The sequence below is a fragment of the Alteriqipengyuania flavescens genome (assembly GCF_030406725.1).
Lineage (GTDB): Bacteria > Pseudomonadota > Alphaproteobacteria > Sphingomonadales > Sphingomonadaceae > Alteriqipengyuania_B > Alteriqipengyuania_B flavescens.
Genome location: NZ_CP129107.1, coordinates 278,271 through 387,898, shown reverse-complemented (window position 1 = coordinate 387,898; position 109,628 = coordinate 278,271). Strand labels below are relative to the sequence as shown.

Below are 109,628 nucleotides of genomic sequence, written 5' to 3'. Positions count from 1 at the left end.
CAGAAGCGCACAGATGTCTTCCTGCGGCAGGGTGTGATGCGCGCGCCGCTTTGCGACGGATATTAGCCGCGCATCGGGCCGCGCAAGGGCGAGTATCGCGGGATCGACGAGGCCGTCGTGCACGATGATCCGCGCCTCTGCGATCAGCCGCGCCGCGCGCAGGGTCAGCAGGTCGGGATCACCGGGCCCCGCGCCGACGAGATGGACTTTTCCTGTTTCGCTCATGCAGCATAGCTGCGCGCGCACGCGCCGTCGCAACAGGCAAAACGCGTTTGGCCGGGGGAAGCAGAAGTTTAAGCGGGCGCGGAAAGCCGCAGCAAACCGCTATTCCTTGGACGTATCGATCCGCTGGCTGATGGCGGCCACAAGTTGGTCGAACTGGTCGTTGCCGCGCAGGTTGAGGTCGCGCTGGGGGAAGGGAACCTCGATTCCGTTCGCCTGGAATTTCTCCCACAGCACTTTCAGAACTTCGCTTTTCACGTTGCCGACGCCCTGTTCCGGATCGCGGATCCAGCAATGGATGATGAAGTTGACCGAGCTGTCGCCATAGGCGTCGAGCCAGCAGGTCGGCTTGGGCGATTTTAGCACTCGCCCGCACTCGGTCGCCGCTTCCAGCATGAGCTTTTCGGCCAGTTTGATGTCGCAATTGTAACTGACGCCGACCGGCACCTGGATCCGCACGTTGCGGCTGGAATAGCTCCAGTTTTCGACTTGGTTGACCATCAGGTTCTCGTTCGGGATCAAATATTCGCGCTCGTCCCGGGTGGTAACGGAGACGGCGCGGATGCCGATCTTGCGAATCTGGCCGAAGGTCACGGCGCCCGCCTGGTCGGCCACCGCGATGACATCGCCCGGCTTGATCGACCGGTCCATCAGCAGGATGATCCCCGCGATCAGGTTGCCGAAGGTCTTCTGCAGGCCGAAACCGATGGCGAGGCCGAAAGCGCCGGAGAACACCGCCAGCGCGGTGAGGTCGATGCCCAGCATGTCGATCCCGATCAGGATCGCGCCGGCCCAGACCACAATGGTAACCAGCTTTTCGACCAGCAGGCGCCGTGCCGCACCCAGTTTGGTGATCCGCCCGATCACCCGGTGGGCGAGTTTGCTGAACAGCCACGCGAACAGGAAGACGCCGAAAATGACGAGCAGCACTACGATCCCGTCCCACACGGAAACGCGCGTATCGGCAAAGCTGATCGCCAGCCCGTCCAGCGTGTCGATCACGTCGGATACGGTGCCGGGCTTGGATGCCACCGCATCGCGCACGGCATCCGCGCCGGACACGGCGGTTTCCTCCGGGGCCTCGAACGCGTTGACGCCCGCCGGTGCCGCGTCGCCGCCCACAGGCGCCGAGTGGCCGGCATCGCCGCCGCCCTCCGGCGCCGCGGTTTCCGCGGGGGCTGGCGCTTCCTGTTGGGACAGGGCGGTGTTCAAGCGTCGTTCTCCATCGCGGCAAAACCGCGCTCAAGGTCTGCGATCAGGTCTTCGGGGTCTTCCAGCCCGATTGCAAGGCGCACGAGCGGGCCCTGCACGGGCGATCCCTCGCGCGGCCACGCGGTGGCGCTGCGGCAAGTGGCGGGATCGACCGGCAGGACGAGGCTTTCGAACCCGCCCCAGCTGTAACCGATGCCGAACAGGTCGAGCGCGTCGATGAAGCGGGCCCGCGCATCTTCGTCGCCGCCCTGCAGCGCGAAGGAAAATAGGCCGCAGCCGCCGGAGAAGTCGCGCTGCCACAGCTCGTGACCGGGCGATCCCGGCAGCATGGGGCACAGCACCGCCGACACCGAAGGATGCGCCGCGAGCCACTTCGCCACCGCAAGCGCGCTCTGCGTGGCACGCTCCAGCCGCAGGGGCATGGTCCTGAGGCCGCGGGAGGCGAGCGCCGCATCGTCGGGCGAAACCACGATGCCGAGCGACTGGGCCGTGCGGCGCAGCCGGCGATAGAGACGCTGCCCGGCAGCTGCGGACCCCATCATCACGTCCGAATGGCCGCCGACATGCTTCGTCAGCGACTGGATCGCGATATCGCAGCCATGCTCCAGAGCCGCAAAGCCGAGCGATCCCGCCCAGGTGTTGTCGATCAGGCTGGTCGCGCCATGCTCTCGCGCGATTGCTGCCAGCGCGGGAATGTCGCACACTTCCATCGTCAGGCTGCCGGGGCTTTCCAGCATCACCGCTTTCGTCCGGTCGCAGAAAGCCGCGCGGTAGCCATCGATGTCGAGCGGGTCGAAATAGCGCGCTTCCACGCCGAACTGCTTCAATATGCCGTTCGCGATGCCGCGCGTGGGTTCATAGGCGTTGTCGGTCACCAGCAGCACATCACCGGGCTTTACCATTGTCAGCAGGGCGGAGGAGATCGCACTGGTGCCGCTGGGGAACAGCATCGTGCCGAAGGCGCCGGGTTCCAATTCGGTCAGCGCGTCGGCCAGCGCCCACTGGGTCGGGCTGCCGCGGCGGCCGTAGTAGAAATGCCCGTCCTCGTTGTGCTTCAGGCCCGCCTTGCGCGATGCGCTGTCGGGATAGAGATGCGTGCTGGCGCGCCAGACGGGCGGATTGACCACCCGCCCCGTCCATTCCTCGCGCCGTCCCGCCCTGACCGCGCGAGTGCCCCTGCCATATTTGCCGTGATTTCCGTCCGATGCCTTGCTCATGGCTCGCGCTGTAGCCGCAATCAGTCCGCCGGGCCAAGCGCGGTCGGCAGTGTGCTGTCGGCGGCCCACTCGCTCCAGCTGCCATCGTAGAGGGCGACGTCCTGCTTACCGATCTGGTGGAGGGCGAAGGCGAGGACCGCCGCGGTCATCCCGCTGCCGCAGCTGGTGATGACCGGCCGGTCGAGATCGATGCCTGCGTCGGCGAAGACTTCGCGGATGGCGTCGGGCGATTTCCACGTGCCGTCCTCGCGGAACAGCGCCGTGTGCGGCAGATTGCGCGATCCGGGAATGTGACCGCTCGGGATGCCGGGGCGGATGTCCGGCTCCTCACCGGTGAAGCGCGCGGCGGGGCGGGCATCGACCAGCACTTCCCTGCCGGTCTCGATGTTGGTGAGGACAGCGTCCTTATCGCGCAGCTTCCGGTCGTCGGCCCAGGCGGTGTAGTGCCGCTCGCGCAAAGTCACGGTGCCGCTTTCCAGCTCACGCCCCTCTGCCTTCCACTTGGCGAGCCCGCCGTCGAGCACGGCGACATATTGCGCGCCGAACATGGTCAGCATGAACCACCCGCGCGCCGCGCTTTTCAGCAGGCTGTCGTCATAGACCACGATGCGGCTGCCGTCGCCGAGGCCGAGCTTCTGCATCCGGCTGGCGAATTTTTCGGGGCTGGGGAGGGTGTTGGGGCTGGCCGCATTGCTATCGACCAGCGAGTCGAGGTCCATGAAGACCGCGCCGGGAATATGACTCGCCTCGTATTCCGCGCGCGCGTTGCGGGACGGGTCGAGATGCTTGCTGGCATCTACGATGCGCAGGTCGCTTGCGCCGATATTTTGCGCCAGCCACTGCGTGCTAACCAGATTGTCCATCCCAGCGTCTCCTTCACGCCGTGAGCGGGGACAGGAGGGTTAACGGCGTAAAGGGGCGCCGTAAAGCACGCAGAATGGCGGAATTGCGCGGCTCAGGCGAAGCCGCGTTGCACCAGGGGCGCGAAAACGCCCGGCCCCTTGTCGAGCGGGAAGGGCTGGATGCCCTGCTGCCTTCGGTCCGACGGCTGGCCGACGAGGAAGGTCTGCACCAGCGGTTCCAGCGCGGGCTCCTGCGCCACGATGCGCCAGCGCGACAGCGGCACCAGCAGAGGGGCGCGCCCCTGCGCCACGGCGCGGATCGCGCTGAACGGCAGGCGGATCTGGCCCTTGATGGCCTGGTTTTCGCCCGGCGCCAGCTCGGCAATGGCGTGGCGCTTTTCGAGCGGGCGGCCGGCGGCGGCGACCTGCTGGTCGGCAGGCAGCGAGGCATGCGCGCTGACGAGGTCGCCCTGGACTTCGATCCCGCGGATGGTCTCGTTGCCCGAATTGACCAGCGTCAGTTCGTAATCGAGCGTGGCGGCCATCATGGACAGGCTGATCCGGCGCGATGTCATGGCGAGGCCGAGCGGGCCCGATGCGGCGGCGATGACCGGCGCCGGTGCGGGTGCTGCCGCAGGCGCTGCTGCAGGCGAGCGCGCGGGCGCGTCGGCGGCGAGCTTGCGCGGCCTGGGTCGCTCGATCTGCGGCGCGGTGACAGGCCCGGCAGTCGGCAGGCCGCGCGCGCGGACCCACAGGAATGCGCCTGCAGCCAGCAGCAGGGCAAGCAGGCCGAGCGCGTAGTAGAGCCAGTTGCTGCCGCCGCTGTCTTCGCTCGCCGCAACGGTTTGTCCTGCCTCGCCAGCGGGTGCAGCAGGGGCGGAGGACGGGGCCTCGTCGAAATCGAACGGGTCTGCGCCGACCGTCGGCTGAGGCCCGGGCGTCTCGATCGTCGGGGCGGGACGGTTGTCCGGCACCTGCTGCGGCAGCGGGGAGGGGATGCCTGTCGCGCGCGGCTGCGGAGCTTGCGACCGGGTGGGCTGCGGCTGGGCCAATTCGCTTCGGCGCGGCGGCGTGGTTGCCGTGGGCGTGGGGGCGGGCGTCGTGGCGGTCGCGCGCGGTGTGGGCGTCGGCGTCGGCGAAGCTTGCGGTCGGCGGGTCTGGCGCGATTCCGGCACGTCGGGCGCGACCGGGCCGATCACTTCGCGCGACGGCGTGGGCGAAGGCGTGGGCAGGCGGAAGCCGCCGACACTGGCCATCGCCGGCAGCGGCGCGGCAATCGCCATTGCGGCGGCAACTGCAAGCAGGGAAGGTGCGGTGTGGCGTGTCATGGTCTTGCGAAAGGCGGCGCGCATCCGGCGGCCTTTTGCCCCTTGCGCAGCGCCGCCGTGAATAGCCCCTTAATCCGCCCGCGCAATGGGGCGACTTGTGCGCAGGGCGAGATCGCGGCATGGGCGTTGCCGATGAGCGACACCGAAGACACGAGCGCGCCGAAGTTCCTCGGCAAGGATACCCCGCTGCCACAATCGCCGGAAACGGCGGTGCTGGATTATGTGCCCAATCCGCGCGCGGGATCGCTATACATGGTGCGCTTCGCCGCGCCCGAATTCACTTCGCTGTGCCCGGTGACAGGCCAACCTGATTTCGCCCATCTTGTGATCGATTACGCGCCGGGCGAGACCATCGTGGAATCGAAGAGCCTCAAGCTTTTCCTCGGCTCTTTCCGCAACCACTGCGGCTTTCACGAGGACGTGACCGTTGGCATCGGACAGCGCCTGGCGGACGAAATGAATCCGCAATGGCTGCGGATCGGAGGGTACTGGTATCCGCGCGGTGGCATTCCCATCGACGTGTTCTGGCAGACGGGCGCGCCGCCCGAAGGCCTGTGGGCGCCGGACCAGGGCGTCGCGAGCTACCGCGGCCGCGGCTAGGACGCGTATTCGCCGAAATTCCGCGCGCAGGCGGCCAGCATGGCATCGATCCGCGCCGGGTCGGCCAGCGGCGCATCGGCAGGCAGCGGCTGCATCTTTTCCGGCGGCGGGAAGCTGCCGTAGCCTGCAAACAGGCAGTGCCAGCTGGCGCTCGAATAATATTCCTTCGGATACAGCTCGCGGTTGGCGGCGGCGATGTCGCGGTGGGTGAACCACGCGGTCATCATCGCCTTCAGCCGGTCGGAGATGGCATCGTTCGCGGCGTTGGCGCGCCAGTAGTCGCCGTCGCGCCGGTTGAGCCGGTAATGGGCGACGATGTAGTCGCGGATGCCGTCGTACCGCTCGCTGATGGAGGCGTTGAACGCGTCGCGGTGCCTGGCGGTGAACCCGCCTTGCTCGTGCGCCTGGATGAATTCGAGCGCGGTGTGGATCACGATGTGGAGCGCGGTCGCCTCCAGCGGCTCGATGAAGCCTTGCGACAGGCCTGCGACCAGGCAGTTGCCGCGCCAGCTTTCGCGCATCCGGCCCACCCGCATCTTCAGGAAACGCGGCTCTGCGTCGCCGCCGCATTCGCGCGCGAGTTCGGCCGCCGCCTCGTCGTCGGAGATATGGGCGGATGAATAGACGTATCCGTTGCCGGTGCGGACGGTGAGCGGGATCGACCAGCGCCAGCCGGCGCGCATGGCGATGGCGCCGGTGGCCGGCACGATGCGCGTCCCATCACGCGGTGTCGGCATAACCACGGCGCGATCGGCGAACAGGTTCTCGCCATAGGACTGAAATTCGCTGCCGAGCGCTTCTGCGATCACGGCGCGGAAGCCCGAGCAGTCCACGAACAGGTCGCCCCCAATCCGCGTGCCGTCATCGCAGACGAGCGCCTGTACCTCGCCGGCTGCCACCTCGACATCGGCGACTTGCGCCTCGCGGTGGACGACGCCGCGCGAAACGCACCATTCGCGCAGGAATGCGCCCAGCTTGTGCGCATCGAAATGGTAGCCATAGCTCGGCGCGAAGGGGAAGTTTTCGCCCGCTTGGGGTGCCTTCGCCTCGTCCGCCAACCGGGTGGCGAGGAACCAGCGGTCGGGATGCGCGCCCGCCTCGTATCCGCGCCGCTGGGCCGCGCAGACCTGTTCGAAAGCGGGCTGGGTGTGGAGGTCGGTGGGGCCAGGGAAGGGGTGGAAATAGCTTTCGAAGCCCGACCGCGCGCTCCAGCCGGAAAAGCGGATGCCCAGCTTGTAGGTCGCGTCGCAAACGGGCATCCATTCTGTTTCATCGATGCCGAGCAAGTCGAAGAACGCCTTCAGCTGCGGGGTGGAGCCTTCGCCCACACCGATGATGCCGATGGCGGGGCTTTCGACCAGCGTAACCGACGCGCCCTTGTCCGCCCATGCGTGGTGGAGCAGGGCGGCAGTGATCCAGCCCGCGCTCCCGCCGCCGAGCACGATGATGTCGGGCGCCTTGCCGCCCTTCATTCGCGCCATAGCCACGCCAGCATTTCCGCCATGCGGGCATTCCAGGCAATCTCGTCATGCTCCGCGCCTTCGTAGACGCGGGCGGTGAAATCCTTGTCCCGCGTCCAGCCGGCCATGGTGTCGAGATGAGCGGCGATGCCCAGCTGGTACGGACCGTAATAGGAATCCAGTGCGGCGGTGCCGTGGTCCATCCAGATGCGGCGGCCTTCCGGCAGGGCGAGGCGGTGGTCGAGATAGGATCGCCAGGCGCCCACGATAGCGGGCGTATGGCGGGCGGCGATGCCCGGTGCTGCAACGGCGAAGTGCGAACTGACGCAGCCTGCGCGGCCGAAGACGTCGGGGCGCTCTATCAGGCTGTAGCACGCCAGCACGCCGCCCATGCTGGCGCCGACGATCGTGGTGCTTTCGGGTGCGGCCTGCGTGCGGAATGACCGGTCGACCCACGGCTTTACCGTGTCCGCCAGCCAGGCGACATTCGCGTCGGATGCGAGCGGCCCGCCCGCCATGTCGCGGACGCTGGTCGCGACCTCTTCGGGGACCAGTTCGGCGATGGCTTCGGGTTGGTAGGTGCGGTAGCGGTCCTTGCCCGGCGGCGACCACAGGCCGACGACGATGTGTGGCTCCGCCTCGCCGCGCGCGACCATTCCAGCCAGCACGTCCTGCGCCATCCACGCCTTGCCGTAGTGCGTGCTGGCGGGATCGAACAGGTTCTGCCCGTCCCACATGTAGAGCACCGGATAGCGCCGCGCGCCCTCGTCATAGCCTGGCGGCAGCCAGATCGAGATGCGCTGGTCGGGCAGCCCGCCGACCGCGAGCGGGCCGTAGCCCAAGATCCGCCCCCCGCGCGCGAGGTCGCCGTCGTCCGGCGCGGGAACGCTGGCGCAGGCGGCCAGCAGCACCGCGGCAAAGAGGGCGAGCGCGCGCCCGATCATTCGCCGCTGAACTTGATTTCCGCCGCGAAGCCCCCGGCGCGCGCCATGCCGATGTCCAGCGTATCGCCCTTGCGCACGATGACTTCGCGCACATTCATCGCGTGGCGATTGTCACCCATGCCGTCCGCTCCTTCGCCGTCTTCCCAGATCGTGGCGACATATTCGGTGTCGGGAGAGAGAAAGTCGAGGCTTAGCGAAACATCGCGCGGTTCCTCGTCGGTCACGCCGCCCAGATACCATGCATCGCCGCCGCGCTCGCGCCGCGCGAAAACGGCGTATTTTCCGACCTCGCCGGCGAGCAGGTGGCTTTCGTCCCAGTCGACCGCGACGCGCTTGATGAAGTCGAGCCCCTGCGGCCATGCGGCGAGGTTTTCCGGCAGGTCGGCCGCCATCTGGATCGGCGAATAGATCACGACGTAGAACGCCAGCTGCCGGGCCAGGGTGCTCGACAGGTCAGGCTGCGTCGCGCCGCGGCCTTCCAGGCTGAGGACGCCGGGGGTGTAATCCATCGGGCCCGACAGCATCCTTGTGTAGACCAGTTCCGGCACGTGGCCGGGATCGTTCTTCGGCACTGCCCAGGCATCGTATTCCGCCCCGCGCGCGCCCTCGCGGCTGACCCAGTTGGGATAGGTGCGCCTCAGGCCGGTGTCCTTGATCGGTTCGTGCGGGTTGACCGCGATGCGGTGGCGCGCGGCGGCCTTCACCACGTTCAGGTGGTGCTGTGCCATGCGCTGCCCGTCATGCCATTCGAAGATTTCCTCCGCGCACGGGTCGGCCTCGTCGGCATTGCAGGCGATGATTCCGCCCGCATCCGCGACATAGCCCGATTTGACCGCGTCGATGCCGAGCCTTTCGTAGAGCGCGAAGCCATCTTCCAGCTGGCGCTCGTACACCTCGATATTGCCGCCGGTTTCGTGGTGGCCGATGATCCGAACGCCCTTTTCTGCGGCGTAGCGGGCGACCTCCTCGATATCGAAATCGGGGTAGGCCTGCGTGAAGCTGTAATCGCGCCCGTTGCCGAACCAGTTTCCGTCCCAGCCGACATTCCACCCTTCGATCAGGATGCCGCGAAAGCCGTTGGCGGCAGCGAAGTCGATGTATTTCTTCGCATTTTCGGTGGTCGCGCCATGCTTGGGCCCGCTCGCCCAGCTGCTGTCCTCGAGGTGCATCTCCCACCAGATGCCAATGTATTTATGCGGTTCGAACCAGCTGACGTCGCCCAGCTTGTTGGGCTCGTTCAGATTGAGGTCGATGTCGCTTTCGACGAGGCCGCCCGGATCGTCAGACATGCGCACGGTGCGCCACGGCGTGTGGAAGGGCAGCTCGCGCACCACCTTGGCGCCGCGGCTGGAGGGCGAAAGCGTGGCGCGGAACCGCGTGCCGGCGATCCGTTTCAGCCACATGCCGGAATAATCGACCAGCGCCGCTTCGTGAAAAGACAGGTGCAGGCCGGTGTCCGTCACCATCGTGATCGGCGTGTGCGCCGTGCTGACCGCGTCGATCGGCGTGGTCTCGTACAGATACTCGTAGCGGTTCCAGTCGCCCGCCGGAATCCACCATGCGGTGCCCGATACGCTGAGGTTGAATTCGGTCAGCTCGTCGGCGATGCGCGCGACATCCCAGCCCGGCTGCTGCGGGAATTCGTAGCGGAAGCCGAACCCGTCGTCGAACACGCGCACCTGCACGCTGAAGCTGCGCGGCGCGTCGTTCTTTTCCGCGAAAGTGACCGTCATGGCGCGGTGGTGGTCACGCACGAAGCGGCGCTCGCCCCACGGCTGCTCCCACGTCTCGTCCGCCTGCGCACGGGTCACGCCGACGACTTCGAAATTGCGCCGCAGCGGGTCGCCGTCGGTCAGGTTGAAGCCTAGCGTGGAGTAAGAGATCACTTCCTCTCCGTCGCGGGTGACGCGGTAGAACGGCTTGCCTTCGCCGTCCGCATCCACTTCTACCACGATGCGCCCGTCGGGAGAGGCGACCTCGTCGGCAAAAGCGAGCGAGGGGGCAAGCGCAAACAGCGCGGTGCCGAGGGCGAGTTTGGTGCGGGTCAGCATGACAAAAACAGGGCTCCGTATGGGGGGAGGGTGTCGGTATCGGCGGCGTTGACCGCGAAGATCGGAGATCCTGCGGCATCGGCGGTGTCGATCGTCTGGTCCGACAGGTTGAACAGGCAGCGGATACGCTCCCCGTCTGCGACGCGGTCAAAGCTCAGCAGCGCCGCACTTGCCCGGCAGCGTTCGAGCGCCCCGTGGTGCAGCGCCGGGTGGCCATTTCGCAGGGCCAGCACGTCGCGCGTGAAGTGGAGCAGGGAGGCATCGTCCGCTTCCTGCCGGTCGATGGCGAGTGGACGGTGGTCCTCGCTCGCCGGCAGCCATGGCTCGGCACTGCCGAAGCCCATGTCCGGCGCATCGCCCGCCCACGGCAGCGGCGTGCGGACCCCGTCGCGGCTCAGGGTGAGCGGCCAGTTCGCGATGGCCTCGGGGTCCTGCAACTGCTCGAAGGGGATGTCGACCTGGGTCAGGCCCAGCTCCTCGCCCTGGTAGACGATGATGTTGCCGCGCAGGGCCGCTAGCAGCGCCATCTTGCAGCGCAGGAAGGCGGTGCGGTGTTCGGGCGCCGCCCAGCGGGATACGGCGCGGGGCGCATCGTGATTCTCGAACGCCCAGCTGGGCCAGCCTTCGCCCGGCTGCCCCGGCCAGTCGCCTAGCGCCCGGCAGACGAGCTGCGGCGTGAGCTTGTCGGCATAAAGGAAGTCGAAGCCGTAGGCGCTGTTGAGGCGCGCGTCGCCCTGGGTGAAGCTCTTCATTTCCACCAGCGCTTCGTCCCCGCCGACTTCGGCCAGGGTAAAGGTCGCATCGTAGCGGTCGGCCAGGCTGCGCAGCCGTTCCAGGAACAGCGGGATGTCCCGGTGCGACTGGTTATAGGTCTTGAGCTGGAAATCGAACGGGCGGGTGCGCGGCTTGTCCGTCGGTGGGGCGGGCGGATTGTCGCGGAATTCGGGATCGTGCATCGAGAAATTGATCGCATCGATACGAAAACCGTCGACACCGCGGTCGAGCCAGAATTTCGCCACGTCCAGCAAGGCCTGCTGGACGTCGGGGTTGTGACCGTTCAGCTGCGGCTGGCTAGCGAGGAAATTGTGCAGGTAGTACTGGCCGCGCCGTGCGTCCCAGGTCCATGCCGGCCCGCCGAAGACGGACTGCCAGTTGGTCGGGGGCGACCCGTCGGGCTTCGCGTCGCGCCACACGTACCAGTCGGCCTTGGGATTGTCTCGGCTGGCGCGGCTTTCGGCGAACCACGCATGGTCGTCGGACGTGTGGGAATAGACCTGATCGATCAGCACTTTGAGGCCGAGTTCGTGCGCGCGCGTGACCAGCGCATCGAAATCGGACAGCGTGCCGAAGATGGGGTCGACGTCGCAGTAATCGGCCACGTCGTAGCCGAAATCGCGCATGGGGCTGGTGAAGAAGGGGCTGATCCACACGGCATCGACGCCCAGGCTGGCGACATGGTCCAGCCCGCTGGTGATGCCCGGCAAGTCTCCAATGCCGTCGCCGTTGGTATCGCGGAAGCTGCGCGGATAGATCTGGTAGATCGCCGCGCCCTGCCACCACGGCAGGGCCTGCGCGTCCGGCGCCGGGGAGGATGCGTGGCTGCTCATTTCAGTTCGCACACGGCCCAGCCGAAGGCGGGCAGGTTTACGGCAACGCTGCCGGGCACGGCGACCGTTGCGGGACAGGCGGCGCCTGCCAGGGTCGTCACATCGCGCGCGGCGTAATCGACCGCGACATTGCCGCTAAGTGGCTCGGCGGTGTTGTTGAAGGCGAGCAGGACACGCTGCCCGCTTTCCGGATCGTGCCGCGTGACCGCGAAGATGCCGGGCGCATCGTCCCACTGGCGCATGGTCTGCAGGCCGCGGCGCAGCGCCGGGTTGGCCTGCCGGACGGCGGAAAGCTGCGCGATCAGGCGATAGAGCGGGTGGCTGCGGTCGAAATTGTCCGTCGCCGTGGTGGCGTCGGTGCCGATCAGGTCGTTGTCGTTGTAGCTGGCGACCCGGCTGGGGAACATGTCCTCTCGCGCGGCCTGGTCGTTGCCGTCGCCGACGAAGCCCTGCTCGTCGCCGGAATAGACTACGGGATTGCCCCGCAGCGTCATCAGCATGGCGTGGGCCAGCTGCGTGCGCGCCAGCAGCTCCTCTTGCGAGATGCCGGGCACGCGCTGTTTCGTCATGGTGGTGAAGCGGCCCATGTCGTGGTTGCCGAGGAAGGTCGGCAGCTTCAGCGCGGCCGCTTCGCCGCCTTCGTACAGGACATCGCCGTCGAAGAGGCGGGTCATGATGGACGCATCGCCGCCCGCTCCGGCATAGCGGAGCACCGCCTGCTGGAACGCGAAGTCGAGCACGGCAGGAAAGCCGTCGCGCCGCGTGTATTCGGCGATGTAGCCCGCCATCGGATCTTCGGCGTAAACCTCGCCGAAGATCAGGAAGTTGGGGATGCCTCGCGCATGGGCTGTCGCCAGCATGGCAGGCACGAATTCCCGCCAGAAACCGGGGTTCACGTGCCGCGCGGTGTCGATGCGGAAGCCGTCGATGCCGAAATCCTCGATCCACTGCGCGTAGATGTCGATCATGCCGCGCACGACGAAGGGTTGTTCGGTGTAAAGGTCGTCGAGCCCCACGAAGTCGCCCAGCCGCGCGCTTTCGCCGCTGAAAGTCGTGTCTCCGCGGTTGTGGTAATAGCGCGGGTCGTTGAGCCACGCCGGCACTTTAACGTCGCGCTCCGCCTCCGGCACATAGGGCGTGTAGGCGTAGGTCATGTCGGTCAGCCGCGCGAAGTTTTCTTCCGTGCGGACCTCGTCGCCCATGAAGCCTTCGTTGATTGCCGCCCCATCGGGCCCGCCGCGGGTGGAGTAGGGGTAATCGCCCTTGCTGCGATAGGAGAAGCCTTCGCGGTACTTGATGACATCCGCCGTGTGATTGGTGATGATATCCATGTAGACCTTCATCCCGCGGGCGTGCGCGGCATTCACGAAAGTGCGGAATTCCTCGTTCGTGCCGAAATGCGGGTCGATCCGGGTGAAATCGGTGACCCAGTAGCCGTGATAGCCCGCGCTCTCGTCGCCCGCAGGGCCCTGGACCGGCTTGTTGGCGAAGATCGGCGCGAACCAGATCGCGGTGATGCCCATGCCCTGCAGGTAATCCAGCCGCGCGGTCAGCCCGGCGAGGTCGCCGCCGTGGTAGAAGCCCTTGTGCGTGGGATCGTATCCGCTGACGAGCCGATCGGCGCCATAGCCGCCGTCATCGTTGGCGGGATCGCCGTTGTCGAAACGGTCGGGCAGGACGAAATAGACCACTTCGTCTTCCGCCAGCCTCTCGCGCACTTGCTCCAGCGTGGGCATGGGCGCTGAAGTGGTGGCGGGCGCGGACTGGGCGAGAGCGGGCGCGCAGCCGGGCAGGAGCGCGGCGCCGGCGAGCGACATGGCGAGGGCGGTGCGAGTGGTCATGCGGCAACTTCCTTGGTGGTGCGCGCCAGCAGGGCGCCGAGGTAATCGTGGTGGGTCGGCATCGGTTCGACGGTCTTCACGCAGGCGCGGTGGGCCGCTTCGAGAAAGCGCTCCAGATCATCGTCCGGCAGCGCATCGGCGAGCGGGTTCCAGCTGTCGGGCATAACGCCTTGGCCGATAAGAACCTGTGTCCAGCCGACTTCGGTGAACAGCTCCTCGCGCTCGCGGGTGATGCGAGCGCCTGCACGCCAGAGCTCGAGTTTCGCGGCCAGTGTGTCGGGCAGCGTCGCCGCGCGTCGCTCGTCCCAGAACGCTTCGCCGGTGCGGCCGTTGGCGTAGTAATGCAGGACAAGGAAATCGCGGATCCGCGTCCATTCGAACTCCGCCTGCCGGTTGAATTCGTCGGCGAGCGCGGCGGTGTTCTCGGTGCCCGGCATCAGGGTCAGGAAACGGGCGATGGCGGACTGGACGAGGTGGATCGAGGTCGATTCCAGCGGCTCCATGAACCCGGCGGCAAGGCCGAGGGCGAGGCAGTTGCGGTGCCAGTGCCGGCGCCGCATGCCGGTGGTGAATTTGAGCGTGCGCGGGTCGGCCAGCAGCTCCCCGTCGAGAAGGGCGAGCAGCGTGTCGGCTGCCGCCTCGTCCGACAGGTGGGCGCTCGAATAGACATAGCCGTTGCCGATCCGGTGCTGCAGGGGGATGCGCCATTGCCAGCCGGCCTCGCGCGCGGTGGAGCGAGTGTAGGGGGTGAAGTCGCCGCCCGACTTGCAGGGGACGGCGACCGCGCGGTCGCAGGGCAGCAGGTCCGCCCAGTTGGCATAGCCCGCGCCCAGCGCCAGTTCGATCAGCAGGCCGCGAAAGCCGGTGCAGTCGAGGAAGAAGTCCCCGTCGATGCTGCGCGCATCGCCGAGGTCGAGCCCCGCGATGTCGCCGCTTTCGGTGTCCTGCCGGACGTGGTCGACCGTGCCTTCGATGCGGGTAACCCCGCGCGTTTCGGCATAGGCGCGCAGGTGCGCGGCATAGAGGCCGGCGTCGAAATGATAGGCGTAGGGAAAGTCGGTGCCGGGCGCCCCCATCCGGTTGTTGCGCGCGGCGATGTCGTTGGCGCTGTAGGCGCTAAGCGGGCGGGCCTTGCCGGCATCGCGGGCGCGCAGCCAGAAATGGTGGAACGGCAACACCCCGTGCGCGCAGCCGACTGGGCCGAAAGCGTGGAGGTAGGAATGGCCGGGCTCTCGCCAGTCGGCGAACTCGACGCCTAGCTTGAAGCTGCCCTTCGTGGCGGCAAGGAATTCGGCTTCGTCCAGGCCCAGCGCCTGGTTGAAGAGGCGGATTTGCGGGATCGTCGCCTCGCCCACGCCGACGGTGGCGATGGCATCGCTTTCGACGAGGACGGTGCGCTTGTGCGGGGCGAAGCGGGCAAGCGCGGCGGCGGCCATCCAGCCGGCGGTACCGCCGCCCACGATGACGAAATCCGCGCGCGCTGCCGCTTTATCGCCAGCTGCGCCTGAAGTTTGCTGAGCTGTCATAGGTTCGGTCCCGTCTGCCCGGGCCGACCCCAATGGCCTCCGGTGCCGACCTGCTCGAAAGTGAGCGTAGCCGGCACCGGATAATGCCTTACTGGAACTTGTAGGTGAAGCCGGCGAGGAAACGACGACCGTAGATCTGGTAGTCGATGACCTGCAGCGGGCTGTCCTCGTTGGCCACCGAAGCGAACCGCTCGTCCGTCAGGTTCTGGCCCTGAAAGTAGATCGACAGGCCATCGAGCGGGCTGTTGTCCTGGAAGTCGTAGCCGATCTGCGCATCGATGATCGTTTCGTCGAGCGCGGTCCGGCGCGTCGGCGAACCGCCGAAGCCCGTGAAATCGCCGAGGAAGCTGGAACGATAACGTGCGCTGGCACGGGCGTTAAAGCCGCCCTGTTCGTAGAACAGCGTGCCGTTCACGACCCACTTCGAATAACCAGGGATGGCGGTTTCGTTGCCGTTCTGGTCCTTCACGTTGGATTCGGTGACCGACGCACCGCCCGTAAAGCCGAGGCCTTCGAGCGACGGTGTGAGGATGCCGAAGGGCAGCGTCAGGGCGAGTTCTGCACCGTACAACTGGCCACCGCCGGTATTGATCGGCGCATCGAGCCGTCCAATCGTGGTGGGGACGGTCACTCCGTCGGGAAGCGGAAAACCGGCGTAATCGAACGCGAACTGGCCATTCAGGATATATTCTTCGATATCCTTGAAGAAGAGCTGCAGCGACGCGACACCCCGGCTGCCGCCGAAATATTTCTCGAAATTCATGTCGATCGCGTTCGCACGATAGGGCCGAAGAACCGGGTTCCCGCCACCGCCACTGATGAAGGGTGCCTGTCCGGTCGGGCTGTCCGACGGGTTGTTGTTGATGCCATAGCCGATCGAGGCCCGCAGGTCATCGAGGCGTGGGCGCATGATCTGGCGCGATGCCGCCATGCGGACCACCCAGTCGGAATTGAAGCGAGCGGTCAGGTTGAAACTGGGAAGGATGTCCCAATATGTCGCTCCGGCTTCGACAGCTACCGGAGTGCCGTTGAAGAACGCGTTGGCGGACGACGACTGGTCGGTACGGATCGCCTGAACCCCGAGATTCCCGGTCAGAACGGCGTTGTCATATTCCCGTTCGATATTCAGCTGCGAATACAAGGTCAGCAGGTTCTCGTCGATGCTGTATGCCTTTGCTCCGACATCCTGGGCCGTGTTGCGCTCAAGTTCCAGCACGCCGCCTTCGATCAATTCCCGTGCGTCGTAGCTGACAATCGGACCGAGGCCGAGATAGGTAAGATCGGTCGGTTCCAGCAGATACTCGCCGGGGATGGGGGCGATCTGCGCGCCATCGGGAAGGACGATGAAGAATTCGTCCGGCAGCAGCGACTTGTTTCTGTCGGTGAAGTTCACACCGAGTGTGAAGCTGCGGAAAAAGCTGTCGGTAAATTCGTAAGAACCCTCGGCCCTGTACTGGAACAACTCGTCGTCGATGATGCGGTTATTGTAATAGCCGGCCTGGACGCGGCTTCCGCCCCAGCCAAGCGGATCGGTCAGCTGGATGAGACCAGGATCGCTGTAATCGAGGGAAGGAGAGAAGATCGCGCCGGTCGGTCCGCTGACGAAGTCAATCGTATCGGTGACATCGTCCGCCGCATATTCGTCACCGATGTTGTCGGGATTGTCCCAATTATACCCGGTGCCGGCGTAGCTTTCGAAACTCAGCTCGTTGCGATCGGTGCGCGAGTACCCGAAATCGACGAAACCGCTGAAGCCGTTGTCGCCTTCGTATTTCGCATTGAAACCCGCCGAATAGAGATCGGCCTTTTTCTGGAAAATGTCGTTGCGGACCACGCCCTGAACGTTGTCATAAGTGCCGGTCGTGTACTGCCCGTCTTCAACGTTCCCACCCCCGGCGAAGGTCGTGCCGAAGAACGAGAAAGGCAATTCGATGCCGCGCTTCGACTGGTCGTCTTCGAAGTTCGAATAGAACCCGTCGAGGGTGAGCATCAGGTTCGGGCTGGCTTCGAACTGCAGAGTGCCCATGACACCAAGCCGCTGCAATTGCGTGGACGTGACGAAGCTCTTCGATCCGGAGGGCACAACATTGCCGCTGCCGTCGGGAGAGAAATAGCCCCAGGCGTTGAATTCCTGCAGCTGATAAGGCTCGTCGACATAGGATGCCGCGAGGCTCACGCCGATGGTGTCGTCGGCGAACTGGTCTACGTAGGTCGCATTAACCCGGTAACCGAGGTCGTTGGAGCCGGCATTCAGCGCGCCGAGATCCGCGTAGGAACCGCGGGCGCCGATGGCGAGCACGCTTTCGCCGTAATCGAGCGGTCGGATCGTCCGGATATCGACGGTGCCGACAAGGCCTTGGCCGACCAGCGATGCTGTCGGGGATTTGTAAACCACGACCTGGTTGACGACTTCCGAAGGATACTGGTCGAATTCGACGGCGCGGCTGTCACCCGTGGTGGTCTGTTCGCGGCCGTTGAGTAGCGTTTGCGAAAAGTCGGGACCGAAGCCGCGGATAGCAATCACGTTGGCACGGCCGTTGGTCCGCTGCGAGGTGATGCCAGGAAGGCGGGCAATCGATTCGCCGATCGAGTTGTCGGGCAGCTTGCCGATATCTTCGGCGGTCACCGATTCGACGATCTGGTCGGAATTGCGCTTTTCGCCGACTGCGCTTTCCAGCGCGGCCTGGAAGCCTTCGACAATGATAATGTTGGCATCTTCGTCGGCAACGGGATCGCCTTCGGTGGCACCCGTATCCTGTGCGAAAGCGGTCGACGGTGCCAGCAGGGCCAGCGCCATCGCGCCGCTGCTGATTCCCAGCGAAAGGGTCTTGTTCCAGGCCACGATTCTCTCCCGTTTTTGCGCCCCGGCTTCCCCAAAGACAGTCCGGGTTCGGGCGCGATAGAAATGCCACGTTGCGCGAAGGTTTTTCGCGAAACTGTCACACTCCTATTGACGTGGCGGCCACGGTCGCGAAACTCGGCATACGTATGTTTGTGCAGCGCAGCACGGCGCGGTGTGGCCTTTTCGCACCAGCCGTGCCGGCGCAGCAATCGCCGGCTGAAGGGGAGAGCAGCCTTGGGTCGCAAGCCGACCGGACGGCCGACCAGTTTCGATATCGCCTACATGGCGGGGGTGTCGCAGCCCACGGTCAGCCGTGCGCTGCGCGGCAGCAAGTCCGTTAGCCAGGCGACCCGCGAGAAGATCGAGCGGATCGCGCGCGAACTCAACTACACGGTCGACAAGAATGCGAGCTCGCTTCGCAGCCAGCGGTCGAACACCATCGCCCTCCTGTTCTTCGAGGATCCGACGCCCGACCAGTCGAACATCAACCCGTTCTTCCTGTCGATGCTGGGCGCCATTACCCGCGCCTGCGCCGACCGTGGCATCGACCTCCTGATCAGTTTCCAGAGCATGGAGGACGACTGGCACGTCCAGTACCAGGACAGCCACCGCGCCGACGGCCTGATCCTGCTCGGCTACGGCGATTACACGCTCTACATCGCGCGGCTGGAACAGTTGCGGGCGCAGGGCACGCAGTTCGTGCGCTGGGGCAACGTGGGGGAACACAATATCGGCCTCACCATCGGGTCCGACAACCGCGGGGCGGGGCGACTGGCGGGCGAGTATTTGCTGCAGCAGGGTCGCAAGCGGATCGCCTTCATCGGCAACAATGACGAACATTATCCCGAATTCGCGGACCGCTGCGCCGGGCTCGCCGATGCGCTGGAAGCGGCGGGCAGCGGGATCGGCGTCGCCTTGCAGGCCGATGCGCTCAACAGCGAGGAAGACGGGTTCGAGGCGGCGAACTCGCTGATGGAAACAGGCAAGGATTTCGATGCCGTCTTCGCCGCCAGCGACCTGATCGCGATCGGCGCCATGCGCGCCTTTGCCGAAAGCGGGCTCGACGTGCCGGGCCATATCGCGGTGGTCGGGTTCGACAATATCCCTGCCGCCAGCATCTCCAGCCCGCCGCTCACCACGCTGGTGCAGGACCTGCAGGGCGCGGGCGAAAAGCTCGTCGAGGCGCTTGTCCGCCAGATCGAAGGCGAGCCGGTGGAAGGCGAGGCGCTGCCCGCACGGCTGGTTGTGCGCGGGTCGTCGCAGGCCGTTTCCTAATCCATAACATTCGTATGCGGGATTGCCGCTAGGCCCCTGCCGTGCCAGCCGTTATCCATGACACGTGCCGTCAAAGCGCACGCCGGGAGAGACAGCTATATGGCAACCGCCGCACCGACGGGCGACGCGCTCGCGCATACGCAGAAACCGCGCATGGGCTTCTGGGGCCTGTGGAACATCAGCTTCGGCTTCTTCGGCATCCAGATCGGCTTCGCGCTGCAAAACGCGAACATGAGCCGCATCTTCCAGACCGTGGGCGCGGCAATGGACGACCTGCCCGCCCTGTGGGTCGCCGCCCCGCTGACCGGGCTGATCGTCCAGCCGATCATCGGTCACCTGTCGGACAGGACGTGGAACCGCCTTGGCAGGCGCCGACCCTACTTCCTTACCGGCGCGATCATGGCGGCGATTGCGCTGTTCCTGATGCCGCTTGCCCCCGGCTTCGGCGCGCCGCTGCTCTTCGCCGCCGCGCTGCTGTGGATCCTCGATGCCAGCCTCAACATCTCGATGGAGCCCTTCCGCGCCTTCGTGGGCGATATGCTGAATACCGACCAGCATAGCGCCGGATACGCGGTGCAGACCGCCTTCATCGGCGCGGGCGCGGTGGTCGGGTCGATCTTCCCGTATTTCCTCGAGCAGGTCGGCGTCAGCAACGTCGCGCCTGCGGGCGAGATACCCGACACGGTGACGTGGAGCTTCTGGGGCGGCGCGATTGCGCTGTTCCTGGCCGTGCTGTGGACGGTGATGACCACGAAGGAATACTCGCCAGAGGAAATGGCCGCGTTCGAAGGGTCGGACGCCGCCGTGCCGGACGATGCGCAGCCGCTGCGCGCACTGGCCGCCAAGTCCTATCTTTCCGGCGCGGTATGGATCGCCGCCGGTCTCGTCGTGGTGCTGCTGGTCGATGCGTTGGGGCTGGAGAAGGAAGTGCTGCTGCTCGGCGCTCTCCTCGCCGTATACGGCCTGCTTTCCATGATCGCGATCTCGATGGCCAAGGGCGGCAAGTCGGCCAACATGCTGTCCAGCATCGTCGGCGATTTCTCCGGCATGCCCGAAGTTATGAAGCGCCTTGCGCTGGTGCAGTTCTTCAGCTGGTCGGCGCTGTTCATCATGTGGATCAACACCACCCCGGTCGTGACCCAGTATGTCTTCGGCAGCACTGACACTTCCAGCATCGCCTACAATGACGGGGCGAGCTGGGTGAACGTGCTCTTCACCGTCTACAACGGCGTGGCCGCCATCGCCGCGCTGGCGATGCTGCCGTGGCTCAGCCGCAATTTCGGTCAGGTGAAGACCCACGCGATCTGCCTGACGCTGGGCGCGCTCGGCTTCCTGATGTTCTTCTTCGTGCGGGATGCGAACGCGCTGTTGCTGGCCGAGATCGGCATCGGTATTGCGTGGGCCAGCATCCTTGCGATGCCTTATGCGATCCTCGCCTCCAACCTGCCGCAGGGCAAGCTCGGCATCTACATGGGGCTGTTCAACATCTTCATCGTGGTGCCCCAGCTGCTGGTCGCCACGGTGATGGGATCGATCATGAAGGCGCTGTTCCCGGGCGAGCCGATCTGGACGATGCTGTTTGCCGCGGCCGCGTGGCTGATCGCCGCCGCCGCCATGTTCCGGGTGCAAGCCGCCCTGCCGCAGGAGTCTGCCCGTGCTTAAGCAAGCCTTCGCCCCCCTGACCGCCATCGCCGCTGCGCTGGTCGCTGCGCCCGCCGCCGCGCAGGATGCGGACCCGTGGACGCCCAGGCAGTACGTCCAGCTGGAAAATCCGGAGTGGAGCCGCGATGCCGTGCTCTACCAGATCAACACGCGGCACTTCACGCCCGAAGGCACTTTCGTCGCGGCGCAGCGGGAATTGCCGCGGCTCAAGGCGCTCGGCGTCGATATCCTGTGGCTGATGCCGATCCATCCCATCGGGGAGGAGAACCGCAAGGGCACGCTGGGCAGCCCCTATTCGGTGAAGGACTATTACGGCGTGAACCCCGAATTCGGCACGGCGGAGGAGTTCAAGGCTTTCGTCGATGCCGCGCACGCGCAGGGCTTCAAGGTCATCCTCGACCTCGTGGCGAACCACACGGCGTGGGATAATCCGCTGCGTAGCGAGCATCCCGACTGGTACGAGAAGACTTGGGACGGCGATTTCCGGCCGACGCCGTGGTGGGACTGGTCCGACATCATCGACCTCGACTGGTCGCAGCCGGGCGTGCGCGCGCATGTCGGCGGGGCGATGGAACAATGGGTGCGCGATTACGGCGTCGACGGGTTCCGCGCCGACGTGGCGGGTTATGTCCCGGTCGATTTCTGGGAGACGATGCGGCAGCGGCTGAACGCCTACCGCCCCGTCTTCATGCTCGGCGAAGTGCAGGAAACCGCCTATCACCGCGCCGCCTTCGACGCGACCTATGCATGGGACTGGCACCATACGATCAAGGACATCGCCCGCGGCAAGGCGGGGCCTTCGGCGCTCTACGGCTATTACGCCGAGAACGAGAGCCTGTGGCCGCGCGAGGCGATGCGCATGACCTATATCGAAAACCACGACAGCAATGCGTGGGAAGGCACACTGTACGAGAATTACGGCGAGGGGCTGGAAGCTGCGATCGCGCTGAGCTTCGTGACCGAGGGCATTCCGCTGGTCCACAACGGCATGGAAGCCTGCAACGCCAAGCGCCTGGAGTTCTTCGAGCGCGACCCGATCGACTGGAGCCAGGGCGAGGGTTGCACGCTGGGCGCGCTGATCGCGGACCTGATCGATTTCCGCAAGGCCAACCCGGCGCTGGAAAACGGCAAATGGGGCGCGCGGATGAGCAAGGTGGATACCGACAGCGACGACCGCCTGTTCGCATTCGTTCGGCAGGAGGAAGCCAACAAGGTGCTCGGCCTGTTCAACTTCTCGGACGCGCCGGTAACCGCCCAGTTCAAGGACGGCCTGCCGCTCGGCTTCTATCTCGAATTCCGCGGCAACCGGATCACGCTGAAACGCGGCGAGGCGGTGACGATACCGGCGCACGGGTATCGCCTGTTCTCCGGCACGGGCGAAAGCGCCCCGCCGATTATGGGCGCGAACTAGGGGTTAGCCGCCTGAACTGCCGCCTTCGCCGCCGCTCCACAGCGAATAGCCGAGGCCGATGGCGCCGATGCCGAGCACGGTGGCGACGATCATCAGCAACCCGTCACGCACCATGATCGCGACGCCGAAGCAGGCGATCGCCAGCATCGGCCCGGAACTGGCGAAGGGCAGCACCTCCAGTGGCGGGATGCTGGCGCACAGGAACAGGATGATGAGCGCGGCCAGCCGCCGGTACCAGCGGCTGGTGAAATGCTTCATCCGGCCGTGAAACCATTTGTCCATGAACCTGCCGATGCCGCGCAGCTTCTTCGACGCCTTGGCCAGCTTCTCTCCCTTGACCGAACGGTTCTCGATGAAGCCGGGCAGCCACAAGTGGGATTCCCCGACCAGCATCTGCACGGCGACGACGGCGATGATCAGCGCGAGGAACGTCGGTACGCCGGGAATAGCGCCGATGGGGGTCAGTTCGACCAGCGCGGGGACCAGCAGGAGCGGGCCGTAGGACCGGTCGCCGAAAGCTTCGACCACGTCGGCGATGCAGACCTCGTCCTTGTCCTCCGCCAGTTCGTCAAGGTCGTCGAGGATGTCCTTGACGCTGTGCGGTTCTTTCATTTCGGCATCCCCTGTTGTGAGGAAATAACAATCGGCGCCGCGCTTGGGTCCGAGGCTTGCGAATTGCCGCGCGGCTGGTGACTCCGGCCGCCAAATCCTTATGCAGTGCGGCCCATGGCTACCGGAACGATCATCTCGCTCGCCCTCTATTTCGTGCTGATGCTCGCCATTGGGCTCTACGCTTGGCGCAAGTCGACCGAGGATAGCGAAGGCTACCTCCTCGGCGGACGGCAGCTGTCGCCCGCCGTCGCGGCGCTGTCTGCCGGCGCGTCGGACATGTCGGGCTGGCTGCTGCTGGGCCTGCCGGGCGCGCTTTACGTGACCGGACTGGTGGAGGCGTGGATCGGGATCGGGCTGTTCCTGGGTGCACTCGCCAACTGGTTCATCGTCGCCCCGCGCCTGCGCGAACAGACGGAGAATCTGGGCAATGCGCTGACCATTCCCGAATTCCTCGCCAACCGCTTCCCTGACAAGGCCGTGCTGCTGCGCGTGGTGAGCGCGATCATCATCGTGACCTTCTTCACCGTCTACACGGCGAGCGGGCTGGTCGCAGGCGGCAAGCTGTTCGACAGCGCCTTTCCCGCCCTGATCCCCGGCATGGAGCCATATTGGGCGGGCATCTGGATCACCGCCGGCGTGGTCCTTGCCTATACCATGGTCGGCGGCTTCCTCGCCGTCAGCCTGACCGATTTCGTGCAGGGCTGCATCATGGTGGTGGCGCTGGTGCTGATGCCGCTGGTGGTAATGTTCGGCCCCGGCGGCAGCGCGGGCGAGAGCCTGACGGGCATCCAGCCCGGCTTCCTCAGCCTGACCGAAGGATTGACCGCGATCGGCTTCCTGTCGGCGGTGACCTGGGGCCTAGGCTATTTCGGCCAGCCGCACATCATCGTGCGCTTCATGGCCATCCGCAGCGTCGCCGACGTGCCGAAGGCGCGCAATATCGGCATGACCTGGATGGGCGTGGCGCTGCTCGGCTCCATTGGCATCGGCATCGCCGGCCGCGCCTACATGGAGCGCAACGGCCTCGTCATTGACGATCCGGAAACGATCTTCATCGTGCTCGCCGACCTCCTGTTCCATCCGCTGATCACCGGCTTCCTGCTGGCCGCCTTGCTGGCCGCGGTGATGAGCACGATTTCCTCGCAGCTGCTGGTCAGCTCCAGCTCGCTGACGGAAGACTTCTACCGCCTGTTCCTGCGCCGCAATGCGAGCGAACGGGAGGCGGTGAACGTCGGGCGCATCAGCGTGCTGCTGGTCGCGCTGGCAGCGATTGTCATCGCGTCGGATCCGGACAGCGAGGTGCTGGGCCTCGTCTCCAACGCATGGGCCGGTTTCGGCGCGGCGTTCGGGCCGCTCATCATCCTGGCGCTGACGTGGCGCGGCATGACGGGCGCGGGCGCGGTTGCCGGCCTCGTGACCGGGGCGGGCGTCGTCATCGCGTGGATTGCGCTCGGCTGGAACCGGGAATTCATGGGCGGTCCAGGCGTGTACGAGATCATCCCCGGCTTTGCGCTGGCATGGCTCGCGATCCGGCTGGTCAGCGCCGCGACCCGCCGCGAGGAGGCGGTGGCTGCGCAGTAGGCTATCGCGAGATGGTGCCGGCTGCAGGAATCGAACCCGCGACCCCCTGATTACAAATCAGGTGCTCTACCAACTGAGCTAAGCCGGCACTCTTTTTGCGTCCTACCGCTTCGCTGCTTGAGGACGTTGCTTCTTGCCCTATCGCTTCGCTGCTTGAGGGCGTTCGTCTCTGCCCTATCGCTTCGCTACTTTAGGGCGCGAGGGCGCTTGCTTCAAATGGCTCCGAATGTCCAGCCTTCGGTCTGCGCGATCTGCGGCGTCAGGGCGGGGGGCTTCCAGCGGGCTTCGTCATGCGCGACCGCGCGCAGCCACGCGGCGGTGAGGAGCGCGTCGGAGGAATGGTCGTCGATTGCCCCGTCGCCCGCGACCGGAGGCGAGCCGAGCGCGGCCAGCGCATCGTTCAGTTCGGCATAGCTGCGCAGCTTTGTCCTCCCGGCGCTGCGCCCTGCCTCCAGCGCGGCAAGCGCGGTGTAGATTTCGACGATGACAGATCCGGTATCCGGCAGCGGATCGACCGGCCACACCGGCAGGTGACCGCGCAAGCGGTGCAGCATGCGCATGCCCGTGAGGCTCGACTTGCCCACCTGCGCCGCGCCGACGAGGTTGAAGTTCGAATAGGGCTTGCACCCCATCGCGGCCTGCCGCTGCTCGGTCACACGGAAGCGCCCGCGCCCGTGGGCCGCGCCGTCGCAGCGGAAATGCGTGCCCTCGCGCCCGCCGTGGCGGCGGAAATAAGGGGCAAAATCGGCATGGTCGACGAAGCTTCCCGCAGCGAGGTGCGGGTCGCCTTCGCACACCGCGTCGATCAGCGCCCACAGCTCCGGCGCATCGGCGGGCGAGCGGGCGAGGCGCGGGAAATACGCCTCGCAATCGGCAAATGGCAGTGCGATGCCGAGATCGAGGCCCACCAGCGTGTCCTCCGGCAAATCGTCGAGCAGCAGGTCCAGCACCGCTGCCCGCGACCACGGCCCGCGCGCAAGCACCGGAGGCCCCCCGTCACTATCGGCGATGGCGAGCGATACGCCCTTCTGCCGCGCGCCTTTCGCGCCCGACCAGTCGATGGCGAGAAATTGCCGGAAGCGGCGCGTCACCCGCGCTCGGCCCGCAGCTTGTCCCAATAGGCGATCCGTTCACGCACCTTGCGCTCGAACCCGCGCTCGACCGGTTCGTAATAGGTCTGCGGCTCCATCTCTTCCGGCCAGTAATTATCGCCTGAAAAGCCCTCGTCCGCATCGTGGTCGTAGGTGTAGCCGCTGCCGTAGCCGATGTCCTTCATCAGCTTGGTCGGAGCGTTGAGGATGTTGGCGGGAGGCATCAGGCTGCCGGTTTCCTTCGCGCTGCGCCACGCGGCCTTCTGCGCCTTGTAGACCGCGTTCGATTTGGGCGCGGTGGCAAGGTAGAGGCACGCCTGCGCCAGGGCGAGTTCGCCTTCCGGGCTGCCGAGGAATTCGTACGTGTCCCTGGCCGCCATGCATTGTACCAACGCGTTGGGGTCCGCGAGGCCGATGTCCTCCACCGCCATGCGCACCAGCCGCCGGGCGAGATAGCGCGGCTCTTCCCCCGCCGTCAGCATCCGCGCGAGGTAATAGAGCGCCGCCTGCGGGTCCGATCCGCGCACCGCCTTGTGCAGCGCGGAAATGAGGTTGTAATGCCCGTCGCGGTCCTTGTCGTACACGGCGACGCGGCGCTGCAGGAACTTGCCTAGCCCTGCCGGATCGAGCGGTTCGGGAATGTTCGCGGCGTAAAGCGTTTCCGCCTGGTTGAGCAGGAAGCGCCCGTCGCCATCGGCGCTCGCCACCAGCGCATCGCGCGCTTCGGGGGTGAGGGGTAGGGGCCCCTCCAGCGCCTCTGCCCGGTTGAGCAAATTGCCCAGCGCCTCGTGCCCCAGCCGCTCCAGGATCAGCACCTGAGCCCGGCTTAGCAGCGCGGCGTTCAGCGCGAAGCTGGGATTCTCCGTCGTCGCGCCGACCAGCGTCACGGTGCCGCGCTCCACGAAGGGGAGGAAGCCGTCCTGCTGCGCGCGGTTGAAGCGGTGGATTTCGTCCACGAACAGCAAGGTGCGCTGTCCCGCCTCGGCAGCCTTGTCGGCGGCGGCGAAGGCTTTCTTGAGGTCGGCGACGCCGGTGAACACGGCGCTGACCGCCTCGTACCGCATGCCCACGCTGTCCGCGAGCAGGCGGGCGATGCTGGTCTTGCCGGTGCCGGGCGGACCCCACAGGATCATGCTGGAAAGCTTGCCCGCCGCGACCATCCGGCCGATCGCGCCTTCCGGACCGGTCAGGTGCTCCTGCCCGATGACCTGCGAAAGGTCGCGCGGGCGCAGCCGGTCGGCCAGCGGCGCATCCTCGCGCATCGGCTCGGCTGTTCGGGAGGGCGGGGGATCGTCGGCGAAAAGGTCGGCCATGGCTCCCATGTAGGCAGGCGCGCCCGATTTTGCTATCGCCACGCCAAGGGCCGCTTGGGGGAGTGGAAACAATGAACGAGACGATAGCCGGAACGGGCGCGAAGACCGCCATCGTGGTCAGCGTGGTTTTGCTCGCAGTCTACAGCCGCCGGATGACGGTGCGGGGCGTGCTGCGCTAGCCCTGCCGTTTCGCTGCGATCAGCCTCAGATACGTGTCCGCCACCACCTGGTTGATCGCGTCCCACTCGTAGCCGTCGGCCTTGCGCGCGCCGGCCTCGCCATGGGCGCGGCGTAGCGCCGGGTCCTCGGCATAGGCTTGTAGCTTGTCGGCATAGGCGGCGATGTCGCGCGGCGGTACGAGGTAGCCCGTTTCCCCATCGGCCACGAGGCTGCTGGCCCCCGTCGCGTCGGCCGCGACCACGGGCACTCCGCAGGCCATTGCCTCCAGCGTGACGTTGCCGAATGTCTCCGTGACGGAGGGGTTGAGCAGGACGTCCATGCTGGCGACCGCGCGGCCGAGGTCCGGCCCGTTCTGGAAGCCGACGAAGATCGCATCGGGCACCTTGGCCTTGAAGAAATCGTGCGCAGGGCCTTCGCCGATGACCAGCACCTTGAAGGCGACGCCGCGCTTCTTCAGCTCGACCATTGCCTCGGCAAAGACGTCCAGCCCCTTTTCCAGCACCAGTCGGCCGAGGAAGCCGATCGCCATGTCGTCGTCCGCGATGCCGTGGCTGCGCCGCCAGGCAAGGTCACGCTTCTCCGGCGAGAAGATCGTGCGGTCCACGCCGCGCGTCCACAGGCCGATGTCGTGGTGCATCTCTTCCTTGCGCAGTTCCTCGATCATGGAATCGCTCGGCGCGACAAGCGCGTCGGTGCGGCGGTAGAAGCGGCGCAAGCCCTTGATGAAAAGGGGTTCCAGCCACGTCGCGTTGTAATATCGCGGGTAGGTTTCGAAGCGCGTGTGGACGCTGGCAAGGATGGGGAGGCCGCGCGCCCGCGCCCAGGTGACCGCGCGGTGGGCGCTGGGATCTGGGGAAGAAACGTGGACGATATGCGGGTCGAACGCCTCGAGGTCGGCTTTCACCGCCGCGCTCAGATACATTGGCACGCGGTATTCGTCGCGGCCCGGGATCGGGATTGCGGGTACGCCGACCAGCGTCCCCTGGGGTTCGAAAGCGGGGTTGTCGACGGTGGCGGAATAGACGTGGACCTTCGCGCCCTGCCGCTGGAGATATTCGACCAGCCGGTTCAGCGCCTTGTTCGCGCCGTCCACGGTAATGTTGTAGTTGCCGTTGAACAGCGCAATGCGAAGGTCGGAAATATCCATCGCTGCGCCTCTAGCGCCGCAATCGCGCGAGGCAAAGGCCCGGCGGCGCACGAACGGTGCGCTGCCGGGCCTTCATTCGGACTAGAATTTCAGCAAGGCACCGACGACGAACTGGCCGCGGTCGGCCTCCGCCCCGGTTTCCGCTCCGAATACTTCGAGGTCGCCATAGTCGGTCCGGCGGTATTCGCCGCGCAGCGCCACGTCGAACGGCAGGTCGACTTCCACGCCAGCGCCGTAACGCAGGCCCTCGACCTGGCGGTCGTCGATGATGACCACGTCGCCATCGTCATAGGTCGCTTCGAAACCCGTCCAGCTGTAGCCGAGCTTGCCGTAGGCGCGCACGCGCGGGAGGACCGAGAAACCGGCCCGGGCACCGACGTAGTAATCGACGTTGGATTTCACCGCGAGGCTGTCACCGTCTTCGGCGAAGTCGAGAATCTGCGCGCCGGCTTCGGACTGGGCGATTTCGCCCTCGATGCCCACGAAGGCGGACGCGAAAGCGACATCGTAGCCGACCACCGCGCCGTAGACGATGTCGCTGGCGTCATCTTCGGTAAAGCCGTCGTCGACGGTGACCTCGTCCACCCCGGCGATCACGCCGATGTAGGGGCCGCCGCTGGGGATGACCTGCGCAGCAGCGGGGCTGGCGGAAGCAGCGGCCACGGCGGCGGCTGCGAAATAGCGGTACTTCATGCAAAATGCTCCCTCATTGCCACCACACGGGCGGCGAGAAGGGGCGTGGCAGCACCGGGCTTGCGCTGGAATGAACCGCTGACCGGTGCTGCCGTTCCGGCTCAGAAGCGCAGGCCGATGCCGGCGACGAGCTGGTCGCTGGCGGCATCGCCGAATTCGGTGCCGTCGACCGCGTCGTATTCGCTGCGGCGATACTCGACGCGCGCTTCCAGCGGGCCCGGGAGGGCAACCTGCACGCCGGCGCCGTAACGCAAGCCGCTGGCGTTCTCTTCGAGCTCGGCCAGCGAGCCGGATTCGGTGAAAGCGTTCACGTCGATTGAGGTGTAGCCGATCTTGCCGTAGGCCGCGATGCCGGGCGTCAGGGCCACACCGGCACGGGCGCCGACGTAATACTGCGCATCGCTCGACAGGCTCTCGCGCGCGGCGCCGAAGCTGTCCGGGAAAGTGGCGGTGCTGTCGCTCTTGGCGATCTCGCCCTCGACCCCGACGAAGGCGTTGCCGAGCGACAGGTCGTAACCGATCGTCGCGCCGTAAACACTGGAATCCGCATCGGCGGAGACGGTGCCGTCGGCGGAATCGACGTCGATCCCTTCGTAACCGGCGAGCACGCCGACATAGAGGCCGCCGTCCTGCGCCATGGCAGGGGCTGCGGTGAAGGCCGCAGCGATGGCGACGGTGGCGAGAAGTTTCCTCATGATACGATCCTTTTGCATATGTGCTGATGAGCGGGGGCTGCTCATGGCGCGTGCGCCTTGCCCGGCGCTGAACGGCGGGTCCACCGGAGGGCGGGGCGCGACGAAGCACAGACGCGGTTGACGCATGGCGCTATTTAGCCTATTGCCTAAATAGCTAATGGCTTCCGTTTTCGACGCCTTGTCGCACCCGATCCGTCGCGAAGTGCTCGAGCTGCTGAAGGGCGGCGGCCGTTCTGCGGGCGATTTGGCGGATCATTTCGACGTGTCGAAACCGACCATGTCCGGCCATTTCGCCAAGCTGCGAGAGGCCGGGCTGATCCGCGGCGAACAGCAGGGCGGGTCGATCATCTACACGCTCAACATGTCCACGCTGGAAGAGGCGTTGATGGGCTTCATGGGCCGCATGGGCATGGACGGGGCCAAGCAGGACACGGATCCGGAAGGGGAAAAGTCGTGAATACGAAACGCCTGTTCATCGCAGCACTGGTGCTGGCGGCGGCCCTGGCAGGCTTCGCCGTCCTGACAGCCGAGCGCCTTCCTGCCGATGCCATGCTGCCGACGCACTGGAACGCGGCGGGGGAGCCGGACAGCTTCAGCCCCGCGCTCGACGCGCTGCTGTTTCCGCCGATGCTGCTGGTCGGCGTGTCCTTGCTGTTCCTGCTCATCCCGCGCATCGAGCCCTTGCAGGACCGGTTGGAAGATTCCGCCCCGGTGCTGCGCGCCAGCTGGATCGGCATGATGGGGCTATTCACGATCATCTCCGCCGCCGTGGGCCTGCCTGCCTGGGGCGTGGAGCTGCCGGTCAACATCGTCATGCTGGGGGTAGGGCTGCTGCTGGTGGTGGTCGGCAATGCGTTGCCCAAGAGCCGGCCGGGTTTCTTCGTCGGCATCCGCACGCCGTGGGCCATTCTCGACACGGACAACTGGATTGCGACACACCGGCTCGGCGGCAAGCTGATGCTGCTGGCCGGCATCGCGATCTGCATCGTAGCGCTGCTGCCGGTGTCCCCGGAGCTCATGACGTGGGTCGTGCTGGGAACCGTGCTGGCGGCGGCATTCATACCGTATCTCTACAGCTGGTGGCTCTGGGAGCGGGGGAAGCGCGCCCACTCCGGGTCCGGCGACAGGAAGGACTGATTTTATGCGCATCCTCGCCTCCACCGCCGCTGCGGCCCTTATCGCCATATCCCCGCACGCTTTCGCCCAGGAAACCGGGGCGGAGATTTCCGCCCCAGCTGGCAAGGGAATGCTCGGGGGCGCTTTCACCGGCTCGCGCGACGGATCGCAGCCGGTGGTGCTGATCATCCCCGGCAGCGGCCCGACCGACCGCAACGGCAATAACCCGATGGGCGTACGCGCCGCCACGCTGCGCCTGCTCGCCGTGGGACTGGAGCAGCAAGGCATCGCGAGCGTCCGGATCGACAAGCGCGGCATGTTCTCCAGCGCCTCTGCCACCGCCGATCCCAATGCGGTCACGCTGGCGGACTATGCCGGCGACGTGCTGAGCTGGGTTTCGGTTATCAAGGCGGAAACCGGTGTGCCTTGCGTTACCATCGCCGGCCATAGCGAAGGCGGGCTGGTCGCGCTGCTGGCGGCGAGAGCCGGAGGCGCCGATGTGTGCGGCCTGGTGCTGCTTGCCGCGCCTGGTCGGCCGCTGCGCACGACTCTGGAGGCGCAATTGGGTGCAAGCCCCGTGTTCGCCGGGTCGATGGACCAGATCCGCGCCATGTTCGACCGGATCGAGGCGGGGGAGACGGTGCCGCTCGCCGAAATGCCCGCTGCGGTGCGCGGCCTGCTGCCGCCGCCGGTCCATCCCTTCCTAGGCAACCTGTTCCGGACCGATCCGGCAGAAGCCGCGGCCGCCGTACCCGATACGCCGATGCTGCTCGTCTATGGCGAGAAGGACAGCCAGATCACGCTGGAAGACTGGCATGCCCTGCGCACTGCACGGCCCGATGCACACAGCCTGATCCTGCCGTTTGCGACCCACGCTCTGAAGGACGCGGCGGGCGAGGGTCCTGCCGCCGCAGCTGCGACCTATACCGATCCGGACCTGCCGCTGACCACGGGCGTGGCCGAGGCGATGGCGAGCTTTGTGAGGCTGCACGCGGGCAACTGAGCGCCCCGGTTGCCGCATATCGGGCCAGGGTCTAGGGCCCGGTCATGACCGCGCCCTTCGTCACCGGCCTCATGGCGCTCGCCTTTTGCGCGGTGCACGTGTTCATAGGGCGGCTACGCCAGCTTCACCGCACGCCGCGTAGCCGCTGGCTCAGTTTTGCGGGCGGGGTCGCGGTGGCCTACGTGTTCCTCCACATCCTGCCGGAACTCGCCGCCCATGCCATAACATTCGAACAAGCTATCGGCTGGCGAACTGCAGTCGCGGAAGGCTGGGTCTACACGCTGGCTCTGGGCGGGCTGGTTCTCTTCTACGGGCTGGAGCGGGCGCTCAGCGTGTCGCGTGGAGACCGCCGGGCGGAAGAGGGGCGCGACCGGCCCGCGCACGGGATATTCTGGCTGCACATCGCTGCATCCTCCACCCTGATCGCCATCATCGCCTACTTGCTTAATCACCGTGAGGACGGGAGCGCGATCGGCCTCGCCCTGTTCTTTGCGGCGATGATCCTGCACCTGCTCACCGCCGATTACGGCGCGCGCTCCGATCATCCCGAACTTTACGACGCGCGCGGTCGATGGGTCCTCGCCGCGGCGACACTGGGCGGCTGGGCGCTAGGGCTGGTGGTGGAATTGCCCGACATCGCCATCGGCGGCCTGTTCGCGTTCGTCGGCGGAGCCATCGTGCTGGTGGTCCTGAAGGAAGAGCTGCCTCAGGAACGCGAGAGCTATTTCCTGCCGTTCCTGGGCGGTGCGGCGATCTACGCGGCCCTCGTGCTGGCAGAGCTCACCCTGATCGCCTGAGCGAAAGCCGGCACAGTTTCGAGGCAATCAGCCCGAAGTCTGGCGCGGCGGAGTCCGGCGTCATCGCATCCAACGGCCAGCCGAACTTCCGCACCGCGCGCGAAAGTCAGGCTTCGCCGCGATCAGGCCTCGTCCTTGCGCTTGGCCTTCTTGCGCTCGTGCGGGTCCAGGATCGCCTTGCGCAGGCGGATCGTGGTCGGCGTGACTTCGACCATCTCGTCGTCGTCGATATAGGCGATGGCCTGCTCCAGCGTCATCAGCCGGGGCGGGGTCAGCTTGATCGCGTCATCCTTGCCGGTGGAGCGGAAGTTGGTCAGCTGCTTCGATTTCAGCGGATTGACTTCGAGATCCTGCGGCTTGGCGTTTTCGCCGATGATCATGCCTTCGTAGATCTTGGCGCCGCCGCCGATGAACATCTCGCCGCGGTCTTCAAGGGCGAACAGGGCATAGGACGTCGCCTCGCCCGTCGCATTCGACAGGAGCACGCCGTTCTGGCGGCCTTCGATCGGGCCCTTGTGGGCATCGTACTTCTCGAACAGGCGGTTCATGATGCCCGTGCCGCGCGTGTCCGACAGGAATTCGCCGTGGTAGCCGATGAGGCCGCGCGACGGGGCGGAAAAGGTGATGCGGGTCTTGCCCTGTCCCGACGGGCGCATTTCGGTGAGCTCCGCCTTGCGGCGCTGCATCTTCTCCACGACCGTGCCCGAATGCTCGTCATCCACGTCGATGACGACGGTTTCGTACGGTTCGAGTCGCTGGCCGTTCTCTTCGCGGAACAGCACGCGCGGACGCGAGATGCCAAGTTCGAAACCCTCGCGGCGCATCGTCTCGATCAGGACGCCCAGTTGCAATTCGCCGCGACCGGCGACTTCGAAACTGTCCTTGTCCGCGCTTTCGGTCACACGGATGGCGACGTTGGTTTCCGCTTCGCGCATCAGGCGGTCGCGGATCATGCGGCTGGTAACCTTGGTCCCCTCGCGCCCGGCATAGGGGCTATCGTTGACGGAAAAGCGCATCGCCAGCGTCGGCGGGTCGATAGGCTGCGCGGCGATCGGTTCCTTCACCGAAGGATCGGCGATGGTATTGGCGACGGTCGCCTTTTCCAGTCCGGCCATCGCGATGATGTCACCGGCCTGCGCGCTTTCTACCGGCACGCGCTCCAGCCCGTCGAAGCTCATCAGCTTGGTCGCGCGGCCGACTTCCACGACGTTACCGTCCATGTCGATCGCGTGGATCGGGTCGTTGATGTTGATCGAGCCGGACTGGACGCGGCCGGTCAGCACGCGTCCCATGAAATTGTCGCGGTCGAGCAGGGTGGCAAGAAAGCTGAACTTGCCGTCGACGTCGAGGCCGGGTGCGGGCACGTGGCTGGTGATCAGCTCGAACAGCGGGGCGAGCGTACCGTCGCGCGCATTCTCGTCGTCGCTGGCATAGCCATCGCGACCGCTGGCGAAGAGGCTGGGGAAGTCGAGTTGTTCGTCGTTGGCGTCGAGGCTGGCGAACAGGTCGAACACTTCGTCGAGCACTTCCTGCGGGCGGCCGTCTGGGCGGTCGATCTTGTTGACGACGACGATGGGCTTTAACCCCAGCGCCAGCGCCTTGCCGGTGACGAACTTTGTCTGCGGCATCGCGCCTTCCGCGCTGTCGACCAGCAGGATGACGCCGTCGACCATGCTCAGGATACGCTCCACCTCGGCGCCGAAGTCGGCGTGGCCGGGCGTGTCGACGATGTTGATGCGGGTGGTGTTGCCGTCGGCACCTTCCCACTCCACGCTGGTGCATTTCGCCAGGATGGTGATACCGCGTTCTTTCTCCAGGTCGCCGGAATCCATCGCCCGTTCGTCCACCCGCTGGTTCTCGCGAAAGGTGCCGGACTGGCGGAACAGCTGGTCGACGAGCGTGGTCTTGCCGTGGTCGACGTGGGCGATGATGGCGATATTGCGAAGGGGCCGGGGGGCGGTCATGCGATTGGTCCGATAGTAAAGGAAAAGGCCGCGGCGCTTGGCGCGCCCGGCCCGGTCGCAGCGCCCCTAGACGATATGCCGCATTGCAGCAAGCCGTGTGTCGCTGCGGACACATGCGGGGCAATTTAGTGCTTAAGGCGGAACGTTAAGCACTTAATCCGCTTGAGCGATTCAGGTCGAACGCGTATCCGCGCGACCAGAGCGGCGGTGTTTCTCCCCAGGACAACGAAAAACCGCCGTTGGAGTGAGAGGAGTTTCCATTGAAAGTTTCTTATATCGGCCGCCGTGCCGCCATGCTCGCCGGTGTCGCCGGGCTGGGCCTCATCCTTCCCGCGGCCGCGCATGCGCAGGCAGCGTCCAATCCCGTCAACCAGGACGGTGACGAATTCCCGGCGGAAGAGGAATTCGCCGTCGGTAACGAGATCGTCGTTACCGCGACCAAGCGCGAACAGACGCTGCAGGAAATCCCGGTCGCCGTGTCCGTGACCGGTGCCGAAACGCTCGAGCGTGCGGCCATCCGCGACCTCAACGACCTGCAGACCGTGGTGCCCTCGCTGCGCGTCAACCAGCTGCAGAGCTCGGCCAACACCAACTTCATCATCCGCGGCTTCGGCAACGGCGCCAACAACGCCGGCATCGAACCGTCGGTCGGCGTGTTCGTGGACGGCGTCTATCGCAGCCGCACCGCCAGCCAGATCAACGACCTGCCCGACGTGCAGCGTGTCGAGGTCCTGCGCGGCCCGCAGTCGACCCTGTTCGGCAAGAACGCATCGGCAGGCGTGATCTCCATCGTCACGCGCGAGCCGCAGTTCCTGCCCGAAGGCACGCTGGAAGTCAGCTACGGCAACTACAACGCGCTGGTCGTGAAGGGCTATGCCACCAGCGGCATCAGCGACACTGCGGCGCTGAGCCTGGCTGCCGGCGTCAACCGCCGCGACGGCTATCTCGAAGATCTGAACACGGGCGTTGAATCGAACGAACGCATGCGTTCGTTCGTTCGCGGCCAGGCCCTGTGGGAGCCGACCGCCGACCTCACCTTCCGCCTGATCGCCGATTACGACGTCATCGACGAAGTGTGCTGCGGCGTCGTGAACCTGCGGCAGTCCGCCGCAACGCAAGCTGTCCGCGCCGTGGGCGGTAACGTGAACGATCCGGCAGACCCGTTCGCCGACCAGATCTACACGAACTTCCCTTCGACCAACCTGATCAAGAACTACGGCTTCTCCGGCCAGATCGACTACGATCTCGGCCCGGTCACATTGACCTCGATCACCGCCTACCGCAATTCCGATGCGGTAACGAACCAGGATGCGGACTTCACCAGTGCCGACCTGATCGGCGAGCTGAGCCAGGACCTGAACATCGACACTTTCACCCAGGAAGTGCGCGCCAACGCGTTGATCGGCGATCGCGGCAGCCTGCTGATAGGGGCGTACTATTTCGACGAGAGCATCGATCAGGACAACGCGCTGTCCTACGGCGACGATTTCCGTCCCTATGCCAACCTGCTGGTTCAGGGTGCCACCGGCGGCGCGCTGAATGTTCCGGTGCTGGAAGGCACCTTCGGTGCGCTTGAGGGCGCGCCCGGCCGCTATATCGGCCAGTTCTTCCGCAGCGGTACCGGGCTGGACGAAACCTACACGCTCGACAACCAGGCGTTCTCGATCTTCGGCCAGTTCGATTACGAGCTGATCGATGGCCTGACGCTGACGCTGGGCGGCAACTGGACCACCGACGAAAAGACCTTCACCACCGACGTGGTTTCGACCGACGTGTTTGCAGGCCTCGACCTCGACAACCCGGCTTACGCTCCGTTCCGCCAGCAGCTGCTGCTTGGCGGTGCGCTGGCCCAGGCGGGCGTGAACGTGAACGATCCGGCGGCGGTGTTCGCTTTCGCGACCAACCCGACGACGGCTCCGATCTACCAGCAGTTCCTGCTGTTTGCGCAGGCCAATGCCAACAATCCGGCGGCCAATCCGCTTGGCGGCCTGCGGGCGCTGCAGTTCTCGCCGCCGTTCCTCAACGTCCCCAACGCGGTCGAGGATGGCAAGACGGAGGACGACAACTTTTCCTACACCATCCGCCTCGCTTACGACGTGTCGCCGGACCTCAACATTTACGCAAGCTATGCCACCGGGTTCAAGGCGAGCTCGATCAACCTGTCGCGCGACAGCCGTCCGCTGCTGAGCGATCGTGCCGCCATCGAAGCGGCCGGCATCGACCGCGTCAACCAGAGCTACGGCAGCCGCTTTGCAGGGCCGGAAGAAGCCAAGGTGCTGGAATTCGGCGCCAAGCTGAACCTGGACCGCTTCAGCGCAAACCTGGCCGTGTTCGACCAGACGATCGAGGGCTTCCAGTCCAACATCTTCACCGGCACCGGGTTCGCGCTGGCAAACGCGGGTGAGCAGTCCACTTTCGGTGTCGAGCTGGAAACCATGTTCAACCCGATCGATGCCCTGTCGCTGACCTTTGCGGCAACCTATCTCGATCCGATCTACGACAGCTTCCCGAACTCCGCCTTCGGCGACGCTTCGGGCCGTGCCCCGGCCGAGATCCCGGAATGGGTGCTGCAGGCAGGTGCCAACTACATCGCCGAAGTCGGCGCGGACGATCTGATCTTCAACGTCGGCTATTACTATGCCAGCGAAACGCAGATCGCGGACGGCCTGCCGGGCTTCATCACCACCAACCCCGATGGCTCGCCGAACTACCAGACGGCGTTCGATGCCGCCGCGCCGTTCACCCGCGAGGTGAACCAGCTCGACGCGTCGATCACCTGGGCGATGGAGAATGGCATTTCGCTGCAGGTGTGGGGCCGCAACCTGCTCGACGATCGCTACATCTCGACGATCTTCGACTCGGTCGCACAGTCGGGTTCGATCTCCGGCTACACCAGTCCGCCGCGCACCTACGGCGTGGCTCTGCGCTACAAGTGGTAGGCTGAAACGCTACTGCCGAATAACGAAAGGGCTCCGCTGCGGCGGGGCCCTTTTTCGTTCGGGAGCGCGGTCCGCGACGGCCACAAGACAATCGCAACCATTCGGGTTAAGGCCCTGTCCAGTATCGCGGAATACCGCGTGGTCATTGGTTCATCGCTAGGGCTGACGGGCGTTTTACCAAGGACCCGATACCATAACCCAGTTTTTCACCCTCGATGCCGAAACCATCTGCGCCACGCAGATCGAACCGGCGGACATGTCCAGGATCAAGGCCATGGGGGTGACGCTGATCGTCAACAACCGGCCGGACCGGGAATCAAGAGACCAGCCCGACGGAGCGGAGATAGAGGCGGCAGCGCGCGACGAGCGGATCGCCTATCGCGAAATCCCGATCACGATCGGCGGGGCCGGCGAAGACGATATTGCCGCCTTGGCGAATATCCTCCAGCGGCACGGCGCCAAGCGATTGCTCTATTGCCGCTCCGGGACGCGCAGCGCGCTGCTGTGGGGACTGGCGCAGGCACAGCTGGGCCGCAGCGCGTCGGAAGTCTGCGCAGCAATCGAGGCGGCGGGTTTCCGTTCGGGGCCCGTGCGCGCTTCGATCGAGCGGATGGCTGCGGGAAGGGCCGCCTAATCCGAGCGTAACGCGCGCGCCGGCTTCGCGCGCAGCAGTGGCAGCGATCCGCCCAGCGCAAAGGCGATGACCAGCGCGAGGCCGGCCCCGAGCACGCCCAGCACCGTGCCCCAGTCCGGCAACCAGTCGAATTCGAACAACTGCGTCACGACCAGCCATGCGAGTCCGGACCCGAGGCCAAGCGCAACCAGCGCCAGGATTACGGCAAGCGCGCCATATTCCGCCAGTTGCAGCAGGAGCAACTGGCGCCGGCTTGCGCCGAGCACGCGCAGGATCACCGTGTCGTAAATCCGGCTCGCCCGCGCCGCGGCTATTGCGCCCAGGAGGACGGCCAGGCCCGCCAGCACCGCGACCGATGCCGCGGCCAGGATCGCGGTGCCGACCTGCCTCAAGAGTTCGCGCGCCTGGGTGAGGACCGAGCCGATCTCGATCACCGAACTTGAGGGCAGGATGCGGACAAGGTCGCGCAGCAGCGGGCCGGTGTCCGCGCTTTCCGGCAGCTCGATGGTGGCCGCCAGATTGTGCGGTGCGTCGCGCAGGGCATTGGGGGAGAATACGAAGACGTAATTGAAGCCGAAGCTGTCCCAGTCGATCGTGCGGAAACTGGCGATCCGTGCGGTGCGTTCGACGCCGAGGATGCCGACGGTGATCGTGTCGCCCAGCCTCAGGTCGATCGCTTCGGCAAGCTCCTCGTCGACCGAAACGAGCGGCTCGCCCTCGTAATCCGCACCCCACCATTCGCCGGCGGTCAGCGTGTTTCCTTCCGGCACTTCGTCGGCATAGGTGAGGCCGCGCTCGCCGCGCAGGGGCCAGGCACCGTCAGGGATTTCCTCCAGTTCCGCGACCACGACCGGCGCGTCCTGTGGCCCGTAGGCCAGGATCTTGCCGCGCAGCGCCGGCACCGTTCGCACCTCTGCTGCCGGGTTGTCGCGTGCTACCAGCGTGCGGAACTCCGCCTCGCTGTCGCGCGGCACGTCGAGCACGAAATAGTCCGGCGCCTGTGCGGGGACGCGCTGCCGGATATTGCCGTCGATGGCGCTCTGGATGGCGGCGAGCAGCACGAAGGCGGACAGGCCGAAGCCGAGCGCGGTAACCAGCTGGCCGGTCGACGCGCCCGGGCGGTGCAGGTTCGCCTTGGCGGTGCGGAGCAGCGGGTTACGGGGGCTGGGCAGGCGCGCGGCGAGCTTGCGGATGATCCAGCCGAGCAGCGCAAGCAGGCCAAGCAGCACCGCCGCCCCACCGAGGAAGCCGGCGCTGAGCAAGGGCTGCGGCGCGCCGACGAGTGCGAGTGCCACGATCCCCGCGAGCCCTCCCACGACCCACGGTGCGCCTTCCTTCCAGCGCTGCGAGAGCGGGCTGACCCGTGCGCGCATCAGTGCCATGGCCGGAAACCGGCGCGCAGCGAGCAGGGGCGGGGCGGAGAACACCAATGCCACCAGCAGCCCGAAACCGGCTGCGCGCAGCAGGGCGAGCGGATCGATGGCGAAACCGCTCCCTGTCGGTAGCAGGTCGGCCAGCGCACGGGCGAGGAACGGCGTGACCGCCACCCCCCCCACAAGGCCAGCGACGCTGCCGATCAGCGCCGCGGCGCCGATCTGCAGGGCGTAGATACGGGCGATATCGCGGCTCGACGCGCCGAGGACTTTCAGCGTGGCGATGCTGCTGCGGCGCGCTTGCAGGTAGGATGACACACCGCCGCCGATGCCGATGCCGGCAATGACCAGCGCGGCCAGGCCAACGAGGACGAGGAATTCGCCCATCCGGCTGACGAAGCGGTCAGCCCCGGGCGAGGCATTGTCGCGCGTGCGATATTCGAAGCCGGCTTGCGGGAAACGCTCCTCCAGCGCCTCCGCCAGGGCTTCGGTATCGCGGCCGACATCGTCGAGCGCCACACGGTACCGCGCCCGGTAAAGCGCGCCGGGCTCGAGCAAGCCTGCTTCTCCCGGAAAGGCGCGGTCGACGATGACCGTGGGGCCGAGCGAAAAGCCTTCGGACAGCTGGTCGGGCTCGGTCTCGATGATCCCTGTGACGCGCAGTTCCTGCCCGGCGATGGTCACCGTGTCGCCCACCGCCGCGTCTAGCCGGTCGGCAGCCCCTTTCGCGATATACGCCTCGCCCGCAGCCGGTGCGCCCGCCGCGCGGCCGCCCGCCAGCGTGAGAGTGCCGACCAGCGGATATTCGCTGTCGACCGCCTTCAGCCCGACAGGCGCGGCGTTCTCGCCCGCAGTTGCCATCGCCTGCATCCGGAAGCCGCCGGATATGGTGCCCAGCTCCTCCAGCGCAGCCAGTTCGTCCGGGGCGAGGTCGCGCTGCCAGACCGAAAGCTGGATGTCGCCGCCCAGGAATTCGCGGCCGCGCGCCTCGATCTCGCCGCCGACCGCACTGGTCAGCGTGCCGATGGCCGCCAGCGCGCCCACGCCGAGGAACAGGCAGATGACCAGCAGGCGCAACCCGCGAAAGCGCCCGTTGAGGTCGCGCCGGGCGATCCGCCAGGCGGTGGCCCAGGAAATATTGCTCACCCGCGGCCGTCCGAAGCGACGAGCCCGTCGGCGAGGCGCACGATGCGTTCGCAGCGCTTGGCGAGGCTTTCGTCATGGGTGATGACGACCAGCGTCGCACCGGTTTCCGCGCGCCGTGCGAACAACAGGTCGACGATTTCCGCGCCCGTCGCCGCATCGAGGTTGCCGGTCGGCTCGTCGGCGAAAATGATGGTCGGGCGCGGTGCGATCGCGCGGGCAATGGCGACGCGCTGCTGCTCTCCGCCGGAAAGCTGGGTCGGATAATGGCCCAGCCGGTGGCCAAGGCCGACAGCCACCAGTTCCGCCTCGGCCCGCTCCGCTGCGTCCGCCATCCCGGCCAACTCCATCGGGGTCGCCACGTTTTCGCGCGCGGTCATGGTCGGCAGTAGGTGGAAGGCCTGCAACACGATGCCGATGCGCCCGCGCCGTGCTGCGGCGAGCGCATCCTCGTCCATATGCGTGAAATCCTGCCCGGCGACGCTGAGCGAGCCGCCGGTCGCCCGCTCGAGGCCGGAAAGGACCGCCATCAGCGAGCTCTTGCCCGATCCCGACGGACCGAGCAGCGCCACCATCTCGCCGGCGCGGACCGTCAGGTCGATGCCGCGCAGGATATCGACCGGTGCGGCGGCATCGCCAAGCGTCAGGGTGAGGTTTTCGGCGACAATGGCGGGGCTGGTTTCGGGAGAGGTGGACACGGGATGCAGCGATGGCATAGCTGGCGGGCAAGTCCAAGGAGGTTGCATGCTGAAACCTGTTTTTCCCGTTCGCGCGATGGCGATGGCGCTGGCCTTGACCCTATCGGCTTGCGGGAGCGCGGAGCCGGCGCAGGCGCCGGAAGGCGACGCGACACCAAGCAGCGTGGTTACAGAGAGCGCGGCGATTGCGGGGCCTTCGCGCACCATCCTCGCCTTCGGGGACAGCCTGTTTGCGGGCTACCGTTTGCAGCCTTCGGAAAGCTATCCGGCGCAACTGCAGGCGGCCCTGCGCGCACAAGGCATCAACGCGACCGTCCAGAACGCGGGCGTATCGGGCAACACCACCGCCGCCGGTCGGCAACGCTTCGCCTTCACGCTCGATAACATGGCGACGAAGCCCGACCTCCTGATCCTGGAGCTGGGCGGCAACGACTTGCTGCGCGGTCTTCCTGTGGAGGAGACCCGCGCCAACCTCGACTTCATGATGGCCGAAGCGACCAAGCGCGGCATTCCCGTGCTGCTGATGGGCATGCGCGCGCCGCCCAACTACGGCGGCGATTTCCAGCGCCAGTTCGACGCGATCTACCGCGACCTTGCGCGCGAATACGACGCCGATCTCGTGCCGTTCTTCCAGGAACCGATCATTGCGCGGCCGGAGCTCAACCAGGTGGACCGAATCCACCCCACGGCACAAGGCGTGGCCGCGCTGGTCGAAGCGACGCTGGACGACGTGCAGGACGCCTTGCCGGCCAGCTAAAGCCGCGTCACCTCGCCATGAAATACCCGCCAGCGGGCGGCGTCGGCGGGCAGGTCGCTGAAGGGGGCGAGCTCGGTCCCGGTCAGCCAGACCTGCGCGTCCATGCCGGCAAGCCGTTCGAACAGGGCCGCGCGTCGAACGGGATCGAGATGGGCGGCAACCTCGTCCAGCAGCAGCAGGCCGGGCCGCTCCCGCAAGGCGAGTTCGAGATGCGCGAGGACGATGGCGATCAGCATCGCCTTCTGCTCCCCGGTCGAGGCCTGCGCCGCGGGCACGCCCTTGCCCGCAAGGGTCACGGAAAGCTCGCTGCGATGCGGGCCGGTCAACGTGCGCCCCGCAGCCCGGTCGCGATCCCGCCCGCGGGCCAGTGCGTCGGCCAGTGCATTGCCGTGGATCGGACCGCCGTGGTCGAGGGCGAGTTCGGGCCGCGCGAAGGGTTCTTCCGGCATGGCGGAAAGCGCCCCCGCCAGTGCCTCGACCAATCGCGCCCGCCCGGCTGCCAGCGCGGCGCCATGTTCGGCCAACTGGGCCTCGACAGCCGAAAACCAGCGCGCTTCGGGCATGATGTCCGCCGACAGCAGACGATTGCGTTCGCGCAAGGCCGCTTCATATCGGCTCGCATGGCGCGCGTGGACCGGTTCCAGCGCCACCACCAGCCGATCGAGGAAGCGGCGCCGTCCGCCCGCGCTATCGGTGAACAGGCGGTCCATCGCGGGCGTCAGCCACGATGCGGCGAACCATTCGCCGATCTGGGTCGCACTGGTCTCTGCGCCGTTGATGCGCGTGACGCGGCGGCCCGGCCGGCCGGGGAGGGTGCCGGTGCCGATCGCCAGCTCGTCCTCGCCCGTAATGAGGGCATTCACCGCAAAACTGCCGTCGCCACCTGCCATCGCCATCTCCGCCAGCGCCGCCCGGCGCAAGCCGCGTCCGGGAGCGAGGAGGGATAATCCTTCCAGCACATTGGTCTTGCCCGCGCCGTTCTCCCCCACCAGCAGGTTGAAGCGCGCCAGGCCGCCGAGCGAAGTCGCGGCGTGATTGCGGAAACGGACAAGGGAAAACTGGGCGAGCGGCATGATCCTTGCCAGCGATACGAGCGGTTTTGCGGCGCGCCAATGGCCGTGTGAATTCGGGCCGCGGCAATGCGCCGGAATTACAAAGCCAACAGTTGGTGAATTTTACCAAGCAATGGCATTCAGCAAAATGAAAGCAAACATTGCTGGCGGAAAAATGGCGGAAAACAGCGATTTTCCGAAACTGGCACGGGCCATGCAACGGTGTTTGCGTCGGCAGAATTGTTCTCCGGCACCGATGAAAGGAAACACAATGTTTGGTTTGTCCGCAAAATTCGAACAGCTCGCTTCGGTCGTCTCGGCCTTCGCGATCTCCGCAGCCTTCCTGGCCTTCGCCATCGTTCCGGCCGAAAACGCCAGCGCTGTCGCAGGGATGGTCGCATGAGCCAGCTCGACAAGAACGGCCCCGTGATCGGTTCGAGCACCGAGAAGTATGGGGCAGAATTCCGTCTCGACAAGGACAACGGCAAGCTGCTCGGTGTCTGCGCAGGGCTCGCGAACCGCTTCGACTGGGACCCGATGATCGTCCGCCTCGGCTTCGTCGCCGCGACCATCCTCGGCTTCGGATCCGCCATCCTGATCTATCTCGCCATCGGCCTGATCGCGGATTGATTTATAACTGCCCCGCTACGGGAGAATTTCCAATCCGTCCCGCAGGGGACGGCAAGGCCGACCGGCCGCCCGCGCTCTGGCTCGCTACCGCCCAGTGACTTTGGTTTTGAAAGGAGAGAAATCCGTATCCGTATCGAAAACATCCACCCCCTCGCGGCGCTTCAGCCAGCCGACAGCCGCATAGGTCGCGAGGGTAAGAAGGGCCTCCCACGCGGTTTTCAGCGCCCACTGGGTCAGCGCCACCGTGACGACCAGTTCGGTGGTCCAGCCTTCCACGCCGAGGAACGCGATCGGGTAGAATAGCGCGCTGTCCACGCCTTGGCCGACCACGGTCGATCCGATCGTCCGGGTCCAGAGATAGCGGCCCCCGGTCCAGATCTTCATCTTCGCCAGCACATAGGCATTCACGAATTCGCCGGCCCAGAAGGCGACGATCGAGGCCACCACGATACGCGGGACCTGGCCGAAAACGCGGACATAGGCATGCTGGTTGCCCCAGTCCGCTGCCGGCGGCATCGTCACCACCGCCCAGCTCATGAAAGCCATGAAAACAAGCGCGGCAAACCACGTCCAGATCACCCGCCGTGCGCGGGCATAGCCGTACACCTCGGTCAACACGTCTCCGATCACATAGGATACGGGGAAGAACAGCAGCCCCGCGCCGAACGGGATGGTGCCGAGCCCTGGCACGGTAATCTCCGCCACCTTGCCTGCGCCGATGACGTTCGAGAACAATAGCACGGTCACGAACGCCGCCATGACGAAATCGGCATAGCGGAAGCGGGGCGGCGTTGCCGGCGTGGCAGGCGGTCCGGACGGGTTTTCCGTCATGCCAGCGGCCTAAACCCGATTTGCGCCTGCCGCAAAGCGCGCTAAAGCGCCGCCCAGCGCGCGCCCGTAGTTCAACTGGATAGAGCACGAGCCTTCTAAGCTTGGAGTTGCAGGTTCGAGTCCTGCCGGGCGCGCCAGATCGTTTCGGCCCGGAAGGGCCGTGGACGATCTGGTGGGTGCCTTAAGGGATCGAACTGTTCGGAGTCGGAGCCGCGAAGCGGCGGAGACGTGTCGACGCGCGAGCGGCGACACAATCCTGCCGGGCGCGCCAGATCGTTTCGGCCCGGAAGGGCCGGTCATCCGCGCATGGCGCTGCTAATTTCCTCTTCCGTCACCGGGTAGCCGAGGTCGCCGGGGATCGTCAGTACGCGGCCGCCTTCGCGATCCTCGATCTTCGGTGTGATGGTGCGGACCGGAGTTGCTTCGGCATGGGCCTTCGCAGCGCCGAAATCGGCGAATGTGGCCAGTCGTTCGAGGTTGCGGCGGGTCGGGAATATAACCGCCATTTCGCCGCGGTCGGCAGCGGCCAATGCATCTGCGGCGCTGGTCCAGAACAGGCGCGTGTTCTCCGTTGCATCCACCGCGATGTCGACTGCGCCGGTGCCGATGTCGTAGAGGTAGAAATGCGTGTCGAAGCTGCGTTCGTGGCGAAAGCGCGGCCACCAGCGTGCGAAATAGACCAGCCGCGACAGGTCGAGCGTCCAGCCGAAGTGTTCGAGCACGGGTGCGAGCGCCACGGTTTCCAGCAGCATGGCCCGCGCATCGGCGGCCTCCGCCGCGCTGACGGCTTCCTTCACCGCGATGACGAGGCCGGTTTCCTCCAGCGTTTCGCGCATCGCGGCGATCATGGCGGCGCCTTGGATTTCGTCGAACTGCGGTGCGATGCGCGCGGCAAGTTCGCGGTCTGCCGGGTCGATGCGTCCGCCGGGGAACACCGCCATGCCGCCTGCAAAGCTCATGTTGCGCGATCGTGTGACCATCAGCAGCTGCGGCGGGCCGCCGGCGGGATCGTTGCGGAAGATGACGACGGTTGCGGCCGGGATCGTTTCGGGTTGCGGATCACCACTCATGGGGCGCTTTTGCGGGCAGGGCTTGCGGCGGGCAAGCGAAATCCGGGCATGCGCCTGTCGGTCCGCTTTACACACGGGGCCGGCGTTAACGCCATGCTTACCATCGCATAGCGCAGGGATTGCCGGATTGGCCAAACTGGCACGGGGAATGCATGGGTGATGGCGTACGCTGGTTCGTACAGTCTTCGAATTAAGGCGGGGCCGTCACCTACCCCTGTTGCCCCACAACCCGGTCACACGGTCCCGCCTTAACCCTTGGAATTTTGTTTCATGAAGCTGCCTCCGCGGCTTCGTCCTCGAACAAGCTTTTTCTCATGACCGCGCCTCCGCGCGGTCGTCCTCGCGGCTATTCTCTTCGCCGGGACTTCGTTCCGGCTGCGAGGCCGCCGCGGTCGGCCGTGCAGGTGACCTTTGGTCGGTTGTGCCTTCGACTTCGCTTCCGGCCTCTGGCACCGCCTGCGCGGTGCGACAGTGATAGTCAGCAATCCAAGTCGCGGAGCTCCGCCGCGCAGGCGGCGGCAAGGGCGACCGCCCGTCCCGGACCTGCCCCGCCGCGTAGCGGTGGGAACAGCAGGAAGGACGAAGCTGCAGAAGCGGCTTCATGAGGAAAAAGTACTACGCGCGGAGGCGGCTTCTTGAAGCTAGGAAACTTCCTTGACGCCTTTTTCGGTCATCAGGGTCTTGAGTTCGCCGCTTTCGAACATTTCCATCATGATGTCGCTGCCGCCCTGGAATTCGCCCTTCACGTAGAGCTGGGGGATGGTCGGCCAGTCGGAATAGGTCTTGATACCCTGGCGGATTTCCATGTCCTGCAGCACGTCGACGCTGCCGTATTCGACCCCGAGGTTTTCGAGGATTGCGACCGCGCGGCTGGAAAAGCCGCATTGCGGGAACAGCGGCGTGCCCTTCATGAACAGGACCACGTCGTCCTTGCTGACGATTTCGTCGATGCGGGAATTGATGTCGGACATGTGTGCGGCCTCGCGGAAGTCTGGAAGAATGCGTTGACGCTCAGTTGGGTGCGGCGGTCGTGAGTTGCAAGGCGTGAAGTTCCCCGCCCATGCGCCCGCCCAGCGCGTCGTAAACCATCTTGTGCTGGGCCACGCGCGCCTTCCCGGCGAAGGCGGGGCAGACGACGTGCGCGGCATAATGGTCGCCATCGCCGGCCAGGTCGCGGATCTCGACCTCGGCATCGGGCAGGGCGGCCTTGATCAGCCGTTCGATCTCGCCTGCTGCCATCGGCATCGGCTCAGCTTTCTTCCATCAGCTGGCGGCGCGCCTCGACGCTTTTCTCTTCCAGCTTGGTGCGAATGTCCGCTTCGGAGACGTCGCAGTCGGACGCGGTGAGATCGCCAAGCAGCTTGCGGATCACGTCCTCGTCGCCCGCCTCTTCGAAGTCGGCCTGCACCACGGCCTTCTTGTAGGAGTCGGTTTCCTCTTCGGTCAGGCCCATCAGGCCCGCGGCCCATTCGCCCAGCAGGCGGTTGCGGCGTGCGGCGACGCGGAAGGCCATTTCGTCGTCCATTGCGAATTTGGCTTCCTCGCCTTTGCGGCGGTCGGAAAAGTCGGTCATTGAAAGTGCTCCCTGAAATTCGGCCGCGAGATAGGCGCGCGGCAAAGGCCGCGCAATCGTTTCGGCCGCAATCCTACATCGTGACGACGAGCTTGCCCACCGCCTCGCGGTTTTCCAGCTTCGCAATCGCCTCGCCGCCGCGTTCCAGCGGGAAAGTCTCGCTCACCAGCGGCTTGATCCTGCCGTCCTTCAGCCATTCGAACAGCTGGGCGATATTCTCGGCGTTCTTCTTCGGCTCGCGCGCAGTAAACGCGCCCCAGAAGACGCCGCGGATGTCGCAGCTTTTCAGCAGCGTCAGGTTGAGCGGCATCTTCGCGATTCCCGCAGGAAAGCCGATGACGAGGAAACGGCCTTCCCAGGCGATCGAGCGCAAGGCAGGCTCCGAATAGTCGCCGCCGACGATGTCATAGACGATGTCTGCGCCATTCGGGCCGACCGCCGCCTTGAAGTCGTTCGCCAGCTGCTTCGATGTGTCCTTGTCGAACGGCGCGCGCGGGTAGATCACCACCTCGTCCGCCCCGGCCTTGCGCGCGATGTCGGCCTTCTCCTCGCTGGAAACGCCGGCGACCACGCGGGCGCCGTAGGCTTTGGCGATCTCGATGGCGGACAGGCCCACGCCGCCGGCTGCGCCGAGCACCAGCACGGTTTCGCCTTCGGCGATGTCGCCGCGGTCCTTCAGCCCGTGGATCGTGGTCCCGTAGGTCATCAGCAGCGAAGCGGCGATTTCGAACTCCACCCCATCGGGGATGGCGAACATGCGGCCCGCATCCACGGTGACCTTTTCGGCCAGGCCGCCGTTGCCGAGCATGGCAATCACCCGGTCGCCGGGCTGCCACCGGGTGACATCGTCGCCCACAGCCTCGACCACGCCGGCAATCTCGCCGCCGGGCGCGAAGGGGCGGGGCGGCTTGAACTGGTAGAGATCGCGGGTGATCAGCGTGTCGGGGTAATTGATCGCGCAGGCCTTCACCGCGACCAGCACCTCGTTCGCGGCGGGAACGGGCGCGTCGATTTCGTCCAGAGTCAGGGTTTCCGGGCCGCCGACCTCATGGCTTCGCAGGGCTTTCACGTCGCGTCTCCTCAGTCGGTTTCGGGCGGGTCGATATGCGGCAGGTCGGGATTGCGCGGTTTCTTCTTCTCTTCCCGCTTTCTGGAGGCATAGAGAAGCGCGGCAGTAATGGCGGCAGAGCCGATGGCGGCGCCCGCTACGGCGGCCTTACCAGTGATCGATTTCGAGTTCTTGGTCATGCAACCTTCATGGGATTGCCGCCGCGCGCTGGCAAGGCGGCATCGGGCGAAGCGGGCACATAAATTGGCAAACGGCCCAAAAGAGTCATGGAACGGTAAGCAATTCGCGGCTAACTGACATTCATGTCAGCAGCAAAGGCCTATCATTTCCCGATCACGATCGTCCCCGGCGACATCGATTTCATGGGCCACGTCAACAATGCGCGTTACCTTTCGTGGGTGCAGGACGCGGTGCTGAGCCACTGGCGCAAGCTCGCCCCGCCGGAAGCGGTGGCGAGCAAGGCGTGGGTCGCGCTGAAGCACGAGATTACCTATCGCCGCCCTGCTTTCCTCGATGACGAGGTGATCGCGGAGACGGTTCTGGAGAAGATCGCCGGGGCACGCGCGTTTTATTCCACGGTGATCCAGCGGGGCGAGGATGTGCTGGCAGAGGTGAAATCCGCCTGGTGCTGCATCGATGCCAAAACCCTGCGCCCGGCGCGCATCGGCAAGGAAGTGGCCGCCTTCTTCTTCCCGCACGAAGACTGAAACGCCGGACGGCGAGCCGCCGTCTATTTGTCGTTCAGTTGCAACGGCGTATAGCGCGCCGCGATGGCCGCACGTGCAACCACTGCCGCGAAACCCGCTGCGCTCGCGCGCCAGGACCAGACCGTCGTCGGGCTGGGGCTGGCAGCGGCAGTCGTCGGCGCGCTGGCGGGCCTGCATGCCTACTCCATCTTCGTGTTCGAGCTGGGCTGGGCGACCGCGCCCATCGCGCTCGTCCTTGCGGTGCTGCAGTGCTGGCTGTTCGTCGGTGTGTTCATCGTGGCGCATGATGCGATGCACGGCTCTCTGGCGCCCGGGCGGCCGCGGCTCAATTCCGCGATCGGAGCGACGCTGCTGTTCCTTTATGCAGGCTTCTCGTGGACCAGGCTGCGCGATGCGCATTTCGCCCACCACCGCCACGCCGGCACCGCGCAGGACCCGGATTTCTGCGCCGACCACCCGCGCGCCTTCTGGCCGTGGTACGCCACGTTCCTGAAGCGCTATTTCGGGATCGGATCGGTCCTGTTCGTGACCGGCGTGTTCTGGCTCTACCACCTCGCCTTCGATGTCGGCGTGGGCAAGATGCTGCTGTTCTACGCGGTGCCTTCCATCGGCTCGTCGCTCCAGCTGTTCTATTTCGGCACTTTCCGCCCGCATCGCCACGGGGAGGACAGGTTCGTGGACCGGCATAATGCGCGCAGCGACAGCTTCGGACCCGTGGCCAGCCTCGCTTCGTGTTTCCATTTCGGCTACCACCACGAACACCACTGCCACCCCGACACGCCGTGGTGGGCGCTGCCGCGCAAGCGGGCGAGCGTTCTGGCAAGGACCACCGCCGGCGAGGAGGCCGGACAATGAGCATCTGGGCCATCATCGCCATCATCGCCGCGACTTTCATGGGCATGGAAGTCTTCGCCTGGGCGCTGCACAAATACGTGATGCACGGCTTCGGCTGGGCATGGCACCGCGACCACCACGAACCGCACGACAATGCGCTGGAGCGCAACGACCTTTACGCCATCGTCGGCGTAGTGATGAGCGTGTCGATGTTCGCGCTCGGCAGCCCGCTGGTGCGCGGGACCAACGCGTGGGAGCCGGCGACGTGGATCGGCGCGGGCATCCTGCTCTACGGCATCGTTTATACGCTGATCCACGACGGGCTCGTCCACCAGCGCTATTTCCGTTACGTGCCCAAGCGCGGCTATGCCAAGCGGCTGGTCCAGTCGCACAAGCTGCACCATGCGACCGTCGGCAAGGAAGGCGGCGTCAGCTTCGGCTTCGTCTTCGCCCGTGCGCCTGCCAAGCTGAAGGCCGAGCTGAAGCGCCAGCGCGAAGCCGGGATTGCGGTTGTGAGGGACAGCGCTGGCGCCTGAGGGTGGGGCTCGTGGAACACCGACCGGGCATTTTTGCGAAACTTTGCGATTGAGGATCATGCAGATTATACAGATACTTGCTGCGAACTTTCCTGGTCTGCGTGTCACCTTTGCGAATCCTTCCACCGCGCCTTCAATCTTGCGCGCGGCGGCGATGATGCAGGCGGTGGGCGGATGTAGGAAACCCCGCCGGTGCGCGGATGGCACCGACGGGGCTTTCCCTTGTTTATCGCTCGCGATTTACCGGGCGTAGTTCACGTACAGTCCGTGGATCAGGCCGGGGATGAACCCCAGCAGGGTGAGTACAAGATTAAGCAGCGTGGTGCCACCGAGCCCGTGCTTCGCCGCCACACCGAGCGGCGGAATGAAGATGGTCGCGAGCAGGGTAAGAATGGCCATTGTGTTGTCCTCATGTCTGGCCTCCCGCTTGGACAATCAATGGTTTGCCTGGCCGGATGTTCCACAAGATTTGCGTCGCAGTCACTCGTTGCGCGTGGCGATCCAGGTGCCGGAAATCACCAGGATAGCTATTGAAATCCAATAGTATGGGTGGCCGAGGGTGAAATAGGTGAAGACCGCGCCGCCAGCCATCGCGAGGATTGCCACCGTTTTGGACTTTCGACTGATAGCCCGGCGTTCCTGCCAATCGCGCACTTGCGGGCCGAAATGCGGATGGTCGAGTATTCGCTTTTCAAGCTTCGGGCTGCTGCGAGCGAAAAAGTAAACAGCTACGAGCAGGAACGGCACGGTCGGCATGATCGGGAGCGCGGCACCGATTGCGCCAAGACCTGCAAAGATAATGCCGAGCGCAAGATAGATATGCCGCATGGGCGGGGGCGGTCAGGCCGCGGCGATGCGCGCGGCATGCTCCTTCACCAGCGCGATCATGTTGGGCACGCCTTGCGTCCGGTTGCTGGACAGCTGGTTTTTGAGGTCGAACGGGGAAAGGGCGCCGGTCACGTCCATGCCTGCGACTTCGGCGGCGGGCTTGTCCTGCACCGCGGCGATCACCAGCGCGACGATGCCCTTGGTGATTGCCGCGTTGCTGTCAGCCAGGAAGTGCAGCCTGTCCGCCTCGCCGGTCGGGTAGACCCATACCGCCGCGCTGCATCCCCGCACCAGCGTGGCGTCGGTTTTCAGCGCGTCCGGCATCGGCTCCAGCTCGCGGCCCAGCTCGATCAGCAGGCGATAGCGTTCGTCCCCTTCGAGGAAGTCGTATTCTTCGGCGATGTCGGAAAGGCTGCGCATGAATTGGCCGTAACGGGGAAGGGGTGCCAAAGAAAGTCCTGCGGCTGCACTAGGGTTCCGACATTCCTCTTCCGCCATTCAGGAGACTAGAGGTCGACCCCGCTGGCGATGGCTTCCAGCTTGCGGATGCGTTCCTTCAGCGCGGCAATCTCGATCCGGGCGGCGCCTTCGGGCGAACCCTCCTCCAGAAGATCGTGGCTACGGCCGGCACCGGCGTGCTGCCCTGCAGGGAGGCTTTCAAGTTCCCGCAATTTCAGCGCCAGCCAGCTTCTCCAGCCGGCAAGCACGGTCGCGGCGACGATGGCAATGCCCGCCAGGCCTGCGCCGGAGATGACCAGCATTTCGCTCCCCAACATGGCTTTCTCCCTTCGGTTCTCGTTCGCGCCGCCGCTCAGTCGCGGTCGTCGCGCAGTTTCTCGATATCGTCGGACAGGCGCTTGGCCGATCCGGTGTTGGCATCGGTGGCGATGCGTTCCAGCACCTTGATACGTTCGCGCAGTTCGGCGACCTCGCGGTTGAGGCTCTGGTTCTCCTGCACGATCTCGCGCTCGTTGCCGCGTTCGTCGACGACGATGCCGCCTTCGCGGCGCTGGTGCGCCTTGTACATCTGCGTGGCGGCGACGAGGCAGCAGATCAGGAATATGGCGGTCCAGAAGCTCACGAGGCGTTCTCCTTGCGGCGCATTTTGAGCGGGACGCCGTTCCCTTCCATTTCAGGATCGCGCAGCGCCTCGATCTGGTCGGCCAGGTCATGGCCGCGGTCGGTGGCAATCCGTTCCAGCACGCGGACCCGCGCTTCAAGCTTGCGCTGCGCCTCGACGTTCGCCCCGCTGCCGGCGTTGGCCTCCGCGATGCGGGCTTCCAGTTCCAGCCTCCGCTCCTTGTGTTCCAGATCGCGGCGATGGATCCGCCCGCCAAGCCCGATGGCAACGATCGTGATAAGCAGGACAAAGCCGAAGATGACGAGCAGGTTCGGGTCCATCACGCGCGCTCCCTGCGTTCGATTTCGAGTGGGACTCCGATGCCGCTTTCCTCGACGGACTGGATATCCCGCAAGGCCTCGATCTGGGTGGCGATGTCGTAGCCGCGGTCGGTCACGATCCGCTCCAGCACGCGGACGCGCTGTTCCAGTTCGGCGGTGTGGGCGGCGTATTGCGCTGCTTTCTCCGCGCTCTGGCTGGTGGCCGCCTCGAGGCGCTTCTCTTCCAGCTTGCTGCGCTTGCTGATCCACACGATGCCGAGCACCATGATGAACGGGGCGAGCGGTATGAGAATTCCAAAGTCCATGGTTCAGGCCCTCCCTCGGCCCGGTTCAGATCAGCGCAGCCGCTCGATTTCGGCGTTCAGGCGCGGGTTGCTGCTGACGTAGAAACTTTCCACTTCGGCCAGGCGGCGGTCGATGTCGCGGAAGCGGCTGCGGATTTCCCGCGCGGTGCGCTTCGGGCTCTGCCGGACGCGCTGCCAATACTTCTGTTCCTGCGGGTCGACATAGAGGTGGGGCGGCTTCTTGTTCAGCAGCAGGCCGGCAAGCAGGTAGAGCGGGATCACGATCGGGCTGAGGATCCCGGACAGAATTGCCGCCAGAAAGCCGAGCCGGACCCAGAAAACGCTGATACCGGTGTAGTCGGCCACGCCCGCGCATACGCCCATGAATTTCGCATTCTGCTTGTCGCGATAGAGGGTGGTGCGGGGGCTATTCATCGGGCGTTCCTTTCTTTCTCCGCCATCATGCGGTCGAGTTCGTGCAGCGGGTTGTTGTCGATTTCCTTGTCGTGGCGGATGCGCGGCGCCTTGAATTCCGGATTGTCGCTCGCGACCAGCCGTTCCACGGTGTCCATCCGCTCGTCCAGCCGACGAGCGAGGTGGTAGAGTTCGTCGAGCAGCTCTTCGTCGTCGCCGGTTATGCTGGCAGCGGTCTTCCACTTGGTAATGTAGTGGAGGATGACCCACGGCAGGCCGATGAAGACGACTGCCACCATCAATGCGCCAAAAATCTCGTCCATCGGTCAGCCCTCTTTCTTGTCTTCGCCGGCGCCCTTGCCGAGCGCCTTTTTCATTTGCTCCAGTTCGGCGTCGATCTTGTCGCCCCCTTCCAGCGCGGCGATCTCGTCGGCCAGGCTGGGGGTGTTCGATCCGTCGGCAATGCTGAGCGCGTCGGCGCGGCCTTCGGCATAATCGACGCGGCGTTCGAGCTGGTCGAAGCGGCTCATCGCCTCGTCCACGCGGTCGGTGCTCATCACCGTGCGCAGCTTCACGCGGTTCTCCGCGCTTTCGAGGCGGGCGGCGATGCCGGTCTGGCGGCTGCGCGCTTCGCGCAGGCGGCTCTGCAGCTTCTGGATGTCATCCTCGTAAGCCCGCAGCGCATCGTCGAGCACGCCGATTTCCTGCTTCAGCTGGTCCGACATGTCGGCCGCCTTCTTCTTTTCGACCAGCGCCGCGCGGGCCAGATCCTCGCGGTCTTTGCTCAAAGCCAGCTGGGCCTTTTCGCCCCAGTCGGCCTGCAGCCGGTCCAGCTTGACCGTGTGGCGGTGCATTTCCTTCTGGTCGGCGATGGTGCGCGCGGCAGAGGCACGGACCTCCACCAGCGTTTCTTCCATTTCCATGATGATCATCCGGATCATCTTGGCCGGATCGTCGGCCTGGTCGAGCATGTCGTTGAAATTGGCGGCGATGATATCGCGCGTACGTGAGAAAATACCCATCCAGGGAACTCCGGCAAATGAATCCTTGATATTACGGGCCGCGTCGGCGGCAGGCTGGGGGCTCCGGCGCAGCCGCTCGATTTCTTGGTCGAGACGGCTGGCCGAAGCGTGGGCGCGGCGGGGGGATTGGGACCCGCCCTGCCCGGGGACGCGGTTGTCTCCACCCTTCGCGCGGATCGGCGCCAGCGGGTTGGAGGGATCGTTGGCGGTCATCAGGCGACAACCACGGAAGCGGCGTGGACCAGCGTGGGCGTGGCTGCGCACGGGAACTGGCCGACGACGGTGATCAGGTTGAACGCCACCATCGCGGCGATGCAGAGCGCGGAGACCTTGCCCAGCTGCGTCGAGAAGAATTGGCGGTTGTACATGATCGTGATCCTTTCAAATGTGGCACCGCTCGGTGCTTGTTCATCACATAGCAAGGGGTGTGCCAAACTATAATTACTGCGTTAAATCAAATACTTGAATAAAATTCGACGAACGACATGTGGTGCCCGTTGCCTCAGGTTGGTGAAATTTCCTATATATTGGCGTCATGGAGCGGGAAGGACAATTCATCGGCCAATCCGGCGCGTTCCTCGACGCGGTGGAACGGGCCAGCCAGGCGGCCCCGATGAGGCGCCCCGTGCTCGTGATCGGCGAGCGCGGGACGGGCAAGGAACTGATTGCCGAGCGTCTCCACCGCCTCTCCACCCGCTGGGACGAACCGCTCGTCACCATGAACTGCGCCGCCCTTCCGGAAACGCTGATCGAGGCGGAGCTGTTCGGCCACGAAGCCGGCGCTTTCACCGGTGCTACCAAGGCGCGCGCCGGGCGGTTCGAGGAAGCCGACCGGGGCACGCTATTTCTCGACGAACTGGCCACGCTTTCGATGGGCGCGCAGGAACGCCTGCTGCGCGCGGTCGAATACGGCGAGGTCACCCGCATCGGCAGCAGCCGCCCGATCCGCGTGGACGTGCGCATCGTCGCCGCCACCAACGAGAACCTGCCGCAAATGGCGAGGGAAGGCCGATTTCGCGCCGATCTGCTCGACCGGCTCAGCTTCGAAGTCATCACCCTGCCGCCGCTGCGCGTGCGCGAAGGCGACGTGGAAGTGCTGGCAGACTATTTCGGGCGGCGCATGGCGGCGGAGCTGGGGTGGGACCGCTGGCCGGGCTTCGCGCCCCATGTGCGCGAGGCGATGGAGAAGCACGACTGGCCAGGCAACGTGCGCGAATTGCGCAATGTGGCGGAGCGCGCCGTCTATCGCTGGCAGGACGACAGCCGCCCGGTCGCCGATGTCACTTTCGACCCCTTCGACAGTCCGTGGATGCCCGAACCGCTGCCGCGCGAAGACGCATCTCCTGCCGGTGCAGCGCCTGCACGACCCACATCACGCCAGCCGATCCCCGACTTTGCCGATTGCGACGACCTGCGCGCCGCAGTGGACGAGCATGAGAAAACCATCGTCGAACACGCGCTCGGCCGCCACCGCTGGAACCAGCGCCAGACGGCCAAGGCACTGGGGCTGAGCTACGACCAGCTGCGCCATTGCATCAAGAAGCACGGCATCATGCAGGACGATGCGGACTGAAGCCGAACGCCTGAGCGCCCCGCGCCCATCCTTAACCGACTGACAAGATTTGCTCCCTAGTCTCGTGCGCGAGACAACAAGGTGGCGCGTTGTGGGCAAGATTTTTCGGATTGTGCTGGGCTCGATCGCAGCGATCTGGCTGATCGCGGTCTTCGCTTTCGGGGCCGGGGTCACGTATCTCGGCAACGATCCCGAAGCGGCTGCCGCGGTGGCAATGGGCGCGGCCTCCTACAGCCGGGACGGCAGTTTCTCCGAAAACATCGGCAACATTCAGGAAGGCGCCGCCATGGGTGCCGCGCTGGCGCGGACCGCGCGCGAGATGCAGGACGAACGCCACGCCCGCCGCGCGATCGAGCGCATGCGCGACAACTACGGCGACGACTGGGGCGACGAATCCCTCTCCGGCGAATCCTCCGGCGATTGGGGCAACTGAACCGCGATGTTCTTCATCGGTCGCATCTTCAAATCGGTCGTCGAAGGGGCGTCCGGCGACAAGGCGACGTATCACTACGAAAAGCCGCTTAACGAGCGCATCGGCAACGGCATCTTCAAGTTCTGGGGGCGGATGATGGTTTTCAGCATGGTCGCGCCGATCCTCGTCTGGGGGCCGAGCATGTGCATGGGCAAACGCAGCGAGCGCATTGCCGAAACGGTGCCCTACACATCCCCGTCCAACCCATGGGCGCTGGACCCGACGGAGTAAGACGATGAACCTGTTCTCATTTTTCATGCTGACGTCGGAAACCAAGGACTTGATCGGAACTACCAAGGATCTCGTCACCGGCTCCGACAAGAAATACCACTACGAATCTACGCGCGGTTTGGGACTCAATCTGCGCACGGCGGTTTTCGTCGTTCTGATGCTCGGGTTCGCACTGCTCGCCAACGCGACCGCCAATATGATGGACCAGTCTGCCGAGAATTCCGATGTTGCGGAAAGCCGCGCTGCCTCTGAGGAAAAAGAGCGGCTGGAGTATTGTCGCAACAATCCCTGGACTGTGGATTGCTGACGATGCGCGCACCATTGGCAAACAGGGCGAATCTAGGGTCCGGACCCATAAACGGGATTCACACCGGCGCTGCAATGTGATTCACGTGCCTCCAGCGAGGAGGCTTGGTGAATGGCGGATTTCTTCTGGTTTTGTGCTTTGCACGCCTTCGGCTCCGGATGATCAGTGGGCACGGATCGAGCCGCTCTTGCCGAATGATACGCGCGGGATGCCAAGGGTCGATGACCGGCGCGTGCTTTCCGGGATTGTCTAGGCTCTGAAGAGCGGTGGTCGCTGGGGCGACTGCCCGGAACATGTCTACGGTCCGAAGAAGATGCTCTACAACCGCTTCCGGCGCTGGGCCGAACGCGGCGTGTGGGAACGGATCTTCGCCCAGCTCGCCGGGGTCGATGGCGTCCCTGAAAGGCTCTTCATCGACAGCAGCTGCATCAAGGTCCACCGCACCGCCGGCGGCGCAAAAGGGGGGCCTTGGCTCATGGTATCGGCATCACCAAGGGCGGACGCAACACCAAGCTCCATGCCGTCTGCGACGAGAAGGGCCGCCCGCACATCCTCCTGCTGACGCCGGGCAACACGCACGATGCCAAGATCGCTATCCAGACGATCAATGCCGTACCGCCCTCCCGCTATCTGGTCGCCGACAAGGGCTATGACAGCAACGCCTTGCGCTCCTGGCTTATCGAGCGCGGAACCACTCCGGTCATCCCCGCCAGGTCCAACCGCAAAGTGCACATCCAGCACGATCGGCAAATCTACCGTCAGCGCAATGTCGTAGAGCGCATGTCTGCCGCTTCAAGGACTGGCGCCGCGTCGCCACTCGCTTCGACCGCAACATCAAGACATTCATGGCCACCATCGCCATCGCAGCATTCGTCACATGGTGGCTCTAATGAGTCCGGACCCTATGCTCTGCCACCTGAAAACCGGACCGTTTCGAGCTAGAGTTTTCCGCCGTAGACATCCTTGGCTGGACGAGGAGTTACGGCATGAAGGCATCGAAGTTCACGGACGCGCAGAAGGCGTTCGTCATCAAGCAGGGCGAGGAAGGCACGCCGGTGGCGGAGGTGTGCCGTAAGGCAGGTATCAGCCAGGCGACTTACTTCAACTGGAAGAAGAAATACGCGGGGCTGATGCCGTCGGAGATGCGACGTCTGCGTGATCTGGAAGATGAGAACGGCCGACTGAAGCGGATCGTCGCTGACCTGACGCTGGACCGCGAGATGCTGCAGGATGTCATCAAACGAAAGCTCTAAGGCCGGATCGGAAGCGCGAGATTATCGACGCTGTTCGGCAGGACTGGCAGGTGACGATCCGTAGGGCATGTTCTGCCTTGCAGTTTGATCGGTCGACCTATCACTACCAGTCGCGCCGAACCGATCCGGCCTTTCTGAAGAAGCGCATCAAGGAGATCTGCGAGACCCATGTCCGCTATGGTTATCGGCGTGTGTATTACATCCTGCGTCGGGACGGTTGGCATGTGAACCTGAAGAAGGTCTACAGGCTTTACAGGGAGTTGGGTCTGCAGCTGCGCAACAAGACGCCCAAGCGGCGAGTGAAGGCGAAGCTGCGAGAGGATCGTGCGCCGGCGGTCCGACCGAACGATGTCTGGGCAATGGACTTCGTGCACGATGAGCTGGCGACTGGTCGCAAGCTGCGGATCCTGACGGTGGTGGATACGTTCTCCCGGCTATCGCCGGTGATCGATCCCCGGTTCAGCTATCGCGGTGAGGACGTGGTCGCCACGCTGGATCAGGCATGCAGGAAGATCGGCTATCCGAAGACGATCAGGGTGGACAATGGCAGTGAGTTTATCTCTCGGGACATGGATCTGTGGGCTTACCAACGCGGTGTGATCCTGGACTTCTCCCGCCCTGGCAAGCCCACGGACAATGCCTTTATCGAAGCGTTCAACAGCAAGCTGCGCAGCGAATGCCTGAACGCTCATTGGTTCCTGAATCTGCAAGATGCTTGCGAAAAGCTGGAGGCCTGGCGTAGACACTACAACGAAGAACGACCGCACAGCGCGATCGGGAATATCCCCCCGATCATGCTGGCAAACTCAGCCGGTGAAACCAGCCCACCGGACCTGAGCAAGGCGGAAAACTCCAGACCTGCGCGGTCCAAGGTTGGGTAGCAGTGCACCTAAAGTGCGGACTCTAATCCAACTTGGAGGAAAATCAGGGGGACACGTCAAACCCCAACTTCGGATTGTTGTCGGCGCAGGCGGCGCGCTCGCTCGCAATCCATCATGGCGCAGGTCGTCTTCGACCAGCGGCTTGCCTAAAACGCAACACCTGTTGGACTTTTCGAAAGCGGCCCTCCGTTAATCGATTATTTCGATGAGCATAATCGTCACTAATCGCTTTGCTGCATTGCAGTGCTCCCTATATCCGGTGCCAGTTCAAACCCGATTCACTGACATCAGGAGTATATTTCATGGGTATCATTGGCAGCACCATCCAGCCGTTCACCGCTACCGCCTTCCAGAAGGGCAAGGACTTCTTCGACGTTTCCGAAAAGGACATCGAGGGCAAGTGGGCGGTGTTCTTCTTCTATCCGGCGGACTTCACCTTCGTGTGCCCGACCGAGCTGGAAGACCTTGGCGAAAAGTACGCCACGCTGCAGTCGATAGGCGTCGAGGTTTTCGCCGTCTCCACCGACACGCATTTCAGCCACAAGGCATGGCACGATACGTCCGAAAAGATCGGCAAGCTGGAATACGCCTTTCTGGGCGACCAGAACCACGTGCTGGCGAAGCAGTTCGGCGTTCTGCGCGAAGGATCGGGTCTGGCCGACCGTGCGACCTTCGTGGTCGATCCGGACGGCGTGATCCAGATCATGGAGATCACCTGCGAAGGCGTGGGCCGCAATGCCACCGAGCTGACGCGCAAGATCAAGGCTGCGCAGTACGTGCGCAACAACCCCGGCCAGGTTTGCCCGGCGGCGTGGGAAGAAGGCAGCGAGACGCTGGCTCCCTCGCTCGACCTCGTCGGCAAGCTCTGAGCCCGACACCCGAAGGCGCGGTGGGTGCAGCCCGCCTGCCGTGCCCGAGCCCGAGACCATAATCTCGGGTCGCAAAGAGGCCCGGGGCACCCCACCCCCACCCCAGCTCCGGGCCTCCATTGTTTTCCATTTCACCGGCAGGAGACCGACCCATGCTCGACGACACCATGAAGCAGCAGCTTTCGACCTATCTTGCGAACCTTCGCGAGCCGGTCGAACTGGTCGCGAGCCTGGGCGACGATGCGAAATCCGCGCAGACGCGCGAGCTGCTGGAAGAGATTGCGGCGCTGCACGACATGGTCAGCGCCAGCTTCGACGGCGACGATGCGCGCCGCCCCAGCTTCATCATCCGCCGCGCGAGCGATGCAACCAAGTGGGTGCGCTTTGCCGGGCTGCCGATGGGACACGAGTTCACCTCGCTGGTGCTCGCGCTGTTGTGGGCGGGCGGGCATCCGCCCAAGGTGGAGCCCGAAGTGCTGGAGCAGATAGAGGCGCTGGAAGGCGACTTCGCGTTCGAGATGTATTTCTCCCTCAGCTGTCACAACTGCCCCGACGTGGTGCAGGCGCTGACGCTGATGGCGCTCTATAACAGCCGCATCACCGCCACGCTGATCGAAGGCAGCACGTTCCAGGACGAGGTCGAGCAGCGCGGCGTGATGGCGGTGCCCGCGACCTTCCTCAATGGCGAGATGTTCGCCAGCGGGAAGATGGGCGTGGAAGAGATCCTGGCCAAGCTGGACACCGGCGCCAGCGAGCGTGCGGCAGCCAAGATGGCGGACAAGGAGCCGTTCGAAGTGCTGGTGGTAGGCGGCGGCCCGGCGGGCGCTGCGGCGGCGGTCTATACCATCCGCAAGGGCTTCAGCACGGGCGTGGCCGCCGAGCGATTCGGCGGGCAGGTACTGGACACGATGGGGATCGAGAACTTCATCTCCGTTCCCTACACCGAAGGACCGAAACTTGCGCGGCAGCTGGAAGAGCATGTCGGCGAATACGATGTCGACGTGATGAATCTCGCGACGGCGAGCAGGCTGGTGCCCGCGGCCGACAAGGGCGGATACCACACGGTCGAGTTCGAGAATGGCGGCGTGCTGCAGGCGCGGTCCGTCATCCTGGCGACGGGCGCGCGCTGGCGGAACCTGGGCGTGCCGGGCGAGCAGGAATATCGCAACAAGGGCGTGGCGTATTGCCCGCACTGTGACGGGCCGCTCTACAAGGGCAAGCGCGTGGCGGTGATCGGCGGCGGCAACAGCGGCGTCGAAGCGGCGATCGACCTGGCGAATATCGTCGGCCACGTGACGCTGGTAGAGTTCGACACGGCCCTGCGTGCGGACCAGGTGCTGCAGGACAAGCTGCGCTCGCTGAAGAATGTCGACGTGCTGGTGAACGCGCAGACGACCGAGATCTCTGGCGACGGCAGCAAGGTCGATGGCCTGGTCTACAAGGACCGGGCGAGCGGCGAGGAGCACCGCGTCGAGCTGGAAGGCGTATTTGTGCAGATCGGGCTGGTGCCCAATACCGAGTGGCTGAAGGATAGCGGCGTGGCCCTGTCGCAGCATGGCGAGATCGAGGTCGATGCGAAGTCCGCGACCAATATCCATGGCGTGTTCGCGGCGGGCGATGTGACGACCGTACCCTACAAGCAGATCGTGATCGCGATGGGCGAAGGGTCGAAGGCGGCCTTGTCGGCGTTCGATTACCTGATCCGCAATTCCGCTCCGGAAGAGATCGCGCAGGCGGCCTGACGCTCCGGGCGTTCCGACCGACGCAAAAAGACCCGCCCCGCCGGACCGGCAGGGCGGGTTTTTGCGTTTGGGTCGCTGGAGGGACGTGTCTTGAGCGGCGACACCGTGATAACGACAAAAGCGATTAATGCGCGCCAATCAATCGATTGGACGCATCAAACCCCGTGCGTCATCCTGCCCTCAACCTTAGGCGAATCTAGGGTCCGGACCCATAAACGGGATTCACACCGGCGCTGCAATGTGATTCACGTGCCTCCAGCGAGGAGGCTTGGTGAATGGCGGATTTCTTCTGGTTTTGTGCTTTGCACGCCTTCGGCTCCGGATGATCAGTGGGCACGGATCGAGCCGCTCTTGCCGAATGATACGCGCGGGATGCCAAGGGTCGATGACCGGCGCGTGCTTTCCGGGATTGTCTAGGCTCTGAAGAGCGGTGGTCGCTGGGGCGACTGCCCGGAACATGTCTACGGTCCGAAGAAGATGCTCTACAACCGCTTCCGGCGCTGGGCCGAACGCGGCGTGTGGGAACGGATCTTCGCCCAGCTCGCCGGGGTCGATGGCGTCCCTGAAAGGCTCTTCATCGACAGCAGCTGCATCAAGGTCCACCGCACCGCCGGCGGCGCAAAAGGGGGGCCTTGGCTCATGGTATCGGCATCACCAAGGGCGGACGCAACACCAAGCTCCATGCCGTCTGCGACGAGAAGGGCCGCCCGCACATCCTCCTGCTGACGCCGGGCAACACGCACGATGCCAAGATCGCTATCCAGACGATCAATGCCGTACCGCCCTCCCGCTATCTGGTCGCCGACAAGGGCTATGACAGCAACGCCTTGCGCTCCTGGCTTATCGAGCGCGGAACCACTCCGGTCATCCCCGCCAGGTCCAACCGCAAAGTGCACATCCAGCACGATCGGCAAATCTACCGTCAGCGCAATGTCGTAGAGCGCATGTCTGCCGCTTCAAGGACTGGCGCCGCGTCGCCACTCGCTTCGACCGCAACATCAAGACATTCATGGCCACCATCGCCATCGCAGCATTCGTCACATGGTGGCTCTAATGAGTCCGGACCCTAGGACGTTGGACCTCAAGTATTTCATCAAGGAAACCTTGCGCGGCGACCCGGCAGGCCGCAGCCGAGAGGAACTCGATCTCTTCAAGGGCACCACGAAGATCTACCATTACGAGGGCGCCGGCGACGACCGCGGTTTCCCGATCTGGCGGACCCTTTCAGTCCTCCTCCTGACGCTGGCCGGGGCTTCCTGCGTCGCATTTACCTTCGTCTCGAGCGATCTCATCAGCGCGCGTGTCGAGGCCCGTCAGGCCGCCGAGGCGGAACACCAGCGCTGCGCCAACAACCCGTGGGCTGCCGAATAGGCTCACACCCATGCCGTTCGGCACCATCTGGAAGCGCGCGACCGATGCTTTTGCGCCCTACTGGGGCCTTGGGCCGCGCTACCACTACGAGAATCGGCGAAAGGCCGACGACGACTTTCCGGTCACTGACAGGATTGCCCGCTGGGCGCTGTTCGGGATCGTCGCGTTCGTCTTCTACGCGATGACGCAGCCCTACCACTCGTGGGGAAACAGCAAGGCTGAAGGCATCTCCGCCGTCGCGCGAAAATTCGATCCGGCCGAGCGTGAGCGGGTGGAGCGGGAGCAGGGCCGTGCCTGCAAGGCCAATCCGTGGGCCCAGGCCTGCCGCGCACCCGTTACGCCCGCCGGACAGTCAGCCCTGACGAATTAACGGCTTGCGGAACCATCTGGCGCCACCTCCGCCCTCTTCATATCAGCCGCCCGAACCGGTCGAGCGGATGCAGCGGAATTCCTCCGCGCCGATCCGCAGGATGACATTGCGGATTGGCGGCTTGGGCGCGATCCACAGGTCGGGCATGTTCCTGCGCACCGCGATCACCGGCTTGTCCGCCAGAAAACCCGCCTCGACGAAACCGATCGCATGGTCGTGCGCCAGCACGAAACCATCGGCGAGCAAGTCCATGTTGCCGCTTTGCGCCTGCACGACGAGATTCGCGGGCCGCTCGCTGCTCGGTTTCTCGGTGAAAGTGCAGCCGCTTTCTTCAGCCGGCACATCGTTGGGGACGAGCCGCTGCGTCCAGCTCCCGCGTTCGGGAAAGCGATCGACCCGCTGGTCGAAAGGCAGCAATTCGCCATCGCGGGTCGCTTCGGCCAGCTGGCGTTTCTCTGCCGCGGCTCCTTCCTTTTCCTGCTCGCGTTCCAGCGGCGGACCTGCGCCAGGTGGCAGCTCGGCCGGAGGCGGGAGCACATCCTGAGCCACGACCTGCGGTTCCTGCGCTCCGCTGTCGCAGCCTGCGATCAGTGCGGCGAAAACCATCGTGGCGATCGAAATGCGCATCTTGCTTTCCATCTCCTACCTGCCTACATGAACCGCATCCCGACATTGTCGATACAAGGTTGAGATGCTGGCGCCGCGAGGGGCCGGCCCGAAACCGGTTTGGCCCCAAACCGGATTGGCAAGGACCGACTGAACGGAGGCCGAATGGCAGATATCGAGCGCCTGACCGAGATTATCGAACCCGAAGCGAAAGCGCTGGGTTTCGACCTCGTGCGCGTGAAGATGATGCCGTCCGAAGCCGGCGACGGCGGGCAGGCGCTGCAGGTGATGGCGGAGGACCCGGCGACGGGCCAGCTGGTCATCGAGCAATGCGCCGAACTGTCGCGCCGTATCTCCGCCCGGATGGACGAGCTGGAAGAGGCCGGGCGCGACCCGATCGAAGGCGCCTATCACCTCGAAGTTTCCAGCCCCGGCATCGACCGCCCGCTGACCCGCGCGAAGGATTTCGCCGACTGGGTGGGGCACGAAGCCAAGATCAGCATGGACAAGGCTTGGAACGGACAGAGGAACCTGCGCGGCCCGCTGGTCGGCATCGACGGCGACACCGTGTCGATAGAGGATAAGAAGGCGGGACGTGTGGACGTTCCGCGGCAAAGCATTCATTCGGCGAAGCTCGTCCTGACCGACGCGCTCATCGCCGCCACCCGGCCGCTGGACACCAGCGGCGCAGACGAAATCGTCGAAACCGAAGAAGAGAGTAACGACTGATGGCCAGTGCCATTTCCGCCAACAAGGCAGAGCTGCTTGCGATTGCGAATTCCGTTGCGTCGGAAAAGATGATCGACAAGTCCATCGTGATCGAAGCGATGGAAGAAGCGATCCAGAAATCCGCCCGCAGCCGCTATGGCGCGGAAAACGACATCCGCGCGAAGCTGGATCCGAACACCGGCGACCTGCGCCTGTGGCGCGTGGTCGAAGTGGTCGAGGAAGTGGAAGACTACTTCAAGCAGGTCGACCTGAAGCAGGCGAAGAAGCTGCAGGACGATGCCAGCATCGGCGACTTCATCGTCGATCCGCTGCCGCCGGTCGATCTCGGCCGCATCGACGCGCAGAGCGCCAAGCAGGTGATCTTCCAGAAGGTCCGCGATGCGGAGCGCGAGCGCCAGTACGAAGAGTTCAAGGACCGTGCCGACGAAGTCATTACCGGTGTGATCAAGTCGGTCGAATTCGGTCACGTGATCGTCAATCTCGGCCGGGCAGAGGGCGTCATCCGCCGCGACCAGCAGATCCCGCGCGAAGCGGCCCGCGTGGGCGAGCGCGTACGTGCGCTGATCACCAAGGTGGAACGCAACAACCGTGGCCCGCAGATCTTCCTCAGCCGCGCGCACCCCGACTTCATGAAGAAGCTGTTCGCGCAGGAAGTGCCCGAAATCTACGACGGCATCATCGAGATCAAGGCCGCCGCCCGCGACCCGGGCAGCCGCGCCAAGATCGGCGTCATCAGCCACGACAGTTCCATCGACCCCGTCGGCGCCTGCGTCGGCATGAAGGGTAGCCGTGTGCAGGCGGTGGTGCAGGAACTGCAGGGCGAGAAGATCGACATCATTCCGTGGAGCGAGGACACGGCGACCTTCGTCGTCAACGCGCTCCAACCGGCGACCGTCGCTCGCGTCGTGCTCGACGAGGAAGAGGGCCGCATCGAAGTCGTCGTGCCCGACGACCAGCTCTCGCTCGCCATCGGCCGCCGCGGCCAGAACGTGCGCCTCGCCAGCCAACTGACCGGCCACCAGATCGACATCATGACCGAGGAAGAGGCTTCCGAGAAGCGCTCCAAGGAATTTGCCGAGCGGTCCAAGATGTTCGAGGAAGAGCTCGACGTCGATGAAACGCTGTCGCAGCTGCTCGTCGCTGAAGGCTTCGTGGAGCTGGAAGAAGTCGCCTATGTCGAACTGGACGAACTGGCCGGTATCGAAGGCTTCGACGAGGAACTGGCCGAGGAACTCCAGTCCCGCGCGCAGGAAGCGATCGAGCGGCAGGAAGCCGCCTATCGCGAGGAACGCCGCGAACTGGGCGTGGAAGACGACCTGGCCGAACTTCCCCACTTGACCGAGCAGATGCTGGTCGTGCTGGGCAAGGCGGGGATCAAGAACCTCGACGACCTGGCCGATCTCGCCACCGACGAGCTGATCGCCAAGAAGCGCGAAGCGCCGCGTCGCCGCAATCCCGAAGGCGGCCCGCCGATGAAACCGACCCGTCCGGCGCGTCCGGAAGACAAGGGCGGCGTGCTGGGCGCGTTCGGCCTGTCGGAAGAGCAGGGCAACGAGATCATCATGGCCGCCCGTGCGCACTGGTTTGAAGACGAAGAGGAAGCTCCGGTAGCAGCCGAGCCCGCCACCGAGCCAAATACCGGGCCAAATACCGGGCCAAATACCGGGGAGGCCGCCGATGCGGACTCCACCCAATGAGAGCCTGAGCTCCGACATCACCGACCCGCGACGCCCCCTGAAAACAGGGGCAGAGCGGCGCTGCATCCTGTCGGGCGAGACGCGCCCGGCGGATGAACTCGTGCGGCTGGCGATCGGGCCGGATGGCCAGGTCCTTCCCGATGTGCTGGCGCGTGCGCCGGGGCGCGGCGCATGGATCGGCGTTTCGCGCCCGGCGCTTGAAAAAGCGATGGCCAAGGGCCAGTTGAAGGGGGCGTTGGCACGCGCGTTCAAGGGCGCGCCGCTGGCGATCCCCGATGACTTGCCGCAGCGGATCGAAGATGCGCTGGTGCGCAATTTCACCGACCGGCTGGGTATCGAAATGCGCGCCGGCAAGATCGTGCTCGGTTCCGACCGCATCGCCGAACATGCCCGCGGCGGTGTGCTGGAACTGCTGCTACATGCTGCCGACGCAGCGCCGGACGGCACCACCAAGCTGGACCAGGCGTGGCGCGTCGGGCGCGAACGGGAAGGGTCGGGCGACCGCGGGACCCGCTTGCCACTGGACCGGGAAGCCCTGTCTGTGGCATTGGGCCGCGACAATGTGGTCCATCTGGCATTGGCCGACGCCCGCGCAGCGACGCGGGTAAGCGGCCCTCTGCTGCGTTTGCAGAACTTTACCGGCGCGGGAGAGCCTGCGCCAGAGACGGGTGGAGCCGGGGACGGCGTCACGCGCCACTAGCGCGCTGCTGGGGCGCGAAAGGGCCGGACGGTCAGGTCCGGACACGAAGAATTGAGCTGAAGGACAGATACGAGTTTTATGAGCGATCAAGACAAACCGACCCGGACCCGCAAGCCGCTGACCCTGAAGGGTTCGCAGCCGGGCGAGGTCAAGCAGACCTTCAGCCATGGCCGCACCAACAAGGTGGCGGTCGAGGTCAAGCGCCGTCGCAAGCTGGTGAAGCCGGGCGAGGAAGCGCCGGCACCTGCGCCCGCACCCGCTCCCGAAGCGGCCCCTGCACCCGCGCCCGCGCCCGCCGCGAAGAAGCCGGCGCCTGCGCCCAGGAAACCCGCCGCGTCGGACGAGACGCCGCAGGAACGCGTCGCCCGCCTGCAGCGCGAGGCCGAGGAAGAGCGCCTCCGCCTGGCGGAAGATGCCCGCAAGCGCGAGGACGAAGCCGCTGCCAAGGCTGCCAGGGACGAGAAGACCCGCGCCGAGGATAACCGCAAGGCCGAGGAAGAAGCTGCCAAGCGCGCCGAGGAAGAGGCGAAGAAGGCTGCCGAAGCTCCGGCCGAAGAGGCTGCGCCTGCTGCTGGCGAGCCTGCCGCTCCCGGAACGCCCGCGCCGCGTAAGTTCACGCCCGTCGCGCGACCCGAACCCAAGCGCCCGCCCAAGAAGAAGGTGGAGGAAAAGCGCACCCCCGAACGGCCCGACAAGCGCCGCGGCGGCAAGCTGACCGTCACCAAGGCGCTGAACGAGGACGAGGGCCGCCGTGCCCGCAGTCTCGCCGCGCTCAAGCGTGCGCGCGAAAAGGAACGTCGCCTCCAGGGCGGCGGCGGCGGCAAGCCGCGTGAAAAGCAGGTCCGCGATGTCGTGGTGCCCGAAGCCATCACCGTTGGCGAGCTCGCCAAGCGGATGGGCGAAAAGGGCGCCGACCTCGTGAAGGAGCTGTTCAATCTCGACATGATGGTCACCGTCAACCAGACGATCGACCAGGATACGGCGGAACTGCTCGTCGAACAGTTCGGCCACAATATCGAGAAGGTTTCCGAAGCCGACGTCGACATCCAGGAAGCGGAAGATACCGATCCGGAAGAAACGCTGAAGCCGCGTCCTCCGGTGGTCACCATCATGGGCCATGTCGACCACGGCAAGACCAGCCTGCTCGACGCGCTGCGCGGCGCCAACGTCGTGAAGGGCGAAGCCGGCGGCATCACCCAGCACATCGGCAGCTACCAGGTGAAGACGAAGGGCGGCGACACGATCACCTTCCTCGACACGCCGGGCCACGCTGCCTTTACCGAAATGCGCCAGCGCGGTGCCAACGTCACCGATATCGTGGTGCTGGTGGTGGCTGCCGACGACGGCATCATGCCGCAGACGATCGAGGCCATCAATCACACGAAGGCAGCCGGCGTGCCCATGATCGTGGCGATCAACAAGATCGACAAGCCGGAAGCCAACGCACAGAAGATCCGCGAGCGCCTGCTGGAGCAGGAAGTGATCGTGGAAGCGATGTCGGGCGACGTGCAGGACGTGGAAGTCTCCGCCAAGGAAGGCACCGGTCTCGACGAATTGCTCGAGAAGATCGCGCTGCAGGCGGAACTGATGGAGCTGAAGGCCCGGCCGGACCGCGATGCGGAAGCGACCGTGGTGGAAGCGCAGCTCGACAAGGGCCGTGGCCCCGTCGCCTCCGTGCTCATCACCCGCGGCACGCTGAAGCGCGGCGACACCTTCGTCGTCGGCACCGAAAGCGGCCGTGTGCGCGCCATCGTCAACGACCAGGGCAAGCAGATCAAGGAAGCCGGCCCGTCCATGCCGGTCGAGGTCCTCGGCCTCGGCGGTGTGCCGATGGCAGGCGACAAGCTGACCGTGGTGGAGAACGAGGCACGCGCCCGCGAGGTGGCGGAATATCGCCGCGAAAAGGCGACCGAGAAGCGCACTGCGCTTGCCCCGACCAGCTTCGACACGATGTTCAACAACCTGCAGACCGACGTGGTGGAATTCCCGGTCGTGGTGAAGGCGGACGTGCAGGGCAGCGTGGAGGCGATCAACACCGCGCTCCACAACCTGTCGAACGACGACATCAAGGTCCGCGTGCTGCACGCAGGCGTGGGCGCGATCACCGAAAGTGACGTGACGCTGGCGGCTTCGTCCGGCGCACCGATCATCGGCTTCAACGTGCGCCCCAATCCCAAGGCGCGCGAGCTGGTGAAACGCGACAATGTCGAGATGAAGTATTTCGACGTGATCTATCACCTGACGGACGAGATCACGAAGGAAATGCTGGGCGAACTCGGCCCGCTGAAGGTCGAGAATGTCGTCGGCCGTGCCGAGGTGAAGGAAGTCTTCAAGTCGGGCAAGCGCGACAAGGCCGCCGGCTTGCTGGTTACCGAAGGCGTCATCCGCAAGGGCCTGTTCGCACGCCTCACGCGCGAAGACGTCATCGTGTCGGCGACCACCATCGCCTCGCTGCGGCGCTTCAAGGACGACGTGGACGAAGTCCGTGCCGGCCTCGAATGCGGCGTGGTCCTGGAAGACACGAACGACGTGCAGCCGGGCGACAGCCTCGAGGTCTTCGAGATCGAGGAGCGCGAGCGGACGCTGTAAGCCTTGCGCTACGCAGGCCTCATCGCGCGGGTTAACGTCGGGCGGAACCGCATCTCCATGGCGGAGCTGCGCGAGGCGATGGAGCGCGAGGGGTTCGCCAATGTGGAAACGGTCGTGGCGAGCGGGAATGTCCTGTTCGACCACGAGCCGCGCCCTTCTGCCGGGATCGCGGAGAAGCTCGGCCTGCTGATCACCGAGCGGTTCGGCTTCGACACGTTCGCCATCGTCCTGACGCGCGAGGAGCTGGCTGCGGTGATCGATGCCGATCCTTTCGCGGGCGAGGGCGAGGACAAGTTCGTCCACACGCATTTCCTGCAGGATCCGCTCGATCCCATCGCCTTCGACGCGATGCTCGCCGCCTACCAGGGCCGCGGGTCGGAGCGGATTGTGGCTGGCCCCAAGGCTGGATCCGTGCCGACCATCCATGTCGATTACGTCGAGGGTGCCGGTAAGAGCCGCCTTACGCCCGCCTTCATCGAGCGGCGGCTGGGCACGCAGCATACGGCGCGCAATCGCAGCTCGCTCAGGCGGATACTGGACAAGATGGGCTAGGCCCGCCACCTAGCGCCCATGGCCCGCCGCGAGCATACATCCGAACAGCAATCCGTCCGCGTCCTCAAGGTGGGGGAGCGCGTGCGCCACATCCTGTCGGAACTGCTCGCCCGGCAGGAAGTGCATGACGACACGCTGTCCGCCCATTCGGTCAGCGTCACCGAAGTGCGCATGTCCCCCGACCTGCGCAACGCGGTCGCTTACGTGAAGCCGCTGATGGGCGAGGCGGAGGACGTGGTGGTGAAGGCGCTGCGCACCAACACCGCCTTCCTCCAGCGCGAAGTCGCCAAGCGCCTCGGGCTGAAATTCGCCCCGAAGCTCACGTTCCGCGCCGACGAAACGTTCGACGAAGCCGACCGCATCGAACGGCTGCTGCGCGATCCCAAGGTAGCGCGGGATTTGGGCGGGGATTGAACATTAGAACTCTCCCCTCCCCACGGGGAGGGGCCGGGGGTGGGGGATCGGACCTAGCGGATATAGCGAGCTGCTAGCTCCGCACACCCACTCCCAACCCTCTCCCTCAAGGGAGAGGGCTTTGCTTTTTACTCCGCCGCAGCCGGGCCGGTCGGGTCCACGGTGCTCGGCACTTCCATGAACACTTCCGCGCCGGGGCCCAGCGGCAGGTCGAGCGCGACCCAGCCGATCGTCATAATCAGGCCCGCGACCATCAGGCCGATGGAATAGGCAGCATGGTCGCCGCCAGCGATCCCAGGCCGAAGTCCTTCTGCCAGCGCTGGCAGAAGATCAGGATCAGCGGGAAATAGACCATCAGCGGCGTGCCTGGGCCGAAGTTGAAGACCAGCCACAGCGCCACCACGCCGAGCACGGCCAGTCCGGCCCTGCGCAGGCCCTTGCGCTCGCCATCGGTCAGCGCGCGGTCGGTCTGCTCGTCGGCGGCGGCATTGCCGGCCTTGGCCGGGTCCCACCTGCCAAGGCGCGGCTCGATCATGCGGTCGGTGACGTACCAGATCACCGGCAGGAAGATCACGGTCATCCAGACGATGAAGAACCAGTTGCCCCGCGATGTTGGCGGTGAAATCGCCGAACACGGTCTCCACCGCGGCCTCCGTAATGCCGAACAGCAAGGCATCGAGCTGGCCGGGCAGGAGGTTGGCGGAAAAGCCGCCGGATGCGCCGGCGAAACTCGCCGCGATCCCGGCGATGGGATGGCGTCCGGCGGCATGGAAAATGATGCCGGCCAGCGGGATCGGCACGACGTAGGCGGCATCGGCGGCCAGGTTGCCCAGCATCCCCACCAGCAGCGCGATCGGCGCGTTCCTGACTCCGGCGCGCATGGCGGTGCCGAACAGGCCCGCGCGCTCTGCCACGCCAGCGCCCAGCATAACCACCAGGACCTATCCCAGCGGGTGGAAGTGGGTGAAGGTCTTGGGCATGTCGACCCACATCTGGCGGATTCTTTCCGCCGACAGCAGGCTCTGCCTGTGGACTATCACCGCGCTGCGCCGTTGTCGCCCCGCGCCGGGCAGGATACCCACGGGCCGATGGCAAAGCTGTATTTCTATTACGCGAGCATGAATGCCGGCAAGTCGAGCACCTTGCTGCAGGCGGCATTCAATTACGGCGAGCGCGACATGCGCGTGTCGCTGTGGACGGCGGCGATCGACGACCGGCCGGGCTTTGGCGCGATCAGCAGCCGGATCGGGCTTGCCAGCGACGCGCACCGATTCGAGGCGGATACCGACATCCTTTCCCGGGTGCTGGAAGACCATGCGCGGGAGCCGATTCACTGCGTGCTGATCGACGAGGCGCAATTCCTGACCGAGGGGCAGGTGTGGCAATGTGCCGAGATTGCCGACCGCCACGACGTCCCGGTGCTGTGCTATGGCCTGCGCACCGATTTCCAGGGTGCATTGTTCCCCGGCTCCGCCGTACTGCTGGGCATTGCCGACAGCCTGGTGGAACTGAAGGCCGTCTGCCACTGCGGGCGCAAGGCGACGATGAACCTGCGCGTCGACGAAAACGGCGCCGCGGTGAGCGAGGGGGCGCAGACCGAAATCGGCGGGAACGACCGCTATGTCGCGCTGTGCCGCCGCCATTTCAGCGAGGCGCTGGGCAAGTGAGCGACGATGCGATCAACGGTGCGATCAACGGCTGGATCATCCTCGATAAGCCGCGCGGGCTGGGCTCCACCCAAGCAGTCGCGGCCGTAAAGCGCAACTTGCGCGAAGCTGGGCTGCCGAAGACCAAGACCGGTCATGGCGGCACGCTCGACCCCGAAGCCGAAGGCGTGCTGCCGATCGCGTTGGGGGAGGCGACGAAGCTTGCCGGCCGCATGCTCGATGCAAGCAAGGTCTACGACTTTACCATCCGGTTCGGGGAGGAAACCGATACGCTGGATGCCGAGGGCGAAGTGACGCAGCGCACCGACCGCCGCCCGCCGATGGCCGCGATTTCCGCGGTGCTGCGGCACTTCACCGGCGAGATCGAACAGGTCCCGCCGAAATACTCCGCCCTGAAAGTCGACGGAAAGCGCGCCTACGCCCGCGCGCGGGCGGGCGAAGAGGTGGAGATGAAAACGCGGATCGTGACGATCCATTCGCTCCGCCTGCAGGGGCAGCGTGACGATGGCGATGACATCCCGAGCGCCTTTGCCACCAGTGCCGGCCGCCCCGACCCCTACGATCCGCAGGCACCGCTGGAACTGGCCGATGCGGTCACGCTGACGGCGCACGTCAGCAAGGGCACTTACATCCGCTCCCTTGCACGGGATATTGCACGCGCCCTTGGCACGCTGGGGCACGTTGCCTACCTCAGGCGTACCAAGGCCGGCCCGTTCCGCCAGGAACAGGCGATTTCGCTAGACAAACTGAACGAAATCGGTAAGGGCGCGGCGCTTGAAGACCTCCTCCTGCCGCTCGAAGCGGGGCTGGACGACATCCCGGCCCTGGTCCTCGATCCGGAAAGCGCGCAGGCGGTCCGCCAGGGCCGGGTCGTTTCCGGGCTGCCCCACACCGACGGGCTTTACTGTGCGATGCTGGCCGATGTGCCGGTAGCGCTGGTGGACCTGAACGGCGGTACGGCGAAAGTCGTGCGGGGGTTCAACCTTTGAAGATGTCGCTGAGCAAGTGAGAACAGACATGTCGGTTACCGCCGAAAACAAGCAGAAGATCATCAAGGACAACGCCCAGGGCAAGGGCGACACCGGCTCCCCCGAAGTACAGGTCGCCATCCTGACGGAACGCATCCGGAACCTGACCGACCACTTCAAGAGCCACCACAAGGACAACCATTCGCGTCGCGGCTTGCTGGCCATGGTCAACAAGCGCCGCAGCCTCCTCGCCTATCTCAAGAAGAAGGACGTGGAGCGCTACAACGCCCTGATCCAGAAGCTGGGTCTGCGTAAATGACGCAATAAGTTCGGCCCGCCACTGGCGGGCCGTTTACGTTTGCGTCATCCCCGCGCAGGCGGGGATCGCAGGCCGCCTGGCCTGACAAACATTGCCTGAGGCCCCCGCCTTCGCGGGGGATCACGGACAGTAAGAGACGCAATCCGGCGTCTCGCTCAAATGGGGCAGACATAGTCCCCGAACCGGACCGGGACGGTATCCCCGGCAGTAGGCCCCGCATCGCAATGAGGCCGTGCGGGTCATTTAGGAAAATACATGTTCGACAAGAAAACCGTATCGCTGGAGTGGGGCGGAAAGACCCTCACCCTCGAAACCGGCCAGATCGCCCGTCAGGCAGACGGCGCCGTACTGGCCACCTATGGCGAAACCGTGGTGCTGTGCGCCGTGACCGCCGCGCGTAGTGTGAAGGAAGGGCAGGACTTCTTCCCGCTGACCGTCCACTACCAGGAAAAATTCTCCGCTGCGGGCCGTATTCCGGGCGGCTTTTTCAAGCGCGAAGGCCGCGCCACGGAGAAGGAAACGCTGACCAGCCGCCTGATCGACCGCCCCGTGCGGCCGCTCTTCCCGGAAGGTTTCTATAACGAAATCAACGTCATCGCTCAGGTCCTGTCTTATGACGGCGAGACCGAGCCCGACATCGTCGCGATGATTGCTGCATCGGCCGCGCTGACGATCAGCGGCCTGCCCTTCATGGGCCCGATCGGCGCCGCGCGCGTCGGCTTCTCCGATGGCGAATACGTCCTCAACCCGACCGTTGCCGACGCGCTGGGCGAAAACGGCAATCTCGACCTCGTCGTAGCCGCTACGCAGGACGCGGTGATGATGGTCGAATCCGAAGCGAAGGAACTGACCGAAGAGCAGATGCTCGGCGCCGTCATGTTCGCGCATGAGGAAAGCCGCAAGGTCATCGGCGCGATCATCGATCTGGCCGAACAGGCCGCCAAGGATCCGTGGGAACTCGACCCGGTCGAAGACAAGACCGCCAAGCTCGAAGAGCTGCGCGGCGTCATCGGCGACGATCTGGCGAAGGCTTACAAGATCACCAACAAGGCCGAGCGTCAGGACGCGGTCAACGATGCCCGTGCCAAGGCGCGCGAGCATTACGCCGATCTGGAAGAGAGCGATCCGGCCGAATACATGGGCCGCTTGAAGCTCGTGAAGAAGCTGGAAAGCGACATCGTGCGCAAGGCGATCCTAAAGGATGGCCAGCGTATCGACGGCCGCAAGACCGACGAAGTTCGCCCGATCGAGGCGATGGTCGGCCTGCTGCCGCGCACCCACGGTTCGGCGCTGTTCACCCGCGGTGAAACGCAGGCGATCTGCACCACCACGCTGGGCACCAAGGATGCCGAGCAGATGATCGATGGTCTGGAAGGCCTGTCGTACAGCAATTTCATGCTGCACTATAACTTCCCGCCCTATTCGGTCGGCGAAGTGGGCCGCTTCGGCTTCACCAGCCGTCGCGAAACCGGCCACGGCAAGCTCGCCTTCCGCGCGCTGCGCCCGGTGCTGCCCGATCACGAGGAATTCCCGTACACAATCCGCGTTCTGTCCGACATCACCGAGTCCAACGGCTCGAGCTCGATGGCGACGGTGTGCGGCGGAAGCCTGTCGATGATGGACGCCGGCGTGCCGCTGGCGCGCCCGGTTTCGGGCATCGCCATGGGCCTGATCCTCGAAGGCAGCGACTTCACCGTGCTGTCCGACATCCTGGGTGACGAAGATCATCTGGGCGACATGGATTTCAAGGTGGCAGGTTCGGAGAAGGGCATCACGTCCCTGCAGATGGACATCAAGGTCGCCGGCATCACGCAGGAGATCATGCAGACCGCGCTCGAACAGGCGAAGGCCGGTCGTGCGCACATCCTCGGCAAGATGACCGAAGCGCTCGGTTCCTCGCGCGGTGAAGTTTCCAAGCACGCCCCGCGCATCGAGACCATGCAGATCGACAAGTCGAAGATCCGCGACGTCATCGGTACGGGCGGCAAGGTGATCCGCGAGATCGTGGCCGAAACCGGCGCCAAGGTGGACATCGACGACGAGGGCGTGATCAAGATCTCGTCCAGCAATGCCGACGAGATCGCCGCTGCAAAGGCGTGGATCGAAGGCATCGTCGAAGAAGCGGAAGTCGGCAAGATCTACAACGGCAAGGTCGTCAACATTGTCGACTTCGGTGCATTCGTGAACTTCATGGGCGGCAAGGACGGTCTCGTCCACGTGTCCGAAATGAAGAACGAGCGTGTCGAGAAGCCGACCGACGTCGTCAGCGAAGGCCAGGAAGTGAAGGTCAAGGTCCTCGAGATCGACCAGCGCGGCAAGGTCCGCCTGTCGATGCGCGTGGTCGACCAGGAAACCGGCGAAGAGCTGGAAGACACCCGCCCGCCGCGCGAACCGCGCGGTGATCGCGGCCCGCGTGGCGGCGGTGATCGTGGCGGACGTGGCGGCGGTCGCGGTGGCGACCGTGGCGGTCGCGGTCGTGGCCCGCGTGGCGGCCGTGACAGCGACGGCGGCAACGACAACGGGGGCGGTGAAGCCCACGTGCCCGACTTCCTCAAGGACTGATCCTTCAAACGCCTTTTGGCATTTCAGGGCCGCGGGAGTATGCGCTTCCGCGGCCCTTTCAATAATTGCCAGACGAAAGCGACCCGATCCGATGTTCAAGGCCCTCAGGGACCTTCCGCCCGATAGTCTGACCTTCCTGCAGCGCCTGCCGCTGGCTCGCCGCCGTCCGTGGATCGGCTATGGCGTCGCCATTCTGTCCAGTCTCGCCGGGCTGTTGCTGCGCTGGGCGGTTGGCGGGGCGCTGCCGGACGGCTTCCCCTACATCACCTTCTTTCCCCCCGTGATCCTGACCGCGTTCTTCTTCGGTGTCGGGCCGGGTGCGCTCGCGGCACTGCTGTGCGGCCTGCTGAGCTGGTATTTCTTCATCCCTCCGGTCGACAGCTTCGCGCTCGACTTCCGGGCGGTGGTGGCTCTGGCTTTCTTCCTCGGAATCGTCGTGGTGGACATTGCTCTCGTCCACTGGATGCAGATCGCCAACGCGCGCCTGGCACTGGAACAGCGAAAGAGCGCCGAGCTGGCCGAGACGCGCGAAATGCTGTTCAAGGAACTGCAGCACCGCGTCGGCAACAACCTGCAGATGGTGTCCTCGCTCCTCACGGTGCAGCAGCGGGGCATGCGCGAAGGGGAGGGCAAGCAGGCCCTGGCCGATGCCTCGCGCAGGTTGGGGTTGATCGGCCGCCTGCAACGGACGCTGTACCGTTCCGACGGCGCGCAGTTGCCGCTGGGCAGCTACATCAACCGCATCGCGCAGGACACGCTGGACGCGTCGGGCAGGCGCGATATCCGCTATGTGTTCGACGAGAAAGCGCAAGGCACGCTGGAAGCGAAAGATGCAGTGCCGACGGCCCTCGTCGTGGCGGAAGCAATCAGCAACGCGCTGGAGCACGCTTATGCCTACGCCGGCGGCCCGCTTGAGGTGACAGTGGTCGAGAACGAGTACGAGGACGAGGCGGACCGCTGCTACATCATCTGCATCCAGGACGAAGGCACCGGCTTGCCCGATGGCTTCGAGCTGGAAGGATCGGACAGCCTCGGCCTGCGGATTGCCTGCACTCTCGCCAAGGGGCTGCGCGGGGAATTTACGCTGGACAACCGGGTTGACGGGAAGGGCGCGATCGCCCGCCTCGTGATCCCCGCTTCGCAACCGGAGGATTACGATGCTGCCGCGTGAACATGTCGCCACGGCGGAGATTCCGGGCGGGGGCACGCTGGAACTGGCCAGCCACGGGCGCGACTTCATCATCATGCTGGGCCGCGACGAGCTCATGGGCACGAGGATGCGCTTTAGCGAGGAGCAACTGGCCGAGCTCACGGTGGAGCGACTGGCAGCAAGTGCGCCGAACCTGCTGATCGGCGGCTACGGCATGGGCTTCACTTATCGCGCGGCACTGGCCGCCCTGCCCGAAAGGGGCAAGGTGACGGTGGCGGAGGTAGTCCCCGATATCCTCGAATGGGCAAAAGGTCCGCTGGCGGAATTGACCGGCGATTGCCTGGACGATCCGCGCGGGGAAATCGTGATTGCCGATGTCGCCGCGCTGATCGACGATGCGGTGGACGGCACTACACCGCGTTACGACGCGATCCTGCTGGACGTGGACAACGGGCCCGACGGCATCGTCCATGATGGCAACGAACGGCTTTACACGCGCACCGGGCTAGCCCGGGCGCGCGACGCGCTGAACCCGGGCGGTCTGCTGGCCGTATGGTCGGCGGCGGACGATCACAAGTTCACCCAGCGCCTGCGCGATGCACGTTTCGATGTGGAGGTCCGCCGGGTGCGCGCGCGGCCCAACAACAAGGGCCCGCAGCACTTCATCTGGTTCGCGCGAAAGCGTTGAGGCTCAAAAGCCGTAGATGAGCGTGAACCGGGTGAGGGTGTCGGTCGAAACCGCGCCTGCCAGCGGATCGGTCTCGTATTCCACGGCGTAGCTGAAACGCGCGGATAGCGAGGCCCCGAGCCCGGCCTCCAGCCCCGTGCGCGCCGCCAGCGTCGTGCCTTCGGGTTCGTAGAACACGCTGGCATCCTCGAACAGTTTCAGTCGCTCCGCCACCTGCCAGTCGAAATCCAGCGCGGCGAGGGCGGAGATGCGCTCCCGCGCCGTGCCCTCCACCCTCTCCGTGCGTCGCCAGGCCGGACCGCCCTTGACCGAAAGCTGCCGGTCCTTTTCGTCGAGCAGGGTCAGGCCCGCGCCGCCGGAGACCGAAAAGCGCGCGTCGTAACCCTGGAACCGGTCGCTTTCGAACTGGGCGAGGCCATAGAGAAACACCCAGTCGTCCACCCGGTAGTTGGGCTCGTACGTCGCCCGGTACTGCTCGCGCGCGGCGACGCCATTGTTTTCCTGGTAATCGGCCAGCAGCGCAATCTTGTGCGTCCAGTCGATCCCCTCGCGCTCCAGCTTCGCGCCGGCCGTCAGACCCAGCTGGTCGGCGTTCCCGGTGGCGCGGAACCCGCCGAGCTGGCCTTCACCGGACCAGTGGGCGAAAACGTCGGCTTCGCGCAGCGCGCGCTTTTCCTCGGCGGCTTTTTCGGCCGCGATCCGCTCGCGTTCGGCGGTGAACGCCGCTACCAGTCCGTCGATTTCCTCGACCGCATCGGGGTTGGTCGTGCGCGCCGCTTCGGCGACGGCCGCGACCTTTGCCGCATCGCCCGTGTCGATTGCGGCCTCCACCATCGCGCGAACCGGCTCCGGCAGATCCTGCGCCGCGGCCGGCGTGGCAAGAAGGACAAGCGCGGCCAGCGGTGCGGCGCGGCGGATCGGGTCAGGGATGGCAAACATGGATCGGGCGGCCCCGGCTGCTTTACGAATATGCAAAGACGCCTAGAGGCCGCCTGGCCATTTTTGCAAGCCCGGTCGACCGACCGTCAGCCCATCTCGATGATCGGCTTGAAGACCTTTTCCTAGCCTTCGATCTGCGAGAGACGTAGCGCGCCGAGATAGTCGCGCTTGCCCAGAGAAACGCCCTTCATCCGCAGGATGTCGTAGAAGGTCGTGGCGTGGAAATAGAAATTCGGCAGGTTGAAGCTCATAAGGAATTCTTCGGCCGGGCCTTCGAAGCGCGGCTTGCCGCCGAGGACGAATTTTACGTTGCGACCGGCCAGTTGGGCCAGCTCGCCTTCACTGACCTGGCCCAGCGTATCCTGCGCATCGGTGATCATGGCTTGCATCGCGCCCCAATCCATAGGCAGCTCGGTGAAGTCGGGCGTGAATTCGCCGCCCGCCGCCTGGCGCAGTGCATAGGCCGAATGCATCCAGCAGGCGCGCACGTGCCAGGGCAGGTCCCACATGTCGTCCGCCAGCTTCGCCTGCAGCAGCTCGCCGTCGTCGAGATCATTGTCGCGCACATGGGTCTCCGCCTTGGAGACGAGCCCGTCGAGCCCGGTAAGGATCTGGCGGCAGCTGCCGACGAAGGCGGTGTGGAGGGATATGGCCATGGGAAGCTCCACTAATGGGCAATGAAAAGGGCCCGGCAGCCTTGTAACTGCCGGGCCCGGATTTTGTGTCGCGGCAATAGGTTGTTGCCGGATCAGCGGACGCGGGGCCCGCCGAAGGGCAGGGGCGGCGGGGGACGGCGAGCACCGCGCGGAAGCTGTGCCTGATACGCCCGCCCGCAATGTTCGACGCAATAGGGGAAGCCGGGGTTCACCGCCTCGCCGCAGAAGTGGAAATCGCTTTCGCCCGGGTGGCCCATCGGCCAGCGGCAGACCTTGTCCGACAGGTCGAGCAGGCTGGTCTTGTCTGCAATCGACGGGTCGGGCTTGGCAGGCACCAGCCGGCGCGGCGGCGCGGGCGGGATCGGCGGTTGCTGGTCGCCGGGCCCTTGCCGCAGGAAGCCGCCGGGGCCGACCGAGACGATCTTGGGCTGGTCGGCGCGGTTGGTTGCGCCGGGGATCGGCTGGCTTTGGACCGGCTGCGATGCGGCGGCCGGACGCTGGCCCGGGGCCTGCGCAGGCGCGGCAGCCGGTTTCGCCGCGGGAGCGGGCGCGGGCGCAGGTGCCGCGGCCTTCTTCGGCGCAGGTTTGGCAGTTGCAGCCTTTTTCTTCTTGGCGGCCGGCGCGGCCTTCTTCTCGTTCGCTTTCACCGGCGAGGGACGGCTTTTCAGCCCGAGGCGATGCGCCTTGCCGATCACGGCGTTACGCGACACGCCGCCCAGCTCGTCGGCGATCTGGCTTGCCGTGGCACCGCCTTCCCACATCTTGGTGAGGGTGGCGATACGGTCTTCGGTCCAGCTCATGCAAATTCCTGTGCGTTCTCAATTCGGGGCGCGCGGCGCGCTTGCCAGCAGGGGCGCCGCCCGATAGGCGCACGTCCCATGACCGATCAAGCGCAATCGCTTGCTTCCGAAGCGCCCGTCCTGCGGCAGGACAATGGCGCATCGGCGGGCAAGTTTCCGCCCCCGGGGGAAGCCCGCTTCCACGGCATGAACCGTGTCGGGCTGTGGACGCTCTATGTAAAGGAGGTCCGCCGGTTTCTCAAGGTGCAGACGCAGACCGTCTGGGCGCCCGCGATCACGACGCTGCTGTTCCTTGTCATCTTTACCGTCGCGCTGGGCCGCAGCGGGCGCGAAGTGCTGGGCGTGCCGTTCGGCAGCTTCGTGGCACCGGGCCTCATCATGATGGGCATGATGCAGAACGCCTTTGCCAATTCCAGCTTCGGCCTGCTGGTCGGCAAGATTCAGGGTACGATCGTCGATTATTTGATGCCGCCGATCGCTTCGTGGGAGCTGATGCTGGCGATCGTCGCCGCGGCAATTACGCGCGCAGTGATGGTCGGCGCGGCGGTGGCGCTGGCCATGTGGCTCTATCCCGGTGTGACCCTGTCCGCGGAACATCCCTGGGCCATCGCCTGGTTCGGGCTGATGGGCGCAATGCTGCTGGCGCTGGTCGGGCTGATCACCTCGATCTGGGCCGAGAAGTTCGACCACAATGCGGCGATCACCAACTTCGTGATCGCGCCGCTGACGCTGCTGTCGGGCACGTTCTACGTCATCGACAACCTTGCCCCGACATTCCAGACGATCAGCCGGCTGAACCCGTTCTTCTACGTGATTTCAGGCTTCCGTTACGGTTTCCTGGGGGAGACCGACATCGCTTCGACCGACGCGGCGGTGTGGCACGCGGCGCTGGGCGTGCTGGCGCTGAATATCGTGGTGGCGGTGATTACCTACCGCCTACTGAAGAGCGGGTGGAAGCTAAAAAGCTGAAGCAGCGGGCCTAGTGGCTCAGGCTGCGGCGCAGGCGATAACGCCCGTCGGCAAAATCCTCGAACAACTGCGGCACGGTGGGATGGTCCACTGGCCCGCCAAGGCTGTCTTCCAGCAGGTTCTGTTGGCTGACGTAGGCGACGTAGCTGCTGTCGTCGTTCTCTGCCAGCAAGTGGTAGAACGGCTGTTCACGCTTCGGGCGCACGTCCTGCGGTATGGATTCGTACCATTCCTCGCTGTTGGCGAAGACAGGGTCGATATCGAACACCACGCCGCGGAAATCGAACAGGCGGTGGCGCACGATATCGCCGATCGCAAAGCGCGCCTCGTTGCTGCGCGGCGCATCGATCCGGCGGCCGGCCTGCGCGGAATAGAATTCGGTACGGTCCATCATCGCCTGTTAAAATAGGGTCTGCAGGTTAGCGAAACAAGAAAGCGGCGCTAGGCAGTGCCCGGAAATTTACGCAGTCGCAGCATTGCAGGCTTGGCAAGCCGCACCGCTTTCGCTAACCGCCGCGCTTCCCGGACCGGCGGCCCGCACATGGGCCGTGTGCTTTTCTTGCGGAGAGGTGCCGGAGTGGTCGAACGGGGCAGTCTCGAAAACTGTTGTGCCTTCTGGGTACCGTGGGTTCGAATCCCACCCTCTCCGCCAAAGCACTCTGTTGATATATATACATTTTTCCTTCGAGTTGCGTCGTGCGCAGCGCGGTAGGAGTTCGACTTAAGTGTGCTTCGGGTGATCGAGTTGCTGCAAGCTACCTGCCCGCGGCTCAATCCAGAATATGCGAAAAGGGGCGACCGCGCGGGCCGCCCCCTTCCTTTTTCTGTTACCGGCTCAGAACCCGAAGGCGACGCCCACGCGGCCGCTGGCTTCCTTGTCGGCGGTGGAGGTGGCGACCGCGCCGTTGACGTAGACGCGCGGGGCGATGCGCGCGACGACCGAGCCGGACAGGCCCTGCTCGCCGCGATAGGTCGCCGCGTTGACGCTGACCGAGATGGTGCTGTCGGGCACCACCATCGTGCCGCCCATCGCCATCGCCTGCGCGATCCCGCCGCGGGTCGAGCCGTCGAGCTCGTCCAGGCGAAAGTCGAGATCGGTCACCCGCCCCTCCAGCGCCGCGAACTGCATGTCGCTGACCGCGGCGATGGACTGGACCTGCGCCCGCACGGTGGCGACCGAGGCGGCGGTCGCGGCGTTGGAGACGCCGAGCGTGCCGTTGCCGTCGATGGTGACGAACTGCTCTTCGCCCACTTGCGCCGCGTCGGAAGCAGCGATGTCGCCGATGGCGACCGAGCTGCCCGCACCGCCCAGCATCACCTGGTCGTCAGCGGTGGTGGTAGCGGCAAAGTCGACGGCCGTGGCGCGGTCGTTGGCAGCATTGGACAGGCGCCCCACTGCCGTCGCCCCGCCGCCGGTCGCCGAGGATTCGCGCCCGATGGCAGTCGCGTTGCCGCCGGCCGTCGCCTGGTAACCGACCGCCGTTGCCGAATTGCCCGACGTGCTGGTGAACGCACCCACCGAAGTGGAGCCGATCCCGCCGACCGTGGCCGAGCGACCGACCGCCGTGCCGAACCGGGCGCCCGCATCGGCAACCGAACCGATCGCCGTCGCATTCTCGCCCGTAGCCTGCGCCCGCAGGCCGATCGCCGTGGCGGATACCTGGTTCGCCAGTGTCTCGCGGCCAATCGCCACACTGTTTCCGGCCAAGGCCCGCGTGTCCGCGCCAAGGGCCACGGCAGCCAATCCGATAGCCTGGGCGCCAATTGCATCGAGATCGTCGCCATCCCCGCCAAGAGCAAGCGCGGCAAGCCCATTCGCCACGCTGGCATTACCGCCTGCAAAGGCGCTTTCGCCGGTGGCGCTGGACTCACGCCCCAAGGCAATCGAATTCATGTTTGCCACGGCATCTGCACCTAGCGCCATCGCGCCGTCGGCGGTGACGCCCGCACCGCCTCCCAATGCGATCGCTGCCTCACCGGAAGCGTATGCATCCGCTCCGATGCTTATTGCGGACCCTCCCCAAGCTCGTGCGCCTTCGCCGCCAGAATCGTCTCCATCACCTCCGATGGCAATGCTGCCTACCCCCGAAGAATAAGTCCTTCTTCGAATAGCGACCGAAGATTCTCCTTGTGCGCCGGCTTTGGAACCCACGGCCGTTGCGCCAACGCCGCCGATGTCTGCGCTGTATCCAAGAGCAGTCGAATCGCCGAAGTCGGCAATCGCTCCGCCCCCTATCGCTGTTGAAAAATGCCCAGTCGCCTTGGCATCGAGGCCGATAGCGACGCCATCCCAGCCGGAAGCCTCGGAGCTCGAGCCGATGGCAATTGCGTTCCATTCGCTCGCCACTGATGAGGGCCCGATCGCGACAGCATTAATGGAAGCCTCAGCCTGGTTGCCAACCGCTACGCCATAGTCGCCTGTCGTTCGCGAAAAGTTACCTACAGCGACACTGTATCCTCCACTGGCTGCCGCGTTGACACCCAGTGCAGTCGCATCGGTTTCAGTTGCTGCCGCCCCGAAACCAAGAGCGGTTGTGTTGAATGCGGTCGCCTTGGCACTGGAGCCGATAGCAGTCGATTGTGCTCCGGAAGCCAGGGCTGCATTCGTACTGCCCGTCGGATCAATATCACCGCCGACCGCCGTCGAGGCTAAACCCGTCGCCTGCGCTCCGCTGCCGACCGCAGTCGCGCCCTGTTGAGTAGCATCGGAATCTTCGCCGATCGCCACGCTCTCAGTTCCGCTGGCGGTGGCAAATTCGCCTACGGCGGTGGATGCGACGCCGGTTGCCGCAGAGTCCGTGCCGACGGCGGTGGCTCCGTTCGCCCCGGTCGCCGTGGCACCGATGCCGCACGCGAGCGCGCGATTATCATTGTTCGAATTAGCTCCGCCATCGTTGTCTGTACCGGCATCGACGACGCCATCATTGTCGCGGTCGAGCAGGCAGTCGTCGGCCTGCGCCGTGCTTGAAGTGAGTACTGCGGCCATGCCGACTATGGTGAGAGCCGTGGGCGATGCGAATGTAAGATTGATCATGAGTGAGCTCCCGTTTTTTGCGAGCGGGTGCCATGCGATGATCGGGGCGGCGGTGTCATAGCCCAGCTGGGGTATGGGGCGCCGGTTAATTGCACTTTCGGTCGCGTTGGACGGGAAACGGGCGGACGCTAAGATGATGCAGCGAAATGATCGACGGCCATGCGCGCGATTTGCTCTCCGGCGCTATAGAAATACAGGTCGCCGTGCCCTACCAGTTCCTCGATTCGGGTATGGGATCCAAGATTAAGGAAATCGCGATAGCTCTTAAAGCCGTGGACGGCGTTCTCGCCTTGGACCAGCGCCAGCAGCGGGTATCGGGAGTCGCGCATCAAGGAGACCCCGGGCGACCGATCAATCCGCAATTCCCGCGAGAAGACATCGGGTCCCTGAGCGAACAGATGGCTCGCCGCCGCGCGGACGAGGTCGGCATTTTGGCCGGAGCGGAAATAGGCTTCGTCGCTCGATCCGGCCTCGATCAGCCGCTCGATGTACCAGTCCACGCCGACGCGCTGCATATTGCGATAGGCGATGCGGGAAAAGGTGCTTTGCACCCGCGGCGCCCGGCGCATCAGGTTCAGCATGAGACGCTGATAAAATGATAGCTGCGGATTGAGCGAAACCTCGCCAAGAAACAGGTGGCCGGTCATCACGATGCTGCGAACGAGGTGCGGCTGCCGGGCAAGCACGGCGGCGAGCGGCACCATGCCGGTACTGATTGCAAGAGCAGGCGTATCGGTCAGCCCGAGATGCTGGCAGAGTCCCACGATCGCGTCGGCACTTTCCTCGCCGGCGTCGCGCCCCTGATCGTACTCGCTGGCGCCGAAACCGGGGCGCGAGACGACGAGCAGGCGATAGCCGGCATCGCGGAACACGCGCTCGGCCTCAGGCGACACTGCGTTGGCCATCGTGTAGCCGTGCAGCACCAGCACCGGCTGGCCATCGGGCGCACCCTGCCACATGTAGCGAAGGACGCGCCCGTCCCCGCGACGATGGGCAAACTCGCGCCCTAGCGGATTGGTCCAAGCCGCCACTTCGCCGCGCGCGCCGCCAGCAGGGAAAGCAGGTGAAGCAGCCCTGCCTGGTTGGTCGTGCTGGTCTTGCCGAAAATAGACTTAATCTGGGTGCGTACCGTCGCCGGGCTGGTCCCGCGTGCGACGGCGACCCTAGCGCTGCCGCGCAGCTCGTAGAATTCGCGCGCGATCCCGCGCTCTGCCTCTGTGAGGGCAAAGGCTTCATCCAGCTGCGCCTCGAGATCTTCCGTCCACGGGATGTCGAGCACTCTCAGCGCGATGCATGGATAATTGCGCCGGCTGTCCTCAACAATTACCGCTTCGCACAATTCCATCGCGCGGACGCTGATTTTGCGGCGCGCGAGTTCTTCTGTATCCAGCCTGACGATCATTCGCCGATGGTTGATACCCTTGCGCGCATCGGCGAAAAAATCGCGCAGTGCCGAACGATAGGCTGGATCGACGATATCGAGCCCCACGCGGCGACCCGGCTTGGTGCCGAACAATTCTTCTCCGTCCCGGTTGGCGACCATGACGTTGCCCGCCGTGTCGAACACGATGGCGGCGCTTGGAACATCCTCGACCGCACGTTCGAGCTCGTCGCGCCAGCTTTCAATGGAATGTGGCAGGAATTGGTCGATGCGGTGAAGCTGATCCACAACCGCTGGACGGGTTTCCTCATCGCGACCGTGCACGTCGACGTAGCGTGCCTTAAGGGTCGTAATCAATTCATCGAAGGCGTCCCGCTCACCCGCTGCCCGATAAAGCGCGGAAATCAATTCGATATCGAGATCGGCCTTGTCGTCCACGGTTACCATGCCACCCGCCTGATCGGTAGCGCAAGCACATAAGAAGTGAAGAAAAATGTGGAGCCGACTTCGCTAGCTAGCACGATGTCCTTCGCCTGGCTTCGAAAGCGGTCAATTGGCTTCAATCGTATGTCGCCATGCCGGGAGATGGCTGAGGTCGCCGCTATTCATTCTTCTATGTCGATTGACCTGTCGCGCCACGCTACGAGCGGGGCTGCAGACGAGAATTTGCCGGCTTCCAGGCTCCACTCGACTATTTCTGTTTCCATTAACGCGGCGCGGCGTTCTCGCGCGGGGTAGGCGCGGCTGCGTAGCCAGCCTCCGTCTCGCTCGGCACCTGTTTCGGAGAGCCAGAATTGCGGGGCGAGCATCGGATCATACCCCGCATTCGCAAGCAGGTGGACGCTCAGCCGGTCCGCCTCGATCTCTGCGCGCCGGTTTCGGCGGGCGTTCTTGCCGAATTCGGCGAGCAGGCCTTTTCTGACTCCCGCTTCTTCCAGCCGGCGCCGATGTTCCAGCACCTGGTGGGCCAGCTCGTGGGCCACGACCACAGCAAGCTGTCCGTCATCCAGCGTCGCCGCGAGCGCGGAGGAGATCTGCACGATCTCGGCGTCCGCACGGGCGAATTTCTCGTTCGACGGGAAAATCTCGATCAGCGAACGGCAGGCCGGTGCGGGTTCGACCGTCACTTCCGTCAGATATGCGCCCCGTGAAACGGAAAGGGTGACTGGCGCGGCGGAATCCCGGTCCGCCAGCGCGCTGAACACGGACATATAGCGGAACTGATCCTCCTCGCGGCGCTCCGGGAGCGGCTCCCCGGCTGCCAGCCACAGCGCGTCACCCGCCCGCAGCCCTGCCCGGGCGGCAGGCCCGTCCGCCGCCACGGCACTCAGGGCAACCCGGCTGTCGTCGATGAAGGCAGGGTGGGGCTGGTCATAAGGGGTGTCCGAATACTGGTCGCGACTGATTAGCGACAGGCCAAGTCCGGGCATCGAGTACCTGCAAAGCGGTGCGTTGGCGGCAGTAATTCGATGTGCGACACCGGAAAGGCGCGCGTCCAACTGTGTCATATTCGCGTCAGTTGCTTGGGCTTTCGCGCTAAAAAGCAAGAGAAAACCGGCCAAGGCGGTTGCAATCAGGGGCGGTAATCGCATAGGAGGGGCCTCAACGGCTCTCGATGGGGGCGTTGCCAGGGGGATTCTCCCGGTTCGACGGTGGGGTTCACCCACCTTAGGGCGGTGGTAACGATGTTGTCACCTTTTGATGGCAACGACCGCATCGAACGGGTTGGACGGCCTTTGAGGGGACCGGACGAGCCTGGCCATAAACAAGAAACGTAAGAATTTAATGAGGTCCTGACACTATGCGTAAAATCCTGCTTTCCGCCGCTGCCCTTTCGATGGTTGCCGGCACCTCGGTTGCCCAGGCCGCTCCGGTCGACGCACGTGCAGCTGCCAACGTCGAAGGCGAATCGCTCGACGGCATCAGCATCCTTCCGCTGCTGCTCGGCCTCGCTGCCATCATCGGCGCGATCTTCGTGATCGCCGACGATGATGACGACACGACGATCCCGGTCAGCGTCTGATCGACCTCGCAGCGTCGGCTGCGTTCTTATGATCACCAATGCGGGCGTCCCCTACGGGGCGCCCGTTTTGCGTTGTCTTGGCGAAAACGGGGCTGCTCGTTTGCGTGGCCGGGCAGATTTCTCGATGGGTTGGCCGCGCCAGGGAAGCTTTTTGCGCCGTCTCCTTTTCAATTCGGTTTCACGCGTTTTCCCCCGTGCGTGCAATCATGGTTCATGACCGGGTAGGTATTTTGCCCTAAGCATTACAACAGTTCCGGACATTCCCGGGCGATGCGGTGATTAGTGAACGCACCTGTCCATCTTCCTGCGGCCAAGGTCCGCCCGGCGCCGGCGCAGTCGCTCGAGAAACGGCGCCTGCAGCTGTACCTCGTGCTGCTGCTGGGCGACGTCGCCCTGATCGCGCTCGGTTTCGCGACGAGCGGGCTGCTCTATCGCGGCGAGTTTGGCGAATTTCGCGCCATGCTGGCCGGGCAATTGATGCTGCCGCTGTTCCTGACGCTGGCGCTCTATAACGGGACCTATTCGCTCTCCTCGCTCGAAAGCCGGCGGTATGGCGTGCAGCGGATGGCCGTGGCGCTGCTACTTTCGAGCGCGCTGGTGAACTTCATCGTCTTCTTCGCAAGGGCCAGCACGCAGCTTTCGCGCGCCAGTTTCGCCATCGGCCTCCTGATCAGCGTGCTTCTCCTGGCCGGTTGGCGGCTGATCGTGAGCCGGCAAGTGCAGCGGCGCTACTCCGGGCGGCTGCAGAACGTGCTTGTCATCGATGCCGGCGGCCCTGCGGTGAACCTGCCTGGCGCCTATCGGGTCCACGCGGCGCAACTCGATTTGCGCCCCGATCCCGCCGATCCGCAAGCGCTCGACCGGATCGGCAGTGCGATGCGCAACATGGACCGTGTTATCGTGAGCACGCGCGAAGAAGACCGTGAAGCATGGGTTGAAGTGCTGCGCGGGAGCGGCGTGACCGGCGAACTGGCCAGCGAGGCGATCGCCCGGATCGACGCGCTCGGCCTCGAACGGCATGCGGCAAGCAATCTTACCACACTCCTCATCAGCCGCGGACCGCTGCGCATCCGCGACCGGGTGGTGAAGCGCGCCTTCGACCTCGCGCTTTCAACCATCGCGCTGGTCTTGCTGGCCGTGCCGCTCGCTCTGGTCGCGGTGGCGATCAAGCTCGACGATGGCGGGCCGGTTCTCTTCCGCCAGCGCCGCATGGGACGTGCCAACCGCTTCTTCGATATCTGGAAATTCCGCACGATGCGGGTGGATGCCGCCGATAGCGACGGTGCGGTATCGACGGGCCGAGAGGACGAGCGGGTGACTCGCGTCGGCCGCTTCCTGCGTGCCAGCAGCATCGATGAATTGCCGCAGCTGATGAATATCCTGCTGGGCCAGATGTCCTTCGTCGGCCCGCGGCCCCATGCGATCGGCTCGCAAGCGGGCAGCCGGCTGTTCTGGGATATCGACCGGCGCTATTCGCAGCGCCATTCGCTGAAGCCCGGCCTGACGGGTCTGGCGCAGGTGCGAGGCTTGCGCGGAGCGACGGAAACCGAAGAGCATCTTGCGGCGCGGCTGCAGGCTGACCTCGAATATGCCGCGCGCTGGAGCCTGTGGCAGGACTGCCTCATCATGCTGCGCACCGCGCGCGTCATCGTGCACGAGCGGGCGTACTGAGATGCGTTAAGCCTTGGCCCAAAAGGTTAATTCTCGATTCTTGTTATTGTTGCAATGCAGCGATATAGAGATGGACGTGAACGATCGGGTGCCGAACCATGCGTAGATTGAAGGGCTATCTTGCTGCCAGCTTCGCCATCGCGGCGATGGGCCTGCACGCGCCTGCGTCCTACGCTGCCGTTCGTTCTGCCGATGCCATCCCGACGGCAGGCTTGGCCCTGTCGCAAATCCAGGCCGACTTCGACAACGAAGAGGTCCGCTGCGCCGAAATCGACGACGAATTCGTCAAGGTCGGCGAAGACGGCCGCGTCCTGCTGGACGTCGACGGCGAACCGTTCGGGTGCCGCATCGCCGCGGCAGCGCAGCCGTGGTACGCGCAAACCGCGTTCATTGCCGCGCTGGTCGCCACGTTCGGCGTCGTGTTGGCTTTGACCATCGGCAATGGCAGCAACGACAGCCCCGGCTGAGCCGGGTACTCCTCCACTGATGTGTTGACACCGCGCGCCGGGCGCTTGCCGCAAGCGCATGCGCGTCGCACACTCTCGCCTCGCAACGGGTGAGGGATGGCAGTGCCGGATCAGCAGCGTGACTTTTCCGGTCGGCAGGCGGCGGTTGCCGCGGGATTCGTTTTGTGCGCGGTCCTGCTGGGTGGTGGCGGAAGTCCGGCTCCCGGCGCGGAGCTTCTGTTGCAACTCGTCATTGCAGCCGTCGCGGCGGTGTGGGTCTGGTGGTCCCACGGACTTTCCCGCCGCTCGCCCGGGCCATTATTTACCGCGATCGTCGCGGCGATGGCGATCTTTCCCCTGCTGCAATTAATTCCCCTTCCGCCCCGCATTTGGGAGGCGTTGCCGGGCCGGACAACGAGCACCGCCGCGCTGGAACTGGCGCGCGGGGAGGGCGGATGGCAGCCCCTGTCCCTCACGCCCCATGCGACATTGGCCGGATGGCTCGCGATCATTTCAGCTGCTGTCGGTATGTTGGTTGCCGGTCGCCTTGGGACCCGCCAGCGACATATTGTGCTATTCGCTGTCTTGGGCGGTGCGGGTCTCACGGCCGTCGTTGGCGCATTCCAGCTTGCGGGCGGCGAGGGTGCCTGGCGGGCTTATGCTGCCAGCCACCGCGGCTGGATCACGGGCTTCATGGCCAATCGCAACGCCGCGGCGGATGTCCTGTTGATCGGGCTCTGCGCGGCCGTCGCGCTCGCCGCGTCCCGCCGGCGTGACGGGATGGCGCGGCTGCCGCGCGGGATGGCTGCGGCGCTGTGCGTGATCCTGGCCGTCGCGGTGATCTTCACCGGATCGCGCACCGGAATCGCACTGCTGCTCGTACCTGCCATACTTGCGTGGGTCCTGTTGCGGGAGAAGCGCAGGGGGCTCGGCGTCGTCGCCGCCCTGTTCGCCGTTGCCGCACTGGTGCCGACCTTTGCCGGCGGCGCGCTCGGCCGAGTGGGGGAGCGCTTCGCCGTTGCCGGCGATTTCCGGACCGAACTGTGGCGCGACGCGGCCTTCGCCGCCGGTCAGTTCTGGCCACTCGGCGGAGGGATCGGCAGCTTCGTCCCTGCCGTCATCGCGGCAGAGCGGTTGGAGGTCGTGGACGCGACCCAGCCCAATCGCGCGCATAACGACTACCTCGAATTCGCGCTCGAAGCAGGCCTGCCGGGCCTCTTGCTCGTCGCCGCCATCATGTTGGCACTGGCGTGGCAATTCGTGCGGCGATGGCGCGCCGATCCTTCGCAGCGGCCGATAACCGGCTTTGCCGGCGCCACGCTGGCGATCGTCGCCCTGCATTCGGCTGTTGATTACCCTCTGCGTTCGATGACTCTCGCCTGCCTCGCGGCTATGGCTGCAGGATTGCTGTTCGTCCCGCGGCGGGACGATGAGAGCGGGGTCGCGACGGGATGATGGCGATGATGGCTTGGCGGAGTGGACGAGCGCTTGCGAGCGCCTGCCTTGCCGCGCTGTGCGCAGCCTGCCAGCCCAGCCTGCAGTCGGACCTGCCGACCGGCGCCGATGCCGCGGCAGCCATCGCGGTGCCGGAACCTGCGCCGATGCAGGCGCGCACCTACCTCCTCCAGCCCGGCGACGTGGTCTCGGTCGACGTGTACCGCGAGGCGGAATTGAGCCGCGAGCGGGTGCAGGTGGACGAGGCGGGCAATCTGGCGCTTCCGCTCATCGACGAGGTAACCGCAGAGGGCCGCAGCCCTGCCGAACTCGCGATCCTGATCGAGAATGCCTACGGCGCGCGCTACCTACGCGATCCCCAAGTTACCGTTTCGGTCGTGGAAACGGCCGCGCGCACCGTGGCGGTCGAAGGCTCGGTTGCCAAGCCAGGCGTCTACGAGATACCCCCCGGCGCCAGCCTGCTGACGGCGATGGCGCTGGCCGGCAGCCCGTCGGACACGGCTGCGCTCGACGAGGTGCTGGTCTTCCGCCGCATCGATGGCCGCAGGGCCGGCGCACGCTTCGACCTGACCGACATTCGCGCGGGCCGCGCCGACGATCCGGCGCTGCGGCCGGGCGACATCGTGGTGGTCGGCCACGACAACTTGCGCAGCGGCCTGCAGGAAGTGCTGCGCGCCGCCCCGTTGTTCAACATCTTCTACCTGTTCTGACGATGGCGAGCGCACCCGACATCCAGGCAGCGCCCTATCCGGCCTATCCGCAATACGGCACCTATGGGGACTTGCGCGGGGGACCCGGCGATGCACTGCGCTACATCCTTTCGGTCGTCCGCCGGAATCTCTGGCTGATTGCGGCGGTCATCGCGGTCGTCGTGGCAGCGGCGCTCGTCTGGACCATGCTGCAGACGCCGCGCTACACCGCCGTCACCACCGTCCAGATCGACGACCAGACCGCCAGCGTGCTGGGCGAGGACCTGGAAGATGCAGTGATCGAGGATTCCGGCTGGGACATAGACCGGTTCCTCAACACCCAGATCGAAGTGCTGCGCAGCCGCGAACTGGCGGAGCGAGTGGCGCGGCGACTGGAGCTATTCGGTGACGAGGCTTTCCTCGCCGCCATGGAAGTGCCGCCGCCTGCCGACGGCTTGTCGGAGCGAATGCGCGAGGACCAGGTTGTCGGCTTGCTGCAGGCGGGGCTCGGCGTCGACTTGCCGCGCAACAGCCGCGTTGCGCGGATCAGCTTCGACAGCACCAATCCCGACATGAGCGCGCGCGTCGCCAACGGTTTCGCGGAGGAATTCATCCAGGCCAGCCTGCGCCGCCGTTTCGACAAGTCCGCCTATGCCCGCAACTTCGTGGCCGAGCAGCTGGATGAGGCGCGCGCCCAGCTCGAAGCATCGGAGCGCGAGCTCAACGCCTATGCCCGCGATGCCGGCCTGATCCGCGCGCGCGAGCCGGGCATCAGCGACGACAGCAGCAACCGCACCAGCAGCGTGACCAGCTCCAGCCTGTTGCAGCTCAACGAGGCGGCCAACCGCGCGCAGGCGGACCGGGTGGCGGCCGAAGCGCGCTGGCGGGCGGAAAGCAACACGCCGCTGCTTTCGTCGGAAACCGTGCTTGCCGATCCCACGGTGCAAAGCCTGATGCAGCAGCGGGCCGCGCGTCGCGCCGAATTGCAGTCCGCCCGCGAACGCTATCTCGACGATCATCCTCAGGTGCGCGAGCTGACGAGCCAGATCGCCGAGATCGAGCGCCAGCTGAATGCCGCGGCGCGCAACGTCCGCAACGGCATCCGCGCGCGCTACACTGCCGCGCGCGAGGCGGAGAGCCAGCTGCGCGGACAGGTCGGCAGGCTGGAGCGCGAGACGCTGGCCGAGCAGGACCGCAGCGTGCGCTACAACACGCTGGCGCGCGAGGCCGATACCAACCGGTCGATCTACGACGGGCTGCTCGAACGCTACCGCGAGCTGAATGCCTCGGCAGGGGTGGCGGCGAGCAACATCAGCATCATCGATCCCGCCGAGCCACCGCTCGGCCCGTCCTCGCCCAACGTGATGCGCAACCTGCTGCTCGCGCTCATCCTCGGCACCGCGATCGCGGGCGTTGCGGTGTTCCTCCGCGACCAGCTCGACGACCGGATCCGGGTGCCTGAGGATATCGACGCGAAATTCGGTATCCCGCTGCTCGGCGTCGTGCCGCGCGACGAGGATGTCGGCACCGCCATGGAAGATCCCAAGTCATCGATCGCCGAGGCTTACAACTCTCTGCGGGGTTCACTCCTCCACGCGACTCGCGAAGGCCTGCCGAAGATCCTCCTCATCACCAGCTCGCAGCCCACCGAGGGCAAGAGCACGACCAGCTGGGCGACCGCCGCCTCGCTCGCACGGATGGGCCGGAGGGTGGTGCTGGTGGATGCCGACATGCGGCGTCCCTCGATACATCGCCGCGCCGGCATCGCCAACGAGCGGGGCCTGTCGGACCTGCTGACGTCGGACGCTGCGCCGGGCGATTTTCTGTCCGCCACCTCCACCGAAGGGCTGGTCGTGCTGCCGTCCGGCAAGCAACCGCCGAGCCCGACCGAACTGCTGACCGGACCGCGCATGGCGTTGCTGCTGGAACGGCTGGGTGAGGAATATGACGCTGTCGTGGTCGACTCCCCGCCCGTCCTTGGCCTTGCCGATGCGCCGGCACTCGCGGCGATCAGCGACGGCGTCGCCTTCGTCGTCGAATCCAACCGCGGCGGCCGCGGCGCGCTGAAATCGGCCCTGCGCCGCCTGCGCGCAGTGAATGCCAACGTCCTCGGCGCGGTCCTCACCAAGTTCGATCCGCAGCGCGCCGGCCACGGCTATTCGGCCTATTACGGTTACGACTATTATCGCTACGAAAGCGGGGCGGAAAAGGCGTGAAGGCGCGCATCGCAGCCAGCGCCGCGATCCTCGCTTTCGTTGCGCTGGCCTTGCTGAGCGGGCTCGACCGGATGAGCGCGCTGTCGCCCTCGCTCGCCCGCCTGGTCCCGCCGGCGTTCGCTGCCGAAGCTGCCAAGGTCCGGGCGCGCTCTGCCTTGCTGGAGGGGCAGGGCGCTGTCGCTGCGGCCCGAGACGCGGTGGCGGCAAACCCCTACGATGCGCGCGCGCTCGGCCTGCTCGGCGCGGCCTTGTTGCGCGAAGGGCAAGGCGAACAGGCGGAGGCGGTGTTCCGGCTTTCCGCGCAGCTTGGCTGGCGCGACGGGGCGACCCAGCTCTACTGGTTCGAAGCCGCGCGACAGGCAGGGGCGTGGGAGAACGCGGCCTTGCGCGCCGATGCAATCCTGCGTGACGATCCGCAGTCCCCGCAAGGTGAGGCGCTTCTGGCAGCGTTCGACGAAGAGGCGGCGCGCAAGGCGCTGGCGCGGCGCGTCGCAGTGAGGCCGGGCTGGACAGCGCGGTTCCTCAATCCTGGGCCTGATGTACCAGTCGATGCGCTGCGGGCGCGGGCTGCGCTGTTTGCCACGTCTTTCCTGGCCAACACGCCGTTCGGTTGCGATGAGCCTGCGCAGCTCGCTCGCCGGTTACTGGCAAATGGTGAGCGACAGGTAGCCGAAGACCTGTGGCGGGTACATTGCCCGGAGCAGGCTTCGGATGGGTCGATTGCCGACCCGCAATTCGCCGGGGACGGTCGCTCGCCCTTCGGCTGGCAACGCCATCCTGCTGGTGATCTCGCCTTTCGCACGGCGGATAAGGGCGAGGGGCTCGTGCTCGCAAACGATGGCGCAGTGACACGGCTCGCCTTGTCGCAGGCGGTGACGCTGGCGCCGGGTCGCTACCGCGTTGCGCTGAACGGGGATACTGCCGCGGTTGCGGTCACGGTGGATTGCGGTGCGCCCAAGCGACCCGGGTCCGACATTGGGGCGGCGCTGATCGATGTGCCCGCTTGCGACAACCGGATGCTCGGCATCTGGATGCGCCCGCGCTCCGCGGCGCGGCTGGAACAGATCGGGATGGAAGCAGTGCGCTAGGCGGCGGCAATGGCGCCGCGGGCGATGATCTTCAGCGCCAGCGTTTCTTCCGCGCCTTCGAAGATCGAGAGCACTCTCGCGTCGACGAAATAGCGGCTGACGGCGCTTTCTTCCGCGTAGCCCATGCCGCCGTGCAACTGCAGCGCCTCGCGCGTGACTTCCTCCGCCGCGCGGCACGCGACGAGCTTGGCGAGGCTGGCATCCATCGCCCGGTTCGGGGCGTCGGTCGTGCCGGCAACCTCGTACGCCAGTGCGCGGCAGGCGGCGAGCTTCGCGGCCATCCCGGCGATCTTTGCAAGGGTCAGCGGATAGGCGGACAGGGGCTGGCCGAAAACCTTGCGGTCCTGCGAGTATCCGATGGCCGATTTCAACGCCGCCCGCATCACGCCGCAGGCGCGCGCGGCGGTCTGCATCCGGCCGCCCATCATGCCCGCCATGGTGAGGTAGAAACCGCGCCCGGTACCCTCCGCTTCACCGATCACGCGGTCGTCGGCCACGAACCAGTCTTCAAACGACAGGTCGAAGCTGTGCATCCCGCGATAGCCGATGGTGGGGATCGCCTTGCCCGAAAGCGTGCCGCCGTCGCGATGGTGGTGGAAGGCGTGGCCTTCGTCAGACGGCTTTTCGACCAGCATCAGCGACAGGCCGCGATGGCCCGCGGTGGGGTCGGGATCGGTGCGCGCAACGACCATCAGCAGCTCCGCCTTGCCGGCAAAAGTGCACCAGGTTTTCCCGCCGCTCAGCCGCCAGCCGCCGTCCACCTTGCGAGCGCGTAGCTGCAGGCCCGCGACGTCGGAGCCGTAGTCGGGCTCGGTAATGGCGATGGCGCATAGTGTCTCGCCCGATGCGATGCGCGGCAGCCAAAGCTCCTTTTGTGCTTCGGTACCGCCGGCCAGCAAAGCGCGGGAGAGGATTTCGGGCCGGGTGATGAGGCTGCCGGCTGCGGCGAGCGAGGCCTGCGACAGCGCTTCGGTCACCGCGATCATCGTCGTCGCATCCTCGCCGTCTCCGTCCGCGGTGCCGCCGTATGCCTCGGGTATGGCAAGGCCGAAGGCGCCGAGTTCGCGCATTGGGCCGAGGATGGCTTCGGGCACGGTCAAGTCTTCGCGGTGGATCGCTTCGGCCAGCGGGGCGACCGTGTCGGCGGCAAAGCGGGCGAAGCTGGCCTGCGCCATGGCAGCATCGCCGGGCAGGGCGGGCGTGCCGACTTCCCCTTCCGCCGCGATGACCGCCCGGCCGATCTGCTGAACCCGGTCCGGCGTCGTCCAGTCGGCCAGCGCCTGCCAGTCGGCCCCGTCGCGGATCTCGTGGAGGGGGGCGGCATCGCGGCCCAGCGCGTGGGCGATATCGCCGAGCCGGTCGAGTGTGCGGCGGGCGTGGCGGCGCAGGAACAGGATGGCGAGGTCGCGGTCGAGACCGGCATCGGCCTTAAGCGCAGATCGGGCTGCGCGTATGTCGGCGATTGCCCAAGCGAGGTCGAAGCATTCGATCTGGCGTTCGTCCTGCCGTGTTGGATCGCCCCCGGTGATGTCCTTCAGCCCGCGCGCCGCATCGTCTGCGGTTACGGACAAGGTCTCCACCAGCCGCCTGGCGCCTGCGACATCCATGCTCACATTGCCGAGATGCCGCCGTCGAGCTTCAGCTCGGCGCCGGTCATGAACTTGCTTTCGTTGCTGGCGAGATAGACCACGCCGTTCGCCACATCGTCGGGTTCGCCGACCCGGCCGAGCGGCACCTGCCGCGCCAGCTTGCCCATCACCACGTCCTTCGGGATGCCGGCACTGCGGCTGATCCCGTCGAGGATTGGCGTATCGACGAAGGTGGGATGGATCGAGTTGCAGCGAATGTCCCACTTCTGCTTCGCGCAATAGAGCGCGACCGACTTGGTCAGCATCCACACCGCTGCCTTGCTGGCGTTGTAGCCTGGCATGGTGTCGCTCGCGATCAGGCCGGCGATGCTGGAGATGTTGATGATGGAACCCGGCTGGCTTTCCTTCATCAGCGGCAGCGCCTTCTGGCAGCCCAGGAACACGCTATCGACATTGACCGCAAAGCCGCGATGCCATTCCTCCAGCGTGCAAGTGAGGATATCGCCGCGCACGCCGATGCCGGCGTTGTTGAGCAGCACGGAGAGGCCGCCCATATGCTCTTGCGCGGCATCAACCGCTGCTTCCCACTGGCTTTCCTGCGTCACGTCGAGCGTGAGGGCGAAGGCGGTCCCGGCGCCGTGTTCTTCATTGATCGCAGCGGCGGTTTCCTCCGCCCCGGCCGCGTTCACGTCCGTCACCAGCACCTGCGCTCCTTCCGCTGCCAAGCGCCGGCTCGCCGCCGCGCCCAGCCCCTGCGCCCCGCCTGTCACCAGTGCCTTCTTGCCCGCTACCCGATCAGCCATCCTCGTCTCCAAACCAGCCTGCCGCCATCAGCATGGCGATCCTTACATCGATCGCTAGCCCTTCGGCGCGGCGGGCGGCAACGAATTCGGCAAGATTATTGAGGGCAACGCGGTGGACGCGGATGTCTTCGCTATCCGTCCCGCCGCCTTCGCCGACCTTCGTGAGATCGCTGGCGCGCAGCAGGGTGAAGCTTTCGCTGACCATGCCGGGGCTGGAGTAGAATTCGCCCAGCGTCTCCCATGTGTCGGCGCGATAGCCGGTTTCTTCCTCCAGTTCGCGCGCGGCGGCGGCTTCGGGCGCCTCGTCCTCGTCGCCTTCGTGGTCGCCGATCAGTCCGGCGGGAATTTCGAGGCAGCGCTTGCCCAGCGGCACGCGGTATTGCTCCACCAGCAGCACGTGGCCCTCCTTATCGATGGCCACGATGGCAGCGGCACGGATGCCGCGCGAACGCCCGGCATATTCCCATCGCCCGCGCCGCTTGGCGGTGACGAACTGGCCCTGCCACATGATTTCTTCGGGCTTGGCCGCGTCGGGATCGCTTGTCATGGCAGGTTGCATAAGGGCGAAAGCAGACCTTTTCTACCCGCGCCGAACCCCCACCCCCGACCCCTCCCCAAGGGGAGGGGAGGGAGAAAGCTACTTTCAGGGCGAAGGGAGGGAGACAGCCCCTTCCCTCGAGGGAAGGGGTTGGGGATGGGTGTGCGGCGCCTGCGGGCAGTGGCCGCGTTCCGCGCGCGCCGTCCCATTACGGCTCATGAACAGGGGAAGGGAAATCCCTCACAATTCGATCAGCCTGTCGGGCAATTCGTTCTGGTCGTCCTCTTGCCGCGGGAAATGTTCCGCCAGGACGGCGCCGACATCGCGGATACCGGCGACCAGCCCTCCGGCGATGTCGCCCTTCTTCACCTGCACCAGCATGTCGACCATGGCCTCGCCCCAGACCTCGGGATCGACCTTTTGCGCGATCGTCTCGTCTGCCACGATCTCTGCCCGGTGTTCGCGCATGGACAGGTAGAGGAGCACGCCGGTGCGGCCGTGCGTGCGCCGTTCCGCGCCCACCTTGAAATGCGACACGGCGCGGTCGAACACGCGATTGCGCTTCACGATGCGCGGGATCATGGCGAAGCGCACCGCGTCGATGAACTGGAGCAGCCAGACGACGAGGAAGGTGAGGATGCCCATGCCGCTCGCCATGGCGAAGACCTCGCCCGGGCTCCACTCGGCATTCCATGTGGCGTGGAGCGAGGCGTAGAAGCGCAGCGGCGGATCGGGGAACAGAGCCGCAAGGGTCAGGACGGTGAAGGCGAGGAACGCCGCCCACGACAGCGCGATGTCGCTGTACCCGTCCGACCGGTCGGCCAGCACGGTTACGATCTCGCCCGACGTCTGCTCCTCCGCCGTGCGGACGGCCTGCGTCACCTTGGCGTGATCGGTTTCCGACAGATAGGATGGCATTACCAGCTCCCCCCGGCGCCGCCGCCGTTGAAGCCGCCGCCACCGCCGCCGAAACCGCCGAAGCCGCCGCCTCCACCACCGCCGCCGAAGCCGCCACCGCCGCCCCCGCTACGCATGGCGCTGTTGAGGGCGGACCACAGGATGACTTCGCCGATGCCGCTGCCGCGGCGATAGCGGCGCCCGCGCCGACGGCCGCCGCGGCCGAAAATGAACATGAAGGCGAGGATCATCATGACCCAGAAAAACGCGCTGCCGACGGTGGACGCATCGACATCCGCGTTCTGGCGCTGGGCGGCACGCTCCGCCTCCTCGATCGCCAGCTGGTCGGCAGGCTCGGTGTCCAGCCAGCCGATGATCCCGTCAACTCCGGCGATGATGCCGCCGGCGTAGTCGCCCGCCTTAAAGGCCGGGACGATGTCGTTACGAATAATCCGGCCGCTGGCGATATCGGTCAGCGCGGTCTGCGCGCCGCGCGCAGTGGCGATGAAGACCTCGCGTTCGTTGGGCGCGACCAGTAGCAGGATGCCCTGTTCCGTCTCCTGCCCGCCGATGCCCCATGCCTCGCCCAGCGCGGGCGCGTAGGTCGCGGCAGGCTCGCCATCCAGAGAAGGGACGGTGGCTACGACCACGGCCCGGCCCGTTTTCGCGTTGTAATCGCGCAGGCGCTGGTCGAGCTCGGCCTCCTGCGCATCAGGCAGGATTTCGGCCCCGTCATAGACCGGGCCGTCCGGCCGCGGCGGGAAATCCTGCGCCGCCGCGCCCCCCGCCGTGAGCGCGAGGAGCAGGGCGAGGCAAATTGCCAGGCACGCGGAGATGTGGCGCATCACGGGGGTTTCCGTTGCGGGCGCGCTGGTCCTCAATTGCCGCCGGTCGGCGTCAGGTCGGCGGCGTCGATATCGGGCGCTTCGTTCGCACCGGCTTCGGCCTTGAACGCTTCCATCGGCTCCGCACCGTGAATGATGTTTGCGCCGATGGAAGACGGGAACACGCGGATTTCGGTGTTATAATCCTGCACCGCCGCATTGTACTTGGTGCGGGCATTGTCGATGCGGTTTTCCGCGCTTTCCAGCGCCGTACGCAGGTCGTCGTACCCGCGGCTGCTGGTGATCTGGGGATAGGCCTCGACCGTTACCAGCAGGCGGCTGAGCGCGCCGCTCAATTCGCCCTGTGCGGCTTCGAACTGCTGGAACTTTTCCGGATTCGAAAGGTCGTCTGCATCGATCTGGACCGAGCTTGCGCGGCTGCGCGCCTCGGTCACTTCGGTCAGGATGGCGAGTTCCGATTCCGCGCCGCCGCGCACCGTGGCGACAAGGTTGGGGATCAGGTCGGCGCGGCGCTGGTAGGCGCTTTCCACGTCCGCCCAGCGGGCCTTTGCAGCCTCTTCCTTGGTGGGCACGGAATTGATGCCGCAGGCGGCAAGCGCGGCGGTGGCCATGACGACCAGCATAAGGCGGGCGGAACGGGCAAGCGACATGTGTGGTCCCCTTGATTGACTGTATTATCGAGATAGCACGGCTGGGCGGATCTGCAAGGATTTATCCCGCTTGAGCATTCCGGCAGTAAATGGCAGAGGACCGCGGTTTTCAAGGGTTAGGGGAGGAATAATCGTGCTGCAGGAATTCAAGGATTTCATCGCCAAGGGCAACGTGATGGAACTGGCGGTCGCCGTGATCATCGCGGGCGCTTTCGCCACCATCGTCGGATCGCTGACCGACGATCTGATCATGCCGCTGGTCGGATATATCTTCGGCGGCGCCGATTTCTCCAGCTATTTCATCCTCCTGAGCACGCCGGAAGGTTACACCGGGTCGACCACGGACTACGCCGCGCTGAAGGAAGCGGGCGCGGCGATGATCGGCTACGGCGCCTTCATCACGGCGGTGATCAACTTCCTGATCCTGGCGTTCATCATCTTCCTGCTGGTCCGCTACGCCAACAAGGTGACCGCGCGATTCGAGAAGCCGGCGGAAGAGGAAGGCCCCGCCGAACCGACCGAGGTCGAACTGCTCAAGGAAATTCGCGACGCGCTGAAATCGGGCGCGCCGGGCGCCCCGCAGAACGGCCCGATGGGCTGATTTTACACCATTCACTTCCATTTAAGCCGGCGTTCCCTATATGGGGGATGCCGGCTTTTTTGTCGGCTATGGTGATAAATGGTAGCGTGCAATAGGCACAGCGGACCCGGGGGCAGTACCCGGCGGCTCCACCATCAGCGGCGATTCCAGCCGGTGTTGACGGGGCCGAACCAGGATCGACGTGTGTTGAAAGGCGCTGTTTTCACTCGGGCTGAGTAACCCGTAAAACTGTTCAAACACACAAGTGCCAACGATAACGAAGCACTCGCAATCGCTGCGTAACCTGACGGCCTAACGGCCTGATCTTACAAAGCTAAAGCGCGGTTGGACCCACCGGGCAACAGAAGCGGATACCGGGGGCCCGGGGCGGGCCTAGCAACAGAACCGCCCCACTTACCTCACATGAGAGCGGCCTCGGTCGCTGGTCACGCGACGGTCCTCGCCCCGCGACAGAAAAGCTGCGGGCCTAGCAACAGAACCGCCCCACTAACTTTACATGAGAGCGGCCTCGGTCGCTGGTCACGCGACGGTCCTCGCCCCGCGACAGAAAAGCTGCGGGCCTAGCAACAGAACCGCCCCGCTTTCCTTTTTCAGTCGGCAGTCTCGAGAGCCTCGGCCTCGCGCCGGGCCTTTTCGAATTTCAGGCAGTCGAGGATTTTCGCGCCGCCGAGGAACACGGCGCCGCTGCAGGCTGCGAACAACAGCTGGCCGGGCCAGCCGGGCATGGCGTCGAGATAGTGGCTGCCGCGTTCCATCGCGCCCAGCGCCAGGGCGAAGATGATCAGATAGGCTTCGAAGCGGTTCTTGATCACGAACAGTCGGCCAATCTTGCGCAGCATCAGCTCCCTTTCCTTAACTATTTCCGCAGCAAGCATCGTGCCAGCGGCGGGAATGCGGGGACAGGGTGGTTAATAGTCGCGGACTTGTAAAGCCTGCCGACGGATCATGCGAGTTCGCCGAGATCGAGTTCCTGCAACAGGGCTTCGCGGGCTGCCACCACTTCACGCGCCAAGGCCTCGTCGCCGAGCTGGCTGGGCGCGATGCTTTCCGGCCAGTGGCGCTCGATAATGCGGGCAATGCGGTCGGCCTTGTTTTCATCGAGCATGAAACGCGCGTCGACCGTTTCCGGGTCCGCGACCACGCGCAGGCGCAAACAGGCGGGGCCGCCGCCGTTGGCCATGGACTGACGCACGTCGACCGGGATGACCTGGCGGATCGGGCCGTTGGAAGCGGTCGTCCGCTCCGCCCAGCTGCGCACCGCGCCCGATTCCATGCACTCGCCCGGCACGATCAGCGCGGTCGATCCGTCGGGCAGCGTGACCAGCTGCGCGTTGAAAAGGTAGGTCTTGATCGCCTCGCCCAAGCCCACTTCGGCTTCGGGCACCACCACCAGTTCCAGCGCGGGGAAGGCTTCGCGGATTTCGGCGTAGGCCTCCTTAGGGCGGGCGAAGGCGCGCTCGTGCGTGAACAGCACCCGCTCGTTGGCGACGGCCACGACGTCATTGTGGAAGGCCCCGGCGGCGATCGCTTCGGGGTTCTGCTCGATGAACAGCGTGCGCGCGGGAGCGAGGCCGTGGAGGCGAGCGACCGCGCGGCTGGCCTGTTCGTGCTGGCGGGCGGGGAAGGGGCCGCCGCTTTCGCCATAGACGAAGATCTCCACACCGCGCGCGCCGTGCCCTTCGCACAGGCGCATGTGGTTGGCCGCGCCCTCGTCTCCGAAAGTGGGCGGCACGGGATCGTGGATCGTGAAATGCGCGGGGTCGGCAAAGGCCAGTTCGAGCATCCGCTTGGTGTCTGGCCATTCCTGCGCGCGGTGCGGCATGGTGACGAGGTTGGCGGGCGTCAGGTGGCAGGTGCCGTCTGCCGTGTCGGGTGCGGGGCTTACCGTAGCGGCATTGGCGGTCCACATTGAGCTGGCTGACCAGCTTTGCGCCAGCAGGCGGCGATCGGTCGCGCTGTCGGCCCCTAGCCGCGCCAGGTAGTCACCGTTCGGGCGCGGCAGCGGCAGCAGGAATCCCTGCGGCAGGCCGCGCGCCATGTTGCCGCGCATCTTGGCGAGACCCTGCAGCGCCGCGGCGCGCGGATGCGACACGTCGCCCGCATGGCTGGACGAGGCGATGTTGCCGAGGCTGAGGCCGGCGTAATTGTGGCTCGGCCCGACGATGCCGTCGAAATTGATTTCGACCAGCTTCGACGCCCTGCTCATCGTGCCACCGCGTGGACCTGGTCGCCGACACCGACGCCGAGCGTTTCCGCCGCCGCCGTACCCAGCTGCACCCCGTCATCGCCCCACGCCGCGCGGCCATAGCAGCTGCGGAAGTCCGCCAGCGAGCCCGTTGCCACGATCGACGCGGTCGAGGCGGCGCCGTCTTCCAGCCCCACGCCCGTCACCTCGCCGCCGCGCGCGTCCTTCACGCTCACCACGTCGTCGGTGCGCGCCAGCATGGTCGGCCCGCCATCGAAAATGTCGACATAGCCTTCATAGCGGAAGCCTTCTTTTTCGAGCATCCGCATCGCCGCGCGGCCGGTGGGGTGGGGCAGGCCGATGACGTCGCGCGCATCGTCGTCCAGCATGGCGACATAGACCGGGTGCTTGGGCATCAGGTCGGCGATGAACTGGTTGCCGTTGATGGCGTTGAAATAGTCCGCTTCCTGGAAGGTCATGCCGAAGAAGCGCCCGGCCACCCCGTCCCAGAACGGCGACCCGCCGCGATCGTCGATGATGCCGCGCAATTCGGCCAGGATGCGGCCGGCAAACCGCTGCCGGTGCATCTTGATGAACAGGTAACGGCTGCGCGCCAGCAACAGGCCGAGCCCGCCGGCCCGTTCCCCGGGATGGAGGAACAGCCCGCCCACTTCGCTGCAGCCTTCCAGATCGGTCGTCAGGCTGAGCAGTTCGGCCCGCACCGTGCGATCGAGTTCCTGGCTGTGCTGGGTCAGCGTGTTGAGGCGATAAGAATAGAACGGCCACTGCTGGCCGACCTGCGTCATCAGCTGGCACGTGCCGCGCACTTGCCCGGTTTCCGTGTTTTCGAGCACCAGCACGAAGGTCTCGTCCACCAGATCGCTGCCGGTGTTGGCAAAGGCCTTCGCGCTCGTTTCCAGTTTCTTGGCCAGCGCGTCGCGATCGGGCGGCAGGTTGGTAAAACCGCCGCCGGTCAGCTTGGCCATTTCGTACAGGTGTTCGAGATCGGACGGGCGGCTGGCCCGCAAACGGAAACTCACAAATCTTCCCCCTCTGCCAGCCGCGACAGGACCAGCGCGGACAAGGCCGCGCGTTCCGCCAGCGACGGCGCAATCATGAATTCGTCGGGCGAGTGGATCTTGCCCCCGCGCACGCCCATCGTATCGACCACCGGCACCCCGGTGGCCGCGATATTGTTGCCGTCGCACACCCCGCCGGTCGATTTCCAGTCGATGGCCTGCCCCAGCGATGCGCCGCATTCGCGCACCAGGTCGAACAGTTTCTGCGCCTTGCGGTCGACCGGCTTGGGCGGCCGGCTGATCCCGCCATGGACATGGACGTCGACCTCGTGCCGCTGCTTCACCTCGCCGATCACCGCGTTCATCGCGGTGGTGAAATAGTCGGCGGCGGCGGGCTCTTTCGGGCGGATGTTGAAGCGCAGCACCGCATGGTCGGGCACGACGTTGTTGGCCGCGCCGCCTTCGATCCTGGCGGGGTTCACGCTGATATCGTCCCGCTGCAATTCCTTCAGCGCCACGGCGAGGGTGGCGGCGGCGACGATGGCGTTGCGCCCGTCGTGCGGGTTGCGCCCGGCGTGGGCGCTGCGCCCGGTCACGGTCAGCGCGTAATTGCCGCTGCCGCCACGCGCGTGGGCCAGCGTGCCTTCCGGCGTGGCGGCGGGTTCATAGGTGAGGGCGGCGAACTTGCCGCGCGCCAGCTCCTCGATCAGCGGGGCGGAGGAAAGCGAGCCTGTCTCCTCGTCCGCATTGATCATCACGTCGTAACCGCAATGCTGCCACGGGGCGAAGGTTTCGAGGACGCGGAGCGCCTCCAGCATGACCGCGATCCCGCCTTTCATGTCGGCGGTGCCGGGGCCGTTCAGCACGTCGTCGTCCAGCCACGCCAGTTCCTGAAACGGGTGGTCGGCGGGAAAGACGGTGTCCATGTGGCCGGTAAAGATGAAGCGGCGCTGTGCCTCCGGCCGCACCGAGACAACAAGATGCCGGCCGTTCTGCACTTCCACTTCGCGCCCGTCGGCGGCGATGGCGGTGATGGGGGCGGGGTCGACCAGCCGGACCTCGCCCGGAAGCTGCGCAAAGGCATCGGACAATTCGCCCGCCATGGCCGCAAGCCCGGCAAGGTTGGTCGTGCCGCTGTTGATTGTCGCCCAGCGTTCGACCTGCGCGAGCATGGTGGCGCCATCGATGGCGTCGAGCGCGGGGCGAATGGGCTGCGGGACAGGTTTCATCGGCAACCAGCCTCTAACGCGCCGCGCCTTCCTGTCCACCCCGTGCCCCCAGACATCCTCATTCTTCATCCCTGCAGTTCATGCCTGCACTTGCAATGGCGGGCGCGCTTCGCCAGAAGGCGCATCGCTCCTCCCCGGACACTGAAAAACCTGTATGCGCCGATGCGCGCACACGCCCGAGGAGTATTGCATGTCCGATTACGTCGAACGGTCCGGCCTGAAAGTCGACGCCGCTCTTGCCGCCTTTGCCGAGAACAAGGTGCTGGCCCCGCTGGGCCGCGATGTCGCGACGTTCTGGCAAGGCTTTGCCGAGATTTGCGATCGCTTCGCTCCGCGCAATCGCGACCTGCTGGAGAAGCGCGAGGCGCTGCAGGCGAAGATCGATGCATGGCACAAGGAGCGGCGCGGGCAAGACCACGATGCGGCCGCCTATCGCGCGTTTCTGGAAGAGATCGGCTACCTCGTTCCCGAGCCTGGCGACTTCACCATTGGCACGGAAAATGTCGATAGCGAGATTGCCCGGATGGCGGGCCCGCAGCTGGTGGTGCCTTCGCTCAACGCCCGCTTCGTGCTCAACGCCGCGAACGCGCGCTGGGGTAGCCTGTACGACGCGCTATACGGGACCGACGCTCTGGACGCACCGGCGGCCAGGCCGGGCGGATACGACAGGGCGCGCGGCGATGCGGTAATCGCGCGCGGGCGCGAATTCCTCGACGAGACGCTGCCGCTGGTGGACCAGAGCTGGGCCGACCTTGGCGGACCGGACGACGGCAAGCTGGTGGACGAGGACCAGTACGTCGGCCGGACGGAACGCGGCTTGCTGTTCCAGAACAACGGCTTGCACATCGAAGTTGTCTTCGATCCGGAAAGCCCGATCGGGCAGACCGACAAGGCGGGCATCGCCGATATCGTGCTGGAAGCGGCGCTGACGACCATCGTCGACATGGAAGATTCGGTCGCCGCCGTGGATGCGGAAGACAAGCGGCTGGCTTACACCAACTGGCTGGGCCTGATGCGCGGCAATCTCGAGGAAACCTTCGAAAAGGGCGGCAAGTCGCTGACCCGCAAGCTTTCTGCGGATAAGACCTATATCCCCGCTCAGGCTGAGCCTGTGGAAGCCCCCGGAGGCATGGCACGGCACGAGCATGCTTCGACAAGCTCAGGACGAGCGGAAGTGGGCGAGAAGACCTTGCCGGGGCGTAGCCTGCTGTTCGTGCGCAATGTCGGCCACCTGATGACCAATCCGGCGATTCTGCTGCCGGGCGGGGGGGAGATCCCCGAAGGCATCATGGATGCGGTGATGACCAGCGCCATCGCGATGCACGACTTGAAGGGGCTCGGCGCGCTGCGCAACAGCCGCTCCGGCAGCATCTATATCGTGAAGCCCAAGATGCACGGGCCGGAGGAATGCGCCTTTACGAACGACTTGTTCGATGCGGTGGAGGATTTGCTCGAACTGCCGCGCCACACGATCAAGGTCGGCGTGATGGACGAGGAACGCCGCACCAGCGCCAACCTTGCCGCCTGCATCCATGCGGTGAAGGACCGCATCGTCTTCATCAACACCGGCTTCCTCGACCGGACGGGGGACGAGATCCACACGTCGATGGAAGCGGGGCCGATGATCCGCAAGGCGGAGATGAAGAACGCGGACTGGCTTTCCGCCTACGAGGCGCGCAATGTCGGCATCGGGCTGAAGCACGGCCTGTCGGGCCGCGCGCAGATCGGCAAGGGCATGTGGCCTGCGCCCGACCTGATGGGCAAGATGATGATCGAGAAGATCGGTCATTTGCGCGCCGGCGCCAACACCGCCTGGGTGCCGAGCCCGACGGCAGCAACGCTCCATGCGCTGCATTACCACCGGGAAGACGTGTTCGAGGCGCAGAAGGGCCTCGGCGACATTCCGGGTCTGGAGCCGCTGCTCACCATCCCGCTCGCGCGCGGGACGAACTGGAGCGAGGACGAAATCCGCGAGGAGCTCGACAACAACGCGCAAGGTTTGCTCGGCTATGTCGTGCGCTGGATCGACCAGGGCGTCGGCTGTTCCAAGGTGCCGGACCTCAACGATGTCGGCCTGATGGAAGACCGAGCGACGCTGCGCATCTCCAGCCAGCACATGGCGAACTGGCTCCACCACGGCGTCTGCACGCGCGAACAGGTGATGGATTCGCTGCAGCGCATGGCGGCCAAGGTCGACGCGCAGAACGAAGGCGATCCGGCATACGAGCCAATGGCCGGCAACTGGGAAACCAGCATGGCCTTCAAGGCGGCGTGCGACCTCGTGTTCGAAGGAACGCGCCAGCCGAGCGGCTATACGGAACCGCTCCTGCACGACTGGCGTTTGCGCAAGAAGGCCTCGTAAAGGCCGGAAAAACCGCGCAGGGGGTCGCCATGTCGAAAACGTTTCATTCCAGTGTAGCCGGTGCGCTCGTGCTGGCCACACTTCCACTCGCCGCGCAGGCGCAGGAAAGCGATATCCCCGCGCCGCGTGCGGAGACCGAGGGTGTGTCGGGCGAAACCCGCATCCGCATCGGCCTCGGCCCGCGGGTGGTGCCGAGCTGGCCCGGATCGGACGAGCACAACATCGGCCCGCTGTTCGAATTCTCGCGCGCGCTGCCGGGTGAGCAATTCGCCTTCGAAGCGCCCGACGAGAGCACGGGCTTCGACCTCTACCGCGCCGGCGGTTTCTCCATCGGGCCGTCGCTCGGCTTCCAGGGCAAGCGCGATTCTGAGGACGTGGGCGGCGCCTTGCCCGACGTGGGCTTTTCCGTCGAACTCGGCGGATTTGCGCAGCTCGAAGCGAGCCCCAGCCTGCGGTTTCGCTTGGAAGCGCGGCAGGCGGTGAGCGGGCACGACGGTTTCATTTCTGTCGCCAGCGCCGATTACGTCTTGCGGGACGAGGACGACACGGTCGTCTCCATCGGTCCGCGCCTGACGCTTACCGATGCGCGCTACCAGCGCTCCTATTACGGGGTCGCGCCTGACGAAGCCCTGGCATCCGGCCTCGCCGCCTACGACCCCGGCGGCGGCCTGCAGTCGGTCGGCGGCGCGCTTGGCGTGGTGCAGCAGTTCACGCCCGAATGGGGCATGTTCGGCTACGTAAAATACGACCGGCTGCTGGGCGATCCGGCGGATTCGCCGGTGGTGGCGGCCTATGGATCGAAGGACCAGTTAGAAGGCGGCGTCGCGCTGACTTACACTTTCGGCCTGTAGTTCAGCCGTCCAGCGCCCGCGCCAGCGCGACGAATTCCTCCACCGACAGCGTTTCCGCGCGCCTTTGCGGGTCGATGCCCACGCGATCGAGCGTGTCGACTGCGCCGGGCACGGATTTCAGGCTCTGCCGCAGCATCTTGCGGCGCTGCCCGAAGGCGGCCTCCGTCAATCGCTCCAGCGTTCGCGCAGAGACGCCTTCGGGCATTGCGCCGGGCGTGACGTGGACGATGGCGCTCATCACCTTGGGCGGCGGGGTGAAGGCGCTGCGGTGGACTTTCATGGCAAGGCTGGCGGCGCTGCGCCACTGGGAGAGGACTGCGAGGCGCCCGTAGGCCGGGGTGCCCGGCTGCGCGACGATCCGCTGGGCCACCTCCTGCTGAAACATCAGCGTCAGCGAGCTCCATTGCGGTGGCCAGCTTTCGCCGGACAACCAGCGCACGAACAGCGCGGTCCCGACGTTGTAGGGCAGGTTGGCGACGACGGCGAAGGGTTCCCCCAGCAGGGCGCCGTGGTCGATGGCCATGGCATCGCCTTCCACCACGGTCAGCTGGCCGGGAAAGACTTCGGCAAGTTCGGCTAGGGCGGGCAGGCAGCGGCGATCCATCTCGATCGCCGTGACGCGCGCCCCGGCACGCAGGAGTGCGCGGGTGAGGCCGCCGGGCCCGGGCCCGATCTCCAGCACCGCCTTGTCCTGCAAGTCCCCGGGAATGGCGGCGATGCGGTCCAGGAGCTGCTCGTCGAACAGGAAATTCTGCCCCAGCGCCTTGGATGCGGACAGGCCGTGGCGGGCAATCACGTCGCGAAGGGGCGGGAGGTCGGTCACTTGGCACCTTTGGTCATGCTGGCGCTCATGCTGAGCCTGTCGAAGCATGGGCAGTCCGCTAGCGTCAATGCGTGGCCTTCGACAAGCTCAGGCTGAGCGGGACAGGGCATGGGCCCGTCGCGCCGCAATTTC

111 protein-coding genes, 3 tRNA genes, 1 other RNA gene and 3 pseudogenes (2 of these 118 cut by a window edge) are annotated in these 109,628 nt (G+C 65.5%); 54 read left to right on the top strand and 64 right to left on the bottom strand.

The genetic code is table 11. The features are described from left to right. The 5 genes from cobA to QQW98_RS02075 all read right to left on the bottom strand — a co-directional run. On the bottom strand, positions 1-225 hold the beginning of the coding sequence (gene cobA, locus QQW98_RS02095) for a uroporphyrinogen-III C-methyltransferase (protein ID WP_290135907.1). The gene continues 534 nt to the left of window position 1, outside the view; 225 of the gene's 759 nt are visible here — the first part of the coding sequence; it begins with the start codon at positions 223-225; the stop codon falls past the left edge of the window. A 99-nt stretch (positions 226-324) separates the two neighbouring features. Then, positions 325-1,434: a mechanosensitive ion channel family protein gene (locus QQW98_RS02090; RefSeq protein WP_404800845.1), complete on the bottom strand. Its 1,110-nt coding sequence runs from the start codon at positions 1,432-1,434 to the stop codon at positions 325-327. Then, on the bottom strand, positions 1,431-2,651 hold the full coding sequence (gene metC, locus QQW98_RS02085) for a cystathionine beta-lyase (RefSeq protein WP_290135906.1): 1,221 nt from the start codon (positions 2,649-2,651) through the stop codon (positions 1,431-1,433). Before metC ends, QQW98_RS02090 begins: the two co-directional genes overlap by 4 nt. Positions 2,652-2,671: 20 nt before the next feature. Then, positions 2,672-3,514 carry a 3-mercaptopyruvate sulfurtransferase gene (sseA, locus tag QQW98_RS02080; protein WP_290135905.1) on the bottom strand — a complete coding sequence of 281 codons (843 nt, stop codon included), beginning with the start codon at positions 3,512-3,514 and terminating at the stop codon, positions 2,672-2,674. 92 nt (positions 3,515-3,606) lie between these two features. Continuing rightward, positions 3,607-4,821 (bottom strand): hypothetical protein, encoded by a 1,215-nt coding sequence (locus QQW98_RS02075; RefSeq protein WP_290135904.1) that lies wholly within the window; start codon positions 4,819-4,821, stop codon positions 3,607-3,609. 132 nt (positions 4,822-4,953) lie between these two features. On the opposite strand from QQW98_RS02075, the gene queF reads away from it, so the two are divergent. Beyond that, a complete protein-coding gene (queF, locus tag QQW98_RS02070; protein WP_290135903.1) occupies positions 4,954-5,421 on the top strand; it encodes a preQ(1) synthase in 468 nt (155 codons plus the stop codon). Here queF and QQW98_RS02065 read toward each other — a convergent pair. The 7 genes from QQW98_RS02065 to QQW98_RS02035 form a co-directional block, all read right to left on the bottom strand. After that, on the bottom strand, positions 5,418-6,902 hold the full coding sequence (locus QQW98_RS02065; protein WP_290135902.1) for a tryptophan halogenase family protein: 1,485 nt from the start codon (positions 6,900-6,902) through the stop codon (positions 5,418-5,420). The two genes, queF and QQW98_RS02065, sit on opposite strands and share 4 nt — an antisense overlap. Beyond that, positions 6,890-7,825 carry an alpha/beta hydrolase gene (locus QQW98_RS02060; RefSeq protein ID WP_290135901.1) on the bottom strand — a complete coding sequence of 312 codons (936 nt, stop codon included), beginning with the start codon at positions 7,823-7,825 and terminating at the stop codon, positions 6,890-6,892. Before QQW98_RS02060 ends, QQW98_RS02065 begins: the two co-directional genes overlap by 13 nt. Further along, complete coding sequence (locus tag QQW98_RS02055) at positions 7,822-9,876, bottom strand: glycoside hydrolase family 97 protein (RefSeq protein ID WP_290135900.1); 2,055 nt, start codon at positions 9,874-9,876, stop codon at positions 7,822-7,824. Before QQW98_RS02055 ends, QQW98_RS02060 begins: the two co-directional genes overlap by 4 nt. Next, the gene (locus tag QQW98_RS02050; RefSeq protein WP_290135899.1) at positions 9,870-11,483 is read right to left on the bottom strand and encodes an alpha-amylase family glycosyl hydrolase; all 1,614 of its coding nucleotides are present in this window, start codon (positions 11,481-11,483) and stop codon (positions 9,870-9,872) included. The genes QQW98_RS02055 and QQW98_RS02050 overlap by 7 nt, the downstream gene beginning before the upstream one ends. Further along, positions 11,480-13,324 carry an alpha-amylase family glycosyl hydrolase gene (locus QQW98_RS02045; protein WP_290135898.1) on the bottom strand — a complete coding sequence of 615 codons (1,845 nt, stop codon included), beginning with the start codon at positions 13,322-13,324 and terminating at the stop codon, positions 11,480-11,482. Before QQW98_RS02045 ends, QQW98_RS02050 begins: the two co-directional genes overlap by 4 nt. Next, positions 13,321-14,850 carry a tryptophan halogenase family protein gene (locus QQW98_RS02040; protein WP_290135897.1) on the bottom strand — a complete coding sequence of 510 codons (1,530 nt, stop codon included), beginning with the start codon at positions 14,848-14,850 and terminating at the stop codon, positions 13,321-13,323. Before QQW98_RS02040 ends, QQW98_RS02045 begins: the two co-directional genes overlap by 4 nt. Positions 14,851-14,938: 88 nt before the next feature. Continuing rightward, positions 14,939-17,692 (bottom strand): TonB-dependent receptor, encoded by a 2,754-nt coding sequence (locus QQW98_RS02035; RefSeq protein WP_319023300.1) that lies wholly within the window; start codon positions 17,690-17,692, stop codon positions 14,939-14,941. 234 nt (positions 17,693-17,926) lie between these two features. Between QQW98_RS02035 and QQW98_RS02030 the strand changes: the two genes are divergently transcribed. From QQW98_RS02030 to QQW98_RS02020, 3 genes are all read left to right on the top strand, one after another. Then, positions 17,927-18,967, top strand: coding sequence for a LacI family DNA-binding transcriptional regulator (locus QQW98_RS02030; protein ID WP_290135896.1), 1,041 nt, complete (start codon positions 17,927-17,929; stop codon positions 18,965-18,967). Between the two features lie 99 nt (positions 18,968-19,066). Further along, on the top strand, positions 19,067-20,629 hold the full coding sequence (locus QQW98_RS02025) for an MFS transporter (RefSeq protein WP_290135895.1): 1,563 nt from the start codon (positions 19,067-19,069) through the stop codon (positions 20,627-20,629). Further along, positions 20,622-22,040, top strand: coding sequence for an alpha-amylase family glycosyl hydrolase (locus tag QQW98_RS02020; RefSeq protein WP_290135894.1), 1,419 nt, complete (start codon positions 20,622-20,624; stop codon positions 22,038-22,040). The genes QQW98_RS02025 and QQW98_RS02020 overlap by 8 nt, the downstream gene beginning before the upstream one ends. Before the next feature lie 3 nt (positions 22,041-22,043). Here the strand turns inward: QQW98_RS02020 and QQW98_RS02015 are convergent, their stop codons facing one another. Beyond that, complete coding sequence (locus QQW98_RS02015; RefSeq protein WP_290135893.1) at positions 22,044-22,652, bottom strand: exopolysaccharide biosynthesis protein; 609 nt, start codon at positions 22,650-22,652, stop codon at positions 22,044-22,046. A gap of 114 nt (positions 22,653-22,766) precedes the next feature. On the opposite strand from QQW98_RS02015, the gene putP reads away from it, so the two are divergent. Further along, complete coding sequence (gene putP, locus QQW98_RS02010; RefSeq protein WP_290135892.1) at positions 22,767-24,233, top strand: sodium/proline symporter PutP; 1,467 nt, start codon at positions 22,767-22,769, stop codon at positions 24,231-24,233. 12 nt (positions 24,234-24,245) lie between these two features. On the opposite strand, the gene QQW98_RS02005 is transcribed toward putP, so the two are convergent. From QQW98_RS02005 to QQW98_RS01980, 6 genes are all read right to left on the bottom strand, one after another. Next, a tRNA-Thr gene (locus tag QQW98_RS02005) sits at positions 24,246-24,321 on the bottom strand. A gap of 124 nt (positions 24,322-24,445) precedes the next feature. Next, positions 24,446-25,324 carry a hypothetical protein gene (locus tag QQW98_RS02000; protein ID WP_290135891.1) on the bottom strand — a complete coding sequence of 293 codons (879 nt, stop codon included), beginning with the start codon at positions 25,322-25,324 and terminating at the stop codon, positions 24,446-24,448. Continuing rightward, positions 25,321-26,637, bottom strand: a complete 1,317-nt coding sequence (locus QQW98_RS01995) for a replication-associated recombination protein A (protein ID WP_290136829.1) — start codon at positions 26,635-26,637, stop codon at positions 25,321-25,323. Before QQW98_RS01995 ends, QQW98_RS02000 begins: the two co-directional genes overlap by 4 nt. 175 nt (positions 26,638-26,812) lie before the next feature. Beyond that, the gene (locus tag QQW98_RS01990) at positions 26,813-27,964 is read right to left on the bottom strand and encodes a glycosyltransferase family 4 protein (protein WP_290135890.1); all 1,152 of its coding nucleotides are present in this window, start codon (positions 27,962-27,964) and stop codon (positions 26,813-26,815) included. A gap of 81 nt (positions 27,965-28,045) precedes the next feature. Further along, positions 28,046-28,657, bottom strand: a complete 612-nt coding sequence (locus tag QQW98_RS01985) for an outer membrane protein (RefSeq protein WP_290135889.1) — start codon at positions 28,655-28,657, stop codon at positions 28,046-28,048. A gap of 101 nt (positions 28,658-28,758) precedes the next feature. Next, a complete protein-coding gene (locus QQW98_RS01980; RefSeq protein ID WP_290135888.1) occupies positions 28,759-29,352 on the bottom strand; it encodes an outer membrane protein in 594 nt (197 codons plus the stop codon). A gap of 157 nt (positions 29,353-29,509) precedes the next feature. Between QQW98_RS01980 and QQW98_RS01975 the strand changes: the two genes are divergently transcribed. The 4 genes from QQW98_RS01975 to QQW98_RS01960 are packed head-to-tail and all read left to right on the top strand — an operon-like array spanning position 29,510 to position 32,268. Further along, entirely contained in the window at positions 29,510-29,809 is a 300-nt protein-coding gene (locus tag QQW98_RS01975; RefSeq protein WP_290135887.1) for a metalloregulator ArsR/SmtB family transcription factor, read from the top strand. Next, a complete protein-coding gene (locus QQW98_RS01970; protein ID WP_290135886.1) occupies positions 29,806-30,489 on the top strand; it encodes an SdpI family protein in 684 nt (227 codons plus the stop codon). The genes QQW98_RS01975 and QQW98_RS01970 overlap by 4 nt, the downstream gene beginning before the upstream one ends. Positions 30,490-30,493: 4 nt before the next feature. Beyond that, complete coding sequence (locus tag QQW98_RS01965; protein WP_290135885.1) at positions 30,494-31,471, top strand: alpha/beta hydrolase; 978 nt, start codon at positions 30,494-30,496, stop codon at positions 31,469-31,471. Positions 31,472-31,515: 44 nt separating this feature from the next. Further along, positions 31,516-32,268, top strand: coding sequence for a ZIP family transporter (locus QQW98_RS01960; protein ID WP_290135884.1), 753 nt, complete (start codon positions 31,516-31,518; stop codon positions 32,266-32,268). 122 nt (positions 32,269-32,390) lie between these two features. On the opposite strand, the gene typA is transcribed toward QQW98_RS01960, so the two are convergent. Beyond that, complete coding sequence (gene typA, locus QQW98_RS01955) at positions 32,391-34,232, bottom strand: translational GTPase TypA (RefSeq protein ID WP_290135883.1); 1,842 nt, start codon at positions 34,230-34,232, stop codon at positions 32,391-32,393. Between the two features lie 260 nt (positions 34,233-34,492). Between typA and QQW98_RS01950 the strand changes: the two genes are divergently transcribed. Both QQW98_RS01950 and QQW98_RS01945 read left to right on the top strand, forming a co-directional pair. Next, positions 34,493-37,171 (top strand): TonB-dependent receptor, encoded by a 2,679-nt coding sequence (locus tag QQW98_RS01950; RefSeq protein WP_290135882.1) that lies wholly within the window; start codon positions 34,493-34,495, stop codon positions 37,169-37,171. A 256-nt stretch (positions 37,172-37,427) separates the two neighbouring features. Continuing rightward, positions 37,428-37,805, top strand: coding sequence for a TIGR01244 family sulfur transferase (locus QQW98_RS01945; RefSeq protein ID WP_404800844.1), 378 nt, complete (start codon positions 37,428-37,430; stop codon positions 37,803-37,805). Here the strand turns inward: QQW98_RS01945 and QQW98_RS01940 are convergent. Further along, the gene (locus tag QQW98_RS01940; protein ID WP_290135881.1) at positions 37,802-40,324 is read right to left on the bottom strand and encodes an ABC transporter permease; all 2,523 of its coding nucleotides are present in this window, start codon (positions 40,322-40,324) and stop codon (positions 37,802-37,804) included. The two genes, QQW98_RS01945 and QQW98_RS01940, sit on opposite strands and share 4 nt — an antisense overlap. Next, positions 40,321-41,037, bottom strand: a complete 717-nt coding sequence (locus tag QQW98_RS01935) for an ABC transporter ATP-binding protein (RefSeq protein WP_290135880.1) — start codon at positions 41,035-41,037, stop codon at positions 40,321-40,323. The genes QQW98_RS01940 and QQW98_RS01935 overlap by 4 nt, the downstream gene beginning before the upstream one ends. Positions 41,038-41,065: 28 nt before the next feature. Between QQW98_RS01935 and QQW98_RS01930 the strand changes: the two genes are divergently transcribed. Then, positions 41,066-41,776: an arylesterase gene (locus tag QQW98_RS01930; protein ID WP_290135879.1), complete on the top strand. Its 711-nt coding sequence runs from the start codon at positions 41,066-41,068 to the stop codon at positions 41,774-41,776. Here QQW98_RS01930 and recF read toward each other — a convergent pair. Further along, entirely contained in the window at positions 41,773-42,849 is a 1,077-nt protein-coding gene (gene recF / locus QQW98_RS01925) for a DNA replication/repair protein RecF (protein ID WP_290135878.1), read from the bottom strand. The genes QQW98_RS01930 and recF overlap by 4 nt on opposite strands. Between recF and QQW98_RS01920 the strand changes: the two genes are divergently transcribed. Next, positions 42,848-43,231 (top strand): hypothetical protein, encoded by a 384-nt coding sequence (locus tag QQW98_RS01920; RefSeq protein WP_290135877.1) that lies wholly within the window; start codon positions 42,848-42,850, stop codon positions 43,229-43,231. The two genes, recF and QQW98_RS01920, sit on opposite strands and share 2 nt — an antisense overlap. Continuing rightward, positions 43,228-43,458 carry a PspC domain-containing protein gene (locus tag QQW98_RS01915; protein ID WP_319023299.1) on the top strand — a complete coding sequence of 77 codons (231 nt, stop codon included), beginning with the start codon at positions 43,228-43,230 and terminating at the stop codon, positions 43,456-43,458. Before QQW98_RS01920 ends, QQW98_RS01915 begins: the two co-directional genes overlap by 4 nt. An 84-nt stretch (positions 43,459-43,542) precedes the next feature. Here QQW98_RS01915 and QQW98_RS01910 read toward each other — a convergent pair whose 3' ends face one another. Continuing rightward, the gene (locus QQW98_RS01910) at positions 43,543-44,289 is read right to left on the bottom strand and encodes a queuosine precursor transporter (RefSeq protein ID WP_290135876.1); all 747 of its coding nucleotides are present in this window, start codon (positions 44,287-44,289) and stop codon (positions 43,543-43,545) included. 60 nt (positions 44,290-44,349) lie between these two features. On the opposite strand from QQW98_RS01910, the gene QQW98_RS01905 reads away from it, so the two are divergent. Continuing rightward, positions 44,350-44,426: transfer RNA gene (locus QQW98_RS01905), tRNA-Arg, on the top strand. A gap of 159 nt (positions 44,427-44,585) precedes the next feature. On the opposite strand, the gene QQW98_RS01900 is transcribed toward QQW98_RS01905, so the two are convergent. The 6 genes from QQW98_RS01900 to QQW98_RS01875 all read right to left on the bottom strand — a co-directional run bounded on the left by QQW98_RS01900 (position 44,586) and on the right by QQW98_RS01875 (position 48,180). Next, on the bottom strand, positions 44,586-45,359 hold the full coding sequence (locus QQW98_RS01900; RefSeq protein ID WP_290135875.1) for an NUDIX domain-containing protein: 774 nt from the start codon (positions 45,357-45,359) through the stop codon (positions 44,586-44,588). Between the two features lie 641 nt (positions 45,360-46,000). Next, a complete protein-coding gene (gene grxD / locus QQW98_RS01895; protein ID WP_290135874.1) occupies positions 46,001-46,330 on the bottom strand; it encodes a Grx4 family monothiol glutaredoxin in 330 nt (109 codons plus the stop codon). 40 nt (positions 46,331-46,370) lie between these two features. Then, positions 46,371-46,604, bottom strand: coding sequence for a BolA family protein (locus tag QQW98_RS01890; protein ID WP_290135873.1), 234 nt, complete (start codon positions 46,602-46,604; stop codon positions 46,371-46,373). 4 nt (positions 46,605-46,608) lie between these two features. Beyond that, positions 46,609-46,932 (bottom strand): DUF1476 domain-containing protein, encoded by a 324-nt coding sequence (locus QQW98_RS01885; protein ID WP_290135872.1) that lies wholly within the window; start codon positions 46,930-46,932, stop codon positions 46,609-46,611. 73 nt (positions 46,933-47,005) lie between these two features. Continuing rightward, positions 47,006-48,001: an NADPH:quinone oxidoreductase family protein gene (locus QQW98_RS01880; protein ID WP_290135871.1), complete on the bottom strand. Its 996-nt coding sequence runs from the start codon at positions 47,999-48,001 to the stop codon at positions 47,006-47,008. Between the two features lie 11 nt (positions 48,002-48,012). Next, complete coding sequence (locus QQW98_RS01875) at positions 48,013-48,180, bottom strand: isopropylmalate isomerase (protein ID WP_290135870.1); 168 nt, start codon at positions 48,178-48,180, stop codon at positions 48,013-48,015. Between the two features lie 123 nt (positions 48,181-48,303). Between QQW98_RS01875 and QQW98_RS01870 the strand changes: the two genes are divergently transcribed. The 3 genes from QQW98_RS01870 (at position 48,304) to QQW98_RS01860 (ending at position 50,078) form a co-directional block, all read left to right on the top strand. Further along, positions 48,304-48,708, top strand: coding sequence for an acyl-CoA thioesterase (locus QQW98_RS01870; protein WP_290135869.1), 405 nt, complete (start codon positions 48,304-48,306; stop codon positions 48,706-48,708). Positions 48,709-48,771: 63 nt separating this feature from the next. Further along, complete coding sequence (locus QQW98_RS01865) at positions 48,772-49,563, top strand: fatty acid desaturase (RefSeq protein ID WP_290135868.1); 792 nt, start codon at positions 48,772-48,774, stop codon at positions 49,561-49,563. After that, a complete protein-coding gene (locus QQW98_RS01860) occupies positions 49,560-50,078 on the top strand; it encodes a sterol desaturase family protein (protein ID WP_290135867.1) in 519 nt (172 codons plus the stop codon). Before QQW98_RS01865 ends, QQW98_RS01860 begins: the two co-directional genes overlap by 4 nt. A 240-nt stretch (positions 50,079-50,318) precedes the next feature. On the opposite strand, the gene QQW98_RS01855 is transcribed toward QQW98_RS01860, so the two are convergent. From QQW98_RS01855 to QQW98_RS01805, 11 genes are all read right to left on the bottom strand, one after another. Beyond that, a complete protein-coding gene (locus QQW98_RS01855) occupies positions 50,319-50,477 on the bottom strand; it encodes a YqaE/Pmp3 family membrane protein (protein WP_290135866.1) in 159 nt (52 codons plus the stop codon). Between the two features lie 81 nt (positions 50,478-50,558). After that, positions 50,559-50,906, bottom strand: a complete 348-nt coding sequence (locus tag QQW98_RS01850) for a YbaN family protein (protein WP_290135865.1) — start codon at positions 50,904-50,906, stop codon at positions 50,559-50,561. Positions 50,907-50,918: 12 nt separating this feature from the next. Beyond that, the gene (locus QQW98_RS01845; RefSeq protein ID WP_290135864.1) at positions 50,919-51,326 is read right to left on the bottom strand and encodes a SufE family protein; all 408 of its coding nucleotides are present in this window, start codon (positions 51,324-51,326) and stop codon (positions 50,919-50,921) included. 86 nt (positions 51,327-51,412) lie between these two features. Further along, entirely contained in the window at positions 51,413-51,682 is a 270-nt protein-coding gene (locus tag QQW98_RS01840; RefSeq protein WP_290135863.1) for a hypothetical protein, read from the bottom strand. Positions 51,683-51,717: 35 nt separating this feature from the next. Beyond that, positions 51,718-51,987, bottom strand: coding sequence for a hypothetical protein (locus QQW98_RS01835; protein WP_290135862.1), 270 nt, complete (start codon positions 51,985-51,987; stop codon positions 51,718-51,720). Beyond that, positions 51,984-52,307 carry a hypothetical protein gene (locus QQW98_RS01830; protein WP_290136826.1) on the bottom strand — a complete coding sequence of 108 codons (324 nt, stop codon included), beginning with the start codon at positions 52,305-52,307 and terminating at the stop codon, positions 51,984-51,986. The genes QQW98_RS01835 and QQW98_RS01830 overlap by 4 nt, the downstream gene beginning before the upstream one ends. Beyond that, positions 52,307-52,612, bottom strand: coding sequence for a hypothetical protein (locus QQW98_RS01825; RefSeq protein WP_290135861.1), 306 nt, complete (start codon positions 52,610-52,612; stop codon positions 52,307-52,309). Before QQW98_RS01825 ends, QQW98_RS01830 begins: the two co-directional genes overlap by 1 nt. 30 nt (positions 52,613-52,642) lie before the next feature. Further along, positions 52,643-53,026 (bottom strand): envelope stress response membrane protein PspC, encoded by a 384-nt coding sequence (gene pspC, locus QQW98_RS01820; protein ID WP_290135860.1) that lies wholly within the window; start codon positions 53,024-53,026, stop codon positions 52,643-52,645. Further along, positions 53,023-53,328 carry an envelope stress response membrane protein PspB gene (gene pspB / locus QQW98_RS01815; RefSeq protein ID WP_290135859.1) on the bottom strand — a complete coding sequence of 102 codons (306 nt, stop codon included), beginning with the start codon at positions 53,326-53,328 and terminating at the stop codon, positions 53,023-53,025. Before pspB ends, pspC begins: the two co-directional genes overlap by 4 nt. A gap of 3 nt (positions 53,329-53,331) precedes the next feature. Then, entirely contained in the window at positions 53,332-54,240 is a 909-nt protein-coding gene (gene pspA, locus QQW98_RS01810) for a phage shock protein PspA (RefSeq protein WP_319023298.1), read from the bottom strand. Further along, complete coding sequence (locus QQW98_RS01805) at positions 54,240-54,395, bottom strand: hypothetical protein (protein WP_290135858.1); 156 nt, start codon at positions 54,393-54,395, stop codon at positions 54,240-54,242. The genes pspA and QQW98_RS01805 overlap by 1 nt, the downstream gene beginning before the upstream one ends. A 167-nt stretch (positions 54,396-54,562) precedes the next feature. Between QQW98_RS01805 and pspF the strand changes: the two genes are divergently transcribed. The 11 genes and pseudogenes from pspF to QQW98_RS01750 all read left to right on the top strand — a co-directional run bounded on the left by pspF (position 54,563) and on the right by QQW98_RS01750 (position 63,096). Beyond that, positions 54,563-55,600 carry a phage shock protein operon transcriptional activator gene (gene pspF / locus QQW98_RS01800; RefSeq protein WP_290135857.1) on the top strand — a complete coding sequence of 346 codons (1,038 nt, stop codon included), beginning with the start codon at positions 54,563-54,565 and terminating at the stop codon, positions 55,598-55,600. A gap of 91 nt (positions 55,601-55,691) precedes the next feature. After that, positions 55,692-56,033, top strand: a complete 342-nt coding sequence (locus tag QQW98_RS01795) for a hypothetical protein (protein ID WP_290135856.1) — start codon at positions 55,692-55,694, stop codon at positions 56,031-56,033. A 6-nt stretch (positions 56,034-56,039) separates the two neighbouring features. Continuing rightward, positions 56,040-56,303 carry a hypothetical protein gene (locus tag QQW98_RS01790; RefSeq protein WP_290135855.1) on the top strand — a complete coding sequence of 88 codons (264 nt, stop codon included), beginning with the start codon at positions 56,040-56,042 and terminating at the stop codon, positions 56,301-56,303. 4 nt (positions 56,304-56,307) lie between these two features. Then, positions 56,308-56,610 (top strand): hypothetical protein, encoded by a 303-nt coding sequence (locus QQW98_RS01785; RefSeq protein ID WP_290135854.1) that lies wholly within the window; start codon positions 56,308-56,310, stop codon positions 56,608-56,610. Positions 56,611-56,743: 133 nt separating this feature from the next. Further along, positions 56,744-57,500: pseudogene (locus tag QQW98_RS01780) on the top strand (IS5 family transposase). 96 nt (positions 57,501-57,596) lie between these two features. Next, positions 57,597-58,744 (top strand): IS3 family transposase gene (locus QQW98_RS01775; RefSeq protein WP_404800840.1). Its coding sequence is split into 2 segments (ribosomal slippage): positions 57,597-57,852 and positions 57,852-58,744, totalling 1,149 coding nucleotides; the frame shifts between segments, so codons are not numbered across the junction. A gap of 302 nt (positions 58,745-59,046) precedes the next feature. Then, the gene (ahpC, locus tag QQW98_RS01770) at positions 59,047-59,613 is read left to right on the top strand and encodes an alkyl hydroperoxide reductase subunit C (RefSeq protein ID WP_290135852.1); all 567 of its coding nucleotides are present in this window, start codon (positions 59,047-59,049) and stop codon (positions 59,611-59,613) included. A gap of 152 nt (positions 59,614-59,765) precedes the next feature. Then, positions 59,766-61,355: an alkyl hydroperoxide reductase subunit F gene (gene ahpF, locus QQW98_RS01765; protein WP_290135851.1), complete on the top strand. Its 1,590-nt coding sequence runs from the start codon at positions 59,766-59,768 to the stop codon at positions 61,353-61,355. A 297-nt stretch (positions 61,356-61,652) separates the two neighbouring features. Beyond that, positions 61,653-62,409 (top strand): annotated as a pseudogene (locus QQW98_RS01760) (IS5 family transposase). Further along, entirely contained in the window at positions 62,409-62,726 is a 318-nt protein-coding gene (locus tag QQW98_RS01755) for a hypothetical protein (protein WP_290135850.1), read from the top strand. Before QQW98_RS01760 ends, QQW98_RS01755 begins: the two are co-directional and overlap by 1 nt. Positions 62,727-62,736: 10 nt before the next feature. Further along, the gene (locus QQW98_RS01750) at positions 62,737-63,096 is read left to right on the top strand and encodes a hypothetical protein (protein WP_290135849.1); all 360 of its coding nucleotides are present in this window, start codon (positions 62,737-62,739) and stop codon (positions 63,094-63,096) included. Positions 63,097-63,138: 42 nt separating this feature from the next. Here the strand turns inward: QQW98_RS01750 and QQW98_RS01745 are convergent, their stop codons facing one another. After that, entirely contained in the window at positions 63,139-63,723 is a 585-nt protein-coding gene (locus tag QQW98_RS01745; RefSeq protein ID WP_290135848.1) for a hypothetical protein, read from the bottom strand. Positions 63,724-63,867: 144 nt separating this feature from the next. Here QQW98_RS01745 and rimP point away from each other — a divergent pair, with 144 nt between their 5' ends. From rimP to rbfA, 6 genes are all read left to right on the top strand, one after another. Further along, a complete protein-coding gene (gene rimP / locus QQW98_RS01740; protein WP_290135847.1) occupies positions 63,868-64,431 on the top strand; it encodes a ribosome maturation protein RimP in 564 nt (187 codons plus the stop codon). Continuing rightward, the gene (gene nusA, locus QQW98_RS01735; protein ID WP_290135846.1) at positions 64,431-66,128 is read left to right on the top strand and encodes a transcription termination factor NusA; all 1,698 of its coding nucleotides are present in this window, start codon (positions 64,431-64,433) and stop codon (positions 66,126-66,128) included. Before rimP ends, nusA begins: the two co-directional genes overlap by 1 nt. After that, complete coding sequence (locus QQW98_RS01730; protein ID WP_290135845.1) at positions 66,109-66,828, top strand: DUF448 domain-containing protein; 720 nt, start codon at positions 66,109-66,111, stop codon at positions 66,826-66,828. The genes nusA and QQW98_RS01730 overlap by 20 nt, the downstream gene beginning before the upstream one ends. 78 nt (positions 66,829-66,906) lie before the next feature. Next, positions 66,907-69,417, top strand: a complete 2,511-nt coding sequence (infB, locus tag QQW98_RS01725; protein WP_290135844.1) for a translation initiation factor IF-2 — start codon at positions 66,907-66,909, stop codon at positions 69,415-69,417. Positions 69,418-69,420: 3 nt separating this feature from the next. Then, positions 69,421-69,969, top strand: coding sequence for a DUF1697 domain-containing protein (locus QQW98_RS01720; protein ID WP_290135843.1), 549 nt, complete (start codon positions 69,421-69,423; stop codon positions 69,967-69,969). Positions 69,970-69,987: 18 nt separating this feature from the next. Next, positions 69,988-70,383 carry a 30S ribosome-binding factor RbfA gene (rbfA, locus tag QQW98_RS01715; RefSeq protein ID WP_290135842.1) on the top strand — a complete coding sequence of 132 codons (396 nt, stop codon included), beginning with the start codon at positions 69,988-69,990 and terminating at the stop codon, positions 70,381-70,383. 253 nt (positions 70,384-70,636) lie between these two features. Here the strand turns inward: rbfA and QQW98_RS01710 are convergent, their stop codons facing one another. Beyond that, a complete protein-coding gene (locus QQW98_RS01710; protein ID WP_290135841.1) occupies positions 70,637-70,963 on the bottom strand; it encodes an AbgT family transporter in 327 nt (108 codons plus the stop codon). An 88-nt stretch (positions 70,964-71,051) separates the two neighbouring features. Beyond that, positions 71,052-71,264, bottom strand: a pseudogene (locus tag QQW98_RS01705) (AbgT family transporter); the annotation flags it as partial. A gap of 207 nt (positions 71,265-71,471) precedes the next feature. Here QQW98_RS01705 and QQW98_RS01700 point away from each other — a divergent pair. The 6 genes from QQW98_RS01700 to QQW98_RS01675 all read left to right on the top strand — a co-directional run bounded on the left by QQW98_RS01700 (position 71,472) and on the right by QQW98_RS01675 (position 77,737). Continuing rightward, a complete protein-coding gene (locus QQW98_RS01700; RefSeq protein WP_290136824.1) occupies positions 71,472-72,050 on the top strand; it encodes a thymidine kinase in 579 nt (192 codons plus the stop codon). Further along, positions 72,047-73,039, top strand: a complete 993-nt coding sequence (gene truB, locus QQW98_RS01695; protein WP_319023297.1) for a tRNA pseudouridine(55) synthase TruB — start codon at positions 72,047-72,049, stop codon at positions 73,037-73,039. The genes QQW98_RS01700 and truB overlap by 4 nt, the downstream gene beginning before the upstream one ends. Before the next feature lie 28 nt (positions 73,040-73,067). After that, entirely contained in the window at positions 73,068-73,337 is a 270-nt protein-coding gene (rpsO, locus tag QQW98_RS01690) for a 30S ribosomal protein S15 (protein ID WP_290136823.1), read from the top strand. A gap of 255 nt (positions 73,338-73,592) precedes the next feature. Next, positions 73,593-75,899, top strand: a complete 2,307-nt coding sequence (pnp, locus tag QQW98_RS01685; RefSeq protein ID WP_290135840.1) for a polyribonucleotide nucleotidyltransferase — start codon at positions 73,593-73,595, stop codon at positions 75,897-75,899. A gap of 91 nt (positions 75,900-75,990) precedes the next feature. Continuing rightward, positions 75,991-77,070 (top strand): sensor histidine kinase, encoded by a 1,080-nt coding sequence (locus tag QQW98_RS01680; protein WP_290135839.1) that lies wholly within the window; start codon positions 75,991-75,993, stop codon positions 77,068-77,070. Continuing rightward, positions 77,057-77,737 carry a spermidine synthase gene (locus tag QQW98_RS01675; RefSeq protein WP_290135838.1) on the top strand — a complete coding sequence of 227 codons (681 nt, stop codon included), beginning with the start codon at positions 77,057-77,059 and terminating at the stop codon, positions 77,735-77,737. Before QQW98_RS01680 ends, QQW98_RS01675 begins: the two co-directional genes overlap by 14 nt. A gap of 3 nt (positions 77,738-77,740) precedes the next feature. On the opposite strand, the gene QQW98_RS01670 is transcribed toward QQW98_RS01675, so the two are convergent. From QQW98_RS01670 to QQW98_RS01660, 3 genes are all read right to left on the bottom strand, one after another. After that, positions 77,741-78,676 carry a DUF481 domain-containing protein gene (locus QQW98_RS01670; RefSeq protein ID WP_290135837.1) on the bottom strand — a complete coding sequence of 312 codons (936 nt, stop codon included), beginning with the start codon at positions 78,674-78,676 and terminating at the stop codon, positions 77,741-77,743. A gap of 122 nt (positions 78,677-78,798) precedes the next feature. Next, a complete protein-coding gene (locus tag QQW98_RS01665) occupies positions 78,799-79,332 on the bottom strand; it encodes a DUF1993 domain-containing protein (RefSeq protein WP_290135836.1) in 534 nt (177 codons plus the stop codon). Between the two features lie 92 nt (positions 79,333-79,424). After that, on the bottom strand, positions 79,425-80,132 hold the full coding sequence (locus QQW98_RS01660; RefSeq protein ID WP_290135835.1) for a GcrA family cell cycle regulator: 708 nt from the start codon (positions 80,130-80,132) through the stop codon (positions 79,425-79,427). A 78-nt stretch (positions 80,133-80,210) separates the two neighbouring features. On the opposite strand from QQW98_RS01660, the gene QQW98_RS01655 reads away from it, so the two are divergent. After that, complete coding sequence (locus QQW98_RS01655; protein WP_404800839.1) at positions 80,211-81,101, top strand: ABC transporter permease; 891 nt, start codon at positions 80,211-80,213, stop codon at positions 81,099-81,101. A gap of 10 nt (positions 81,102-81,111) precedes the next feature. Here the strand turns inward: QQW98_RS01655 and hspQ are convergent, their stop codons facing one another. Continuing rightward, positions 81,112-81,492: a heat shock protein HspQ gene (gene hspQ, locus QQW98_RS01650; protein WP_290136821.1), complete on the bottom strand. Its 381-nt coding sequence runs from the start codon at positions 81,490-81,492 to the stop codon at positions 81,112-81,114. A gap of 172 nt (positions 81,493-81,664) precedes the next feature. On the opposite strand from hspQ, the gene QQW98_RS01645 reads away from it, so the two are divergent. Continuing rightward, positions 81,665-81,753: transfer RNA gene (locus QQW98_RS01645), tRNA-Ser, on the top strand. 183 nt (positions 81,754-81,936) lie between these two features. Here the strand turns inward: QQW98_RS01645 and QQW98_RS01640 are convergent. From QQW98_RS01640 to QQW98_RS01625, 4 genes are all read right to left on the bottom strand, one after another. Then, on the bottom strand, positions 81,937-84,135 hold the full coding sequence (locus QQW98_RS01640) for a YadA-like family protein (RefSeq protein ID WP_290137073.1): 2,199 nt from the start codon (positions 84,133-84,135) through the stop codon (positions 81,937-81,939). Between the two features lie 128 nt (positions 84,136-84,263). Beyond that, entirely contained in the window at positions 84,264-85,094 is an 831-nt protein-coding gene (locus tag QQW98_RS01635; RefSeq protein WP_290135832.1) for an alpha/beta fold hydrolase, read from the bottom strand. A 47-nt stretch (positions 85,095-85,141) separates the two neighbouring features. Then, a complete protein-coding gene (locus QQW98_RS01630; protein ID WP_290135831.1) occupies positions 85,142-85,963 on the bottom strand; it encodes a hypothetical protein in 822 nt (273 codons plus the stop codon). Positions 85,964-86,121: 158 nt separating this feature from the next. After that, the gene (locus QQW98_RS01625; protein ID WP_290135830.1) at positions 86,122-87,078 is read right to left on the bottom strand and encodes a hypothetical protein; all 957 of its coding nucleotides are present in this window, start codon (positions 87,076-87,078) and stop codon (positions 86,122-86,124) included. 239 nt (positions 87,079-87,317) lie between these two features. Here QQW98_RS01625 and QQW98_RS01620 point away from each other — a divergent pair, with 239 nt between their 5' ends. The 7 genes from QQW98_RS01620 (at position 87,318) to QQW98_RS01590 (ending at position 95,104) form a co-directional block, all read left to right on the top strand. After that, complete coding sequence (locus tag QQW98_RS01620; RefSeq protein ID WP_290135829.1) at positions 87,318-87,539, top strand: hypothetical protein; 222 nt, start codon at positions 87,318-87,320, stop codon at positions 87,537-87,539. A gap of 282 nt (positions 87,540-87,821) precedes the next feature. Further along, positions 87,822-89,210, top strand: coding sequence for an exopolysaccharide biosynthesis polyprenyl glycosylphosphotransferase (locus tag QQW98_RS01615; RefSeq protein ID WP_290135828.1), 1,389 nt, complete (start codon positions 87,822-87,824; stop codon positions 89,208-89,210). A gap of 98 nt (positions 89,211-89,308) precedes the next feature. After that, a complete protein-coding gene (locus tag QQW98_RS01610) occupies positions 89,309-89,677 on the top strand; it encodes a hypothetical protein (RefSeq protein WP_290135827.1) in 369 nt (122 codons plus the stop codon). Positions 89,678-89,773: 96 nt separating this feature from the next. After that, positions 89,774-91,111, top strand: a complete 1,338-nt coding sequence (locus tag QQW98_RS01605; protein WP_290137072.1) for an O-antigen ligase family protein — start codon at positions 89,774-89,776, stop codon at positions 91,109-91,111. Between the two features lie 5 nt (positions 91,112-91,116). Beyond that, a complete protein-coding gene (locus QQW98_RS01600) occupies positions 91,117-91,821 on the top strand; it encodes a polysaccharide biosynthesis/export family protein (protein ID WP_290135825.1) in 705 nt (234 codons plus the stop codon). Between the two features lie 2 nt (positions 91,822-91,823). Beyond that, positions 91,824-94,016, top strand: coding sequence for a GumC family protein (locus QQW98_RS01595; protein ID WP_290135824.1), 2,193 nt, complete (start codon positions 91,824-91,826; stop codon positions 94,014-94,016). Next, on the top strand, positions 94,013-95,104 hold the full coding sequence (locus QQW98_RS01590; protein WP_290135823.1) for a hypothetical protein: 1,092 nt from the start codon (positions 94,013-94,015) through the stop codon (positions 95,102-95,104). Before QQW98_RS01595 ends, QQW98_RS01590 begins: the two co-directional genes overlap by 4 nt. Here QQW98_RS01590 and QQW98_RS01585 read toward each other — a convergent pair. The 6 genes from QQW98_RS01585 to QQW98_RS01560 all read right to left on the bottom strand — a co-directional run bounded on the left by QQW98_RS01585 (position 95,101) and on the right by QQW98_RS01560 (position 100,426). Continuing rightward, a complete protein-coding gene (locus QQW98_RS01585; RefSeq protein ID WP_290135822.1) occupies positions 95,101-96,711 on the bottom strand; it encodes an acyl-CoA dehydrogenase family protein in 1,611 nt (536 codons plus the stop codon). The genes QQW98_RS01590 and QQW98_RS01585 overlap by 4 nt on opposite strands. A 2-nt stretch (positions 96,712-96,713) precedes the next feature. Beyond that, on the bottom strand, positions 96,714-97,496 hold the full coding sequence (locus QQW98_RS01580) for an SDR family oxidoreductase (protein WP_290135821.1): 783 nt from the start codon (positions 97,494-97,496) through the stop codon (positions 96,714-96,716). Next, a complete protein-coding gene (locus QQW98_RS01575) occupies positions 97,489-98,043 on the bottom strand; it encodes an NUDIX hydrolase (protein ID WP_290135820.1) in 555 nt (184 codons plus the stop codon). Before QQW98_RS01575 ends, QQW98_RS01580 begins: the two co-directional genes overlap by 8 nt. A 231-nt stretch (positions 98,044-98,274) precedes the next feature. Next, positions 98,275-98,952: a TPM domain-containing protein gene (locus QQW98_RS01570; protein WP_290135819.1), complete on the bottom strand. Its 678-nt coding sequence runs from the start codon at positions 98,950-98,952 to the stop codon at positions 98,275-98,277. Beyond that, positions 98,952-99,776 carry a TPM domain-containing protein gene (locus QQW98_RS01565; protein ID WP_290136820.1) on the bottom strand — a complete coding sequence of 275 codons (825 nt, stop codon included), beginning with the start codon at positions 99,774-99,776 and terminating at the stop codon, positions 98,952-98,954. Before QQW98_RS01565 ends, QQW98_RS01570 begins: the two co-directional genes overlap by 1 nt. A 32-nt stretch (positions 99,777-99,808) precedes the next feature. Beyond that, the gene (locus tag QQW98_RS01560; RefSeq protein ID WP_290135818.1) at positions 99,809-100,426 is read right to left on the bottom strand and encodes a LemA family protein; all 618 of its coding nucleotides are present in this window, start codon (positions 100,424-100,426) and stop codon (positions 99,809-99,811) included. Between the two features lie 133 nt (positions 100,427-100,559). Here QQW98_RS01560 and mscL point away from each other — a divergent pair, with 133 nt between their 5' ends. Both mscL and ssrA read left to right on the top strand, forming a co-directional pair. Continuing rightward, complete coding sequence (mscL, locus tag QQW98_RS01555) at positions 100,560-101,027, top strand: large conductance mechanosensitive channel protein MscL (RefSeq protein WP_290135817.1); 468 nt, start codon at positions 100,560-100,562, stop codon at positions 101,025-101,027. A gap of 11 nt (positions 101,028-101,038) precedes the next feature. Beyond that, positions 101,039-101,382: a transfer-messenger RNA gene (ssrA, locus tag QQW98_RS01550) on the top strand. Between the two features lie 235 nt (positions 101,383-101,617). Here the strand turns inward: ssrA and QQW98_RS01545 are convergent. The 4 genes from QQW98_RS01545 to QQW98_RS01530 form a co-directional block, all read right to left on the bottom strand. Continuing rightward, the gene (locus QQW98_RS01545; RefSeq protein ID WP_290135816.1) at positions 101,618-101,866 is read right to left on the bottom strand and encodes a hypothetical protein; all 249 of its coding nucleotides are present in this window, start codon (positions 101,864-101,866) and stop codon (positions 101,618-101,620) included. Between the two features lie 104 nt (positions 101,867-101,970). After that, the gene (locus QQW98_RS01540) at positions 101,971-103,233 is read right to left on the bottom strand and encodes an N-succinylarginine dihydrolase (RefSeq protein WP_290135815.1); all 1,263 of its coding nucleotides are present in this window, start codon (positions 103,231-103,233) and stop codon (positions 101,971-101,973) included. Further along, entirely contained in the window at positions 103,230-104,252 is a 1,023-nt protein-coding gene (locus QQW98_RS01535; RefSeq protein ID WP_290135814.1) for an arginine N-succinyltransferase, read from the bottom strand. Before QQW98_RS01535 ends, QQW98_RS01540 begins: the two co-directional genes overlap by 4 nt. Beyond that, entirely contained in the window at positions 104,249-105,460 is a 1,212-nt protein-coding gene (locus QQW98_RS01530; protein WP_290135813.1) for a hydrolase, read from the bottom strand. The genes QQW98_RS01535 and QQW98_RS01530 overlap by 4 nt, the downstream gene beginning before the upstream one ends. A gap of 190 nt (positions 105,461-105,650) precedes the next feature. Here QQW98_RS01530 and QQW98_RS01525 point away from each other — a divergent pair, with 190 nt between their 5' ends. Further along, positions 105,651-107,822, top strand: coding sequence for a malate synthase G (locus QQW98_RS01525; protein WP_290135812.1), 2,172 nt, complete (start codon positions 105,651-105,653; stop codon positions 107,820-107,822). A gap of 29 nt (positions 107,823-107,851) precedes the next feature. Then, a complete protein-coding gene (locus tag QQW98_RS01520) occupies positions 107,852-108,673 on the top strand; it encodes a MipA/OmpV family protein (RefSeq protein ID WP_290135811.1) in 822 nt (273 codons plus the stop codon). A 1-nt stretch (position 108,674) separates the two neighbouring features. On the opposite strand, the gene rsmA is transcribed toward QQW98_RS01520, so the two are convergent. Further along, positions 108,675-109,496 carry a 16S rRNA (adenine(1518)-N(6)/adenine(1519)-N(6))-dimethyltransferase RsmA gene (gene rsmA / locus QQW98_RS01515; protein ID WP_290135810.1) on the bottom strand — a complete coding sequence of 274 codons (822 nt, stop codon included), beginning with the start codon at positions 109,494-109,496 and terminating at the stop codon, positions 108,675-108,677. Between the two features lie 87 nt (positions 109,497-109,583). Beyond that, positions 109,584-109,628, bottom strand: partial view of a 4-hydroxythreonine-4-phosphate dehydrogenase PdxA gene (pdxA, locus tag QQW98_RS01510; RefSeq protein WP_290135809.1) — the final stretch only. It continues 984 nt past the right edge of the window; only the last 45 of its 1,029 coding nucleotides appear in the window; its start codon lies beyond the right edge, outside the window; the stop codon is at positions 109,584-109,586.

Excerpts from the sequence above, each read along its gene's own strand:
- metC (WP_290135906.1), bottom strand. The coding sequence starts at position 2,651 with ATGAGCAAGGCATCGGACGGAAATCACGGCAAATATGGCAGGGGCACT.
- sseA (WP_290135905.1), bottom strand. The coding sequence starts at position 3,514 with ATGGACAATCTGGTTAGCACGCAGTGGCTGGCGCAAAATATCGGCGCA.
- QQW98_RS02075 (WP_290135904.1), bottom strand. The coding sequence starts at position 4,821 with ATGACACGCCACACCGCACCTTCCCTGCTTGCAGTTGCCGCCGCAATG.
- queF (WP_290135903.1), top strand. The coding sequence starts at position 4,954 with ATGAGCGACACCGAAGACACGAGCGCGCCGAAGTTCCTCGGCAAGGAT.
- QQW98_RS02065 (WP_290135902.1), bottom strand. The coding sequence starts at position 6,902 with ATGGCGCGAATGAAGGGCGGCAAGGCGCCCGACATCATCGTGCTCGGC.
- QQW98_RS02060 (WP_290135901.1), bottom strand. The coding sequence starts at position 7,825 with ATGATCGGGCGCGCGCTCGCCCTCTTTGCCGCGGTGCTGCTGGCCGCC.
- QQW98_RS02055 (WP_290135900.1), bottom strand. The coding sequence starts at position 9,876 with ATGCTGACCCGCACCAAACTCGCCCTCGGCACCGCGCTGTTTGCGCTT.
- QQW98_RS02050 (WP_290135899.1), bottom strand. The coding sequence starts at position 11,483 with ATGAGCAGCCACGCATCCTCCCCGGCGCCGGACGCGCAGGCCCTGCCG.
- QQW98_RS02045 (WP_290135898.1), bottom strand. The coding sequence starts at position 13,324 with ATGACCACTCGCACCGCCCTCGCCATGTCGCTCGCCGGCGCCGCGCTC.
- QQW98_RS02040 (WP_290135897.1), bottom strand. The coding sequence starts at position 14,850 with ATGACAGCTCAGCAAACTTCAGGCGCAGCTGGCGATAAAGCGGCAGCG.
- QQW98_RS02025 (WP_290135895.1), top strand. The coding sequence starts at position 19,067 with ATGGCAACCGCCGCACCGACGGGCGACGCGCTCGCGCATACGCAGAAA.
- QQW98_RS02015 (WP_290135893.1), bottom strand. The coding sequence starts at position 22,652 with ATGAAAGAACCGCACAGCGTCAAGGACATCCTCGACGACCTTGACGAA.
- putP (WP_290135892.1), top strand. The coding sequence starts at position 22,767 with ATGGCTACCGGAACGATCATCTCGCTCGCCCTCTATTTCGTGCTGATG.
- QQW98_RS01995 (WP_290136829.1), bottom strand. The coding sequence starts at position 26,637 with ATGGCCGACCTTTTCGCCGACGATCCCCCGCCCTCCCGAACAGCCGAG.
- QQW98_RS01990 (WP_290135890.1), bottom strand. The coding sequence starts at position 27,964 with ATGGATATTTCCGACCTTCGCATTGCGCTGTTCAACGGCAACTACAAC.
- QQW98_RS01985 (WP_290135889.1), bottom strand. The coding sequence starts at position 28,657 with ATGAAGTACCGCTATTTCGCAGCCGCCGCCGTGGCCGCTGCTTCCGCC.
- QQW98_RS01980 (WP_290135888.1), bottom strand. The coding sequence starts at position 29,352 with ATGAGGAAACTTCTCGCCACCGTCGCCATCGCTGCGGCCTTCACCGCA.
- QQW98_RS01975 (WP_290135887.1), top strand. The coding sequence starts at position 29,510 with ATGGCTTCCGTTTTCGACGCCTTGTCGCACCCGATCCGTCGCGAAGTG.
- QQW98_RS01965 (WP_290135885.1), top strand. The coding sequence starts at position 30,494 with ATGCGCATCCTCGCCTCCACCGCCGCTGCGGCCCTTATCGCCATATCC.
- QQW98_RS01960 (WP_290135884.1), top strand. The coding sequence starts at position 31,516 with ATGACCGCGCCCTTCGTCACCGGCCTCATGGCGCTCGCCTTTTGCGCG.
- typA (WP_290135883.1), bottom strand. The coding sequence starts at position 34,232 with ATGACCGCCCCCCGGCCCCTTCGCAATATCGCCATCATCGCCCACGTC.
- QQW98_RS01945 (WP_404800844.1), top strand. The coding sequence starts at position 37,428 with ATGTCCAGGATCAAGGCCATGGGGGTGACGCTGATCGTCAACAACCGG.
- QQW98_RS01935 (WP_290135880.1), bottom strand. The coding sequence starts at position 41,037 with ATGCCATCGCTGCATCCCGTGTCCACCTCTCCCGAAACCAGCCCCGCC.
- QQW98_RS01930 (WP_290135879.1), top strand. The coding sequence starts at position 41,066 with ATGCTGAAACCTGTTTTTCCCGTTCGCGCGATGGCGATGGCGCTGGCC.
- QQW98_RS01920 (WP_290135877.1), top strand. The coding sequence starts at position 42,848 with ATGATCCTTGCCAGCGATACGAGCGGTTTTGCGGCGCGCCAATGGCCG.
- recF (WP_290135878.1), bottom strand. The coding sequence starts at position 42,849 with ATGCCGCTCGCCCAGTTTTCCCTTGTCCGTTTCCGCAATCACGCCGCG.
- QQW98_RS01915 (WP_319023299.1), top strand. The coding sequence starts at position 43,228 with ATGAGCCAGCTCGACAAGAACGGCCCCGTGATCGGTTCGAGCACCGAG.
- QQW98_RS01910 (WP_290135876.1), bottom strand. The coding sequence starts at position 44,289 with ATGACGGAAAACCCGTCCGGACCGCCTGCCACGCCGGCAACGCCGCCC.
- QQW98_RS01900 (WP_290135875.1), bottom strand. The coding sequence starts at position 45,359 with ATGAGTGGTGATCCGCAACCCGAAACGATCCCGGCCGCAACCGTCGTC.
- grxD (WP_290135874.1), bottom strand. The coding sequence starts at position 46,330 with ATGTCCGACATCAATTCCCGCATCGACGAAATCGTCAGCAAGGACGAC.
- QQW98_RS01890 (WP_290135873.1), bottom strand. The coding sequence starts at position 46,604 with ATGCCGATGGCAGCAGGCGAGATCGAACGGCTGATCAAGGCCGCCCTG.
- QQW98_RS01885 (WP_290135872.1), bottom strand. The coding sequence starts at position 46,932 with ATGACCGACTTTTCCGACCGCCGCAAAGGCGAGGAAGCCAAATTCGCA.
- QQW98_RS01875 (WP_290135870.1), bottom strand. The coding sequence starts at position 48,180 with ATGACCAAGAACTCGAAATCGATCACTGGTAAGGCCGCCGTAGCGGGC.
- QQW98_RS01870 (WP_290135869.1), top strand. The coding sequence starts at position 48,304 with ATGTCAGCAGCAAAGGCCTATCATTTCCCGATCACGATCGTCCCCGGC.
- QQW98_RS01865 (WP_290135868.1), top strand. The coding sequence starts at position 48,772 with ATGGCCGCACGTGCAACCACTGCCGCGAAACCCGCTGCGCTCGCGCGC.
- QQW98_RS01860 (WP_290135867.1), top strand. The coding sequence starts at position 49,560 with ATGAGCATCTGGGCCATCATCGCCATCATCGCCGCGACTTTCATGGGC.
- QQW98_RS01855 (WP_290135866.1), bottom strand. The coding sequence starts at position 50,477 with ATGGCCATTCTTACCCTGCTCGCGACCATCTTCATTCCGCCGCTCGGT.
- QQW98_RS01850 (WP_290135865.1), bottom strand. The coding sequence starts at position 50,906 with ATGCGGCATATCTATCTTGCGCTCGGCATTATCTTTGCAGGTCTTGGC.
- QQW98_RS01845 (WP_290135864.1), bottom strand. The coding sequence starts at position 51,326 with ATGCGCAGCCTTTCCGACATCGCCGAAGAATACGACTTCCTCGAAGGG.
- QQW98_RS01840 (WP_290135863.1), bottom strand. The coding sequence starts at position 51,682 with ATGTTGGGGAGCGAAATGCTGGTCATCTCCGGCGCAGGCCTGGCGGGC.
- QQW98_RS01830 (WP_290136826.1), bottom strand. The coding sequence starts at position 52,307 with ATGGACCCGAACCTGCTCGTCATCTTCGGCTTTGTCCTGCTTATCACG.
- QQW98_RS01825 (WP_290135861.1), bottom strand. The coding sequence starts at position 52,612 with ATGGACTTTGGAATTCTCATACCGCTCGCCCCGTTCATCATGGTGCTC.
- pspC (WP_290135860.1), bottom strand. The coding sequence starts at position 53,026 with ATGAATAGCCCCCGCACCACCCTCTATCGCGACAAGCAGAATGCGAAA.
- pspB (WP_290135859.1), bottom strand. The coding sequence starts at position 53,328 with ATGGACGAGATTTTTGGCGCATTGATGGTGGCAGTCGTCTTCATCGGC.
- pspA (WP_319023298.1), bottom strand. The coding sequence starts at position 54,240 with ATGACCGCCAACGATCCCTCCAACCCGCTGGCGCCGATCCGCGCGAAG.
- QQW98_RS01805 (WP_290135858.1), bottom strand. The coding sequence starts at position 54,395 with ATGTACAACCGCCAATTCTTCTCGACGCAGCTGGGCAAGGTCTCCGCG.
- pspF (WP_290135857.1), top strand. The coding sequence starts at position 54,563 with ATGGAGCGGGAAGGACAATTCATCGGCCAATCCGGCGCGTTCCTCGAC.
- QQW98_RS01790 (WP_290135855.1), top strand. The coding sequence starts at position 56,040 with ATGTTCTTCATCGGTCGCATCTTCAAATCGGTCGTCGAAGGGGCGTCC.
- QQW98_RS01785 (WP_290135854.1), top strand. The coding sequence starts at position 56,308 with ATGAACCTGTTCTCATTTTTCATGCTGACGTCGGAAACCAAGGACTTG.
- ahpC (WP_290135852.1), top strand. The coding sequence starts at position 59,047 with ATGGGTATCATTGGCAGCACCATCCAGCCGTTCACCGCTACCGCCTTC.
- ahpF (WP_290135851.1), top strand. The coding sequence starts at position 59,766 with ATGCTCGACGACACCATGAAGCAGCAGCTTTCGACCTATCTTGCGAAC.
- QQW98_RS01755 (WP_290135850.1), top strand. The coding sequence starts at position 62,409 with ATGAGTCCGGACCCTAGGACGTTGGACCTCAAGTATTTCATCAAGGAA.
- QQW98_RS01750 (WP_290135849.1), top strand. The coding sequence starts at position 62,737 with ATGCCGTTCGGCACCATCTGGAAGCGCGCGACCGATGCTTTTGCGCCC.
- QQW98_RS01745 (WP_290135848.1), bottom strand. The coding sequence starts at position 63,723 with ATGCGCATTTCGATCGCCACGATGGTTTTCGCCGCACTGATCGCAGGC.
- rimP (WP_290135847.1), top strand. The coding sequence starts at position 63,868 with ATGGCAGATATCGAGCGCCTGACCGAGATTATCGAACCCGAAGCGAAA.
- nusA (WP_290135846.1), top strand. The coding sequence starts at position 64,431 with ATGGCCAGTGCCATTTCCGCCAACAAGGCAGAGCTGCTTGCGATTGCG.
- QQW98_RS01730 (WP_290135845.1), top strand. The coding sequence starts at position 66,109 with ATGCGGACTCCACCCAATGAGAGCCTGAGCTCCGACATCACCGACCCG.
- infB (WP_290135844.1), top strand. The coding sequence starts at position 66,907 with ATGAGCGATCAAGACAAACCGACCCGGACCCGCAAGCCGCTGACCCTG.
- rbfA (WP_290135842.1), top strand. The coding sequence starts at position 69,988 with ATGGCCCGCCGCGAGCATACATCCGAACAGCAATCCGTCCGCGTCCTC.
- QQW98_RS01710 (WP_290135841.1), bottom strand. The coding sequence starts at position 70,963 with ATGACCGTGATCTTCCTGCCGGTGATCTGGTACGTCACCGACCGCATG.
- QQW98_RS01700 (WP_290136824.1), top strand. The coding sequence starts at position 71,472 with ATGGCAAAGCTGTATTTCTATTACGCGAGCATGAATGCCGGCAAGTCG.
- rpsO (WP_290136823.1), top strand. The coding sequence starts at position 73,068 with ATGTCGGTTACCGCCGAAAACAAGCAGAAGATCATCAAGGACAACGCC.
- pnp (WP_290135840.1), top strand. The coding sequence starts at position 73,593 with ATGTTCGACAAGAAAACCGTATCGCTGGAGTGGGGCGGAAAGACCCTC.
- QQW98_RS01680 (WP_290135839.1), top strand. The coding sequence starts at position 75,991 with ATGTTCAAGGCCCTCAGGGACCTTCCGCCCGATAGTCTGACCTTCCTG.
- QQW98_RS01675 (WP_290135838.1), top strand. The coding sequence starts at position 77,057 with ATGCTGCCGCGTGAACATGTCGCCACGGCGGAGATTCCGGGCGGGGGC.
- QQW98_RS01670 (WP_290135837.1), bottom strand. The coding sequence starts at position 78,676 with ATGTTTGCCATCCCTGACCCGATCCGCCGCGCCGCACCGCTGGCCGCG.
- QQW98_RS01665 (WP_290135836.1), bottom strand. The coding sequence starts at position 79,332 with ATGGCCATATCCCTCCACACCGCCTTCGTCGGCAGCTGCCGCCAGATC.
- QQW98_RS01660 (WP_290135835.1), bottom strand. The coding sequence starts at position 80,132 with ATGAGCTGGACCGAAGACCGTATCGCCACCCTCACCAAGATGTGGGAA.
- QQW98_RS01655 (WP_404800839.1), top strand. The coding sequence starts at position 80,211 with ATGACCGATCAAGCGCAATCGCTTGCTTCCGAAGCGCCCGTCCTGCGG.
- hspQ (WP_290136821.1), bottom strand. The coding sequence starts at position 81,492 with ATGGACCGTACCGAATTCTATTCCGCGCAGGCCGGCCGCCGGATCGAT.
- QQW98_RS01640 (WP_290137073.1), bottom strand. The coding sequence starts at position 84,135 with ATGATCAATCTTACATTCGCATCGCCCACGGCTCTCACCATAGTCGGC.
- QQW98_RS01635 (WP_290135832.1), bottom strand. The coding sequence starts at position 85,094 with ATGTGGCAGGGTGCGCCCGATGGCCAGCCGGTGCTGGTGCTGCACGGC.
- QQW98_RS01630 (WP_290135831.1), bottom strand. The coding sequence starts at position 85,963 with ATGGTAACCGTGGACGACAAGGCCGATCTCGATATCGAATTGATTTCC.
- QQW98_RS01620 (WP_290135829.1), top strand. The coding sequence starts at position 87,318 with ATGCGTAAAATCCTGCTTTCCGCCGCTGCCCTTTCGATGGTTGCCGGC.
- QQW98_RS01610 (WP_290135827.1), top strand. The coding sequence starts at position 89,309 with ATGCGTAGATTGAAGGGCTATCTTGCTGCCAGCTTCGCCATCGCGGCG.
- QQW98_RS01605 (WP_290137072.1), top strand. The coding sequence starts at position 89,774 with ATGGCAGTGCCGGATCAGCAGCGTGACTTTTCCGGTCGGCAGGCGGCG.
- QQW98_RS01600 (WP_290135825.1), top strand. The coding sequence starts at position 91,117 with ATGATGGCTTGGCGGAGTGGACGAGCGCTTGCGAGCGCCTGCCTTGCC.
- QQW98_RS01595 (WP_290135824.1), top strand. The coding sequence starts at position 91,824 with ATGGCGAGCGCACCCGACATCCAGGCAGCGCCCTATCCGGCCTATCCG.
- QQW98_RS01585 (WP_290135822.1), bottom strand. The coding sequence starts at position 96,711 with ATGGATGTCGCAGGCGCCAGGCGGCTGGTGGAGACCTTGTCCGTAACC.
- QQW98_RS01580 (WP_290135821.1), bottom strand. The coding sequence starts at position 97,496 with ATGGCTGATCGGGTAGCGGGCAAGAAGGCACTGGTGACAGGCGGGGCG.
- QQW98_RS01575 (WP_290135820.1), bottom strand. The coding sequence starts at position 98,043 with ATGACAAGCGATCCCGACGCGGCCAAGCCCGAAGAAATCATGTGGCAG.
- QQW98_RS01570 (WP_290135819.1), bottom strand. The coding sequence starts at position 98,952 with ATGCCATCCTATCTGTCGGAAACCGATCACGCCAAGGTGACGCAGGCC.
- QQW98_RS01565 (WP_290136820.1), bottom strand. The coding sequence starts at position 99,776 with ATGCGCCACATCTCCGCGTGCCTGGCAATTTGCCTCGCCCTGCTCCTC.
- QQW98_RS01560 (WP_290135818.1), bottom strand. The coding sequence starts at position 100,426 with ATGTCGCTTGCCCGTTCCGCCCGCCTTATGCTGGTCGTCATGGCCACC.
- QQW98_RS01545 (WP_290135816.1), bottom strand. The coding sequence starts at position 101,866 with ATGCTGCGCAAGATTGGCCGACTGTTCGTGATCAAGAACCGCTTCGAA.
- QQW98_RS01540 (WP_290135815.1), bottom strand. The coding sequence starts at position 103,233 with ATGAGCAGGGCGTCGAAGCTGGTCGAAATCAATTTCGACGGCATCGTC.
- QQW98_RS01530 (WP_290135813.1), bottom strand. The coding sequence starts at position 105,460 with ATGAAACCTGTCCCGCAGCCCATTCGCCCCGCGCTCGACGCCATCGAT.
- QQW98_RS01525 (WP_290135812.1), top strand. The coding sequence starts at position 105,651 with ATGTCCGATTACGTCGAACGGTCCGGCCTGAAAGTCGACGCCGCTCTT.
- QQW98_RS01520 (WP_290135811.1), top strand. The coding sequence starts at position 107,852 with ATGTCGAAAACGTTTCATTCCAGTGTAGCCGGTGCGCTCGTGCTGGCC.